At 58.4% G+C, this 112157-nt stretch carries 111 protein-coding genes, 3 tRNA genes, 3 pseudogenes and 1 riboswitch (1 of these 118 running past the window's edge); of the genes and pseudogenes, 43 read left to right on the forward strand and 74 right to left on the reverse strand.

Annotated elements, in window-relative coordinates; translation table 11 throughout:
* Window positions 1-182 (forward strand): hypothetical protein (locus CUN63_RS31890; RefSeq protein WP_218570136.1); only part of this gene is annotated, 182 nt, incomplete at its 5' end.
* A 150-nt stretch (window positions 183-332) separates the two neighbouring features.
* Here CUN63_RS31890 and mgtE read toward each other — a convergent pair.
* Complete coding sequence (gene mgtE / locus CUN63_RS05035; RefSeq protein WP_129437624.1) at window positions 333-1775, reverse strand: magnesium transporter; 1443 nt, start codon at window positions 1773-1775, stop codon at window positions 333-335.
* Between the two features lie 319 nt (window positions 1776-2094).
* Between mgtE and CUN63_RS05040 the strand changes: the two genes are divergently transcribed.
* The gene (locus tag CUN63_RS05040; RefSeq protein ID WP_129437626.1) at window positions 2095-2613 is read left to right on the forward strand and encodes a cell envelope protein SmpA; all 519 of its coding nucleotides are present in this window, start codon (window positions 2095-2097) and stop codon (window positions 2611-2613) included.
* Window positions 2614-2632: 19 nt separating this feature from the next.
* On the opposite strand, the gene CUN63_RS05045 is transcribed toward CUN63_RS05040, so the two are convergent.
* From CUN63_RS05045 to ltaE, 7 genes are all read right to left on the reverse strand, one after another.
* Window positions 2633-2709: transfer RNA gene (locus tag CUN63_RS05045), tRNA-Arg, on the reverse strand.
* Window positions 2710-2780: 71 nt separating this feature from the next.
* Window positions 2781-2857: transfer RNA gene (locus CUN63_RS05050), tRNA-Arg, on the reverse strand.
* Window positions 2858-2964: 107 nt separating this feature from the next.
* A tRNA-Ser gene (locus CUN63_RS05055) sits at window positions 2965-3055 on the reverse strand.
* Window positions 3056-3117: 62 nt separating this feature from the next.
* Entirely contained in the window at window positions 3118-3306 is a 189-nt protein-coding gene (gene csrA, locus CUN63_RS05060; RefSeq protein WP_002554426.1) for a carbon storage regulator CsrA, read from the reverse strand.
* Window positions 3307-3493: 187 nt separating this feature from the next.
* Entirely contained in the window at window positions 3494-4735 is a 1242-nt protein-coding gene (locus CUN63_RS05065; protein ID WP_129437628.1) for an aspartate kinase, read from the reverse strand.
* 91 nt (window positions 4736-4826) lie between these two features.
* The gene (gene alaS / locus CUN63_RS05070) at window positions 4827-7451 is read right to left on the reverse strand and encodes an alanine--tRNA ligase (protein ID WP_129437630.1); all 2625 of its coding nucleotides are present in this window, start codon (window positions 7449-7451) and stop codon (window positions 4827-4829) included.
* Between the two features lie 146 nt (window positions 7452-7597).
* Complete coding sequence (ltaE, locus tag CUN63_RS05075; protein WP_129437632.1) at window positions 7598-8602, reverse strand: low-specificity L-threonine aldolase; 1005 nt, start codon at window positions 8600-8602, stop codon at window positions 7598-7600.
* 195 nt (window positions 8603-8797) lie between these two features.
* A riboswitch (FMN riboswitch) is annotated at window positions 8798-8968 on the forward strand.
* Between the two features lie 102 nt (window positions 8969-9070).
* On the opposite strand from ltaE, the gene CUN63_RS05080 reads away from it, so the two are divergent.
* Complete coding sequence (locus CUN63_RS05080; RefSeq protein ID WP_007943897.1) at window positions 9071-9580, forward strand: 6,7-dimethyl-8-ribityllumazine synthase; 510 nt, start codon at window positions 9071-9073, stop codon at window positions 9578-9580.
* A gap of 157 nt (window positions 9581-9737) precedes the next feature.
* Here CUN63_RS05080 and astE read toward each other — a convergent pair whose 3' ends face one another.
* The 7 genes from astE to CUN63_RS05115 all read right to left on the reverse strand — a co-directional run bounded on the left by astE (window position 9738) and on the right by CUN63_RS05115 (window position 17622).
* The gene (astE, locus tag CUN63_RS05085; protein ID WP_129437634.1) at window positions 9738-10748 is read right to left on the reverse strand and encodes a succinylglutamate desuccinylase; all 1011 of its coding nucleotides are present in this window, start codon (window positions 10746-10748) and stop codon (window positions 9738-9740) included.
* A 12-nt stretch (window positions 10749-10760) separates the two neighbouring features.
* Window positions 10761-11048 (reverse strand): hypothetical protein, encoded by a 288-nt coding sequence (locus CUN63_RS05090; RefSeq protein ID WP_033056735.1) that lies wholly within the window; start codon window positions 11046-11048, stop codon window positions 10761-10763.
* 20 nt (window positions 11049-11068) lie between these two features.
* Window positions 11069-12415 (reverse strand): N-succinylarginine dihydrolase, encoded by a 1347-nt coding sequence (astB, locus tag CUN63_RS05095; RefSeq protein WP_129437636.1) that lies wholly within the window; start codon window positions 12413-12415, stop codon window positions 11069-11071.
* Between the two features lie 168 nt (window positions 12416-12583).
* Window positions 12584-14053, reverse strand: coding sequence for a succinylglutamate-semialdehyde dehydrogenase (astD, locus tag CUN63_RS05100; RefSeq protein WP_165353308.1), 1470 nt, complete (start codon window positions 14051-14053; stop codon window positions 12584-12586).
* Entirely contained in the window at window positions 14050-15075 is a 1026-nt protein-coding gene (astA, locus tag CUN63_RS05105; RefSeq protein ID WP_129437640.1) for an arginine N-succinyltransferase, read from the reverse strand. Before astA ends, astD begins: the two co-directional genes overlap by 4 nt.
* Window positions 15076-15158: 83 nt before the next feature.
* Window positions 15159-16178 (reverse strand): arginine/ornithine succinyltransferase subunit alpha, encoded by a 1020-nt coding sequence (gene aruF / locus CUN63_RS05110; RefSeq protein WP_129437642.1) that lies wholly within the window; start codon window positions 16176-16178, stop codon window positions 15159-15161.
* Between the two features lie 223 nt (window positions 16179-16401).
* On the reverse strand, window positions 16402-17622 hold the full coding sequence (locus tag CUN63_RS05115; RefSeq protein WP_129437644.1) for an aspartate aminotransferase family protein: 1221 nt from the start codon (window positions 17620-17622) through the stop codon (window positions 16402-16404).
* Window positions 17623-17909: 287 nt separating this feature from the next.
* Here CUN63_RS05115 and CUN63_RS05120 point away from each other — a divergent pair, with 287 nt between their 5' ends.
* Window positions 17910-22775, forward strand: coding sequence for a leucine-rich repeat domain-containing protein (locus tag CUN63_RS05120; RefSeq protein WP_129437646.1), 4866 nt, complete (start codon window positions 17910-17912; stop codon window positions 22773-22775).
* Window positions 22776-22807: 32 nt separating this feature from the next.
* On the opposite strand, the gene argR is transcribed toward CUN63_RS05120, so the two are convergent.
* The 7 genes from argR to acs form a co-directional block, all read right to left on the reverse strand.
* Window positions 22808-23788 (reverse strand): transcriptional regulator ArgR, encoded by a 981-nt coding sequence (gene argR, locus CUN63_RS05125; protein WP_129437648.1) that lies wholly within the window; start codon window positions 23786-23788, stop codon window positions 22808-22810.
* A gap of 158 nt (window positions 23789-23946) precedes the next feature.
* A complete protein-coding gene (locus CUN63_RS05130) occupies window positions 23947-24711 on the reverse strand; it encodes an ABC transporter ATP-binding protein (protein ID WP_008154324.1) in 765 nt (254 codons plus the stop codon).
* Between the two features lie 27 nt (window positions 24712-24738).
* Complete coding sequence (locus CUN63_RS05135) at window positions 24739-25851, reverse strand: M14 family metallopeptidase (RefSeq protein ID WP_129437650.1); 1113 nt, start codon at window positions 25849-25851, stop codon at window positions 24739-24741.
* Window position 25852: 1 nt separating this feature from the next.
* Window positions 25853-26551 (reverse strand): ABC transporter permease, encoded by a 699-nt coding sequence (locus CUN63_RS05140; RefSeq protein WP_129437652.1) that lies wholly within the window; start codon window positions 26549-26551, stop codon window positions 25853-25855.
* Window positions 26548-27237, reverse strand: coding sequence for an ABC transporter permease (locus CUN63_RS05145; protein ID WP_008154330.1), 690 nt, complete (start codon window positions 27235-27237; stop codon window positions 26548-26550). Before CUN63_RS05145 ends, CUN63_RS05140 begins: the two co-directional genes overlap by 4 nt.
* 91 nt (window positions 27238-27328) lie before the next feature.
* Window positions 27329-28102 carry an ABC transporter substrate-binding protein gene (locus tag CUN63_RS05150; protein WP_008154331.1) on the reverse strand — a complete coding sequence of 258 codons (774 nt, stop codon included), beginning with the start codon at window positions 28100-28102 and terminating at the stop codon, window positions 27329-27331.
* 703 nt (window positions 28103-28805) lie between these two features.
* On the reverse strand, window positions 28806-30761 hold the full coding sequence (acs, locus tag CUN63_RS05155; RefSeq protein WP_129437654.1) for an acetate--CoA ligase: 1956 nt from the start codon (window positions 30759-30761) through the stop codon (window positions 28806-28808).
* A 458-nt stretch (window positions 30762-31219) separates the two neighbouring features.
* On the opposite strand from acs, the gene CUN63_RS05160 reads away from it, so the two are divergent.
* The 8 genes and pseudogenes from CUN63_RS05160 (at window position 31220) to CUN63_RS05190 (ending at window position 36371) form a co-directional block, all read left to right on the forward strand.
* On the forward strand, window positions 31220-31483 hold the full coding sequence (locus CUN63_RS05160; protein WP_129437656.1) for a DUF2790 domain-containing protein: 264 nt from the start codon (window positions 31220-31222) through the stop codon (window positions 31481-31483).
* Window positions 31484-31529: 46 nt separating this feature from the next.
* A complete protein-coding gene (locus CUN63_RS05165) occupies window positions 31530-31790 on the forward strand; it encodes a hypothetical protein (RefSeq protein ID WP_129437658.1) in 261 nt (86 codons plus the stop codon).
* A gap of 518 nt (window positions 31791-32308) precedes the next feature.
* Complete coding sequence (locus tag CUN63_RS05170; RefSeq protein WP_008034875.1) at window positions 32309-33559, forward strand: ribonucleotide-diphosphate reductase subunit beta; 1251 nt, start codon at window positions 32309-32311, stop codon at window positions 33557-33559.
* 377 nt (window positions 33560-33936) lie between these two features.
* Window positions 33937-34299 (forward strand): annotated as a pseudogene (locus tag CUN63_RS05175) (ATP-binding protein); the annotation flags it as partial.
* A gap of 29 nt (window positions 34300-34328) precedes the next feature.
* Window positions 34329-34445 (forward strand): annotated as a pseudogene (locus tag CUN63_RS32050) (hypothetical protein); the annotation flags it as partial.
* Between the two features lie 141 nt (window positions 34446-34586).
* Window positions 34587-35051: a restriction endonuclease gene (locus CUN63_RS05180; protein WP_129437662.1), complete on the forward strand. Its 465-nt coding sequence runs from the start codon at window positions 34587-34589 to the stop codon at window positions 35049-35051.
* A complete protein-coding gene (locus tag CUN63_RS05185; protein ID WP_129437664.1) occupies window positions 35052-35471 on the forward strand; it encodes a very short patch repair endonuclease in 420 nt (139 codons plus the stop codon).
* A gap of 390 nt (window positions 35472-35861) precedes the next feature.
* On the forward strand, window positions 35862-36371 hold the full coding sequence (locus CUN63_RS05190; RefSeq protein ID WP_129437666.1) for a Bro-N domain-containing protein: 510 nt from the start codon (window positions 35862-35864) through the stop codon (window positions 36369-36371).
* Window positions 36372-36554: 183 nt separating this feature from the next.
* On the opposite strand, the gene CUN63_RS05195 is transcribed toward CUN63_RS05190, so the two are convergent.
* Complete coding sequence (locus tag CUN63_RS05195; RefSeq protein WP_129437668.1) at window positions 36555-36800, reverse strand: type II toxin-antitoxin system Phd/YefM family antitoxin; 246 nt, start codon at window positions 36798-36800, stop codon at window positions 36555-36557.
* Between the two features lie 273 nt (window positions 36801-37073).
* Here CUN63_RS05195 and CUN63_RS05200 point away from each other — a divergent pair, with 273 nt between their 5' ends.
* Window positions 37074-38063, forward strand: coding sequence for a hypothetical protein (locus tag CUN63_RS05200; RefSeq protein ID WP_129437670.1), 990 nt, complete (start codon window positions 37074-37076; stop codon window positions 38061-38063).
* Between the two features lie 30 nt (window positions 38064-38093).
* On the opposite strand, the gene CUN63_RS05205 is transcribed toward CUN63_RS05200, so the two are convergent.
* From CUN63_RS05205 to CUN63_RS05215, 3 genes are all read right to left on the reverse strand, one after another.
* Window positions 38094-38630, reverse strand: coding sequence for a hypothetical protein (locus CUN63_RS05205; protein WP_256657662.1), 537 nt, complete (start codon window positions 38628-38630; stop codon window positions 38094-38096).
* Window positions 38572-38940: a hypothetical protein gene (locus tag CUN63_RS05210; RefSeq protein ID WP_008145964.1), complete on the reverse strand. Its 369-nt coding sequence runs from the start codon at window positions 38938-38940 to the stop codon at window positions 38572-38574. Before CUN63_RS05210 ends, CUN63_RS05205 begins: the two co-directional genes overlap by 59 nt.
* Before the next feature lie 71 nt (window positions 38941-39011).
* Window positions 39012-39827, reverse strand: coding sequence for a sulfite exporter TauE/SafE family protein (locus CUN63_RS05215; RefSeq protein ID WP_129437672.1), 816 nt, complete (start codon window positions 39825-39827; stop codon window positions 39012-39014).
* 109 nt (window positions 39828-39936) lie between these two features.
* Here CUN63_RS05215 and CUN63_RS05220 point away from each other — a divergent pair, with 109 nt between their 5' ends.
* On the forward strand, window positions 39937-40704 hold the full coding sequence (locus CUN63_RS05220) for a helix-turn-helix domain-containing protein (protein ID WP_129437674.1): 768 nt from the start codon (window positions 39937-39939) through the stop codon (window positions 40702-40704).
* Window positions 40705-40977: 273 nt separating this feature from the next.
* Here the strand turns inward: CUN63_RS05220 and bglX are convergent, their stop codons facing one another.
* Window positions 40978-43242, reverse strand: a complete 2265-nt coding sequence (gene bglX, locus CUN63_RS05225; protein ID WP_129445059.1) for a beta-glucosidase BglX — start codon at window positions 43240-43242, stop codon at window positions 40978-40980.
* 277 nt (window positions 43243-43519) lie between these two features.
* Here bglX and CUN63_RS05230 point away from each other — a divergent pair, with 277 nt between their 5' ends.
* The 3 genes from CUN63_RS05230 to CUN63_RS05240 are packed head-to-tail and all read left to right on the forward strand — an operon-like array spanning window position 43520 to window position 44557.
* Window positions 43520-43837 (forward strand): helix-turn-helix transcriptional regulator, encoded by a 318-nt coding sequence (locus tag CUN63_RS05230; protein WP_129437676.1) that lies wholly within the window; start codon window positions 43520-43522, stop codon window positions 43835-43837.
* Between the two features lie 44 nt (window positions 43838-43881).
* Complete coding sequence (locus CUN63_RS05235) at window positions 43882-44244, forward strand: type II toxin-antitoxin system RelE/ParE family toxin (protein ID WP_129437678.1); 363 nt, start codon at window positions 43882-43884, stop codon at window positions 44242-44244.
* Window positions 44237-44557, forward strand: coding sequence for a helix-turn-helix domain-containing protein (locus tag CUN63_RS05240; protein WP_129437680.1), 321 nt, complete (start codon window positions 44237-44239; stop codon window positions 44555-44557). The genes CUN63_RS05235 and CUN63_RS05240 overlap by 8 nt, the downstream gene beginning before the upstream one ends.
* A 23-nt stretch (window positions 44558-44580) precedes the next feature.
* Here CUN63_RS05240 and CUN63_RS05245 read toward each other — a convergent pair whose 3' ends face one another.
* The gene (locus CUN63_RS05245) at window positions 44581-45639 is read right to left on the reverse strand and encodes an MBL fold metallo-hydrolase (protein WP_129437682.1); all 1059 of its coding nucleotides are present in this window, start codon (window positions 45637-45639) and stop codon (window positions 44581-44583) included.
* 213 nt (window positions 45640-45852) lie between these two features.
* Here CUN63_RS05245 and CUN63_RS05250 point away from each other — a divergent pair, with 213 nt between their 5' ends.
* Window positions 45853-46461, forward strand: a complete 609-nt coding sequence (locus CUN63_RS05250; protein WP_129437684.1) for a TetR/AcrR family transcriptional regulator — start codon at window positions 45853-45855, stop codon at window positions 46459-46461.
* A gap of 139 nt (window positions 46462-46600) precedes the next feature.
* The gene (locus tag CUN63_RS05255) at window positions 46601-47140 is read left to right on the forward strand and encodes a DUF1003 domain-containing protein (RefSeq protein ID WP_129437686.1); all 540 of its coding nucleotides are present in this window, start codon (window positions 46601-46603) and stop codon (window positions 47138-47140) included.
* A gap of 7 nt (window positions 47141-47147) precedes the next feature.
* Here the strand turns inward: CUN63_RS05255 and CUN63_RS05260 are convergent, their stop codons facing one another.
* Window positions 47148-48089: a LysR family transcriptional regulator gene (locus CUN63_RS05260; protein ID WP_129437688.1), complete on the reverse strand. Its 942-nt coding sequence runs from the start codon at window positions 48087-48089 to the stop codon at window positions 47148-47150.
* 15 nt (window positions 48090-48104) lie between these two features.
* Here CUN63_RS05260 and CUN63_RS05265 point away from each other — a divergent pair, with 15 nt between their 5' ends.
* Window positions 48105-48812, forward strand: a complete 708-nt coding sequence (locus CUN63_RS05265; RefSeq protein ID WP_129437690.1) for a CTP synthase — start codon at window positions 48105-48107, stop codon at window positions 48810-48812.
* Complete coding sequence (locus CUN63_RS05270) at window positions 48809-49132, forward strand: antibiotic biosynthesis monooxygenase (protein ID WP_129437692.1); 324 nt, start codon at window positions 48809-48811, stop codon at window positions 49130-49132. The genes CUN63_RS05265 and CUN63_RS05270 overlap by 4 nt, the downstream gene beginning before the upstream one ends.
* Window positions 49133-49257: 125 nt before the next feature.
* Here CUN63_RS05270 and CUN63_RS05275 read toward each other — a convergent pair whose 3' ends face one another.
* On the reverse strand, window positions 49258-49584 hold the full coding sequence (locus tag CUN63_RS05275) for a DUF2025 family protein (protein ID WP_129437694.1): 327 nt from the start codon (window positions 49582-49584) through the stop codon (window positions 49258-49260).
* A 234-nt stretch (window positions 49585-49818) separates the two neighbouring features.
* Between CUN63_RS05275 and CUN63_RS05280 the strand changes: the two genes are divergently transcribed.
* From CUN63_RS05280 to CUN63_RS05290, 3 genes are all read left to right on the forward strand, one after another.
* The gene (locus CUN63_RS05280) at window positions 49819-50946 is read left to right on the forward strand and encodes a glycerophosphodiester phosphodiesterase (RefSeq protein WP_129437696.1); all 1128 of its coding nucleotides are present in this window, start codon (window positions 49819-49821) and stop codon (window positions 50944-50946) included.
* Between the two features lie 109 nt (window positions 50947-51055).
* Window positions 51056-51373, forward strand: a complete 318-nt coding sequence (locus CUN63_RS05285; protein ID WP_129437698.1) for a PepSY domain-containing protein — start codon at window positions 51056-51058, stop codon at window positions 51371-51373.
* A gap of 134 nt (window positions 51374-51507) precedes the next feature.
* Window positions 51508-52680: a GAF domain-containing sensor histidine kinase gene (locus tag CUN63_RS05290; RefSeq protein ID WP_129437700.1), complete on the forward strand. Its 1173-nt coding sequence runs from the start codon at window positions 51508-51510 to the stop codon at window positions 52678-52680.
* A gap of 15 nt (window positions 52681-52695) precedes the next feature.
* On the opposite strand, the gene CUN63_RS05295 is transcribed toward CUN63_RS05290, so the two are convergent.
* The 3 genes from CUN63_RS05295 to CUN63_RS05305 form a co-directional block, all read right to left on the reverse strand.
* Window positions 52696-53043, reverse strand: coding sequence for a hypothetical protein (locus tag CUN63_RS05295; RefSeq protein WP_129437702.1), 348 nt, complete (start codon window positions 53041-53043; stop codon window positions 52696-52698).
* 159 nt (window positions 53044-53202) lie between these two features.
* Window positions 53203-53640: a hypothetical protein gene (locus CUN63_RS05300; RefSeq protein ID WP_129437704.1), complete on the reverse strand. Its 438-nt coding sequence runs from the start codon at window positions 53638-53640 to the stop codon at window positions 53203-53205.
* Between the two features lie 112 nt (window positions 53641-53752).
* Window positions 53753-55375 carry a methyl-accepting chemotaxis protein gene (locus tag CUN63_RS05305; RefSeq protein ID WP_129437706.1) on the reverse strand — a complete coding sequence of 541 codons (1623 nt, stop codon included), beginning with the start codon at window positions 55373-55375 and terminating at the stop codon, window positions 53753-53755.
* 423 nt (window positions 55376-55798) lie between these two features.
* Here CUN63_RS05305 and CUN63_RS05310 point away from each other — a divergent pair, with 423 nt between their 5' ends.
* Window positions 55799-56821: a transporter gene (locus tag CUN63_RS05310; protein ID WP_129437708.1), complete on the forward strand. Its 1023-nt coding sequence runs from the start codon at window positions 55799-55801 to the stop codon at window positions 56819-56821.
* A gap of 200 nt (window positions 56822-57021) precedes the next feature.
* Window positions 57022-58635, forward strand: a complete 1614-nt coding sequence (locus CUN63_RS05315) for an inorganic phosphate transporter (protein WP_129437710.1) — start codon at window positions 57022-57024, stop codon at window positions 58633-58635.
* Window positions 58636-58767: 132 nt separating this feature from the next.
* Here CUN63_RS05315 and CUN63_RS05320 read toward each other — a convergent pair whose 3' ends face one another.
* Window positions 58768-59664, reverse strand: coding sequence for a LysR family transcriptional regulator (locus CUN63_RS05320; protein ID WP_129437712.1), 897 nt, complete (start codon window positions 59662-59664; stop codon window positions 58768-58770).
* 121 nt (window positions 59665-59785) lie between these two features.
* Between CUN63_RS05320 and CUN63_RS05325 the strand changes: the two genes are divergently transcribed.
* Window positions 59786-60544, forward strand: coding sequence for an SDR family NAD(P)-dependent oxidoreductase (locus CUN63_RS05325; protein WP_129437714.1), 759 nt, complete (start codon window positions 59786-59788; stop codon window positions 60542-60544).
* 109 nt (window positions 60545-60653) lie between these two features.
* Here CUN63_RS05325 and CUN63_RS05330 read toward each other — a convergent pair whose 3' ends face one another.
* Window positions 60654-61091 (reverse strand): multidrug/biocide efflux PACE transporter, encoded by a 438-nt coding sequence (locus CUN63_RS05330; RefSeq protein WP_129437716.1) that lies wholly within the window; start codon window positions 61089-61091, stop codon window positions 60654-60656.
* Between the two features lie 90 nt (window positions 61092-61181).
* Between CUN63_RS05330 and CUN63_RS05335 the strand changes: the two genes are divergently transcribed.
* Window positions 61182-62036, forward strand: coding sequence for a LysR family transcriptional regulator (locus CUN63_RS05335; protein ID WP_129437718.1), 855 nt, complete (start codon window positions 61182-61184; stop codon window positions 62034-62036).
* A 107-nt stretch (window positions 62037-62143) separates the two neighbouring features.
* Here the strand turns inward: CUN63_RS05335 and CUN63_RS05340 are convergent, their stop codons facing one another.
* From CUN63_RS05340 to CUN63_RS05350, 3 genes are all read right to left on the reverse strand, one after another.
* On the reverse strand, window positions 62144-63379 hold the full coding sequence (locus CUN63_RS05340; protein WP_129437720.1) for an RNA polymerase sigma factor: 1236 nt from the start codon (window positions 63377-63379) through the stop codon (window positions 62144-62146).
* Entirely contained in the window at window positions 63379-63729 is a 351-nt protein-coding gene (locus CUN63_RS05345; protein WP_008151161.1) for a YciI family protein, read from the reverse strand. Before CUN63_RS05345 ends, CUN63_RS05340 begins: the two co-directional genes overlap by 1 nt.
* A gap of 80 nt (window positions 63730-63809) precedes the next feature.
* The gene (locus tag CUN63_RS05350; protein ID WP_008151160.1) at window positions 63810-64235 is read right to left on the reverse strand and encodes an SgcJ/EcaC family oxidoreductase; all 426 of its coding nucleotides are present in this window, start codon (window positions 64233-64235) and stop codon (window positions 63810-63812) included.
* A gap of 141 nt (window positions 64236-64376) precedes the next feature.
* Between CUN63_RS05350 and CUN63_RS05355 the strand changes: the two genes are divergently transcribed.
* A complete protein-coding gene (locus tag CUN63_RS05355) occupies window positions 64377-64862 on the forward strand; it encodes an N-acetyltransferase (RefSeq protein ID WP_129437722.1) in 486 nt (161 codons plus the stop codon).
* A 7-nt stretch (window positions 64863-64869) separates the two neighbouring features.
* Window positions 64870-65475, forward strand: a complete 606-nt coding sequence (locus CUN63_RS05360) for a pyridoxamine 5'-phosphate oxidase family protein (protein ID WP_129437724.1) — start codon at window positions 64870-64872, stop codon at window positions 65473-65475.
* Between the two features lie 54 nt (window positions 65476-65529).
* Here the strand turns inward: CUN63_RS05360 and CUN63_RS05365 are convergent, their stop codons facing one another.
* The 5 genes from CUN63_RS05365 to CUN63_RS05385 all read right to left on the reverse strand — a co-directional run bounded on the left by CUN63_RS05365 (window position 65530) and on the right by CUN63_RS05385 (window position 68248).
* Window positions 65530-65871: a hypothetical protein gene (locus tag CUN63_RS05365; protein WP_129437726.1), complete on the reverse strand. Its 342-nt coding sequence runs from the start codon at window positions 65869-65871 to the stop codon at window positions 65530-65532.
* The gene (locus tag CUN63_RS05370) at window positions 65864-66130 is read right to left on the reverse strand and encodes a prevent-host-death protein (protein WP_046049521.1); all 267 of its coding nucleotides are present in this window, start codon (window positions 66128-66130) and stop codon (window positions 65864-65866) included. The genes CUN63_RS05365 and CUN63_RS05370 overlap by 8 nt, the downstream gene beginning before the upstream one ends.
* A 78-nt stretch (window positions 66131-66208) precedes the next feature.
* Window positions 66209-66718, reverse strand: coding sequence for a GNAT family N-acetyltransferase (locus CUN63_RS05375; RefSeq protein ID WP_129437728.1), 510 nt, complete (start codon window positions 66716-66718; stop codon window positions 66209-66211).
* A gap of 314 nt (window positions 66719-67032) precedes the next feature.
* On the reverse strand, window positions 67033-67518 hold the full coding sequence (locus CUN63_RS05380) for a GyrI-like domain-containing protein (RefSeq protein ID WP_129437730.1): 486 nt from the start codon (window positions 67516-67518) through the stop codon (window positions 67033-67035).
* A 67-nt stretch (window positions 67519-67585) separates the two neighbouring features.
* On the reverse strand, window positions 67586-68248 hold the full coding sequence (locus tag CUN63_RS05385) for a LysE family translocator (RefSeq protein ID WP_129437732.1): 663 nt from the start codon (window positions 68246-68248) through the stop codon (window positions 67586-67588).
* A 139-nt stretch (window positions 68249-68387) separates the two neighbouring features.
* On the opposite strand from CUN63_RS05385, the gene alaC reads away from it, so the two are divergent.
* Window positions 68388-69599, forward strand: coding sequence for an alanine transaminase (alaC, locus tag CUN63_RS05390; protein WP_008151144.1), 1212 nt, complete (start codon window positions 68388-68390; stop codon window positions 69597-69599).
* A gap of 130 nt (window positions 69600-69729) precedes the next feature.
* On the opposite strand, the gene CUN63_RS05400 is transcribed toward alaC, so the two are convergent.
* Window positions 69730-71082, reverse strand: coding sequence for a GntP family permease (locus tag CUN63_RS05400; protein ID WP_129437734.1), 1353 nt, complete (start codon window positions 71080-71082; stop codon window positions 69730-69732).
* 82 nt (window positions 71083-71164) lie between these two features.
* A complete protein-coding gene (locus CUN63_RS05405; protein WP_129437736.1) occupies window positions 71165-71698 on the reverse strand; it encodes a gluconokinase in 534 nt (177 codons plus the stop codon).
* 216 nt (window positions 71699-71914) lie between these two features.
* Here CUN63_RS05405 and CUN63_RS05410 point away from each other — a divergent pair, with 216 nt between their 5' ends.
* Window positions 71915-72946 carry a LacI family DNA-binding transcriptional regulator gene (locus tag CUN63_RS05410; RefSeq protein ID WP_129437738.1) on the forward strand — a complete coding sequence of 344 codons (1032 nt, stop codon included), beginning with the start codon at window positions 71915-71917 and terminating at the stop codon, window positions 72944-72946.
* Between the two features lie 33 nt (window positions 72947-72979).
* Here the strand turns inward: CUN63_RS05410 and CUN63_RS05415 are convergent, their stop codons facing one another.
* Entirely contained in the window at window positions 72980-73852 is an 873-nt protein-coding gene (locus CUN63_RS05415) for a LysR family transcriptional regulator (RefSeq protein ID WP_129437740.1), read from the reverse strand.
* A 120-nt stretch (window positions 73853-73972) separates the two neighbouring features.
* Here CUN63_RS05415 and CUN63_RS05420 point away from each other — a divergent pair, with 120 nt between their 5' ends.
* The 3 genes from CUN63_RS05420 to CUN63_RS05430 all read left to right on the forward strand — a co-directional run bounded on the left by CUN63_RS05420 (window position 73973) and on the right by CUN63_RS05430 (window position 75864).
* A complete protein-coding gene (locus tag CUN63_RS05420; RefSeq protein ID WP_129437742.1) occupies window positions 73973-74404 on the forward strand; it encodes a PACE efflux transporter in 432 nt (143 codons plus the stop codon).
* A 56-nt stretch (window positions 74405-74460) separates the two neighbouring features.
* Window positions 74461-75093, forward strand: a complete 633-nt coding sequence (locus CUN63_RS05425) for a glutathione S-transferase family protein (protein ID WP_129437744.1) — start codon at window positions 74461-74463, stop codon at window positions 75091-75093.
* Window positions 75094-75309: 216 nt separating this feature from the next.
* On the forward strand, window positions 75310-75864 hold the full coding sequence (locus tag CUN63_RS05430; RefSeq protein WP_129437746.1) for a hypothetical protein: 555 nt from the start codon (window positions 75310-75312) through the stop codon (window positions 75862-75864).
* 264 nt (window positions 75865-76128) lie between these two features.
* Here CUN63_RS05430 and CUN63_RS32650 read toward each other — a convergent pair whose 3' ends face one another.
* From CUN63_RS32650 to CUN63_RS05440, 3 genes and pseudogenes are all read right to left on the reverse strand, one after another.
* On the reverse strand, window positions 76129-76587 hold the full coding sequence (locus CUN63_RS32650) for a methyl-accepting chemotaxis protein (protein ID WP_371928226.1): 459 nt from the start codon (window positions 76585-76587) through the stop codon (window positions 76129-76131).
* Window positions 76588-76671: 84 nt separating this feature from the next.
* Window positions 76672-77448: pseudogene (locus CUN63_RS32655) on the reverse strand (PAS domain-containing protein); the annotation flags it as partial.
* 417 nt (window positions 77449-77865) lie between these two features.
* Window positions 77866-78738 (reverse strand): LysR family transcriptional regulator, encoded by an 873-nt coding sequence (locus tag CUN63_RS05440; protein ID WP_129445060.1) that lies wholly within the window; start codon window positions 78736-78738, stop codon window positions 77866-77868.
* A gap of 107 nt (window positions 78739-78845) precedes the next feature.
* On the opposite strand from CUN63_RS05440, the gene gstA reads away from it, so the two are divergent.
* Window positions 78846-79448, forward strand: coding sequence for a glutathione transferase GstA (gene gstA, locus CUN63_RS05445; RefSeq protein ID WP_129437750.1), 603 nt, complete (start codon window positions 78846-78848; stop codon window positions 79446-79448).
* Window positions 79449-79587: 139 nt separating this feature from the next.
* Here gstA and CUN63_RS05450 read toward each other — a convergent pair whose 3' ends face one another.
* The 4 genes from CUN63_RS05450 to CUN63_RS05465 all read right to left on the reverse strand — a co-directional run bounded on the left by CUN63_RS05450 (window position 79588) and on the right by CUN63_RS05465 (window position 83233).
* Window positions 79588-80601 carry an ABC transporter substrate-binding protein gene (locus CUN63_RS05450; RefSeq protein ID WP_129437752.1) on the reverse strand — a complete coding sequence of 338 codons (1014 nt, stop codon included), beginning with the start codon at window positions 80599-80601 and terminating at the stop codon, window positions 79588-79590.
* On the reverse strand, window positions 80598-81140 hold the full coding sequence (locus tag CUN63_RS05455; protein WP_129437754.1) for a sigma-70 family RNA polymerase sigma factor: 543 nt from the start codon (window positions 81138-81140) through the stop codon (window positions 80598-80600). The genes CUN63_RS05450 and CUN63_RS05455 overlap by 4 nt, the downstream gene beginning before the upstream one ends.
* A 225-nt stretch (window positions 81141-81365) precedes the next feature.
* A complete protein-coding gene (locus CUN63_RS05460; protein ID WP_129437756.1) occupies window positions 81366-82157 on the reverse strand; it encodes a phosphate/phosphite/phosphonate ABC transporter substrate-binding protein in 792 nt (263 codons plus the stop codon).
* Window positions 82158-82291: 134 nt separating this feature from the next.
* On the reverse strand, window positions 82292-83233 hold the full coding sequence (locus tag CUN63_RS05465; protein ID WP_129437758.1) for a fatty acid desaturase: 942 nt from the start codon (window positions 83231-83233) through the stop codon (window positions 82292-82294).
* Window positions 83234-83568: 335 nt separating this feature from the next.
* Here CUN63_RS05465 and CUN63_RS05470 point away from each other — a divergent pair, with 335 nt between their 5' ends.
* Window positions 83569-83991 carry a GNAT family N-acetyltransferase gene (locus CUN63_RS05470; RefSeq protein WP_129437760.1) on the forward strand — a complete coding sequence of 141 codons (423 nt, stop codon included), beginning with the start codon at window positions 83569-83571 and terminating at the stop codon, window positions 83989-83991.
* Window positions 83992-84149: 158 nt separating this feature from the next.
* Here CUN63_RS05470 and def read toward each other — a convergent pair whose 3' ends face one another.
* The 3 genes from def to CUN63_RS05485 form a co-directional block, all read right to left on the reverse strand.
* Complete coding sequence (gene def, locus CUN63_RS05475; protein ID WP_129437762.1) at window positions 84150-84689, reverse strand: peptide deformylase; 540 nt, start codon at window positions 84687-84689, stop codon at window positions 84150-84152.
* The gene (locus tag CUN63_RS05480; RefSeq protein WP_129437763.1) at window positions 84686-85642 is read right to left on the reverse strand and encodes a YihY/virulence factor BrkB family protein; all 957 of its coding nucleotides are present in this window, start codon (window positions 85640-85642) and stop codon (window positions 84686-84688) included. The genes def and CUN63_RS05480 overlap by 4 nt, the downstream gene beginning before the upstream one ends.
* Before the next feature lie 170 nt (window positions 85643-85812).
* A complete protein-coding gene (locus CUN63_RS05485; RefSeq protein WP_129437765.1) occupies window positions 85813-86004 on the reverse strand; it encodes a CsbD family protein in 192 nt (63 codons plus the stop codon).
* Window positions 86005-86203: 199 nt separating this feature from the next.
* Here CUN63_RS05485 and CUN63_RS05490 point away from each other — a divergent pair, with 199 nt between their 5' ends.
* Window positions 86204-86581, forward strand: a complete 378-nt coding sequence (locus tag CUN63_RS05490) for a hypothetical protein (RefSeq protein ID WP_033056806.1) — start codon at window positions 86204-86206, stop codon at window positions 86579-86581.
* A 184-nt stretch (window positions 86582-86765) separates the two neighbouring features.
* Here the strand turns inward: CUN63_RS05490 and fadD1 are convergent, their stop codons facing one another.
* The gene (gene fadD1 / locus CUN63_RS05495) at window positions 86766-88466 is read right to left on the reverse strand and encodes a long-chain-fatty-acid--CoA ligase FadD1 (protein WP_129437767.1); all 1701 of its coding nucleotides are present in this window, start codon (window positions 88464-88466) and stop codon (window positions 86766-86768) included.
* Window positions 88467-88825: 359 nt separating this feature from the next.
* Window positions 88826-90514 carry a long-chain-fatty-acid--CoA ligase FadD2 gene (gene fadD2, locus CUN63_RS05500; RefSeq protein WP_129437769.1) on the reverse strand — a complete coding sequence of 563 codons (1689 nt, stop codon included), beginning with the start codon at window positions 90512-90514 and terminating at the stop codon, window positions 88826-88828.
* 247 nt (window positions 90515-90761) lie between these two features.
* Here fadD2 and CUN63_RS05505 point away from each other — a divergent pair, with 247 nt between their 5' ends.
* Both CUN63_RS05505 and CUN63_RS05510 read left to right on the forward strand, forming a co-directional pair.
* Complete coding sequence (locus CUN63_RS05505; RefSeq protein WP_129437771.1) at window positions 90762-91706, forward strand: alpha/beta hydrolase; 945 nt, start codon at window positions 90762-90764, stop codon at window positions 91704-91706.
* A gap of 40 nt (window positions 91707-91746) precedes the next feature.
* Window positions 91747-92217 (forward strand): MaoC family dehydratase, encoded by a 471-nt coding sequence (locus tag CUN63_RS05510; RefSeq protein WP_046049496.1) that lies wholly within the window; start codon window positions 91747-91749, stop codon window positions 92215-92217.
* A 102-nt stretch (window positions 92218-92319) separates the two neighbouring features.
* Here the strand turns inward: CUN63_RS05510 and CUN63_RS05515 are convergent, their stop codons facing one another.
* The 4 genes from CUN63_RS05515 to CUN63_RS05530 all read right to left on the reverse strand — a co-directional run bounded on the left by CUN63_RS05515 (window position 92320) and on the right by CUN63_RS05530 (window position 96043).
* Window positions 92320-93180, reverse strand: coding sequence for an HlyD family secretion protein (locus tag CUN63_RS05515; protein WP_129437773.1), 861 nt, complete (start codon window positions 93178-93180; stop codon window positions 92320-92322).
* A 10-nt stretch (window positions 93181-93190) separates the two neighbouring features.
* Window positions 93191-93397 (reverse strand): DUF1656 domain-containing protein, encoded by a 207-nt coding sequence (locus tag CUN63_RS05520; protein ID WP_008151119.1) that lies wholly within the window; start codon window positions 93395-93397, stop codon window positions 93191-93193.
* Window positions 93384-95372 (reverse strand): FUSC family protein, encoded by a 1989-nt coding sequence (locus CUN63_RS05525; RefSeq protein WP_129437775.1) that lies wholly within the window; start codon window positions 95370-95372, stop codon window positions 93384-93386. The genes CUN63_RS05520 and CUN63_RS05525 overlap by 14 nt, the downstream gene beginning before the upstream one ends.
* Before the next feature lie 203 nt (window positions 95373-95575).
* A complete protein-coding gene (locus CUN63_RS05530) occupies window positions 95576-96043 on the reverse strand; it encodes a PA2169 family four-helix-bundle protein (protein WP_129437777.1) in 468 nt (155 codons plus the stop codon).
* 203 nt (window positions 96044-96246) lie between these two features.
* Between CUN63_RS05530 and CUN63_RS05535 the strand changes: the two genes are divergently transcribed.
* Both CUN63_RS05535 and CUN63_RS05540 read left to right on the forward strand, forming a co-directional pair.
* Window positions 96247-96483 (forward strand): DUF3820 family protein, encoded by a 237-nt coding sequence (locus tag CUN63_RS05535; RefSeq protein WP_096509378.1) that lies wholly within the window; start codon window positions 96247-96249, stop codon window positions 96481-96483.
* Between the two features lie 36 nt (window positions 96484-96519).
* On the forward strand, window positions 96520-97701 hold the full coding sequence (locus CUN63_RS05540) for an aminotransferase class V-fold PLP-dependent enzyme (protein WP_129437779.1): 1182 nt from the start codon (window positions 96520-96522) through the stop codon (window positions 97699-97701).
* 2 nt (window positions 97702-97703) lie between these two features.
* Here CUN63_RS05540 and CUN63_RS05545 read toward each other — a convergent pair whose 3' ends face one another.
* The 4 genes from CUN63_RS05545 to zwf form a co-directional block, all read right to left on the reverse strand.
* Window positions 97704-98429: an intradiol ring-cleavage dioxygenase gene (locus CUN63_RS05545; RefSeq protein ID WP_129437782.1), complete on the reverse strand. Its 726-nt coding sequence runs from the start codon at window positions 98427-98429 to the stop codon at window positions 97704-97706.
* Window positions 98430-98771: 342 nt separating this feature from the next.
* Entirely contained in the window at window positions 98772-99437 is a 666-nt protein-coding gene (locus CUN63_RS05555) for a bifunctional 4-hydroxy-2-oxoglutarate aldolase/2-dehydro-3-deoxy-phosphogluconate aldolase (RefSeq protein WP_008151112.1), read from the reverse strand.
* 17 nt (window positions 99438-99454) lie between these two features.
* Entirely contained in the window at window positions 99455-100168 is a 714-nt protein-coding gene (gene pgl / locus CUN63_RS05560; RefSeq protein ID WP_129437786.1) for a 6-phosphogluconolactonase, read from the reverse strand.
* Window positions 100155-101624, reverse strand: coding sequence for a glucose-6-phosphate dehydrogenase (gene zwf / locus CUN63_RS05565; RefSeq protein WP_129437788.1), 1470 nt, complete (start codon window positions 101622-101624; stop codon window positions 100155-100157). Before zwf ends, pgl begins: the two co-directional genes overlap by 14 nt.
* A 239-nt stretch (window positions 101625-101863) precedes the next feature.
* Here zwf and CUN63_RS05570 point away from each other — a divergent pair, with 239 nt between their 5' ends.
* Window positions 101864-102724, forward strand: coding sequence for a MurR/RpiR family transcriptional regulator (locus tag CUN63_RS05570; protein WP_178082693.1), 861 nt, complete (start codon window positions 101864-101866; stop codon window positions 102722-102724).
* A gap of 95 nt (window positions 102725-102819) precedes the next feature.
* Here CUN63_RS05570 and CUN63_RS05575 read toward each other — a convergent pair whose 3' ends face one another.
* From CUN63_RS05575 to CUN63_RS05610, 8 genes are all read right to left on the reverse strand, one after another.
* Complete coding sequence (locus CUN63_RS05575) at window positions 102820-103674, reverse strand: D-hexose-6-phosphate mutarotase (RefSeq protein ID WP_129437792.1); 855 nt, start codon at window positions 103672-103674, stop codon at window positions 102820-102822.
* A gap of 108 nt (window positions 103675-103782) precedes the next feature.
* Window positions 103783-105129: a carbohydrate porin gene (locus CUN63_RS05580; protein ID WP_129437794.1), complete on the reverse strand. Its 1347-nt coding sequence runs from the start codon at window positions 105127-105129 to the stop codon at window positions 103783-103785.
* A 190-nt stretch (window positions 105130-105319) separates the two neighbouring features.
* Entirely contained in the window at window positions 105320-106480 is a 1161-nt protein-coding gene (locus CUN63_RS05585; RefSeq protein ID WP_129437796.1) for an ABC transporter ATP-binding protein, read from the reverse strand.
* 2 nt (window positions 106481-106482) lie between these two features.
* Window positions 106483-107328 carry a carbohydrate ABC transporter permease gene (locus CUN63_RS05590; RefSeq protein ID WP_033056821.1) on the reverse strand — a complete coding sequence of 282 codons (846 nt, stop codon included), beginning with the start codon at window positions 107326-107328 and terminating at the stop codon, window positions 106483-106485.
* Window positions 107321-108229, reverse strand: coding sequence for a carbohydrate ABC transporter permease (locus CUN63_RS05595; RefSeq protein ID WP_046056150.1), 909 nt, complete (start codon window positions 108227-108229; stop codon window positions 107321-107323). The genes CUN63_RS05590 and CUN63_RS05595 overlap by 8 nt, the downstream gene beginning before the upstream one ends.
* A gap of 155 nt (window positions 108230-108384) precedes the next feature.
* Window positions 108385-109686, reverse strand: a complete 1302-nt coding sequence (locus tag CUN63_RS05600) for an ABC transporter substrate-binding protein (protein WP_129437798.1) — start codon at window positions 109684-109686, stop codon at window positions 108385-108387.
* A gap of 117 nt (window positions 109687-109803) precedes the next feature.
* A complete protein-coding gene (locus CUN63_RS05605) occupies window positions 109804-111063 on the reverse strand; it encodes an AGE family epimerase/isomerase (RefSeq protein WP_129437800.1) in 1260 nt (419 codons plus the stop codon).
* Between the two features lie 227 nt (window positions 111064-111290).
* On the reverse strand, window positions 111291-112157 hold the 3' portion of the coding sequence (locus CUN63_RS05610) for an ATP-binding protein (protein WP_129437802.1). It continues 603 nt past the right edge of the window; 867 of the gene's 1470 nt are visible here — the last part of the coding sequence; the start codon falls outside the window, past its right edge; the stop codon is at window positions 111291-111293.

A 112157-nucleotide genomic window follows, 5' to 3' on the forward strand; every position in this document is an offset into this window, starting at 1 on the left:
CCTTCCTGCTTATGCCTGTCGGATCTACGTCGCAGCGTCCCGTGCAAGTATTGGGCTTTAGGGAAACACGCCCCTTTACCCCGCTGCGCCGCCTCTATCCGCTTGCTGTTCGTCAAGCCAGCATTTTGCCTCGGGCTTCCTTCAGATTCGCGGTCACCCGCGACACCCTTGCCTCTGGCTAACACTTCCCCTTGCCGGGTGTGTAGAGGACTTTCACCTCCAAGTCACCAGCGAGGCCACCACAGCCAAGCTGGTTGCGCTTGCGCGCAACGCGCCATGCCTGGCGCACGCATAAAAAACCCGCCGATTGGCGGGTTTCTGATGTCGATAAGTCAGAGCAGGAAGATCGTCGCCAACCCGAGAAAGATGAAGAACCCGCCACTGTCCGTCATGGCGGTGATCATCACACTGGCGCCCATCGCAGGATCGCGCCCAAGCCTCGCCAGGGTCATGGGAATCAACACCCCCGCCAATGCCGCCAGCAACAGGTTGAGCGTCATGGCAGCGGTCATCACCACCCCCAGAGACCAACTGCCATACAGCAGATAGGCGACGACGCCGATCACACCGCCCCACACCAGGCCATTGATCAGCCCTACCGCCAATTCCTTGCGCATCAGGCGCGAAGTATTGCCGGTGCTGACCTGATCCAGCGCCATGGCCCGAACGATCATGGTGATCGTCTGGTTACCCGAGTTGCCACCGATACCGGCCACGATCGGCATCAATGCCGCCAGCGCCACCAGTTTCTCGATGGAGCCTTCGAAAAGACCGATCACCCGGGATGCGATGAACGCGGTAATCAGGTTCACGGCCAACCAGGCCCAACGGTTACGCAGGGATTTCCAGACTGACGCAAAAATATCTTCTTCTTCGCGCAGACCCGCCATGTTGAGAACTTCGTTTTCGCTCTCTTCACGAATCAGGTCGACCATTTCATCGATGGTCAGACGGCCGATCAACTTGCCGTTCTTGTCGACTACGGGCGCCGAGATCAAGTCGTAACGTTCGAACGCCTGAGCAGCGTCATAGGCGTCTTCGTCCGGATGAAAACTCACCGGGTCGCTGGCCATGACTTCAGAAACCTGTTTTTCCGGGTCATTGACCAGCAAACGCTTGATTGGCAGCACGCCCTTGAGCACGCCGTCGTAATCGACCACGAACAGTTTGTCCGTGTGGCCAGGCAGCTCTTTGAGGCGGCGCAGGTAACGCAAAACCACTTCGAGGCTGACGTCCTCACGGATCGTCACCATCTCGAAGTCCATCAGCGCACCGACCTGCTCCTCGTCGTAGGACAACGCAGAGCGGACGCGCTCACGCTGTTGACCATCGAGGGTTTCCATCAGCTCGTGGACGACGTCTCGCGGCAGCTCGGAGGCCAGGTCAGCAAGTTCGTCGGCGTCCATGTCCTTGGCCGCAGCCAAGAGCTCGTGATCGTCCATGTCGGCGATCAGCGTTTCACGAACCGAATCGGATACTTCGAGCAGAATGTCGCCGTCGCGATCGGCCTTGACCAATTGCCAGAGCGTCAGACGATCGCCCAGTGGCAAGGCTTCAAGGATGTAGGCGACGTCGGCGGAGTGCAGATCATCGAGTTTGCGTTGCAACTCGACGAGGTTTTGTCGGTGAACCAGGTTCTCGACCCGGTCGTGATGCGGACCTTCCTGGCGGTGAGTCAGGTCTTCGACCACCCGCTGACGCTGCAGCAGCTCAACAACTTGAGCGAGGCGGTCCTGCAAGCTTTCCTGCGTTTTCTTTACTTCAACTTCAGACATAGGCGAACTCCACTCCCAGCAGCGGGGCACGCCGGAAGGATCAATCAGTCAATTCATGATTGGAAAAACGGGGTACTGAGTAACTACTGGGTAAGTCCATGGAGGCATTCCACAAGCCCCGGCGGGGCTGACGGGCGCAATGATACACCGCCCGACGGTTTTAAACGTTAAAAAATCGTGGCTGAAACAAGCGCTTGCAAGACAAACCTGAGCGCTGCCTGATCCATCAAACTGCGACGACTCATCCTGAAAAGAAAACACACCACAGCCGAAAAATGTAACGACTACCCTTCAGATGGACCGTCATGGAGGACGTTTGATGCGATCGAATGCTCATTATTTTTTATTGATCACCCTGCTCTGCCCGTCGCCCTGGGCGCTTGCCACGACCGTTCACCGCTGCGAGGCGGCCAACGGGCGCATTACCTTCACTACGTTGAGCTGTACGGCCGGAGACAGCCTTTCGCTTCAGGATGTCCGCACCTTCACACCGGGCAGCGTGACCGCCCTCATGCCGGAAGCCGGCATTCGCGAAACATCAGGTATGAAAATCAAAAGGAGAGATCCGACCGTCGTCGGCAAGACCGAGGACAAATGTGGAAACCTCATCAGCGCTAAAGAACGCCGCGAAGCGATCATCAATCAGCGGGTTGTTGCCGGCATGAGTCAGCAGGATGTCGAGAGCGCCCTTGGCAAGCCAGACAAGATCAGTATTCGCAATTCGGCCACGAGCTACCGTTACGACACCCAGCGAGGTCGTAGCGCACACGTTGAGTTCGATGAGAGAGGATGCACCAAGGGCAAAGCCAAATCCCAGACGGCAAAAAACCCGCGTTAAACGCGGGCTTTTTGGTGTTTGGTGCACTCGACAGGATTCGAACCTGTGACCGCTCGGTTCGTAGCCGAGTACTCTATCCAGCTGAGCTACGAGTGCATTTGTGTTTTTATACCAGATCACAACTGGTTGAAGCCAAGTCATTCACATTACTGCAAACAACTCTTAAATGGTGCACTCGACAGGATTCGAACCTGTGACCGCTCGGTTCGTAGCCGAGTACTCTATCCAGCTGAGCTACGAGTGCATTTGTTGCCGCGCATTATAGGCCGTTTAATCTCTATGTAAAGCACTTTTTCTAGTAATTTCAAACACTTACCGAAGAAGCTAGATTACAACGTACTACGCAAATAATGGCGGAGAACGGGGGATTCGAACCCCCGACACCCTTTTGAGGTGTACTCCCTTAGCAGGGGAGCGCCTTCGGCCACTCGGCCAGCTCTCCGCAACACGGGGCGTATGTTAACCAGCTTCTTCCCCGTTTGCAAACATAAAAAACGATAAAAATTAATGGCTTGGTTCTTCGTCCTTCTCTTTCTTTATACGCAGGTAAATTTCTTCACGGTGGACAGCAACCTCTTTCGGGGCGTTGACACCGATACGCACTTGATTTCCTTTGACGCCGAGCACGGTCACGGTGATTTCGCCATCACCAATAATCAGGCTTTCTGCGCACCGACGAGTCAGAATCAGCATACCTTTCTCCTCACGCATTTCATTTCAGGGACAACAGTCTGCAAAAAAAAGGCACTCGACCTACAACCGGAACGATCGCAGCCCTACATGCCTGAGTATTGACTAGCGCGAGCAAAAGAACAGCCTCGAGTCGCACCATTCAAAAAAACAAAAGGGCGCGGTCAGACCGCGCCCTTCGGTTAACGCATCACTCGCCCTGACGGGCCGGTGCGTCCAGTTCGAATGCCGTATGCAGAGCGCGCACAGCCAGTTCCAGATACTTCTCTTCGATCACTACGGAGACTTTGATTTCCGAAGTCGAGATCATCTGGATGTTGATGCTTTCTTTCGCCAGGGATTCGAACATGCGGCTGGCCACACCTGCGTGGGAGCGCATGCCGACACCGACGATCGACACCTTGGCAATCTTGATGTCGCCAACGACTTCACGGGCACCGATCTCGCGAGCGGTGTTTTCCAGCACGGTTTGCGCGGCCTGGAAGTCATTGCGATGCACGGTGAAGGTGAAGTCGGTGGTGTTATCGTGCGCAACGTTCTGCACGATCATGTCGACTTCGATGTTCGCGGCACTGATCGGGCCGAGAATCTTGAACGCAACGCCCGGGGTGTCTGGCACGCCACGGATGGTCAGCTTGGCTTCATCGCGGTTGAAAGCGATGCCGGAAATGATCGGCTGTTCCATGGTTTCCTCTTCATCAATAGTAATGAGGGTGCCCGGACCCTCCTTGAAGCTGTGCAGTACGCGCAGCGGAACGTTGTACTTGCCGGCGAATTCCACCGCACGGATCTGCAACACCTTGGAACCGAGACTGGCCATTTCCAGCATCTCTTCGAAGGTAATCTTGTCCAGGCGCTGAGCCACGGACACCACACGCGGGTCGGTGGTGTAGACGCCGTCGACATCGGTGTAGATCTGGCATTCGTCAGCCTTCAAGGCTGCCGCCAGGGCCACGCCGGTGGTGTCGGAACCGCCACGACCGAGGGTGGTGATGTTGCCGTGCTCGTCGACGCCCTGGAAACCGGCGACAACAACCACACGACCGGCCTTCAGATCGCCACGAATCTTCTGTTCATCAATCTGCAAGATACGCGCTTTATTGTGAGCGCTGTCCGTCAGAATCCGCACCTGACTGCCTGTGTAAGACACCGCTGGCACGCCGCGCTTGATCAGCGCCATGGCCAACAGCGCAATCGTCACCTGCTCACCGGTGGAGACGATTACATCCAGCTCACGAGGAACTGGTTGGCCGTCGCCACTGATTTGCTTGGCCAGATCGATCAGACGGTTGGTTTCGCCGCTCATTGCAGACAGCACAACCACCAGGTCATCGCCGGCCTCGCGGAATTTCTTAACCTTGTCGGCGACCTGCTCGATTCTCTCGACAGTGCCGACCGAGGTGCCTCCAAATTTCTGTACGATCAAAGCCATTTCAAAGCCGCCTCTGCCCATGAAGGGCGCCCAAATAATCACTCAAACCGCGTTCGGGCCCGCCACTAGACTGTGGGCCGGACACACTGCCTTATAAACCCTGCTCTACAAATGGAACAGTCAGGGCCAATGCCGCATCCAGTGCGCCAGCGTCAGTACCACCGCCTTGCGCCATATCTGGACGACCACCGCCCTTCCCGCCCACTGCCGCAGCGGCTTGCTTCATCAAATCACCGGCTTTGAGTTGGCCAGTCAGGTCTTTGGTTACGCCTGCAACCAGAACGACCTTTTCCTCATGGACACTGCCGAGCAGGATCACTGCGCGGCCGAGTTTGTTTTTCAGTTGATCGACCAGCGCCAGCAGCGCCTTGCCGTCCTGACCGTCCAGACGCACGGCCAGCACTTTCACGCCTTTGACATCCAGGGCAGAAGCCGACAGATCGTCGCCCGCCGCGCTGGCAGCCTTGGCCTGCAACTGCTCGAGTTGCTTCTCCAGCAGACGGTTGCGCTCCAGCACAGCCGACAGCTTGTCGATCAGGTTGTCGCGGCTACCCTTGACCAGGTTGGCCGCTTCCTTGAGTTGTTCTTCAGCAGCGTTCAAGTATGCCAGCGCCGCGGCGCCAGTAACCGCTTCGATACGACGCACGCCGGAAGCCACACCGCCTTCACTGATAATCTTCAGCAGGCCGATGTCGCCGGTACGGTTGGCGTGGATACCGCCGCACAGCTCGACGGAGAAATCACCGCCCATGCTCAGTACGCGCACATTGTCGCCGTACTTCTCGCCGAACAGCGCCATGGCGCCCTTCTGCTTGGCGGTCTCGATATCGGTTTCTTCGGTTTCAACTTCGGAGTTCTTGCGAATCTCGGCGTTGACGATGTCTTCCAGAGCCTTCAACTGCTCAGGTTTGATGGCTTCGAAGTGGCTGAAGTCGAAGCGCAGGCGCTGACTGTCAACCAACGAGCCTTTCTGCTGAACGTGCTCGCCCAACACCTGACGCAATGCCGCGTGCAGCAAGTGAGTCGCCGAGTGGTTCAGCGAAGTCGCGTGACGCACTTCGGCATCAACATGAGTCTCTACCGGCGCGCCGATGGTCAGGCTGCCCGACGCCAGCACGCCGTGATGCAAGAAGGCGCCACCGGTTTTGGTGGTGTCGCGTACGTCAAAGCGCGCGTTGCCGACCTGAAGGAAACCGCAGTCACCGATCTGACCGCCGGATTCAGCGTAGAACGGCGTCTGGTTCAGTACGACCACACCCTCTTCGCCTTCGCTGAGTACGTCGACCGACTGGCCATCTTTATAGAGACCAACGACTTTCGCCGAACCTTTAGTCGCTTCATAGCCGGTGAATTCGGTGGCCACATCAACCTTGACCAGGCTGTTGTAGTCCATGCCGAAGGAGCTGGCGGAACGGGCACGGACGCGCTGGGCTTCCATTTCGCGCTCGAAGCCTTCTTCGTCGATGGTCAGGCTGCGTTCGCGAGCGATGTCGCCGGTCAGGTCCATCGGGAAACCGTACGTGTCGTAGAGTTTGAACACTACGTCGCCCGGCACCACGTCGCCTTTGAGCTCGGCCAGATCCTGCTCGAGGATTTTCAGGCCCTGCTCCAGGGTCTTGGCGAACTGCTCTTCTTCAGCTTTCAGTACGCGCTCGATGTGCGCTTGCTGGGATTTCAGCTCAGGGAAGGCTTCGCCCATCTCGGCGACCAGTGCCGCAACGATCTGGTAGAAGAAGCTGCCCTTGGCGCCCAGCTTGTTGCCGTGACGGCAGGCGCGACGAATGATCCGGCGCAGCACGTAGCCGCGACCTTCGTTGGACGGCAGCACGCCGTCGGCAATCAGGAAACCGCACGAGCGAATGTGGTCGGCGACGACTTTCAGCGACGCCTGATTGTCGTTGGTGCAGCCGATGGCCTTGGCCGATGCGCTCAGCAGGCTCTGGAACAGGTCGATTTCATAGTTCGAGTGAACGTGCTGCAGCACGGCACTGATCCGCTCCAGGCCCATGCCGGTATCGACCGACGGCGCTGGCAGCGGGTGCAACACGCCATCGGCGGTGCGATTGAACTGCATGAACACGTTGTTCCAGATTTCAATGTAACGGTCGCCGTCTTCTTCCGGCGAGCCCGGTGGGCCGCCCCAGATGTCGGCGCCGTGATCGTAGAAAATCTCGGTGCAAGGACCGCACGGGCCGGTATCGCCCATGGTCCAGAAGTTATCGGAAGCGTACGGGGCGCCTTTGTTGTCGCCAATACGAACCATGCGCTCGGCCGGAACGCCGATTTCCTTGGTCCAGATGTCGTAGGCCTCGTCATCGCTGGCGTAGACGGTGACCCAGAGCTTTTCTTTCGGCAGGTTCAGCCACTTGTCGGACGTCAGGAAGTTCCAGGCGTAGGTGATCGCATCGCGCTTGAAGTAATCACCGAAGCTGAAGTTACCCAGCATTTCGAAGAATGTGTGGTGACGGGCGGTATAACCGACGTTTTCCAGGTCGTTGTGCTTGCCGCCGGCGCGCACGCATTTCTGGCTGCTGACCGCGCGGGTGTACGCGCGTTTTTCCTGGCCCAGGAAGCAGTCCTTGAACTGGTTCATCCCCGCGTTAGTGAACAGCAGGGTTGGGTCGTTGCCCGGAATCAAAGAGCTGGAGGCTACACGGGTGTGGCCTTGCTCTTCGAAGAAGCGAAGGAAGGCTTCACGGATTTCTGCGCTTTTCATTAGGTTCTTCCACGGAGGCTGCGGCCAAAGGCCTGTGCGAAACGTCAACAGACGAAGCGACGGCAAAGGGCCGCATTATATCGGCCCTGCGCGCGGGGTACAGCGTGTTTATACGATAGAAACGGTCAATTGGACCGCTAACGCTATCAGTTGCGCGAAAACTCGACGAATGTCGCGACGACCTGCTCGATTTGAGCACGGCTGACGTCCATGTGCGTGACCATGCGCAGACGTCCGGCAGCGCTCAGTTTGATCCCGCGTTCGGCGGCAAACGCCTTGATGGCCTCGGCCTTGTCGCCCATCTGCACGTAAACCATGTTGGTCTGCACCGGCTCAACCTCGTAACCCGCCGCTCGCAAGCCTTCGGCCAGCAACTGCGCATTGGCGTGGTCGTCAGCCAGACGCTGAACATGGTTATCCAGCGCGTACAAACCTGCCGCCGCCAGAATCCCGGCCTGGCGCATGCCGCCGCCGACCATCTTGCGCAGGCGTCGCGCCTTGCCGATCAACTCGACCGAGCCACACAGCACCGAACCGATCGGCGCGCCCAGGCCTTTGGACAGACAGACCGAGACGGAATCGAAATACTGGGTGATCTCGCGGGCATCGACACCCAATTTGACCGCCGCGTTGTACAGCCGCGCGCCGTCCAGGTGCAGCTGCAACCCATGTTCACGGGTAAAGCTTCGAGCCTGCGCCAGATACTCCAGCGGCAAAACCTTGCCCTGCATGGTGTTTTCCAGCGCCAGCAAACGGGTGCGGGCGAAGTGGAAGTCATCCGGCTTGATCGCAGCTGCCACGTGCGCCAGGTCCAGCGAGCCGTCGGCCTGCACTTCCAGCGGCTGTGGCTGGATCGAACCGAGTACGGCCGCACCGCCGCCTTCGTACTTATAGGTGTGAGCCTGCTGGCCGACGATGTATTCGTCACCGCGTTCGCAGTGGGCCATCAAGCCCAGCAGATTGCTCATGGTGCCCGTAGGAACAAACAGCGCTGCAGCAAAACCCAACTGATTCGCAAGCTCGGCTTCCAGTCGATTGACCGTCGGATCTTCGCCGTAAACGTCGTCACCGGTGGCCGCTGTGGCCATCGCGTCGAGCATCCCTGCGGTCGGTTGGGTGACGGTGTCGCTGCGAAGATCAATAACGCTCATGAATCTGGCCTCGGTAAGCAGGGAAAATCCCTTTCAGTCAGGAGTTACTGCGGTCATGCCGACGAATAATCAACCCTTGGGTACGAAAAGGCTTCTTGAACTGACGAAAAAATCGATAGCAATCATCAGATAGCAGCAATGCACAGGTGAGAAATATGTGTTAAAAACGCTTCGCCGCCAAACAATCTGGCGGCAAAACGTTCTCAGGGCGGGGTGCAACTCCCCACCGGCGGTAATTGCGCGCAATGCGCATAGCCCGCGAGCGCTTGGCGACAGGCACGGCAATGGCTGTGATGGCGGCAAGGTCAGCAGACCCGGTGTGATCCCGGGGCCGACGGTCATAGTCCGGATGAAGAGAGAACGGGATTGGCGCCAAAGGGCCGTCCGCAGGCATTCGTGCGAGCGTGCGTACCCTTAAATCCCATTCGATTCATATGCCCTGTTTTTTACATAAACAGGAGTCAGAACATGCAACCCACCGCAATCGATAGCAAAAGCAAAAACCATCAGGGCGAGCGCGTTGCGTTCATCCAGGCCTGCTGGCACAAGGAAATCGTCGATCAGAGCCGTAAGGGCTTTGTGGCCGAAATGATTGCTCAGGGTTATCAGGAATCGGAGATCGATTTCTTCGAAGTCGGCGGCGCCTTTGAAATACCGCTGCACGCCAAGCTGCTGGCCAAGTCCGGTCGTTATGCCGGCATCGTCGCGGCGGGCCTGGTGGTCGACGGCGGGATCTACCGCCACGAATTCGTCGCCCAGTCGGTGATCAGCGGTTTGATGCAGGTTCAGCTGGAAACCGAAGTGCCGGTGTTCTCGGTGGTCCTGACCCCGCACCACTTCCATGCTGGCGAAGAACATCAGAAGTTCTTCTTCGAGCACTTTGTGCATAAAGGCCAGGAAGCGGCGAAGACGTGCGCGGATACGCTGCACAAAATGCGTGCATTGCGTCGTAGCGAGCCACGTGCGGTAGCTGTCTAAACGCTTAACCTGTGGGAGCGAGCTTGGTCCGGGCGGCGTTCCGACGATGGCGGTTTAACATTCAACAATGATGTCGTTTGTTACTCCGCTATCGTCGGAACGCCGCCCGGACCAAGCTCGCTCCCACATGGGTTTTATGCCTGGCTTGAGATCAGGCTCAGGCGAGGTTTTCGTCGGTAGTCGGCACAATAAGGATGCCGGCGCGCAGGCCGTTCTTGACCTTGGGGTTCGGGAAGATGATCCGGGCACCCTCCTCCTCAATGATCCACCGGGTCTGGGCGATGTCTTCGGCCAGCAGGTAACCCACTTCCAACTCCGAAAAGTTCTCGATGTCCGCTGGCAGGTTCAAGCGGAAGCTATCGCTGTGCTTGATGATTTCTCGCGCCACGCTAAACAGCTGCAAACCGTCCAGCGCCTCTTCGGTCTGGGCCGGCTCGTTGCCTTCGATGATCTGTTTGAGGCGAGTTTCCAGCAGATCGACGTTGACCCCATCGTTCTGCCCGAATGGCCGCGCCTTGCCCAACTCGAGGGTAAAGGACTCCGCACCGAGCTTGTCGTAGGTATAGGAGCTGAAAACGATGGACGGCTTGTTTTGCAGCAGCACCGCTTCCATGCCGGCGGCACGCAGACGCGCCAGTTCCAGGCGTGAATGCTGACGGCCTTCTTTCCAGGGATACAGCGCGAACTGCTCGATTTTCGAGCCACGAATCGCGGTGTGAAGGTCGTAGTGCAGACGGTTGCGATCCGGCAGGCTGAAGAAACTCGCCGCCAGCCGCTCCAGTTCACAGGCGCGCAGGGCTTCGGAGCCGCTGCTTTGTTCGTGACGGCCGTTGAACAGCCGGTTGACGTCCTGCTCGATGAAACGCTCGCCTTTGCGAATCGCTTCCGGGTTGCCGAACAGGAACAGAATACGTGTACGCGGCTTCAAATCGCCACGGGCGAGGTCATGCAACAGACGATCGAGCAACTCGATCGGCGCTGTTTCGTTGCCGTGGATGCCGGCTGATAGCAGCAGGTCCAGGCCGTTGTCGCGAGCTTCAGGTGGCCGGACTTCCAGCGCACCTTCGCTCAACCAGCGCATGCGCACGCCTTCGACAGTCAGTTGAGTCTTCTCCGCCGGTTCGCGGCCGGCGAGGGTCAGTTCAAGCAGTTTGCCGAGGGCGAGCATAGAGCGGTTTCCTTAGTGGTCGTGTGCGCAATCCGGGCCGTGCACGTGGTCTTCGTCACCGACTTCAGCCGGTTCCATTTCCAGTTGCAGACTTACCAGATTAGTCGCCAATGGGCGCAACAGCAGGTTTGCGTACTCCGCGTCACCTTCTTCGACGTCCACGCCGATCAGCAATTGGCCGCGGCCGTCTTGCTGAATCCACAGCTCTTTGCCTTGCCACATGACCGCGACGCGGGTGCAGGAAGTTTCCAGTTGCGTGCCGTCGGTGTCTTCAAGGATCAGCTGCAGGGTATCGCTCATGTTTTTTACGCTCTCGACGTTCAATTGATCTGGAATGGATAAACCGCGCCCAGTTTAAGGATTTGTGTCAGTTCATCCAGTGCCGTCCGGCACTCAAGCAGCAATTGCGGGTCCGCGAGATCGTTTTCGGTCATGCGGTCGCGGTAGTGCTTGTCGACCCATTCGGTCAGCGTGCCGTACAACGGCGCCGTCATGATAACCCCTGGGTTGACGGCCGCCAGTTCGGTTTCGTTGAGCGCGACGCGCAATCGCAGGCAAGCCGGGCCGCCGCCGTTCTGCATGCTCTGCTTCAAATCGAACACTTTCACTTCGCGGATCAGGCCGCCAGAGCTGGTCAACCCTTGCAGGTACTGCCAGACACGCTCGTTGCCTCGGCATTCTTCCGGCACGATCAACAGCATCGAGCCGTCAGGACGCGACAGCAGTTGGCTATTGAACAGGTAGGAACGAACGGAGTCTTCCACGGTGACCGCGGAACGCGGTACGCAGATCGACTGAAATTTCCCACCGACTTTGGCGAGTTTGCTCTGCAATTCGGCCAGCATCTGCTCGGTGTCGAGGAACGCATCCTCGTGATAGAACAAAACTTCGCCGTTACCCACCGCGATCACATCGTTGTGGAACACGCCCTGATCAATCACCGAAGGGTTCTGCTGAGCGTAGACCACGCCGTCATCGCTCAGGCCGTGCAGGCGGGCAACCGCCTGGGAGGCTTCGAGGGTCTGGCGTGCCGGGTATTTCTGCGGTGCCGGGTAACGGGTGTCGAACGCGCTGCGACCGAACACGAAGAACTCGACGCCTGCTTCGCCGTATTCACGGCAGAAACGGGTGTGGTTGGCTGCGCCTTCGTCACCGAACTGCGCCACGGCCGGCAAGGCGGCGTGATGAGCGAAGTGCTTCTGGTCAGCGAACATCGCCCCCAGCACGCGACTGGTGGTCGGGTGTTCGATGCTGCGGTGATATTTGCAGTTCAGGTTGGCCGCGGTGAAATGCACACGGCCATCCGCGGTGTCGGCGCTCGGGCTGACAGTGGCGGCGTTGGCCACCCACATGCTCGACGCCGAGCAACTGGCAACCAGCAGCGGCATAGCATCTTTGGCCGCCTGCTCGATCACCTGAGCGTCGGTACCGCTGAAACCCAAACGACGCAGGGCTGCCACGTCCGGGCGTTCCTGTGGGGCCAGCACGCCCTGTTGAAAGCCCATTTCCATCAGCGACTTCATTTTCGCCAGGCCTTGCAGCGCGGCTTCCTTCGGGTTCGAAGACTGCTGGCTATTGCTCTGGGACGCGACGTTGCCGTAGGACAAACCGCCGTAGTTATGGGTCGGCCCCACTAGACCGTCAAAATTGACTTCATAGGATTTCATCAGCGAGGCTCCACGAGAATCTGTTGTTATAGGCATCAGTAACTAACTGTTCAGTGCGACCGAGTCGCGGCCATCGCGGGCAAGCCCGGCTCCCACAGGTTCGGAGGTGTTCACACACTTTGTGTCCGACGCAAATCCTGTGGGAGCGAGCTTGCTCGCGATTGGGCGTTACGCCATTTTCACGCCTGGCGTAAGGGTCGCAGGCATCACCAGGCTCGGCGTTTCCAGCGAAGCAACCGGGTACGCGCAGTAATCTGCCGCGTAGTAGGCGCTGGCGCGGTGGTTGCCCGAGGCGCCGACACCGCCGAATGGCGCGCTGCTCGCAGCACCGGTCAGCTGTTTGTTCCAGTTGACGATGCCAGCACGGCTTTCCAGCCAGAACTGCTGATAACGCGCTTCGGAATCCGACAGCAGACCGGCCGCCAGGCCATAGTCGGTGTCGTTGGCTTCAGCAATCGCCGCCTCAAAATCAGCGTAGCGGATCACTTGCAGCAGCGGGCCGAACAGCTCTTCGTCAGGGCGATCAGCCACTGCCGTGACGTCCAGAATGCCCGGGGTCAGCAAGGCGGCTTGAGCTTGTGGTTGAGTCATTTCCAGCAATGCTACTGCGCCGTTGCCCAGCAGATGTTCCTGCGCATCCATCAGTGCTTTCGCAGCGCCGAGGGAAATCACCGAGCCCATGAACGGTGCCGGTTGCTGATCAAACGCGCCGACTTCAATCGTACGGCTGACCGCCACCAGACGCGCCAGCAGCGTGTCGCCCCAGGCGCCCTGCGGCACCAGCAAGCGGCGTGCACAAGTGCAACGCTGACCGGCGGAAATGAATGCCGACTGAATGATGGTGTAAACGGCAGCATCGAGGTCTGCGACCTGATCAACGACCAGCGGGTTGTTACCGCCCATCTCCAGCGCGAGGATCTTGTCCGGACGACCGGCAAACTGTTGATGCAGGTGATTGCCGGTGCGGCTGGAGCCAGTGAAGAACAAACCGTCGATGCCTGGGTTCGCCGCCAGGGCGATACCGGTTTCACGAGCGCCTTGCAGCAGGTTCAACACGCCTGCCGGCAGACCGGCTTCGATCCAGCACTTGACCGTCAGCTCGGCGACTTTCGGCGTCAGCTCGCTGGGTTTGAACAGCACGCTATTACCGGCCAGCAGCGCCGGCACGATGTGACCGTTCGGCAAGTGACCCGGGAAGTTGTAAGGCCCGAACACCGCGACCACACCGTGTGGCTTGTGGCGCAACACGGCGGTGGCGTCGCCCAACGGGCCGCTCTTCTCGCCGGTACGTTCGCGGTAGCTCTGCACCGAGATCGCAATCTTGTTGACCATGCTGGTGACTTCAGTCGCCGCTTCCCACAAAGGTTTGCCGGTTTCCTCACCGATAGTGCGAGCCAGTTCGTCAGCATTGTTCTTCAGCGCGGCGGCAAAGGCCTCCAGCACTGTAATGCGCTCTTCCAGGGTACGCCGGGCCCAGCTCGGGAATGCCTGGCGCGCGGCTTGCACGGCCGATTCAACCTGAGCAGTGGTAGCGCCCTCGCCGGCCCACAGCACTTGCTGGGTGACCGGGTTCAGCGACTGAAAGGCTTCACCCTGGCCGGCCAGCCATTCACCTGCGATGTATAGCGAATTCATTATTTCGACTCCCTGGCAGCGGACAACGGAACGGCGCGCACTTGATCGCCGGCGTTGAGTTGAAGACGTTTGGCAGTCAGTGGATCGACCACCAGCGTACCGGCGGCGAAACGTGCAGGAGCAGCAGTGATCCGGCAGTCTTCGCGCTTGCGGTTATGAATCAGGAACGGAGTGGCGTCGTCACCCGGCGTGCCGATGGCCAGCACCAGCGCCTGGCTGTCGCGCACTGCGCGGATCTTGCCGGTTTCACACTCCACCGCAGGACCGGCGTCGAAGATGTCGACGTAGCCCTGATAGCTGAAACCTTCGCTTTTGAGCATGGCCAACGCCGGCTCGGTGTCCGGATGAACCTGGCCGATCACGTTGCGTGCATCTTCCGACAGGAAGCAGGTGTACAACGGGAATTTCGGCATCAGTTCGGCGATGAAGGCCTTGTTGCCCACGCCGGTCAGGTAGTCAGCCTGGCTGAATTCCATCTTGAAGAAGTGACGCCCCAGACTTTCCCAGAACGACGAACGCCCGGCTTCGTCGGACATGCCGCGCATCTCGGCGATGATCTTGTTGCCGAACAGCTGCGGGAACTCGGCGATGAACAGCATCCGCGCCTTGGCCAGCATGCGACCGTTAAGGCCAGTGCGGTAGTCGGCGTGCAGGAACAGCGAGCACAGCTCGGAATTGCCGGTCAGGTCATTGGCCAGGAACAGCGTTGGAATTTCGCGATAGATGTTCAACTCTTGCGAAGCGCTGACGGTCAGGCCAACCCGGAAGTTGTACCAAGGCTCACGCAGACCGACGGCTCCAGCGATGGCGGAAATACCCACCACGCGGCCGTCATCATCTTCGAGCACGAACAGGTAGTCCGCATCGCCCCGCCCGGCTTCGCCGCGGAAGGTCTTCTCGGCCCAGCCGACCCGATGGGCCAGACGCTCTTCATTGGCCGGCAAGGTGGTCAGGCCGGTGCCGGTGCTGCGGGCCAGGTCGATCAGAGCGGGTAAATCGCTGCTGCGTACGGGACGAACGATCATGCTATCTCCTCAAACGGGTCGCAGACGCCACCCGTGAAACTTCGCTGCTTTCTAGGCAATTCTCTCTAGGATTAAAGCAGGCGTTAAACCGCCACCAGACGCACGCTGGCACCTTCACCGACGCCCAGGGCTTCGGCCGCTTCAAGATCCAGGGTCACGGGTTTGCCCGGCGCGTAATCGAGCTCAAGCAAAACGGCGCGGTAATCCTGCAACTGGGCGTTGGCCACCAGGTACTGACGACCGACGCCTTTGACCGGCTCGCCGATTTTCACCGGGACTACCCGGCTCTGGGCGATCGAACGGATCCCCGAGACACGGGCGTGCAGGGTCGGCCCGCCGTCGAAAATGTCGATGTAGTGATCGGTCTCGAAGCCTTCGCGCATCAGTATGTCGAAGGTGATCTGCGCCCGCGGGTGCACCTGGCCCATCGCTTCTTGAGCGGAGTCCGGCAGCAGCGGCACATAGATCGGGTAATGCGGCATCAGCTCGGCCAGGAACGTCCGGCTCTTCAGACCGCACAGACGCTCGGCAGCGGCGTAGTTGAGGTCGAAGAAGTTGCGGCCGATGGCATCCCAGAACGGCGAATCACCATTTTCATCGCTGTAACCGACGATCTCGGTCACCACCGAATCGGCGAAGCGCTCCGGGTGGCTGGCGACGAACAGCAAGCGACCACGGGAGTTGAGTTCCGACCAGGCCGAACCCACCAGCTCCGGCAGCACGTAGAAACTGGTCAGCAAACTGTTGCCGGTCAGGTCGTGGCACTGGGAGAGCACATGGATCTTGTTGTGAATCTTCAGCTCGCGAGAAGCGTGCACAAAGGTTTCATTACGGAAGCTGTAGAACGGCTCGGAATAACCGGCCGACGCAACGATGGCCGAGCAGCCCACCAGTTTGCCGGTGGCGGTGTCTTCGAGGACGAAGAAATAGCTCTCTTCACCGTTGAAGCTGACTTCGGCGGCGAACGAGGCTTCGCTTGCTGCGATCTTGTCGCTCAGGCGTTCAACGTCATCCGGCAAGGAAGTGACACCAATCGGGCTGTCCGCAGCCAGACGCTGTACCTCGCCCAGATCAGCCATTTGCGCGGGGCGCATCACCAGCATGGTGTCACTCCTTTCTAAAAATTCTTTGAGGAAAATAAGCCGGGCGAGCATTCAAGCTACTCAGTGTCCAGTGTGGGAGCGGGCTTGCTCGCGAAGGGGTCATAACATTCAACATCAATGCTGAATGTCAGTCCGCCTTCGCGAGCAAGCCCGCTCCCACATTGAATCTGGTCCGGCATAAAAATTGGTTCGACGCCTGAATGATCAGGCGTCGAAGGGCCTATCAGGCTTGAGTCAGTTTGGCTGCGGCGCGTTCGAAACGGTCCAGACCGGCATCGATATCGGCGTCTTCAACCACCAGGCTTGGCGCGAAACGAACCACGTCCGGGCCGGCTTGCAGAATCATCAGGCCTTCTTTTTCAGCGGCGTTGAAGATGTCCTTGGCCTTGCCTTTCCAGGCATCGTTCAGCACGCAACCGATCAACAAGCCCATACCACGGACCTGGGTGAACAGGCCGTACTTCTCGCCGATCTGCTCCAGGCGAGCCTTGAACTTGTCGTGCTTGGCGTTGACGCCGGCCAGTACTTCAGGGGTATTAACCACGTCGATCACAGCTTCAGCGACAGCGCACGCCAGCGGATTGCCGCCATATGTGGTGCCGTGAGTGCCGACGACCAGGTGTTTGGCCAGGTCTTCGGTGGTCAGCATCGCGGCGATCGGGAAACCACCGCCCAGGCTCTTGGCGCTGGTCAGGATGTCTGGGGTCACGCCGTAATGCTGGTAGGCGAACAGCTTGCCGCTGCGGCCCATGCCGGTTTGCACTTCGTCGAAAATCAGCAGCGCGTTGTGCGCGGTGCACAGTTCACGGGCGCCTTGCAGGTACTCGAGTTCGGCCGGGATCACGCCGCTCTCGCCCTGGATCGGCTCCAGAACCACAGCGCACGTCTTGTCGGAAATGGCGGCTTTCAGCGCGGCCAGATCGTTGAACGGCACGTGGGTGATACCGGTGATTTTCGGACCGAAACCGTCGGAGTACTTCGACTGGCCACCGACGTTCACGGTGAACAGGGTACGACCGTGGAAGCTGTTGAGCGCGGCGATGATTTCGTACTTCTCGCTGCCGAAACGATCGAAACCGACGCGACGGGCCAGCTTGAAGGCGGCCTCGTTGGCTTCGGCGCCGGAGTTGCAGAAGAACGCGCGGTCGGCAAACGTGGCGTCGATCAGCTTATGGGCCAGGCGCAAGGCCGGCTCATTGGTGAAGACGTTGGACACGTGCCACAGCTTGTTCGCCTGCTCGGTCAAGGCAGCGACCAGCGCCGGGTGCGCATGGCCCAATACGTTAACGGCAATCCCGCCGGCGAAGTCGATCAGCTCGCGGCCAGACTGGTCCCAGACGCGGGAGCCGGCGCCACGAACAGGAATGAAAGCGGCAGGCGCGTAGTTGGGAACCATTACCTGGTCGAAATCGGCGCGTTGTACCGCAGCGTGCTCAACGGACATCGGAGTCTCCTGATGAGGAACACTCGCCTGAAACTGGCGAGCGATGGGGGGATTGTAAGGACAGTTTTCAGCCCGGCCTTGCCGCCAAGCGACAACTTCTTATAGCGCAAACCCCGGTTTTTCCCGGGTTTACGGCAATGCGACATATAGGGTCGCAAAGGCGCAGTTTAAACCGCCGGCACAGGTTATAGGCAGGCTTGTCGAACGGTGCGGTAAATATGTACCGCACGGAACCGATCATCGTCTGTTTTGCTGGCGGCTCATCCAAAACGCTAAGGGAATAGCGCATGAGCCGATACGAGAACGATCGCCTTTCCACTACTGGAGGCAGTGAATCCGCTACGCAGCCGGACGATCACTACCATCACCTGTTCAACAATCTGCCAGTCTGGGTATTAGAAGCACCGTCCAGTACGCATAGCGCCCTCAAGAACGCCACGCTTATGACACCGGACTGGCATGGCACCGCAACACCGCAGCAGCACCAGTCGCTGAAAAAGATCAGTCAGGAACACTGGACCCATCGAAATCGTCTGGACTCAATGCTGTCGAAGCTGCAAAGCGCACAAGCCTTTGCCGAACCGCTGCTGAGCGATGCCCTGAAAACCCGGTTTGACCTGGAACTGGACGTCAAAACCACCTTCCTGCGCCTGTATATCCCTCAAACCGTGCCGCTTTTCGGAATCAAGACTGGCGCCGCGCGCACCTGGACCGTGTCGATGCTCGACGCCGCCCTGCATAACTTTCAGGAATCGGAAACAGCGACAGGGGCTTACGAACCAGCCTCGACGTTCATCACCAAACCTTCGCCCACAGGGCAGTTCGATACGCTACCGGCGGTCAAGCAAAAGCTCACTATCCCGGCCTTTGCCCGGTTATGCCGGGAACTGGATATCGGCGCCCGGTACAACGCTTACCTCAAAGACAATCTGGGGCCGTCCAACCCGGTGGCCGGTGCGGTGTTGAAATCGAAGGTGATCGGCTCGCACAAAACAGCACTCCAATCTGCGCTGCAGATGGCGCAAGTCCGAAAGGATATTTCAGCGGATGCCCATCTCTCGATCCTGCGCATTCTGGAAGGGCGTTCGGGTGCTCGACTGGATGGGCAGCCGCTATATGGTCACGATTTGACAATGATGTCCTCCTCACTGACCGGCATTGTCATTTTCGCGACGAGCCTGGAGCGAGCACGCACGGCAACACGGATCATTGCCTACATTCCCGATGATCCAGAGCATCCTCTCAAGGAATACCCGAATACATTGGCGTTCATGGCCGAGTTGACCCGCAAACTGCGCTCGCCCGCTTATCAAACGTTCTTCAGTCGCTTCGTCGACCATAAGGAAAGAGGACATTTTTTCGCGGACCTCAACCGTCGCCTCCAGAGCGTGACCTGGCATCAACACCGACAGGGCGACCCACTGCCGAGCTGGCGCGAAACGCCCATCGACAAGCCTGATTTGCGGTTTTCGGCGATCCCGTTCAGAGCGGACCTGTGGAACCATCTCCATCAGCGACAGCTGAACAAGATCCTCAACGATGCAAGCACGCTCGCCGTCTCCACCGCCACTGCCGACAGCAACGCGCGATGGGCATTGTGGAATGCCTTCAGCAAAGTGGCCTCGACAATCCTTGAAATCGCGACGTTCGTTGCGTTGCCTTTCGTCCCGTTTCTCGGCGAATTGATGTTGGGCTACATGGCTTACCAGTTACTCGACGAAACCTTCGAAGGCATAGTGGACCTGGCTGAAGGGCTGAAAACAGAAGCGTTCGGGCATCTGATGACGTTCGTCGAAACGGTGGTTCAGGTGGGGACATTTGCGGTGGGCGGCGCCATCGCTGCCCGAACCCTCAGCCGTCTGCTCTCTCGTGAAGCTATTGCGCTTGTCGACCCACTCAAACCCGTCACAACGCCCGAAGGAAAAACCCGCTACTGGAAGCCGGATCTCAAGCCTTACGAACAAGCACTCATTTTGCCCGAAGGAGCAAAACCCGATCACCTCGGCCTCTATCAAAACGAGGGCAAGACGCTGCTGCCGCTGGAGGGAAAACTGTATGCCGTGAAGTCCGACCGCGTGCCAGGCACGTTTCAGATTGAGCATCCAAACCGAACTGATGCTTATCAGCCACCTCTGCTGCATAACAACCACGGCGCCTGGCACACAGAACTGGAGCAACCGCTGAACTGGGACCGGGAAAAGGTCATGCGCCGCCTCGGCCACAGCGTCGAGTCGTTCACCAGCACCGAGCGCGAACAGATCCTGCGGATCAGCGGTTACCACGACAACGTAGTGCGCGAAATGCATGTCGAACATTATCGCCCGCCTTCGCTGCTGACAGACACGATCAAGCGCTTCAGGATCAACCGGGACATCGAAACCTTTATCGAACAGATCGGCAGCGACCAGCCCGAGCGCTATCGCAAGGCCGATCTGATCCTGCAACATCAATTGCTGAGCAGCTACGACGATTGGCCTGTCGACACGCCAATGCCGGCACCGGAAACCCAAACACAAGGTTTCAGAAAACAAACGGCCGCACTTGCCCTGAAGCATCACAAATCGCTGTTCGATACACGCTATCGCGCGCAGGAGAAAACCGACAACGTGCAGGTCCAGCGACTGCTCGACGACGTGCGTGGATTGCCGACCGATGTCGCGCAAGAGCTGGTGAGCAATGCAACCGGGACCGAGTTACGCCAGCTGCACAACGGTCGCGCGCCCCAACGGCTCAAGGAAGCAGCACTAAAAGCCATGGAGGCCGTACGCGCAACCAGAGCCTGTGAAGGCCTTTATTCCGACGTTCTGGACAACACCGACACCCACCGACTGGCCTTGCAAAGCCTGAGTTCCCTGCCCGGTTTTCCCGCCGAGCTGCGTATCGAAGTGAGGGATTATGCCCATGACGGACTTGTGCGCGACAGCATTGGCCAGTCCGATGCACCGATCGTGAAAACACTGGTGCGCGCTGAAGACGGCACTTACCAGGTTTATCAAGACAGCGAATCGGTGCCCGGTGATTTTTATCAGGGACTTTTTCAGGTGCTGCCGCAAGCACAGCGCAATGCGTTGAACCCTTCTATAGCAAACGCTCAGTCACTCAAAGTACGCATCGCCGAACATGCATTGAACCAACCGGCACTGCGCAAGCTGTTCGCAAAAAATCCCCATCGAAAACCGTTCTACGATCCGACGACCATGCGCTTGCCCGGCGGCACAGAGGGATACAGGCGCAGTTACGCCCCGACGCCATCTCTCACCGACCGGGTTCGCGAGGTTTACCCCAGCCTTTCCGAGGAGGAACTCCAGTCTGTTGTTGTCCAGTTACAAACGCATCCCGATGGCGCACGCACGGAGCTCTCACGCCTGTCCAGCGAGCTCTCGCGACTGCATCAGGATCTGAACACCTGGCTAAACGACTCGCCCACTGTTCACCCGCGAACCCGGGCCCCTCTGAGCGAATTGGAACAACGGGCCGCTCGACACAATCGCAGGCTGCTGGCCCAGGAAATCCAGCGCAGCTGGCGTCGACAATCAGAGCGAGACTTCGATGGCCCGAATGACACGCCGCGCTACACACTCAGATTTGCCGGGCCGATTCTTGGCGATCTACCGACGCTGACGGCCGATTTCCCCCATGTGTCATTGCTGTCCCTTGAAGGCAGCAATGCTGTGCAGGGTGTTCCCGAGTTTCTTCAGCGCTTCAACAGTTTGCGCCACCTCGATTTAAAACGCTTTTCCCTGACCTCCCTCCCCGAGGCCATTCCTCGAATGAAGGACCTTGATACGCTGGTGTTAAGCGACTGCGGAATCAGGTTCGATGCAGCCAACTGGGCGAAACTGTCTTCATTGAACAAGCTGGTCATGCTGGATCTGCACCAGAACCTGTTCACTATGGTGCCCAGTGTCGAATCTATGCCTGAGCTTGTTCACCTGGACCTGAGCCGTACCGGTCTGACCGACATTCCCGACAGCGTAATTCGCCACCCCAAACTTGATACCGCCAAGCTGCTACACAACAGGATCAGTGAACTGCCTTCGCAATTATTCGAAAGCCCGGTGTACACCAAACGCGCAATACACCTGACGCACAATCCGCTTTCGGATAACGCCCGACAACTGATCAAGCATCACTACTTCGACAGCTCATACGATTTGGGTATCTATGCCCCAGAGGCGGACATCAACCGAGTCAGGGCGCTGTACCCGAACCTGGAGGTCGAACAGGCGAGCGAGTTTGTCTATGAACTGTCAGGCACCCTGGCAGACGGCCGGATCGAGCTGACAAACCTTGAAGCGGAGTTGGCACAACTGAGCAACGACTTGGCGGCATGGACCGCCGACCTTCCGGCCCAACACCCGTTGACGGGCGAACCGTTCACCGCCCAACAACAGCTTGTCGAGCACATGAACCGCGACCAGTTCAAACAGACACTGGAGCAGTGCTGGCGGCATGAAAGCGAACTGGATGATTTCAATGAGGCGCTGGAGCCCACCTATGAACTCGTTTTCAACTCCTACATCAACGGCGACCTGCCTACCCTGAACGCCGACTTCAGTCATGTGACATCGCTGGAGTTACGCAGCGTCAACGGAGTGACCCGCGCCGGGCAGTTTCTGGAGTCTTTCCCCAACCTCAAAAGCCTCAAACTGCGCGACTGTAATCTGGGCAACATTCCCGATGCGGCGTTCAAAATGGGTCAACTGCGGTCGCTGTCGCTCCCAGAATGCCGCGTCGAACTGTCAGCGGAATCGGCAAGTGCGCTGGCGGGAATGGAACAGCTCGATTATCTCGATCTGGCCCACAATCCCCTGGGGCAAACGCCTGACCTGAGTCAGATGATGGAGCTCGCGACCGTACTGCTGAATGACACCGGTATCACCGAAATACCGCACGGCCTGCTGAAAATGACCGAGCTGGACTGGGCCGACCTCAGTGGCAACGCCATCACCGAAGTCCCCAGCGATGTGCTGGAGCTGCCGGTGGAAATCGCTGAAAACATCAGTTTTCGAGGTAATCGGTTTTCCGAAGAGAGCCTGCTACGGCTGATCGGCTACTTCGAACGGACGGGCATGGACTTTGGCGTGGAAGAGGTGATCAATCGAGGTGAGATGGATCTCTCGACTTCTGAAGGCTCCGACATGGAGGAATAAATCAACCTTCAGCAGGTGGCGTGGTTGCTCTTTCACCCACGCTCCGAGGGTACCGACGACAGTTCGAACGGGCTGCTGCTGCGCCGCTGGTTGCGATCTTCCCGCGGCGTGGCACCGAAGAAGTTGCGGTAGGCGCTGGAGAAGTGCGGCCCTGAGGAGAAGCCACACGACAGGCCGATCTGGATGATCGACTTGCTGGTTTGCATCAACATTTGCCGGGCCTTGTTCAGGCGCAGTTCCAGGTAATACTGGCTCGGCACACGGTTGAGGTATTGCTTGAAGATCCGCTCCAGCTGCCGACGGGACACGCACACATGCTGGGCGATTTCGTCGGTGGTCAGCGGCTCTTCGATGTTGGCTTCCATCAGCAGCACGGCTTGCGTGAGCTTCGGATGGCTGGAACCGAGACGATTCTGCAGCGGAATGCGTTGGCGTTCGCCACCCTCGCGGATGCGCTCGACCACCAACTCTTCGGATACCGCACCGGCCAGCTCGGCGCCGTGGTCGCGGGCCAGCACGGCCAGCAACAAATCGAGTACCGACAGGCCGCCGCACGCTGTCAGACGATCGCGATCCCAGTCGAACAGATGGCTGGTAGCAATGACTTTCGGGAAGCGTTCGGTGAAATCGTCCTGCCAGCGCCAATGCACGGCAGCGCGATAACCGTCGAGCAAACCCAGTTGGGCCAACGGGTAAACACCGGCCGACAAACCGCCAATGACACAACCGGCTCGCACCAGTTGTTTCAACGAACTGCTGAGCGCCGGCGCGAGTGTGGTCGGTGGCTCATCGGCAAGTAAAAACAGTTTCTGGAAGTTCTCGAGCTTGCCGGCCCACGGCTCACCCGGCAATTTCCAGGCGCCTTCGGTCGGCGGTTCGGCCTGCAAAAACGACAGTTCGTAGACAACGTCCGGATGCACACGCTGGGCAACACGCAAGGCCTCCTCAGCCAGCGCAAGCGTTAGTGCTTTAGTGCTGGGCCAAATCAGGAAACCAATTCGATGGGCAGTCATGGCGGGCAATCCGAAACGAAAACAGTGTTAAAGGCATGGGCCAATGCTAGCCCGTAAATGAACGCATATCTCGGAACCGGTAGAGATCAAATGTGGGAGCGGGGCCAGCCTCTAGATTGCGAAGCATGCACTATCCCGGTGCGCAACGGGAGATCGGTTTACTTGAGGCTACCCGAGAGGAATTGTTGCAGACGTTCGGACTGTGGATTGACCAGCACCTCACGCGGGTTGCCGCTTTCTTCGACGACACCTTTGTGCAGGAACACCAGTTGATTCGACACTTCACGGGCGAAGCCCATTTCGTGCGTCACCACCACCATGGTCCGGCCTTCCAGCGCCAGGGCCTGCATGACTTTCAGCACGTCGCCAACCAGTTCCGGGTCGAGTGCCGATGTCGGTTCGTCGAACAGCATCACCTCGGGTTCCATCGCCAGCGCACGGGCAATCGCCACACGCTGCTGCTCGCCGCCGGACATGTGGCCCGGGTAGGCGTCTTTGCGATGGGCCACACCGACCTTATTCAGGTAGTGCTCGGCCTTCTCGCGGGCTTCTGCCTTGGACATGCCGAGCACGTGGACCGGCGCTTCCATGATGTTTTCCAGTGCGGTCATGTGCGACCACAGGTTGAAATGCTGGAACACCATCGACAGGCGCGAACGCATGCGTTGCAGCTGTTTCGGGTCGGCCGCCTTCAGCGCGCCGTCCTTGTTGGCGACCAGTTTCAGCTCTTCATTGTTGAGCAGAATCTTGCCCGCGTGCGGCTGCTCCAGCAGGTTGATGCAGCGCAGGAAAGTACTTTTGCCGGAGCCACTGGAGCCGATGATGCTGATCACATCGCCAGCCGCCGCTTTCAGGGACACGCCCTTGAGCACTTCGTGACTGCCATAGCGTTTATGCAGGTCTTGGACTTCAAGTTTGTACATGCGGTCGGTTCTCACAAAAACAGTCAGTCAGTCGTTGAGCAAGCGCCCGTGACGCAGCGCTTCGCGCCCCGCCACCTTGGCCAGCCAGAAACCGGGTTGGGCATAACGCAGCCGTTCAATGGCAAACAGCACCCCGGACGTACCAGCACACACCGTGCTGACCCGATCCGATAACGGATCGATCACTTCGAAAATCTCATCGCCGGCTTCAATCCATTCACCGGGTTTACGCAAGAAACTGATCACGCCAGGGTGTGGCGCAAACAGTAATTCGGTGCCTTCGAACGGCATGCCTTCGCAAGCATCTTGCGCAGGTTTTGGCCATTCGCCGCTGATCAGGCCTTGCTCGGCGAGGAACGCCAGAATGCCTTCGGCGTAAGCCATCGCTTCTGGGCGACCGGTATCGGCCTGACCACCTAATTCAATGGTAGTCGCCAGGCAGGCCAAGGGAATCTGCGCATCAGGAAACAGACGCGACAGACGCAACCACGGCAGCGAGCACGCTTCGTCAAACGAACTGCCGCCAGAATCTTCCGCCAGCAGCCCCACCTTTACGTTCAAGTGCGCGGCCAACGAACGCCATTGCGGCCAGTGTTGCGGCAAGGCGTACATGTGCAGCGCCGCTTCGGCATCGCAATGCAGATCAAGCACCACGTCAGCGGTGCAGGCATGACTGAGCAAAATGCGCTGCATGCCTTGCAACTGACTGGCGGCTGGTGGCAATGCGGCGAGCACATCGTTCATGGCCTGACGGATCAGCTGAATATTGGCGTGCGGATCATCACCCAGGCGCCCTTCCAGCTCGGCGGCCACTGGCGCGCTCAGCTCGACGAAATCCCGGTTGAAGTTCTTGCCGCTGCCCGCCTCAAAACGCCCTTGATGACTGCCCTGAAACAGTTGGCCGAGGCCCAGTGGATTGGCCACCGGCACCAGTTCGATCACACCGTTGAGCAAGCCTTGGGCTTCAAGTTCGGTCAGGCGCTTTTTCAGCTCCCAAGCCGTGCGCATCCCCGGCAGTTCATCGGCGTGCAGGCTGGCCTGGATGTAGGCCTTGCGCTCGCCACTACCGAAGCGGAACACCGAAATCTGGCGTTCGCTGCCCAAGTGGCTCCACGGCAATGAATGATCGATGCGTTCCATATCAGTGCTTCCGCGGGGCCAGATAGCCCAGCCAGCGGCGCTCGGCCAGTTTGAACATCCGCACCAGAATGAAGGTCAGGCACAGGTAGAACACGCCGGCGGTGATGTAGGCTTCGAACGGCAGGTAGAACTGCGCGTTGACCGTACGCGCGGCACCGGTGATGTCGATCAGGGTCACGATGGACGCCAGACTGGTGGTCTGCAGCATCATGATCACTTCGTTGCTGTACTGCGGCAGTGCCCGGCGCAAGGCCGACGGCAGCAAGATGCGCTTGTACATCTTGTAGCGCGACATGCCCATCGCCTTGGCCGCTTCGATCTCACCGTTCGGCGTGGCCCGCAGGCTGCCGGCGATGATTTCAGCGGTGTAGGCGCTGGTATTGATCGCGAAGGCCAGACACGCACAGAACGTCGCGCTGGACAGCCACGGCCAGAGGAAGCTTTCACGTACCGCTTCGAACTGCGCCAGACCGTAGTAGATCAAGAACAGCTGCACCAGCATCGGTGTGCCGCGGATCACGTAGGTATAGAGCCAGGCGCTCATGTTGACGGCCGCGTTTTTTGAGACGCGCATCAAGCCCAGCGGCAAGGCGCACAGCAGACCGAAAAACAGCGACAGCCCGAGCAATTTGAGGGTGGTCACCAGGCCGCCGAAGTACAACGGCAGGGCCTCCCAAATGACGTTGTAGTCGAAGATCATAGATCAGCCGCCCTTACGCCTACCGAGTAGCGCTTCTCAAGGTGACGCAATGCCAGCAACGAGACGCTGGTGATCACCAGGTACATTGCCGCCACTGCGAGGAAGAAGGTGAAAGGCTCGCGGGTGGCATCTGCCGCCTGCTTGGCCTTGAACATCATGTCTTGCAGCCCCACCACCGAAATCAGCGCGGTGGCCTTGGTCAGTACCAGCCAGTTGTTGGTGAAACCCGGAATCGCCAGGCGAATCATCTGCGGCACCAACACCCGGAAGAACACCTGAAAACTGCTCATGCCGTACGCCATGCCGGCTTCTGCCTGACCTTTCGGGATCGCCATGAAGGCGCCACGGAAGGTTTCCGACAGGTACGCACCGAAGATGAAGCCCAGGGTGCCGATACCGGCGGCCAACGGGTTCAGGTCGATGTAGTCGTCAAAACCGAGCATTGGCGCGACGCGATTGAGCAGGTCCTGACCGCCGTAGAAAATCAGCAGGATCAGCACCAGGTCGGGAATACCGCGGATCACCGTGGAATACAGGTCGCCCAACCAGGCCAGCCAGCGAATCGGGGACAGACGCAGCGCAACGCCGATCAGACCCAGAACAATGGCCAAGACCATGGACGACAAGGCGAGCTGAAGCGTCAGCCATGCGCCATCGAGGATGACAGCCCCGTAGCCTTTCAACATGATTCAGGTCCTCGAAAAGGGGGATGAAAAAATGGCGCAAACCTCAGAGATCCTGTTGCTTGCGCCATTTCGGACTTGTCGCCGGGACGTGTTATTTGCCGTAGATATCGAAGGCGAAGTATTTGTCCTGGATTTGCTTGTACTTGCCGTTCTCGCGAATGGCGGTGATCGCGGTGTTGATCTTGTCTTTCAGCGCGTCACCCTTGCGAACTGCGATACCTACACCGTCGCCGAAGTATTTGACGTCGGTGAAGGCCGGGCCAACGAAGGCGAACCCTTTGCCAGCGTCGGTTTTCAGGAAACCGTCATCCAGCAGCGTAGCGTCTGCCACGGTGCCGTCGAGGCGGCCAGCGGCGACGTCGAGGTAAATTTCGTTCTGCGAACCGTAAGGCTTGATCTCGGCACCCAGCGGGGCCAGGACTTCGCGGGCGAAACGCTCGTGGATCGAACCACGTTGCACGCCAATGTTCTTGCCCTTGAGCTCAGCCAGACTGTCGCTGACTGGAGTGCCGGCCTTCATGACCAGGCGAGCCGGGGTGTTGTAGTACTTGTTGGTGAAGTCCACGGACTTCTTGCGATCTTCAGTGATCGACATGGACGACAGGATCGCGTCGATCTTGCGCACTTTGAGTGCCGGGATCAGACCGTCGAACTCTTGCTCGACCCAAACGCACTTGACCTTCATCTCTTCGCACAGAGCGTTGCCGATGTCGTAGTCGAAACCAACGATGCTGCCGTCCGGCGCTTTAGAAGCGAACGGAGGGTAAGCCGCTTCGATACCAATTTTCAGAGGCTTTTCATCGGCGAAAGTCGGCAGGGACAGCACGGACAGTGCCAGGGCGCCAAGCAGCACGAGTTTCTTCATCTTGGGACTCCATCGGTAAAGGGCTAAAACGGCAGAGTGAGCGATAGCCCAATATGCGAATGAGTGGAACCGCAAAGCGGTGCTGCGTCGTAGGAATCGCGCGTTTTTTTTAACGCGAGCAACAACGAGCGAGTGATCGGCATTCTAACGACAGGCCCGAAGCCGATATTTCTTCAATGCGACAACTAATTACAGAAGCACCGAGAAAGCCGCTTGGGCGCGTTGACAGCCTTGCAAATTCATGCAAGAGCAAAAGACAGTGAACCGATCTATGTTGCAAATTGCGGGCCTATTATTGGCAAACCCTTCTAATCCGGCAAGCGCAGCGTTGTGTCTTATTTTTTGCAGGGGCTGAGGAGGCCCGATGATGGGACTTTGCGTTTCCCAATGCCCCGTATCGGAGCGAGCGGTTACACATTCAGTTACTTGAAAGGTGATGGGTAACAGTGGGAAATCACCTACAGGTGAAGCCGATAATTATTGGCAGTTGTTTATGTGGCGTCTGACAGATCGCCTTCGCGAGCAAGCCCGCTCCCACATTGGATCTGCTTCTGGCACAAATTCTCTGCTCACTGGAGATCTAGTGTGGGAGCGGGCTTGCTCGCGAAGAGGCCCGCCCAAGCAACGGAAAATCCAAACCTGATCGACATAAAAAAACCCCACCAGGCTCAACACCTGGCGGGGTTTAGATGACTCGGAACGCTTACGCGACGTTCATGATCTTGTGCTCATCAATCAAATGCTGCACCACACCCGGATCCGCCAAGGTGGAGATATCCCCCAACCCATCGTATTCAGCCGTAGCAATCTTGCGCAGAATGCGGCGCATGATTTTTCCCGAACGGGTTTTCGGCAGACCCGGCGCCCACTGGATGACATCCGGCGAGGCAATCGGGCCAATCTCTTTACGCACCCAGTTTTTCAGCTCCAGACGCAGCTGCTCGCTCGGCTCTTCGCCACCGATCAACGTGACATAGACATAGATGCCCTGCCCTTTGATGTCGTGCGGCACACCGACCACGGCCGCTTCGGCGACTTTCGGGTGGGCGACCATCGCGCTTTCGATCTCGGCGGTCCCCATGCGGTGGCCGGACACGTTGAGCACGTCATCCACGCGACCGGTAATCCAGTAGTAACCGTCTTCGTCACGACGCGCACCGTCACCGGTGAAGTACATGCCGCGGAACGTCTTGAAGTAGGTATCGACGAAGCGGTCATGGTCGCCATACAGCGTGCGCGCCTGGCCCGGCCACGAATCGAGAATCACCAGGTTGCCCTCGGCAACGCCTTCGATGATGTTACCCAGGTTATCCACCAGCGCTGGCACCACGCCGAAGAATGGTCGTGCAGCAGAACCCGGCTTGAGCGCGTGCGCACCCGGCAACGGGCTCATCAGGGTCGCGCCGGTTTCGGTCTGCCACCAGGTGTCGACGATCGGGCAACGGGATTGGCCGACGTTCTTGTAGTACCAGTCCCACGCTTCCGGGTTGATCGGCTCACCGACCGAACCCAACAAACGCAAACTGCTGCCATCGGCGCCTTCAACGGCCGCCTTGCCCGACGCCATCATCGCGCGGATTGCGGTGGGGGCGGTGTAGAGAATGTTGACCTTATGTTTGTCGACGATTTTCGCCACCCGGGTGATGTCCGGGTAGTTCGGCACGCCTTCGAACAGCAAGGTGGTCGCGCCATTGGCCAGTGGGCCATAGACAATATAGGTGTGGCCAGTGACCCAACCGACGTCGGCGGTGCACCAGTAGACTTCGCCCGGACGGTAGTCGAACACGCGCTCGTGGGTCATCGCCGCGTACAACAGATAGCCGGCGGTGGTGTGCTGTACACCCTTCGGCTTACCGGTCGAACCGGAGGTATAAAGGATGAACAGCGCTTCTTCAGCACCCATTTCTTTCGGCGCGCACACAGTGCCCGCCACTTTCATCAGGTCTTCGTACCAGATGTCGCGATGCTGGTTCCACTTGATGTCGCCACCGGTGCGCTTGCACACGATGACTTTCTGAATGCTGCTGGTTTCCGGGTTGGTCAGCGCGTCGTCGACGTTGCTCTTGAGCGGGATCTTCTTACCGGCACGAATGCCTTCATCAGCAGTGATCACCACTTTGGATTTGCAGTCGATGATCCGGCCCGCCAGGGCTTCCGGCGAGAAACCACCGAACACCACCGAGTGAATCGCGCCAATCCGGGTACACGCCAGCATGGCGACCACGGCTTCGGGGATCATCGGCATATAGATAGTCACCACGTCGCCGCGGTGCACATCCTGGCCGCGCAGGGCGTTGGCGAACTTGCAGACTTGTTCGTGCAGCTCACGGTAGGTGATGTTGCGGCTTTCGGCAGGGTCATCCCCTTCCCAAATGATCGCGATTTGATCGCCGCGTTCGGCCAGATGACGGTCGAGGCAGTTGTAGGAAACGTTCAGGGTGCCGTCGGCGAACCATTTGATGTCGACATGGTGATCATCGAAGGAAGTCTGTTTCACCGTGGTGAAAGGCTTGATCCAGTCGAGGCGCTTGGCTTGCTCGCGCCAGAAGCCGTCCGGGTTAACGACGGACTGCTGGTACATGGCCTTGTAGGTCGCCTCATCAGTCAGCGTGTTGGCCGCAACCTCGGGACGAACGGGATACAGAGAAGCCGCACTCATCTTTGTTACCTCGGTGGAATAGTTGTTTTTGTATGACCCAGTTGTAGCCGGGCCGGGCCTATAGAACCATTCGACGATGGTAGTAACAAGCCCCTACTAAATGTCGTGACTATTCCCACAGGTTTTGTGCAAACGCTCTATTCCGGCCACCAATGGCCAATGTAGGAGCTGCCGAAGGCTGCGATCTTTTGATCTTCGAGGACCGCCAAGATCAAAAGATCGCAGCCTGCGGCAGCTCCTACAGGGATTGTTACGAAATTCGCCAAAGGTGTTTATCAAAAGCACGCCTATATGAATGTAACCCCCACGCCTAAAATCAGCCTCGCCAACCAGGCAACGTGATTAACCAAGTTGCAGCCCCCACGAAGGCAGTTAATCCAAAACCTAGTACTTAAGTTCCACACGCAACCCCAAAAAGGTTGCGTGACCCCACTCGACCTCTAAAAGGTAAATTTGAAATGAAAGCTTTATTAGTTCTGGCCCTCAGCAGCCTGTGCGCAACCGCCATGGCAGACGAGGTCCCGACTGATGTCGCACAGCAGCAACCCGCCATCGAGGAATACACTTACTCCACTCACCTGGACATCGCCAAAGTTGTCTCCATGAGCGAAATCCCGAATGTGTGTGAAGTTGTTCCAGCAACAATGGAATACGACGACTCCAAAGGCCAACGCCACATTCTGCGCTACAGCGTTATGGGTAACGGCTGCTCTAACGGCTAATCACCCGCCCAAGGCACACAACGCCAACGAACCTGGAGCCACTACCATGAAAACCAAACTGATCCTCGCCCTGACCCTCTCTGTCCTGGCCGCTGACGGCTACGACCGCACTGGCTCGGCTGCTTACAGCACGCAAGCGGCTGTCGCTTCTGATGGTTACGACCATACCGGGTCGGCGTCTTTCGCCTCCGATGGCTCCGATCACACAGGCGCTGCCAAACTCGCTTCTGACGGTTTTGATCACACCGGCGCTGCTAAAGTGGCTGCCGATGGCGAAGATCACGTGGGTGCCGCCCGCTTCAGCTGATCATCAAGCGTGACGTTACAGCCCGACCTCGGTCGGGCTTAGTTGTGTCTGGAGCCATCGAAAACCGACTCAAAACACAACATGTAGTGAAAAAGGCGGTTTTCTGGCTGTTTTTTGAACAAAAAAATTGCCCGCCAAAATTTATGAAAAAAAATCTGCACCCGCGACATCCGGCCAAAGCCCTGTAAACCCTCGCTCCGACCGAAAAACCCTCCTTCTCGACCGCTCCATGCGCGGATTCGCCCCACCACGGCCGCAAAAATTTCCCTATAATGCCGGCTTAAACGGGCCTGCAATATTCCCTTACAGGGATAACAGCCAGTCTGAAGCCCACGCCGAAGTCTTCACCGATTTCGGCGCCCGTCAGAGGCTCTCGGAACCCCGTACAAAATTATGTTTATTTGCCTGCGTGTACCGCTGCAAAAAACGCTATCCAACGCGGCCAGAACGGTCGTGTGAAAAACCAACCAATCAGTTTTCACACGGGCATCTGGCCCTCACGCAGGAGACGACACGTCATGCTGAGCTGGGACGAATTCGACAAAGAAGACAGCGGCGAAACCGTTGTAAAAGGCGCCAACGCTGGGCACGCAACTGAAGCCAACATGGACCGCCTCGACACCGCTGGTGGCGTCGCGGCTCAAGAAGCCCGCGCTGTAACCGCGTCCGACTCCGCCGCAATCGCCCGTGCAAAAGCTGCCCTGGACAACCTCGACATCGCCGAAGGCCTCGCCGAACTCGAAGGCGCCTCCGCCCGTGTGGCCGTCGACGAAAAGCGCATGATCAACTGCCGCGCCGACCTCAACCAGCTCGTCCCGTTCAAGTACGACTGGGCCTGGCAGAAGTACCTGGACGGTTGCGCAAACCACTGGATGCCGCAAGAAGTCAACATGACCGCCGACATCGCCCTCTGGAAAGACCCGGAAGGCCTGACCGACGACGAGCGCCGCATCGTCATGCGCAACCTCGGCTTCTTCTCCACCGCCGACTCCCTGGTTGCCAACAACCTGGTCCTGGCCGTGTACCGCCTGATCACCAACCCGGAATGCCGCCAGTACATCCTGCGCCAGGCATTCGAAGAGGCGATCCACACCCACGCCTACCAGTACTGCATCGAATCGTTGGCCATGGATGAAGGCGAGATCTTCAACATGTACCACGAGATCCCATCGGTCGCGAAAAAAGCCACCTGGGGCCTCAAATACACCCGTTCGATCTCCGATCCGAAGTTCGAAACCGGCACCGTCGAAACCGACAAAGAGTTGCTGCGCAACCTGATCGCCTACTACTGCGTTCTGGAAGGCATCTTCTTCTACTGCGGCTTCACCCAGATCCTCTCCATGGGCCGCCGCAACAAAATGACCGGCGTCGCCGAGCAGTTCCAATACATCCTGCGCGACGAATCCATGCACCTGAACTTCGGCATCGACGTGATCAACCAGATCAAAATCGAAAACCCGCACTTGTGGGATGCTGAAATGAAGGAAGAAGCTTCGCAGATGATTCTGCAGGGCACTCAGCTGGAAATCGAATACGCGCGTGACACCATGCCTCGTGGCGTGTTGGGCATGAACGCGGCGATGATGGAGGACTACCTGAAGTTCATCGCTAACCGTCGTCTGTCGCAGATTGGTTTGAAAGAAGAGTATCCAGGGACGACTAACCCGTTCCCTTGGATGAGCGAGATCATGGACTTGAAGAAAGAGAAGAACTTCTTTGAGACTCGGGTTATTGAGTATCAGACTGGTGGGGCGTTGAGCTGGGATTGATCTGGAAAATGCAAAAGAGGGCTGCCGTGAGGCGGCCCTTTTTTATGACCAACGCTATACCTCGCATTAGACCTCGCTAAAATTAAAATCCAGGAAAAGCGCTGTGCTGTAAATGCCAGTGCGCTTAAACTCTTTGAAAAACAATCTTATACAAGAAATTGAGGGAGAAATTAATTTTCCAAGCGAACGCTTGCCGACAACCAAAAAGCCATCATAATAAGAGCTCTTATTTAGTCACAGCAAGAGCAAGGACGCCGCAATCATGCATATAAAATATATACCAAGCAAAGCAACACAAAGCTATTCTCGCTCAGCCCCAGCATTAATAGCGACTTAAGCACTTCCCCAAAGTACACCGACGAATTTAAGGGAATAGCATGTCAAACAAACACCCATTACGCGTGCAATCTCACATCCTACGACTCCTTGGCGATCAGTTAATTGGTCATGATCGCTTAGCAGTGTTCGAGCTTGTTAAAAACTCCTATGACGCCGACGCGAGCACGGTTTCTATCACCATAGAACTCAACAACTCCGCCCCCTGCATTAAAGTAGAAGACAACGGATCAGGAATGAATCTGTCTGTAATTACGGGGGCATGGCTAGAGGTAGGAACAGACTCAAAGCGTACAGCCCAAAACAGAAAACGCTCTAAAATATTTAATCGCCTCCCGCTAGGTGAAAAAGGTGTTGGCAGACTAGCCGTTCAAAAACTCGGAAAAAAACTTCAAGTAATAACAAAGGAAGAAGGCTCACCCGAGTACGAGTTCTGGCGGTTTGGCACGCGAGCAAAGGGCAACGTTTTCAGAATTACAGGGCCACGTTCACCATCCTCGATTTGCCAGAAATACCTAGAGCGTGGCTGGCTGACATCATCAATGGCACACGAGCAAGTGATAGCGCGCATGCACCAGTAGAGTGGCAAAAGTGGGTTAAATCGGGTCAGTACACCCCACTCATAGCCAAGCGCTCACAGCCCATACGCTCCAAAAAGGATCAGCTTCCATCCTCGAAAGAGGACCTAAAGATGCTTGCCATTCTGCACAAACACTTTGCGTCGGATCCTTATGCATTTGAGGCCTGCGCTGCTCATCTGGTGAGGGTATGCCTGCCTGACACGGTTGATCTTGATCTTACGAGGCGCTATCGGGATGGCGGTCGCGATGGCATTGGCAAGCTCCGAATCGGGAGGTCTGAAACTTCTGTCCTTGTAGATTTTGCAATCGAGGCCAAGTGTTATGGCATTGGTAACTCTGTAGGTGTGCGGGAAGTTTCGAGGTTGATCTCTCGTCTGCGACATCGACAGTTTGGGGTGATAATCACAACGTCATGGCTTCACGACCAAGCCTACAAAGAGATTGTTGAAGATGGCCATCCAGTGATGATTCTTGCTGGCAAGGACATTGTCGAACTTCTTCGTGAGACAGGATTGCAAGACAGTAGCGCAGTCCTGAACTGGCTGGAGGCGAGTTTTCCTTTGAACGAGGTCTGAATGAGCGCCGACATAGTCACCCCAGAACACCGCTCCAAGATTATGTCGATGATCAAGGGCAAAAACACGAAGCCTGAAATGCTCGTGAGATCGGTGTGTCATGAGTTGGGGCTTCGCTATCGTCTGCATAGGAAGGATCTGCCGGGCAAACCTGACTTGGTTTTCCCAAAACACCGGTTGTGCATGTTCGTCCACGGCTGCTTTTGGCATCGACATCCAGACTGCAAGTTTGCATACACGCCCAAGAGCAGGCTCGACTTCTGGCAGCCAAAACTGGCGAAGAACGCCGAGCGAGACCTTAATGTTCAGCACGCGCTACTCGCAGAAGGATGGAATGTAGTAATCATTTGGGAATGCCACACCAAAAACAGAGAACTCCTACGCAATGAAATCCAGAAAACATTCGGCTTGAGTGATTAAGCCCTACACCTTCTCGACGGAAAAATGATGAATGATTTTGAAGGGTTGACCACCTGGTATTGACCCTCTAGGCTCTTACTTCGGCGCCTAAGAAACGCCTAAACCAGAGCGGTCCTCCGCACCCGACAGTCATGCGGCTTTTTTTCGTCTGCGGTATCTCTACGCCTACGAGAAAATCCCCGTTATGTCGGGAGTGGGCGAATACAAGACCCGAAAGGGGAATATGTCCGGCCCGTCTCTGGTGGGTTTCTTAGCTCCCGACACCCATAACGAATGCCCTAAGAAAGCAGCCAGAGGTAAAGGAAATGCCTAACATTCCAACCTTCACGATGAAGGTGACTCGCCGTATCCGAATGTCCAATCGCGTGCTTCCGCTTCAGGAGGTTCGCCATGTTTGAACCGCTCGTTTCAACTCTCTTCCTTCGTCACGGCACTAGTCTTCGTGCCCTCTTGGTGGAGAACCAGGCTTGGTTTTGTGCCAACGACTTAGGGCGATTGATGGGCAAACATCTCGACGAACGCATGTCACGCAAGCTAGATGCAGATCAGCGACAGATGATGCTCGTGGAGGCTCAAGGCACTGCCGAAGAACGACTGATGATCAGCGAGTCAGGCGTCTACGCATTGCTGGTTTATCACTATTGCCCGGAGTACCGGCTACTGAGGGAATGGCTGACTCACCAAGTAGTTCCGGCGCTAAGGGATGCGCGTCTATCATGGTCAGTTGAACGACCAACGTTGAGTGTATTGGACTGGCCGAAGATGTCGCTCTGCATGCTGCACTGGCAGGATGAACCGTGGATTCGGTTGCGGGATATGCCTTGTGTGTTGGCGGATGATCCCTTCAATCAGCGGGGATCATGGTGGCGTAAGGCGTCACGATTATTGCGAGGGTTCTGATTGTTCATTGCCGTAAAAAATCCGCTGCTTGAATCTCAGGCAGCGGATTTTGTTTGGGCGGTGTATTTACTGACGCCTTCGCGAGCAGGCTCGCTCCTACAGTAGGCAGCGGCGAATTCTCGGCCAGTGCCTGATCATTGGGCAGTCGGTCGAGAAGTGCTTGGGTTTCTCACAGCGATTGCCTCACAGATGATTCTCAAATCCATCGATGATGTCCTCGGAACGCCTTTCAAAATCCGCAGTCATTCGAATTATTCCCTTCAACCGCCCTGGCTTACGCGCCCGAGTTGTATCGACATGAGGCAGCAGATTTAGATAGGGCTTGCCGTCCTTGGTGATCACAACCGTATCGCCCCGCCAGGCAAGCTCAGCGAGTTGATCGAGTTGGGATTGTGCTTCGTGCATGCTTACTTGTAGCCGCTCAGTCATATGGCACCTCCATGGAGTTGGCCACGCTAGCTGAAGGCTGAGATTTTCGATAGGCGTGGCGAGCCCGCTCTTGGCGGTGTTCCGTTGCAAGTTGTGAATGATGGTGCGTAGAACCAGATACTCAGTGGCGTTCTTGAGTTTTTCGCGAGCAAGCTCGCTCCCACAGGTTTGGTGTGTTGCCGCAGATTTTGCGCTGTGATGAAAACAGTGAGTGCAACCCGTCCCACCTCCCGCTATTAATACCCTTCCCCCCCTCAAGGACCCGAGCCCACCATGAAATTCGACCTCGCCTACTGCCTCAGCCTCGACGACAAGCTGTCGATCTATGACGTGCGCGATTTGAATTTCGACGAGACCATGGAGTTCGATTCCGCTAAGGAACACTTCCAATGTCCCAATGACGCATGCAGGACGGCCTTCGATGCGGCGAATGTGTTGACGACGTTCAACGCCAAGAATGTGAATTACGTTCGCACCCCGCACTTCAAGAACACGCCCAGCACCCGCCATGTTGCGGATTGTCCTTATGTCAGCCTCAAGACGCCGCCGTCAGGTGTGGACGCGGACGGTGCGGAAACGGATGACAGTCGCGAGGAGCATTTCCCGTCGGAGTTGTTGCTGACGCGGCGTGAGTATGTGCGTAAGCCGTCGAGCCCGGCGGTGGCGGCTGACGTGATGCGGGACGATCCGAAACCGTCTTCAGCTGCCAGTGATATCGAACACCCGAGCCGCGAGTCGGCACCGGACAAGACAAGTGTCTTCGCCCATCCGGTGGAGTGTTTTGTGTCGAATTTCGAGGACAAGGAGTTGCTCAAGCGCATGCCGCTGAAGATTGGCGAGCACACGGCGCCCTACAGTTCTTTCTTCAAGAAAATCGAGTTTCTGCTGGACAACAAAGGGCTGATTTACTGGGGCAAGATCAAGAAAATCGAGGATTACCACAGCGCAAGTTTTCGCATCGATTTCGAACAGAAGGTCTGGTTCAAGCAACCGGACGAGGCGAAGAAGAAGCCTTACTCGGTCAACGTTTACCTGAGCAAAAAATTGATCGACAACTACCGCAAGCGCAAAGCATTTTTGGAAGAGATCAAGCACGCTATCGAGAGCGAAAAAGAGTTGTTTTGCTTTTTCTATGGTGTGACGCCGGAGTTGAAACAGGTACCGAGCAAGAAAAACCCCGAGCAGATGTTCGGGGTGTTCAGTGCCCATATCGAGAACCTGGATCACTTCATCATTCGTGAGGCGCCGGGGCTCAAAGGTTAAAGGACCGGGTCACGGCGTTATTGCGACGGCTCATTGCGCTTCGAGATTAAGCTGCCTTACGACCTCCCGAATCTCCCGTTTCACTTCCTTGTGCCGCTCACGGGCTGCTTGAATGCCAAGCTCATCAAGGCCGCCGTAACGGCTTAACCAGTGAACGATCATTTCCTCATCCGGGTAGAAGTAATCCCTGTGTTCTTTACCGCCTCTCAGGTAGTTGTTCATGTCGGTATCGAAGCGGCCTGCCGAGAACTCGTCAGGGGGTAAAGAACCTCGTTCGGCAGCACATCCTTCAAACACCCAGGCGATGTTATTGATGTGTTTCTGCGCACCGCGATGTCCGCGTTTGTAAAACACGTACTCGTGACAACTCTCTTGGAATCGCTCCGCTATCAGTTCGTCGTTGAACCAACGAAGTATGTCGTGTTGCCCCGCATGCTGAATCACGCCGTTTATCCAACGCTCGGAAAAACGTTGAACGAAACCTTCGATATCCGCTTTTTTCGCGTTTTCAGTCCTGCCGCACGATCTCTTCGACCCATTCAAGCTCATAGGGCCGGCGAATGACATCCGAGATGTAGTCCAGCGCATCTTCACTGAGCACTGATAACTCTGCGTCGGTCAGCAAGTCATGCATGACAAACAACCTCAATGCGGTGAGAGCACTGGAGCGGGATTGGCTGTGATGGTCAAAGGCCCGGGCCATGTCCTTATTCCGATCATGGATCAAGCCGTAGAGCATTCCATATCGAGCGTGAGCAGACAGCGCACCGTGCAGGGTAATGGCTTTTGCATCGGCAAGAACGCCCTGGCAAAACCGATCGAGCGCGATCTTGCGCAGTTCCTTGAATTTCTTCCAGTCACTTTCGAGGATCGACATGGCATTCTCCTGCGTGAAATCTTGGACAGTGCGAAGGCGCATTGTTGCGAATAAGGCTACCGATTCCAACCCTACGTGACGCACATACTCAGCATCACCAAAACCAGCAAACCAACATATACCCGCGCATGCATTCGGTCCGGTATCCGCCCAATCCACGGCGTAGCCAACCGAATCCCCACCATAGACCCCACCGTCAAAACTGCAAACGCCAGCACATCCACATAACCGATAAACCACGGCCCCAGATCAAGCTCGGTAAACCCAGCCAACGCCATGTAAGTCAGCGTCCCGGCCAACGCCACGGGCAAACTCAGCGGATTGGCCATGGACGTCGCCTGGGACATGCTCAACCCACAACGCCGCAACAACGGCACGGTCATGACGCTGCCGCCTACGCCGAGAAACGTGGCGATGGTGCCGATTCCTACACCGCCGCCAGACACTTCTGCCCTTCCCAATCGCCGTGGGATGGCGGTGTCGGACGCTGTAAGAAAGCCGCGTCGAAACAGGCAATCCGCGATGGTCACGCCCAGGTACGCGATGAAGGCATAGCGAATCACCTCACCACTCACCCACATCGCCGCTACGGCGCCGACTACCGCGCCCACGCCGATAAACCCGCCCAACGGCCACAGGTAATGACGAATGAGATTACCGGCGCGTCGGTGTTTTCCGGTGGCGATCGTTGCGTTGACGATCATCACGCAGGTCGAGGTAGCTACAGCAATGTGCATCGCCGATTGGCTGACGGGATCGTCTGTGCCGTGGCTGGTCATGAGCATGCGGTACAGCAATGGCACGACGACGAAACCGCCGCCGAAGCCGAACAGCACCGCGGTGATGCCGGTCATGCAGCCGAAGAGTGCCAGCAGGAGATAGAACATGGGTGTCGTCCGTTGTTGAGAGCGGTCGACGATAGAACGATGCGCCTTGGCCTGCCTCAGCAAGTCAGCCAATAATGTTCGCGTTTACGCCAACCGCTGGGACTGCTCGATGCGCAATGTTTCGATTGATCTGCTGGACCACACGCCACGGCCGGTGGTGGCCATCGGTACGGATTATTCCCACGGCCATTTGTTGCCTCGTCATACCCATCGGCGGGCGCAATTGTTATACGGCGCCACCGGGGTGATGCAGGTCAGCACGCACGACGGCAATTGGGTAGTACCGCCGCAGCGGGCGGTATGGATTCCGGCGGGGGTGGCGCATGAAGTGCTGATGCTGGGGGTGAGTACCCGCAGTTTGTATATCGAGCCGGGCGCGGTGGATCTGGGGGATCGCTGCCAGGTGATCAGCGTTTCGCCGTTGATGCGGCATTTGCTGATGGAGGCGGTGGAGATCCCGCTGGCGTATGACGAGCGCGGGCGCGACGGTACGCTGATCGGCTTGCTGCTGCATGAACTGGCGCGCAGCACTCACCTGCCGTTGCACATTCCGCTGCCCGTCGATGCGCGGCTGCTCGCGTTGTGCCAGGGCTTTGTGCAGCGGCCCGACGCTCATCAGTCGCTACAGCAATGGGCCGATCAGTTGCACATCAGCCTGCGCACCTTCAATCGCCTATTTCGCCAGCAGACGGGTCTGAGTTTCAGTCAATGGCGGCAGCGGGCTTGCGTGGTGCTGGCTCTGGCGCGGCTGGTGGCCGGCGAACCGGTGACGCGGATTGCCCTGGATTTTGGCTATGACAGCCCCGCTGCGTTCTCGACAATGTTCCGCCGCGTACTGGGGCAGGCACCGTCCGTCTGGTTGGAGGGGGCGAAGTAGTCAGCCCAAAAAAGAGAGGCCGCTGCCGTTAATACCAGTCAGTTAAGCAATTTCAGCCGCGACGCACACTTTGTAGCAGCTGGCGAAGCCTGCGTTCGGCTCGGCCCGCGCTCGGGCGAAGCAGTCGTGAATCCGACTGACGCGGTCTGCCTGATGCACCGCAATCTCTGGTTTTACGACTGCTACGCAGCCGAACGCAGGCTTCGCCAGCTGCTACAGATCGCATAACGGTTCAACTGACTGGCATTAGCCACTGCCGCTAACGCCTCGACCTTAAAGCAACTCAAAACTCTGCTCCTTCACATCCTGAGAATCCAGACCGATCTGCACCCGGAACTCGCCCGGCTCGGCGGCGTATTCCAACTGAGCGTTGAAGAACTTCAAGTCGTTCTCATCAATGCTGAAGTGGACCGCTTTCTCTTCTCCTGCCTTGAGCATGATTTTTTGAAAGTTCTTCAGTTCTTTGACCGGACGGCTGAGGGAGCCAACGACATCGCGGATATACAGCTGAACCACCGTTTCGCCGTCGCGCTGGCCGGTATTCTTCACGATGACGCTGGCGACGAGCTTGTCGGTTTTGTTCAGTGTGGTCGAAGACAGGGCCATGTCAGTCAGGCTGAAGTCGGTATAGCTCAGTCCATAGCCGAAGGGATAAAGCGGACCATCGGATTGATCGAAATATTGAGATGTGTAGTTGCGAGGCGCACCCGGCAGGTAGGGGCGGCCGGTGTTCAAGTGGCTGTAGTAAATCGGGATCTGCCCCACGGAGCGTGGAAAGGTGATGGGTAACTTGCCGGACGGGTTGTAGTCACCAAACAATACATCGGCAACGGCGTTGCCTCCCTCGGAGCCGCTGTACCAGGTTTCCAGAATCGCATCGGCCTGTTTCTGCTCCTTGCCGATGGAAAGTGGCCGGCCGTTCATCAATACCAGTATCAGCGGCTTGCCGGTGGCTTTCAGGGCGGCGATCAATTCACTCTGGCGCCCCGGCAGATCGAGGCTGGTTCGACTGGCCGCTTCATGAGACATACTGCGGGGCTCGCCCACCACTGCAATCACAACATCGGCTTGCTGTGCAGCCTTGACCGCTTCGTCAATCATTTCTACTGCCGGCCGAGCGTCGTTCTCGATTTCGGCCACTCCCAGATATTTAACAACCTCCGGATCTTCCGTGAGATTGGCGCCTCGGGCATAGATCAGCGAACCTTGGTTCATTGCGCTTTTCAGCCCGTCGTAGATCGTCACCGATTGCGAGGGCACGCCGCTTGCGGACCAACTGCCCATGATGTCGACGGTACTTTTTGCCAACGGGCCTATGAGTGCGATCACGCCCTCTTTCTTTAGTGGCAAGAGCCCGTTTTCATTCTTCAGCAGCACCAATGTCTTGCGTGCCACCTCACGGGCCTGCGCTCTGTGCAGACGGTTTTCGGCATTGTTATCAGCGGGGTCTTCACCGGCAACGCCGATGCGCCGGTAAGGGTCTTCGAACAGCCCCATGTCGTACTTGGCCCCCAGGACTTCCCGCACGGCGTTATCGATATTGCTCTGGGAAACAGCGCCAGACTCAAGCAGCCCGGGTAGCTCCGGGCCATAAGAGGAGTCGTTCATGCTCATATCAATACCGGCCCTGATCGCGAGCCTGGCCGCTTCGCGGTGATTCTTCGCAACGCCATGCTGAACCAGATCGGTTATCCCGTTATGGTCGCTGATGACCAGCCCCTTGAAGCCCCATGCTTTGCGAAGCAGGTCTTGCATCAACCATGCATTGGCAGCTGCTGGCACGCCATTTATCGAGTTAAGCGCTGCCATCATCGCTCCCGCGCCACCCTCAATCGCCGAACGATAAGGTGGCAGGTAGTCCTGGTACATCCTGGCCAGGCCCATGTCGACGCTGTTGTAGTCGCGTCCACCCTCGACAGCACCATACAACGCGAAGTGTTTGGCGCTGGCCATGATGCTGTCGGGTGCATTCAGGTTTTTGCCCTGGTAGGCCTGAACCATCGTTTTGGCAATGCGCGAAACCAGATAGGTGTCTTCACCGAAGCCTTCGGAGGTGCGCCCCCAACGCGGATCACGGGCGATATCTATCATCGGTGCAAAGGTCAAATCGATACCGTCCGCACTGGCTTCTTTCGCCGCCGTTCGACCGCTCAACTCGATGGCATCCATATCCCAGCTGGAGGCCAACGCCAGGCCAATGGGAAAAATGGTTCGATGGCCGTGTATCACGTCCCAGCCGAAAAACATCGGTATTTTCAGGCGGCTTTGTTGAGCCGCGTCCTGCATGGGTCGGTTTACGTAACGGCTCACAGAGCCGTACGTACCCCCAATGCGCCCGGCAGTGATTTCTTGGCACATCCTTTCGGGAGTCATCTTTTCATCAATAGCGATCAGCCGCAGTTGGCCGACTTTTTCTTCCAGGGTCATCTGATTCATCAGGTTGGTCACAAAGGCATCTTTGTTTGACGATGCCATATCGGCCAGGACGGGCAGACTTGTAAAACCGATCAGGGTACATAGCAGACGTAGTCTTTTCATGATTCCCTTCCCTGCATAACGCTGTGGCGCACAGCCTCTGAAACGCCACCTTTCCTTGTATTGAAAATCAGAAAGCTGACGTTCAAACATTGCCGCTGACGGGTGTTGAAAACCCATTGAGCTTTCAGGAGCCGCCTAAAAATAGCGTAGTCGGTCCAACGCTCCTGCCTGAGAGGAAAAATAGAACCGATCAAAAAATGAGTTTGATTCGGGCTTAAAACAACTGTACAAAAACACAGTATATTTTGAACCAGCACTCTTGAGCCCGGAGAACACCATGGCCTCTCTTGCGATGAAAATCACCCTGGAACGTATCGCCCTTTTCCAATTCACCCCCGCACATTGCGCTCAGGCCCGAGCGATGCTGGGCTGGAGTGTGGAGGAGTTGTCTCGGGAATCCGGGGTTTCGGTTGACGCTATTCAGCGATTTGAGGATGAACGCGATGTGCTGGATGTTACGCGGCTGGCACTGGCATATCGGTTTGAATCGGAGGGGTTGGTGTTCTTCCCGGGGTTTGTGCCGGAGAGAGGGATGAATGTGAGAGGGTCTACGCCTGATCCGGTGGGGCGGGCGGATTATGCGATGGTTGAGTGAGAAATCATCGATTGACGATTATTCCCATATAGGTATATTTTCGCATGAGTACAAGGAAGTCACTCCTGTGGGTTAGCAGCAGTAAGAAAGACCTCAAGCAAATGCCCGCAGATGTACAAGATGTTTTTGGTCATGCACTAGATCTGGCACAAAGCGGTGCAAAACATCCCGACGCGAAGCCTCTAAAGGGTTTTGGAGGTGCAGGTGTGCTTGAGATGGTGGATGACTTCAATACGAACACCTATCGCGCCGTTTATACCGTTCGTTTTGGTAATGCCATTTATGTTCTGCACTGCTTTCAGAAGAAGTCGACTACGGGCATCACAACCACGCAGTGCGACATCGATTTGATCAGAAAGAGACTTCAAGCGGCGCAGGATCACGCAAAAGGATCAGGAAATGATTGAAATCGAAGAGAGCAGCGGGAACGTCTATGAAGACCTCGGGACGCCCAACGCCAATGAAATGCGAGTCAAATCGCAACTGGCGGCCAAAATTGGCGAGATCATCAAGGCTCGCCATTTGACCCAAGTTCAAGCGTCAGAAATCTTGGGCCTCTCTCAACCCAAGCTTTCTGAGATGTTGCGCGGAAAGTTTCGCGGCATCAGTGAAGCCAAGATGATGGAATGCCTTTCCCTGCTCGGACGTGACGTGCAGATCGTGATCAAGACAGCCCCCCGATCACGAAAAGAGGGCCGTATTGAGGTGGTTTTCGCTTAAGACGCTCAGCCCGGTTTTACACGCTATGCGTTCTGAGGCTCCACCTGATCGCCAATGTTTTCCATCTCCGACCACCAAGTGCTACCCCGCTGCGGATACATCACATTGAACGCCTGACCCATCTGCGGCGTGGTGATCGAAACATTCCGCTCCCAGGCCAACGCCAGAATGCGGTCGAAGGGTTCGTACCAGGCGTGCATCGACAGGTCGAAGGTGCCGTTGTGAATCGGCAGTAACCAGCGGCCTTTGAGGTCGATGTGTGCTTGCAGGGTTTGCTCCGGTTGCATGTGCACATGTGGCCACTCGACGTTGTAGGCACCGGTTTCCATGAGCGTCAGGTCGAACGGGCCGTATTGCTCACCGATGCGTTTGAAGCCATCGAAATAACCGCTGTCGCCGCTGAAGAAGATTCGCGTGTCGCCGTCGATCATCACCCACGAGGCCCACAGCGTGCTGTTGCCATCGAACAGACCGCGCCCGGAAAAGTGCTGCGAAGGCGTGGCGATGAACTGAATACCGTCGACCTCGGTGCCCTGCCACCAGTCCAGTTGTCGGACTTTGCTGGCATCGATGCCCCATTTGATCAGGGTGTCGCCCACGCCCAGCGGCGTCAGAAAGTACTGGGCCTTGTCCGCCAGTTTGAGCACCGCTTGATAATCGAGGTGGTCGTAGTGATCGTGGGACAGGATCACCGCTTCAATCGGCGGCAGCTCTTCGAGGCTGATAGGCGGCTGGTGGAAGCGCTTCGGGCCGGCCCATTGCACCGGTGAGGCTCGCTCGGCAAAGACCGGGTCGGTGATCCAGAATTTGTCCCGCAGTTTCAGCAGTACGGTGGAATGACCGAGTCGGTAAACGCTGTGGTTGGGAGCAGCGATCAACGCTGCCTGAGTCAGGGTTTGCACCGGGACAGGCGCCGTCGGGCGGGTGTCGTGCGGTTTGTGGAAGATCATGTTCCACATGATGCGCAGGGTTTTGCGAAAACCTTCGCGCTTTACCAGCGCATGATTTCGAAAGAGCCCTTCTACCTGACGGGAAGCTTCAGGCGTAGAGACGTTATCCGATGGGGAAGTTGATGTGGCCATGACTGAATGACTCCAGAAAAACCGCACAATTCGCGATTTCCGCTTGGGACGATAAATGGCCAAGGCACGCACGCATCAGCCGGAGATTCTATTGTTCACTGCACAGGATTAACAAATCATTACACTGCACAGTGTAGTTTCTAGGTTGCATCAAAGCCGATCACAAGTAAACTGCCGAGTGTAATTCTCACTTCTTCCTGCCGAAGCGTACTTATGACAGCTCCACAGCGCCTCACTGACCGAAAACGTGAAGCCATCATTCAGGCGGCGATTGCCGAATTCCGTGCCAACGGTTTCGATATCACCAGCATGGACAAGATCGCCGCCACCGCCGGCGTGTCGAAGCGCACGGTGTACAACCACTTCCCCAGCAAGGAAGAGTTGTTCGCCGAAATCCTCAATCAATTATGGGCGCGGGTGACGTCAGAACAGGAAACGCCCTACCACCCTGACCTGCCGCTGCGCGACCAGATGCGCCGGATGCTGATGGCGAAATTGCAGATGCTGGGCGATGACAATTTTCTCGACCTGGCGCGAGTGGCCATCGCCGCCACCATCCATTCCCCCGAGCGCGCCCAGAATATGGTCGCCCGAATGGGTGAGCGCGAAGAGGGCCTGACGGTGTGGATCCGCGCTGCTCAGACTGATGGCCGTTTGAAGCCGGTGGCCCCCGAATTCGCCGCTCAACAGATTCAGGGAATGCTCAAATCCTTTGCATTCTGGCCGCAGATTTCCATGGGCCTGCCCGGCCTGTCAGCCGAAATGCAGACCACGGTGGTGGAGTCGGCGTTGGACATGTTTTTGGCCTGCTATCAGCTCTGAATCGAGTTGCAATAAATGACAAGGTCTGCCGATTTACCGATTACAGGTCGCTCTGAATAAAACACCGCAATGTGTTTCAGAATGAAACTGGCGCTGGGGCTATAGTGAGCCTCAGTCCCAGCGCCATGCAGAGAGCACCATGACCACCACGACTTCCGACACTCAACCCGCCCTCCCCATCGACCACCTGCGCTTTCATCGCCCCCACGCACATCTGGCGCCCACGTTCGGCAACGACAAGTTTGCCCTGCGCGCCGAGGCCTTCGCGCGGTTCTTCGGCACGCCGACCTTTCTCGGAGCGCAGACGCTGATCGTGGTGGTATGGATTTGCCTCAATCTGTTCGGCGTGGCCCACTTCGACCTCTACCCGTTCATCCTGCTCAACCTCGCATTCAGCCTGCAAGCGGCTTATGCCGCGCCGCTGATCCTGCTGGCCCAGACCCGCCAGGCAGCACGCGACAAAGCCCAGTCTGAAGCCGATGCGCTACACCGCGAATCCCTCGCCGTGGCCAACAGTGAACGTCAGGCACAAGCGGCGCAGAACACCGCGCAACTGCTGGAACTGCTCGAGCAAAACACCCGGCTTACCGAAATGACCAAGGCCCTCACCGAACGCATCGAAAGCCTGACCTCGGAAATGCATCAGCACTTCGTGCGCAAGGATCAGCCGAAGGTTTAGCGCTCGGTCAAGGCAATCGAAGCGCCCGCCCCAACTCATCGAACAACGTCACCACCGAGCGCAAGGCGCGGCAGTCCGGGCGGGTCAGCAACCAGAGCGCCGTGTCGTAACCGTGTAACGGCTCGCTCAACGGTTGCAGCCCTTCACCGATGAGGAAGTCCGGCAATGCCGCGACACCGAGCCCGGCCCGCACCAGCTCAGTCACCGACAACATGCTGTTGCAGCGATAACCCGGTGTGACGCCGGGCAACTGCTGACGGCGCCACACGACGGTGGGGTGATCGGGGAGGAAGTCGTCCGGGGCGATCCAGGTCAGCGAAGCCAAGTCTTCGGAATCGACCGATTTCAGATACGCCTCGCTGGCACAGACTCGATAGGAAACCTCCGCCAATCGCCGGCCCACCAGGTGTTCGGGCGGTGTGCGAGTCAGGCGCAAGGCGATATCCGCATCCCGGCGGCTGAGGTTGGCGAAGTCGTTGGACGTACTCAGCTCGATGGTCAACGCCGGGTAGCCGGGCATGAACCGCGCCAGCGCCGGCAGCAGCAAGCCTTGCAAGACCGAATCGGTGCAGGTCAGGCGCACCGTGCCGCTGATGACTTCACCGCCCTGCTCCACACCAATGCGCGCCGCCTCCAGCGCCTGTTCGGCCCGTTCAGCCTGCTCGGCCAGGGTCTGCGCCAAGGTGCTGGGCAAGTAGCCGGCGCGGCTTTTTTCGAACAGTTGCTGGCCCAGCGCGGCTTCCAGTCGGCGCACGGCGCGAAATACGGTCGAGACGTCAACCTTCAACAGCGTCGATGCCCGGGCCAGAGAACCGCCGCGCACCAGCGCGAGGATCAGGGACAGGTCGGGGTAATCCAGTCGATAGTGCATCGGTGCATTGATCAATTGGGATAACGCCAATATTGAGTGCGTGAACGCCAATCTATAGTGGGTGCCAGGAATCAACAAGCGTGGAGCGCACTCATGGAAACCCGCCCAATCCGCATCGCCTTGATCGGCGATTACGACCCGCAAGTCACCGCTCACCAGGCCATCCCCATCGCCCTCAGCATGGCCGCCGAACAGGCGGGCACAGACGTGCAGCTCCAGTGGTTGGCCACCGACCGCATCAGCGCCGATGCGCCATTGGCTGGCTTCGACGGTTTCTGGTGCGTACCTGCCAGCCCTTACCACGATATGGACGGTGCGTTGCGGGCGATTCGTTTTGCCCGTGAACAGCAGCGACCGTTCCTTGGCACCTGTGGCGGTTTTCAACACGCCGTACTCGAATACGCTCGAAATGTCCTGGGTTGGGAAGATGCCGAACATGGCGAGACATCGCCCGATGCGACGCGAGCGCTGCTCACGCCACTGACCTGTTCGCTAGTGGAGGCCGTTGACAGCATTCATCTGGTTGAAGGCTCGTTGATCGCCCAGGCGTACGAAAACGCCGAGATTGTCGAAGGATATCGCTGCCGCTACGGCGTTAATCCAGCGTTCGAACGTGAGTTGTTGACCCAACAGCTGTACGCCGTTGGACACGATTCAACCGGCGACTTGCGGGCGGTGGAACTCAAAGGTCATCCGTTCTTCGTCGCGACGCTGTTCCAACCTGAACGCGCCGCGCTCAAAGGCAATCTGCCGCCGCTGGTCCGTGCGTTGATCGCAGCCTGCAAGAGGCAGAAGTCATGATCGCCAAGACTCTGCCAGCGCCTTACTACGCGGTGATTTTTACCTCCCTGCGCACCGACGGTGATCACGGCTACGAGCAGGCCGCCAGGCGCATGGTCGAACTGGCCCGTGAGCAACCTGGTTTCCTGGGTGTGGAATCGGCTCGGGGTGAGGACGGGCTCGGGATTACGGTGTCCTACTGGGCCAGCGAAGCAGCGATCCTGGCGTGGAAACATCATCCCGAGCACAGTGAGATTCGCGAGCGCGGGCGGTCGACCTGGTATTCGTCTTGTCATACGCGGGTGTGCAAGGTTGAGCGGGCGTATGCGTTCAAGCAGTAAATGATGCGGCGTTCTTCAGTCCGCCTTCGCGAGCAAGCCCGCTCCCACATTGGTCTTGTGATCGACACATAACCCATGTGGGAGCGGGCTTGCTCGCGAAGAGGCCAGCACAAACACCGCAAAACTCAGCTCTGCACCAGACTGCGAACCGCCGAAATCTGCGGCACGTCCCGCCGATTCATGTACACCCGCAACGGCTCGGTGATGTTGATCCGGTCATCGATGTTCTGATCCAGCAACAACTGAATCAACTCACGCTTGAGCGTCATGGCCTGCCCGGAATCTGGGGCCCAGACGAATTCACTGGTGGGAATAATGCCGTCATCCGCCACGTCCATGCCGAAGGCGTCTTCGCTGAAACGAACGATGTAGTGGCCGGTCTTGCGATTGAGGCCGACGAAGCCTTTGAGTTGGTCGGCGGCCTGGCAGATGAGCTCGGAAGTGATGCGCATGATAAACCTCACAGAAGGTCGCGAAGGACCGGTGATCGATGGTTTACACGCAGGGCAAGCGAATGGGCGTTCCCTCTGCCGGGGTAACTGCCGGGGCCAAGAGTACTGCAAAGAAGCGCACAAAAGCGCTGAAAAAATCTGCTTTAAACACGTTTATGTCGGTCTGACGATAGCGCAAGCGGCAATCAGTTGTTAAAAGAGACGTCTTTGAAAATCTGCGAAAGGACCTCGACCATGCCTGTTACCTTCACCAAGAGCGCCCTGTTGCTGAGTCTGATGCTGGGCCTCGGCCAGGCACAGGCCGCCAGCGAACCAAGCCCCACCGCATTGGCAACCCGCACGGGCATCCCGCATCCGGCTGTGATCGCCCACCGTGGCGCGTCGTTCGATGCACCGGAATCCACCGCCGCCGCCTACAAACTGGCCCGCGATCTGGGGGTCGATTACCTGGAAATGGACCTGCAACGCAGCAAGGATGGCGTGCTCTTTGCTCTGCACGACAACAACCTGCAACGCACCACCGACGTCGCCAGCAAATTCCCTGAACGCAAGGACCGCCCGGCCAACGAGTTCACCCTCGCCGAGCTGAAAACCCTCGATGCCGGCAGCTGGTTCAACACCGCCTACCCGGATCGCGCACGTCCTGCGTACGTCGGTCTGAAAATTCTGACGCTGGACGAAATCATCGATATTGCCCAGGGCAACCCGCTGCACAAGCCTGGTCTGTACATCGAAACCAAAGAACCGAAGCAGTTTCCCGGGATCGAGCGCGACCTCAAGGAAAAACTCCAGGACCGCGGCTGGTTGAGCCCGGCGGGTTCGAAATTGGCGAAGAGCGATCTGGCGGTTGGCCAGGGCAAAGGTAAAGTCGTGCTGCAAACCTTCGAGAAGAGCAGCCTCGAACTGCTCGAGAAGGAAATGCCGAAAGTGCCGAAAATCCTCTTGCTATGGGTCGGTGAAGGCAGCATCGAGCCGAAATCCAAGGTGACGTTTGCCGAGTCCGGCGACAAGGACAAAGCCACTTACTACGCCAAACAGCAACCGAAGGACAAAGCCGAATTCCAGCAATGGGTCGAATACGCCAAAGCCCAGGGCGCGATCGGCACCGGCCCTTCTGCCGCGCTGACCAAGGGTGGTGATCAGAGTTACTCGGACCTGGTGCAACCGTGGATGAACCAGTACACCCACGATCAGGGCTTGTTGGTGCACGTCTACACCATCGACGATGCCGTGGATTACCAGAAAGTCATGGACGCCGGCGTCGACGGCATCTTCACCAACCGCGCCAGCGAACTGCTCAAGTTCTACAAACGCCCGGCGGCGGCCAGTGTTGCGCAGTTGCTGCAGAACAACGGTTACTGATGACCGAGGGAACGATCTTCGCTCAGTCACGTTCGGTGAATTAAGGGTGGATTAAGTTGCGCCGGTTAGCCTGATCCCACTTAAACAGATCACCCAAGGATAGAACCTCATGAAAACCCTGACTGCCCTGTTCACTGCCGCTGCCCTGACTCTCACCGCTGGCCTGGCCCAGGCCGATGTCCGTCCTGACCTGATCCCGGGTCTGCTCAAGGCGGGCACCATCATGGACCTGGAAAAACTCAACCAGGCAGCCCTCGCCCAGCATCCAGGCACCACCGCAGCAAACATCACCGATACCGAACTGGAACAGACCGCCACTGGCGCTTATGTCTACCAAGTGGAGATCCGTGACGCCAAAAATGTTGAGTGGGATGTAGATCTGGATGCCAAAACCGGCAAAGTACTGAGCAACAAACAAGACACGTAATCGCCTCACGATAAGCCGCACGATTTTCGGATCGTGCGGCTTTTTTGCATGTCCGATTCAGGCAATCAAGTCGCGCCAACGCGGCGCCAGCCCGCTAGAATCCCACCACACTGTTCATGCAGGGGTAGATTGAAATGGGGCAAGCAGCGGCAGCAGACATCGCCACGATCGGTCGGATCAGTGCAGTGCCGGCGATTCTTCAAGTGATCCGTGAACTGACGGGGCTGCGCTTCGCCGCCGTGGCCCGGGTCACCGAAGACTCGTGGACGGCGTGTGCGGTGCTCGATCAGCTGAATTTCGGTTTGCAGGTCGGCGGTGAGCTGGATCTTGTCACGACCCTGTGCCACGAAATTCGTCAGACGCATCATTCGGTGGTCATCGACAAGGCCAGTGAAGACCCGCTCTACCGCGACCACCACACACCTCGCCGCTATCAGTTCGAAAGCTACATCTCCGTGCCGATTTTCCGCACCGACGGACGCTTTTTCGGCACCCTCTGCGCTCTTGACCCCAATCCTGCGCCACTCAAATCCAGCACGATCCAGAGCACCATGGAATCCTTCGCCCGAATGCTGGCGCTGCAAATCGAGGCCGAAGAAAACCTGCAAAAGACCGAAGCAGCGCTGAGGCAGGAACGCGAAGCCGCCGAACTGCGCGAACAGTTCATCGCCGTGCTCGGGCATGACCTGCGCAACCCCTTGTTCGCCATCAGCGCCGGTGCCGAAATGCTCCTGCGCAAACTGCCCGATCCGGCGAATCAGCAACGGGCCCGGCACATCCTCACCAGCGCCCGTCGTGCGACCAAACTGGTCGATGACGTTCTGGATTTCGCTCGCGGCTCACTGGTTCGTGGCATTCCCGTGAACATCGAGCCGTGCCCGGATCTCGAGGATGCATTGCGGCATGTGATTTCAGAGGTTCAGAGCGTCCATCCCGACCGCACCATTCAATCGTCCATCGGCGACCTGCACAGCGTTCATTGCGATCGCGAGCGGGTCGCGCAGTTACTCTCCAATCTGGTAGCGAACGCGGTTGCTCATGGCGATCCCGATGGCTCGATCGATATCAGCGCGCAGATCAATGAAGGACAGTTCGTGCTGAGCGTAAACAATCAGGGGCTGATTACCGAGGATGCGCTGCCACATCTGTTCCGGCCCTACTCGCGACCGGTCAGCGGAACACCACGGACCGGCCTCGGGTTGGGGTTGTACATTGCCAGTCAGATTTCGCAGTCCCATGGCGGAAAACTGGACGTGGTCTCGACCGGGCAACAGGGCACGACGTTTACGTTCAGCTTGCCGGTGTGATCTGCCAGGCTCGAATCACTTGACCATAATGATCAACGGCTTGGAGCGCCAGATTCGGTCGTCTCTGACAACCTCATAAAAGGTAGTCACCAAACCCGGTGTGATGAAGGTTTCCTTCACATAGAAATGCACAGGGTTTACTTCTTCAATCTCGGTGATCTCATGCGTAAAAACTGTTTCAGTGCCTGCTTTGGTGACCCATACCACCTCAAGATGATCCCCTTCGCTCAAACCCTGTTTGCCAGGGACAGACGCCCGCAGACCGGGAGCCGAGGGTAAAGACACCTCACCCTCATACTCCTGACCTTCGACCGGCGTCATGCTCGGGATCGTCAGTTTTTCCAACACTTCAAGCGTAGACATGGGAACACTCCTTATCGGGATAATCGCGCCATTGCGCTGACCCGATCATCAAGCCGTCAGGAATGCGTCCCGTCTACTGTCAGAAATAACAGGTACCTTCTGAATCAATGGGTTTGAAGCGTCGAATCCGACCAGCGGTCATGCCTACTGAACGGAATATCAGGCCGAAGTGCTGACCAGCGATCCCGACGTACTGGAACCGGAATCCTGCAACGCCTGCAACAACGCCGCCGTTGCCGTCTGCAATGACCCCGAAGTCGTCGCAATCTGCGACTGAGCCGCCGCGACGTCCGCCGCTTTGGCTTCGGCGCTTTCCTGTTTGGCCTGGGCCGCTTGCAGTTGCTGCTGTTGTTCCTGCAATTGCTTTTGCAATTCGGCGATCTGCTTGCGCAGCTCTTTCACCGTATCGGATTCTTCGCTGCTGCTGGAACTGCTGCCGCTCGCCGCAGGGGCGCCGCCGGCGGATACCTTGGTGGTGTCGCTGGACGCCTCAGCGGTTGCCGTGACTGACGTGTCATCGGTGCTGTCACTGACGGCAGTCTTGTTCGAAGCAGTCGAGGCCGTCGGGGTGATCGAAACGGAAGTGATGCTGACCATGGCGGTTTTCCATTGGGTTTATGGGATTACCGTGGTCATCGACATCGACACTGCGGACTTGAGATCGACTGTGTACCGACTCGGTAAGCAAACCGGTACACAGCCCTTCCCGTTACGCGCTTAAACGTGCCGTCACTTCATTCAACTGCCCCGACAACCCGTGCAGGTTGTGGCTGGCCGCTTCGGTGCGCTGCACGTTATCCAGATTGGTGCTGGCGATGCTGGTGATCTCGGTGAGGTTGCGCGAGATGTCTTCGGCCACCGACGTCTGCTCTTCCGCGGCGGTGGCGATCTGGCGGTTCATGTCGCGGATGGCTTCCACGGCAAGGGTGATGCGCTCCAGCATGGCGCCGGCCTGGGTTACTTGCTCGACACTTTCCTCACTGCGCGACTGACCGCTTTCAATCGCCTGAGCGGCGTCCACCGCACCGGTTTGCACCGTTTGAATGATCTGGTTGATCTCGATGATCGACGCCGCCGTGCGCTGGGCCAGGCTGCGGACTTCATCGGCCACCACCGCAAAACCGCGCCCGGCTTCACCGGCACGGGCTGCTTCGATGGCGGCGTTGAGCGCCAGCAGGTTGGTCTGCTCGGCGATGCCGCGAATCACTTCCAGTACCTTGCCGATGCGCCCGCTGTCGGTTTCCAGACGACGGATGACCGTGGCGGTATTGGCAATTTCGCCGCGCATTTGGGTGATGGTGTGAATGGTGCCCTGCATGACCTTTTCGCCCTGCTGGGCGGACTGGTCGGCATCGTCGGCGGCACGTGCCGCATCGGCAGCGTGGCGTGCGACTTCTTGCGCGGTAGCGGACATTTCGTTCATCGCCGTGGCCACCTGATCAGTACGGTTGAACTGCTCGTTGGTGCCGCTGGCCATGAGGCTGGCGATGGAGTTCAGCTCACCGCTGGCGCTGTCCAGATCCTTGGCGCTGCGCTGCAAACGACTGAAGGTTTCAGCGAGGAAATCGCGAAGTGTATTGGCCGCTGTCGCCAATTTGCCCAGCTCATCCTGACGGGTGCTGGCCACGCGTTCGGCGAAACGACCCTGGCTGAGTTGCGCCACGTACTCGATCAGTTTGCGAATCGGTTCCACCAGGTTGCGGTTGACCAGCCACAGGCTCAGCAACCCGATCAACAGACCCGAGGCGAGCATCACAATGATCCCCAGCAACACGGTGCGGTCGGCGTCGGCGCTGATCAGCTTCGATTGCTCGGCACCCTGCTTGCGCAATTCGCTGACCAACTCGGTCATCTGATCGCTGGTCGCGCGGTCAACACCTTTGACCGCCGTGTCGCCAGCCGTTGGGTCGGCGCCTGCCGCCACGTAGGCGTCACGGCCCTTCTGATAAGCCGCGCCCAACAGACGATGTTCGTCCCGCAGGCGTTCGATGCGGGTTTTCAGCTGCGGCTCGATACCCTTCTGCCCGGCCAGTTCGCCGAGGATGTCCTGCACATCGCGCTGACGGTCTTCGAATTGCTTCCAGTACTTATCCAGATCCGCGGGTTGTTTGCCACGCAGCAGGACGTTTTTCCACTCCTGAACCTGAACCTTGAATTGCAGGTTGGCTTCATCGATCAATTGCGAGGTGTGCAGCGGGCCTTCGATCAGATTCGCGTAGTTCTGAACACCGTTGGACAGAAAATGAAAACAGGCCAGGGCGATCAACAACATCGCGAACAAGCTGCCGCTCAACAACGCGAGGATTTGTGCTCTCAGGGATTTTTGCAGCATCGAGTGATACTCATGACAAGGAGGAGACACGCCGCGATCAGGCGTGAAAGGTGTTCGGACATCCCTGTCAGCGACCTTGGCCAGTGGCCAAAGCCATGCAAGTTCACGTAAGCAAGATCGGCGTGACAGAGCGGTTCTTTAATCATTTCCGACCGTCGGCAGTGCCACTATTTCGCCTCCACCGCTCTGTCACAAAACCGTCAAAACTCCTTGTGATGATACGGCTCAAGTGAACCTGAAAAATCCGCCGTAACGCGACCTGTAGCAGCTGGCGAAGCCTGCGTTCGGCTGCGTAGCAGTCGTGAAATCAGACAATGCGTTGCGTCAGGTAGACCGCGCGCTCAGGTTTTACGACTGCTCCGCAGCCGAACGCAGGCTTCGCCAGCTGCTACATAGAGCAATAGCGCCCCTTTGCGAGACCTCATGAACCACAGCATCGACCAAAGTCATCGCGACACGGACCTGTTCGGTCTGCTGTACGGTTTCAGTTTCCGCCCCGGTGAGCGCGGCCGGGAGCTCGATTCCGCCAAGGCGTTGCAGTGCCTGCAACAACCTGGCAACAACGACGAATTTCTCTGGCTGCACCTGAATCTGGCCCACGCCGCATGCGAACGCTGGATGAAAAGCCATCTGGAATTGCCCGACGAATTTTTCGAAGCGCTGCACGAGGGCTCCCGTTCGACGCGCATCGAGCATGTGGATTCGGCGTTGCTGGCGGTGGTCAACGACGTGGTGTTCAACCTCAGCAGCATGGTCTCCTCGGATGTCTCGACGCTGTGGGTCTGCGCCCGCAGTCGGCTGATCATCAGCGCACGGCTGCAACCGCTGCACTCGGTGGACAAGCTGCGCTCGTCGGTGAAGGCCGGAGAATGCTTTCGCTCGCCGCTGGAATTGCTGGTGCATCTGCTGCGCGATCAGGGCGAAGTGCTGACCCAGATCGTGCGCAAGACCAGCCTCAGTGTCGATCAGATCGAAGATGAGTTGCTGTCCTCGCGACTGTCGACCAATCGGGCAGAGCTGGGTGCCAACCGACGGGTGCTGGTGCGCCTGCAACGCTTGTTGGCGCTGGAACCGGGCTCGTTGCTGCGCCTGCTCAATCGCCCGCCGCAGTGGTTGCAGAAGGAAGACGTCAAGGAGCTGCGCAAGTCCACCGAGGAGTTCGCGCTGATCATTAACGACCTCACGGCGCTCGGCGAACGGATCAAGCTGTTGCAGGAAGAAATCGCCGCCAACCTCAACGAACAGAGCAACCGCACATTGTTCACCCTGACCGTGGTGACGGTGCTGGCGTTGCCGATCAACATCATCGCCGGGTTCTTTGGCATGAACGTCGGTGGGGTGCCGCTTTCCGGCGACCCGGAAGGGTTCTGGATTCTGGTGGCCTTGGTCGCGACGTTTACCGTGATCGCCGGGCGTTGGGCGTTTCGTAAGCGCCAGGATTATTAAGATCAAAAGATCGCAGCCTCGTTTCACTCGACAGCTCCTACAGGGTTGCGCATTCCAAATGTAGGAGCTGTCGAGTGAAACGAGGCTGCGATCTTTTGATTCTGCCTTTAAAAAACCCAAACCCTGACCCAGCGCAGCCTCCCTGTAACATTCAGCAACGATCATGGGCGACACTCCCTCTCCCCTTAGGATTGTCCGTCATGGCTACTCCTTCCTTCTCCGCCGCACAGGCGTCCGCCAGTAGCGCCAAACCGCAACTCGATAAAAAGCCCGGCCTGCTGACCATCGTGATTTTCTTCGCTGTGCTGGGCAGCGGGCTGTTGTTCACCGCCTACAGTCTGATGCACGACATGAACGAACTCGGCACTGTGGTGACCACCTGGACGCCGTTTCTGCTGTTGGGCGTGGCGCTGCTGATTGCCCTCGGCTTTGAGTTCGTCAACGGTTTCCACGACACCGCCAACGCCGTGGCCACGGTGATTTACACCAACTCCTTGCCGCCGAATTTCGCAGTGGCCTGGTCCGGGTTCTTCAACTTCCTCGGGGTGCTGCTGTCCAGCGGCGCGGTGGCGTTTGGCATCATCGCCCTGCTGCCGGTGGAGCTGATTCTGCAAGTCGGTTCCTCCGCTGGTTTCGCGATGATCTTCGCCCTGTTGATCGCCGCGATCCTGTGGAACCTCGTCACCTGGTGGCTGGGTTTGCCGGCGTCTTCGTCGCACACCCTGATCGGTTCGATCATCGGCGTCGGCGTGGCCAATGCCCTGATGCACGGTCGTGACGGCACCAGCGGCGTGGACTGGGCGCAGGCAACCAAAGTCGGCTATGCGCTGTTGCTGTCGCCGCTGATCGGCTTCGCGTTTGCCGCGCTGTTGCTGCTGGCCTTGCGTGCTTTCGTGAAGAATCGTGCGCTGTACAAAGCACCGAAAGGGGACACTCCGCCACCGTGGTGGATTCGCGGCATGTTGATCCTGACTTGCACCGGCGTGTCCTTCGCCCACGGTTCCAACGATGGCCAGAAAGGCATGGGCCTGATCATGCTGATCCTGGTCGGCACGCTGCCGATGGCTTACGCGCTGAACCGGACGATGCCGGCAGACCAGGCGCTGCAGTTTGCCGCCGTGGCCGAAGTCACCCAGCAAGCGCTGGTCAAAAGTGCGCCGCTGCCAGCGCCGGCCGACCCGCGTCCGGTGCTGTCCGAATACGTGCGCAGCAAGGAAGCCACGCCGCAACTGGTCCCGGCCCTCGCCGCGTTGACCGGCAATATCGGGAATGAAGTGAAGGGCTACGGCTCGCTCTCGAAAGTCCCGGCCGAGGCCATGGGCAACGTGCGTAACGACATGTACCTGACCAGCGAAACCATTCGCCTGATGGACAAAAACAAAGTCGGCAACTTCGACGCCGACACCAACGGCAAGCTGCAACTGTTCAAGCAGCAGATCGACAACGCCACGCGGTTCATTCCGCTGTGGGTGAAAATCGCGGTGGCCATCGCCCTGGGACTGGGCACCATGGTCGGCTGGAAACGCATCGTGGTGACGGTTGGCGAGAAGATCGGCAAGACTCACCTGACGTATGCGCAAGGCGCCTCGGCGGAAACCGTTGCGATGCTGACCATCGGCGCGGCGGACATGTTCGGCCTGCCGGTCTCAACCACGCACGTGCTGTCTTCGGGCGTGGCCGGGACCATGGTCGCCAACGGCGGCGGCTTGCAGATGAGGACCATCCGCAACCTGCTGATGGCCTGGGTGCTGACCTTGCCGGCGGCGATTCTGTTGTCGGGCAGTTTGTATTGGCTCTTCACCAAATTGTTCTGAAGCCGCGCAATACCCTGTGGGAGCGAGCTTGCTCCGGGCGGCGTTCCGACGATAGCGGACAGACAGTCGACATCTGCGTTGAATGTTAAACCCCCATCGCGAGCAAGCTCGCTCCCACAGGTTATGTGTTGTTCAAGTGGTGGATTGGATGACGTGCCCCAGCCAATCCATGAACGCCCTGACCCGCAACGGCAAATGCCGTTGCCGGGCATACAACAGCGAAACCTCCATGGACGGCGCGTTGAGCTGCGGCAGCACCGCCACCAGTTCGCCGCTGAGCAGGTGGGGCTGCATGCCCATCAACGGCGCCTGAATCAAACCAAAACCGCCCAGACACGCCGACTCGTAACAATCGGTGCTGTTGACCGTGACGCTGCCCGCCATCGGCACTCGACGCAACGTGCCTACTTGCTCGTACACAAAACCCTCTGACCGTGAACCCAATACGCCGACGTAATGGACCAGTCGATGCTGCGTCAGGTCTTCGAGCCGTTCAGGCACGCCATAACGTTGCAGATAGGCCGGGCTGGCGCAGTTGACCATCGCAAAATCGCAGAGGTGACGCGCGACCACCGATTGATCCGGCTGCGCGCCGACTCGCACCACGCAATCAAACCCTTCGCTGAGCAAATCGACCCGGCGGTCGGTGCTGCTGATTTCCAGCTCGAGATTGGGGTGCTGAGCCATGAACTCGGGCAGACGCGGCATCACCACCCGACGGGCCAGAATGTTCGGCATGTCGATGCGAATCCGCCCAACGAGCGATGCCTCGTCCTGGCGAAACAGCCCTTCGATTTCATCCATGTGCGACAGCAAATCCTTGCTGCGCTCGTACAACACCAGGCCGTCCTGAGTCGCCTGAACCTTGCGCGTGGTGCGTTGCAGTAACCGCGTGCCGACCAGCATTTCTAGGGCCTTGACATGCTCGGACACGGTGGACCTGGGCAAACCCAGGCTTTCACCGGCAAGGGTAAAACTCGACATCTCGGTGACGCGAACGAAGGTACGCAGCAGTTCCAGCTTGTTCATGGGCCCACCTTTATTGTTCGGATTAACCGACCAGTGATTCCGATTTACGCCTGTTTATCACTTCAAGGCGGATAAATAAACTTCATCCACGTCATCACCCACTGCTCCTTGAGGAAGTCCCATGAACCATAAAATTGTACTGATCACCGGCGCCAGCCGCGGCCTTGGCAAAAACGCAGCCCTGCATCTGGCAGCCCAAGGCATCGACGTCATCGGCACCTACAACAGCCGCGCCGAAGAGGCCCAAGCACTGGTCACAGAAATCGAAAGCCTTGGCGGTCGCGCCGTCATGCTGCAACTGGACGTTGGTCAGAGTGAAGGCTTCGCAAATTTCGCCACGCAGGTCGCCGACGTGTTGCGTAGCCATTTTGATCGCGAACACTTCGACTTTTTACTCAACAACGCCGGCATCGGCCTGAATGCAAACTTCGTTGACACCACCGTCGCCCAGTTCGATTTGCTGATGAACATCCATCTGAAGGGGCCGTTCTTTCTCACCCAGAACCTGCTGCCGCTGATGGCTGACGGTGGCCGCATCCTCAACGTTTCCAGCGGTCTGACCCGCTTCAGCTTGCCGGGTTACGGCGCTTACGCGGCGATGAAAGGCGCGATGGAAGTACTGACGCGTTATCAGGCGAAAGAACTCGGTGCCCGCGGTATATCCGTGAACACCCTGGCGCCTGGCGCGATCGAAACCGATTTCGGCGGCGGCACGGTGCGTGATAACAGCGACGTGAACAGCTATGTCGCCGGCAATACCGCGTTGGGGCGCGTTGGTCAGCCGGACGACATCGGTGCTGCGATTGCATTGCTGCTGGCGCCGGGCAGTCAGTGGATCAACGGCCAGCGCGTAGAGGCGTCGGGCGGGATGTTTTTGTAAACGCCATCAATATCAAAAGATCGCAGCCTCGTTTCACTCGACAGCTCCTACAGGGATCGCATTCCAATGTAGGAGCTGTCGAGTGAAACGAGGCTGCGATCTTTTGCTTTTATCCCGAGACAGCCTGGCGCATCACCACCCGCTCACGCACGACGTCATAGACCCAGTGGTAGACGTAGGTGTACGGCAGGAAAAACAGCAACACGCCGATATCCAGCAGGAACGCTTGCCACAGGCTGACCTTCAGCCACCAGGCGATCAGTGGCACACCGACCGCTACCAGACCACCTTCAAACAGCAGCGCATGGACAACGCGTACCCAAGCGTTGTGCACGATGGCGAAGCGTTTGAGCACGCGGTCGAACAGGCCGTTGAAGACCACGTTCCAGGCCAGAGCAAGGGCGGCGACAACAAGAGTGACAACGCCCATCTCGAGCATCGGTTTGTCCAGGATCCACGCCAGCAGCGGCGTACAGATCAAAATGGCCAGCAATTCGAAACCGATGGCCTGGAAAATACGTTCAGTGATGGATTTGTTGGCGCTCATGGCCAGACTCCTCTGAGTGACTGTGGTTGCCATGATCCTTCTTCACACCGATACTTCATAACCAATAACCATCGATCAAGGCGATAGTTCATGGCCTCTCAAGAAGTGTTGCAGGCCTTCGTCCAGGCAGCGACTCAAGGTTCGTTTTCCGCCGCGGCGCGCAAACTGGGCCGCAGTCAGTCGACCATCAGCGCCGCCGTGGCCAGCCTTGAAATCGACTTGAACCTGACTCTGTTCGACCGCAGCAGCCGTAAACCGAGCCTGACCCCGGCCGGGCACGTGATGCTGCAACGGGCCGAGGAAATCCTGGCCGCCACCAGCCGACTGGAAATGACCGCCAGCCAATTGTCCCAAGGGGTCGAACCGAAGCTGACCGTGGCGATTTCCGACACGTATCAGTCCGACCGATTCGAAGCGGCGCTAAGTGCTTTCGAGCAGCGCTATCCGGACCTGGAACTTGAATGCTTGATCGCCGAGTGCGATGACCTGGTGGCCTTGATGCAACGGGGTCGGGCGCATGTGGCCTTCGCCGAAAAACAGGACAGTTACCCGCCGGACCTGGTCAGTTCGACCATGGAAGAACGTGCCGAAATTGCCCTGTTCGTGTCCCGCGAGCATCCATTGGCGGCGCTGAGCCACATCGATCAAGACGTGTTGCAACAACACCGGGAGTTGCGTCTGGCGACGATCGTCAATCCGTATGAAAGCCGTGCGAAGGGGCGCGTCTGGTCGGCGCCGAGTTATCTGATGCTGCTGGAAATGGCCCAGGGCGGATTCGGCTGGGCGCCGTTGCCCCGGTGGCTGGTGGAGCGATTTGGGCCAGGGACGTTGCAGGAACTGGACGTACGCGGCTGGCCAAAACCGGTGTTCGTCGATGCGCTGTGGTCGCGGCTGCATCCGCCAGGGCCGGCGGGGAGTTGGTTGCTTGGCAAGATGCTGGAATAGCGGTGCTGCCATTCGCGAGCAAGCCCGCTCCCACAGGATTTGCGCTAAACCTGTGGGAGCGAGCTTGCTCCGGGCGGCGTTCCGACGATGGGGCCAGCAAATTCACCTTATTTTAATGCCTTGATCCGGGCCTCGATAAACCGCCGTTCCGGCACTTGCTGCGTCAACTCCAACGCCCGCTCATAAGCCGCCCGCGCCTCCTCAACCCGTCCCAACTGCCGACAAAACTCCGCCCGGGCCGCGTGCGCCAAGTGGTAATCCAGCAAATCACCCCGCGCCAGAATCCCTTCAACCAACGTCAGCCCCGCCAACGGCCCATCCCGTTTGGAGATCGCCGCCGCACGGTTCAATTCGATCACAGGCGAAGGCGCCGCCCGCAACAGCACGTCATACAGACCCACAATCTCCAGCCAGTCCGTTTCCGCCGCCGTGGGCGCTTCGGCATGCGACGCCGCAATCGCCGCTTGCAGGCAATAAGGACCGAATTGCCGAGTCGTCAGCGCCCGCTCTACCAACGCGCAACCCTCTTCGATCATCTCGACGTCCCACAACGAACGGTCCTGCTCATCCAGCACGATCAACTCCCCGCTCGCCGAAGTCCGGGCCGGGCGTCGGGACTCGTGCAGCAGCATCAGCGCCAGCAGCCCCATCACCTCGGGTTCGGGCAGCAGTTCCATCAACAGACGACCGAGCCGAATCGCCTCGCGGGTCAAATCCTCACGGGTCAGTTCCGCGCCCATGGACGCGGAATAGCCTTCGTTGAACACCAGGTAAATCACCCGCAGCACGCTGTCCAGGCGCTCGGGCAATTCCGCCAGGGTCGGCACTTGATAAGGAATTTTTGCGTCACGGATTTTGGCCTTGGCCCGCACGATGCGCTGGGCGATGGTCGCTGGCGCCGACAGAAAGGCCCGGGCGATTTCTTCCGTGGTCAGGTCGCAGACTTCGCGCAGCGTCAACGGCACCTGCGCGTCCGCCGCGAGTGCCGGGTGACAACAGGTGAAGATCAGGCGCAGGCGATCGTCTTCCACGTCTTCGTCACTCCAGTCGGCCTGCTCCAGCGCCTCCAGTTGAGCGATCAACATCGGTTGCGACGCGATGAAGCGTGCGCGCCGACGCAATACATCAATGGCCTTGAAGCGCCCCGTGGACACAAGCCAAGTACGCGGATTGTCCGGCACACCGTCACGCTGCCAGCGTTCGACCGCGACGAAAAACGCCTCGTGCAAGGCCTCTTCGGCGAGGTCGAAATCTCCGAGCAAACGGATCAGGGTCGCCAGAATCCGCCGCGAGTCTTCGCGGTAAACCTGCTCGACCTGCGCCCGTACCGACTCGGCCGACATCAGGCGCCGGGATTCAACTGACGAACGGGACGCACCTCGACACAGCCGACCCGGGCCGCCGGGATGTTGCCGGCGACCTGGATGGCTTCATTGAGGTCTTTGGCATCGATCAGGTAAAAGCCGGCCAATTGCTCCTTGGTTTCGGCGAACGGGCCGTCGGTGATCGACATTTTCCCGTTGCGCATCCGCACCGTGGTCGCGGTCTGCACCGATTCCAGCGCCTCGGCGGCGACCATTCGGCCGCTGCCCTGGATCGCCTCGGCGTAAGCCATGCATTCAGCGTCATTCGGGCTTTCGGGCAGCGAGTGCAACTCGTGCTCGTTGCTGTAGACCAGGCATAAATACTTCATGGGGCTCTCCTGAATCGAACGGATCAACTATGGCTGCAGATTGACGCTTTCGCGACATTCCCGACGAATCGGCCTGACGCTCAGGGTTCCAGGTTGAACAGCACCGTGCCGCTCATCATGTCGAACGGGGCCGACCAGTGTTCGTGGACGATGCGCCATTGCCCATCGTCGCGCCGATAGCAGGCGGTCACGCGCATCCAGCAGGCCTGGGTTTCGCCCTTCTCGTTAGTGCCGCCGCAATGGGCCAGCCAATGGGCGAAGGCGATGTGCTCGTCCGCCACGATGTTCATATGGTCGAAATCAAACTTGTGCGCGCCCTGGCACATTTCCATGCATTCCTGCCAATGCGCGCGGTAGGCCGCCTTGCCGCGAAATTGCAGGGCCTTCACCGCATCGTAGGAGACGATGTCCTCGGCATACAGGGGCATGAGTTTCTCGACATCCTTGGCGATGACCGCCTGACGATAGGTGTCGATCAGGGTCTGGATTTCGTGGGTAGCGTTCATGGTGGTTCTCCGTGGTTTTTGTTGTGAAGACACCTTTAGTCGTCTGGCGAAAAGCCAAATCGACAGCGGAAATAAAAATAGTCCAGGAACGCAAACTCGTTAGAATTCGAAACACATTTATGTTGGAAAAAGGACACTCCAGTGACAGCCCGACTCGTGCCTTACGACAGCCTGAACGCGCTCCAGCGCCAGCAGGTCGAGGCCATTGAAGTTCACAAAGAACAAATCAAGTTCTCCGGCGACATTCACGGTGCGTTGCACACCTTGCTGTCCAAACCCGGCCCCGGCGTCAAAGGATTTGCGCTACTGGTCGAGGATGTTCCCGTGGCCTTTCTGCTGCTCAAACGCCCGCCCGTATTGCCGGCGTGGGCCGATGAACACAGCGCCACCCTTCACGCACTGCAAGTCGATCATCGGGCTCAGGGCAAAGGCTATGGCAAGGCCTGTCTGCAAGCCCTGCCCGACGTTGCGCGTCAGACGTTTCCGGAAATAAAGGGGCTGGAGTTGTCAGTGGATGCGGATAACGCATCGGCCATCGCGCTTTACGCAAAATTCGGCTGGGTCGACAGCGGCGAAGCCTACAGGGGCCGGATCGGTTACGAACGGCGCATGGGTCTGGTTTTCTGAGGTGGTTATGCTCAACAGCATCGAAGAACTGGAAGCCCTCTACGGCCAACCTCACGACCGCGCCGTGCGCAAGCAGATCCCCTTTCTGAACGAGGATTATCAGGCGATGGTCCGCGCCTCGCCGCTGGTGATTGTCAGCTCGGTGGGGCCTGACGGGATGGACGGTTCGCCGCGGGGCGACACGCAGGGTTTCGTGCGGATCATTGATGAGTGCACCCTGGCGATCCCGGACCGGCCGGGCAACAACCGCATCGACACGCTGCGTAACGTCGTGCTCGATTCGCGGGTGTCGCTGTTGTTCATCATTCCCGGGATTGGCGAAACGTTGCGGGTTAACGGCACGGCACAGATCAGCGCCGAACCTGGGTTGCTGGAGAGCTTTGCGGTCAATGGCAAACCGGCGCGCACGGTGATGCTGGTGACGGTGGAAGCAGCTTTTTTTCACTGTTCAAAAGCGATTGTGCGCTCAGACTTGTGGAACCCTGAGAAACATCTGGAGCGCTCGGCGCTGCCGACGGCGGGCGCGTTTCACAAGCGGTTGAACGATGGGGAGTTCGATGCCGAGACGTATGACCGGGAAGCGCCGGCCAGAGTGCGGGATAGCCTTTACTGATCGAACACGAAAAAGGGTTGCCTTGAGGCAACCCTTTTGAGATTTGACTAGCTGTCAGAGGAGAAGGCAGTAATCGAGCAACTGCTTCTCGATACTTTGATGCTGACCGATAACCAAAGCGACCACTACAAGGTTTTCACTCGGGAACACCTCATACAAAACTCGCTGCCCCATAGGAAGGTACTCATGAAAATGAGTCACCCCAAGCGACGCCGCTTCCTGGCAAATACCGTAAACATGGGCCTGACTGCTAAACGCCGTAACGATCTGCATCACCAGTTGATCGACCATCTCTGCCGCTTTTTTGCGACCGCATTGCTGCGTGAGATAGTGCTCCAGCGAAATAACCCCATGCTCCGCAGCGGTCGCAAACTCTACCCTGAAGACCTCAGGCATCGTTATCGTCTTGCTGCAATTGGCGCCGCTGCGCCAGTCTGGCCAGCAAAGTGTCGCCAGAAATCAGTTTTCCCTGCTCTTTGTCGCGAGAGGAGAACGAAAGAAGTTTGATCAGCGCGATGGCCTCATCTCGCCGCTTACGCTCCTCGTAGGACTCGATCACATAAGCCGGAACGCCATTCTGAGTGACGAGCATCGGCTCGGAAAGATCCAGCGCTGCCGCATTCTTTTTAACAAAACTGATAGTTTCAACTCGCATCATTCATTCCTCTGCTCACCACCCAAACAGGATGGCCAATGCAACAAGGTCTGAATTTAGGCCATTAAAAAACTTATCTCAAGAACTCATTTGCTCTTTTCCCAACTCCAACACCATCTCATACCAAGCCATCCCGCCATGGTCAGACGCTGAAGGCTTGATGTAGGCAAAGCCGAACCCGGCATACAGCGGGATGTGCCGCTCCTTGCACATCAGATAGATGTGGGTCTTGCTCAACGCGCGCATCCGCTCGATGAATTCGCCCATCAACCGTTTCGCCAGGCCCTGCCCCTGATAATTCGGGTGCACCACCACCGACATGATGACCACGTGCGGGCCGGCCGGATCGTGGCCGATCAGTTCCTTGAACGCCTCGTCCGACATCTCGACCTGAAACGCCGCACCGGAATTGATGAAACCGGCTACAACGCCATCGACTTCGGCCACGATGAAACCTTCGGGCCAGGTGGCGATGCGGGTGGCGATTTTCTCGCGGGTCGCGGCTTCGTCGCCTTCGTAGGCAACGGTTTCAATGGCGTAGCAGCGGTCCAGATCAGCAGGTGTGACGTGGCGGATGACGGTGTTCATGGCAGCTCGAAATCAGCGAGAGGAAGGCTGGGGATCATAAATTAATAAGGTGTTCATATCGATCACCGCAGGTGCCGTAAAGCCTGCGTATAAGCGCTGTCATTGCTCGTCGGTGCGGATTATTGATGTGTCCTGTCTCTGGCCATCAATAGGGGGAACACACCATGAGCAGCGTTCAGATCGGACTTCTTATGCTGTTGGGCATCAGCACATTTGGCTTCATCACGTTGTCGATTGACCTGTTGCGGGCGCGACGGATGAAGCAAGGCAAGTAACGAGCAGGAGGCGGACGCCAAGTCCGCCTCCTGATGGAGTCAAGGCTTGAGCGGCAGCCAGATTTCCAGCACGCCGGTATTGAGCTTCGGGTTGAAGTCTTCGCTGTAGCGTTCGAATTCCGGGGCGTCCGCCGCCTGATAACCGGACTGCGGCAGCCAGGTTTTCCAGATGTACTGAAACGTCTGGGGCAACATATCCAGAGAGCCCTTGTGCTCGAACACGGCATAGTGCTGAGGCTGGACCTCGACCCAACGGTATTTATCCGGCAGGTCGTCGAGTTTGTCGATTTCGACGCCGGCAATGTATTCAAATCCGCCCTTGCCATCCGGATTGCAACAGATGCCGTAGGTCACTTCGCTTTTTTGACCGGGAATTTTGCCAATCTCGGGAATGAATTTCTCCCAGAGATCGGGTATGCCACTGGTCGTATCCGTGGTAAATCGGCCGCCAAGCCCTGCAATGAGCAGGAAGTGCCCGTGCTCGAAGCGTGGCTTGGCCGTTTCGACGCCTGTTTGCTCATCCATGACTCAACTCCTGGAACAAAAAAGTGGGTTCGGCTGGGAGTATAGAACCCAAACCGAATTCGCCCAGTTACAGTGCGTGCAACTGCTCGACGGCACCTGCGCCGACGAACTCGTTATACCCCGATAGGATCACGTAGACCGCGAAATAGCAGAAGATCGCCGCCGATGCCATGTAGGAGTAACGCAGCAGTTTGTCGCCCAGCAACTTGCCGCCGTGACTCGCGGCGAAGCACAAAGCGACGCACCAGAGCACCCCGGCGCAGAGAAATCCGCCGAGAAACAGCGCCGAACTAAGGGCGCCACCGCCACCGGAACGAGCGATCAATGTGCCGCCCACCGCCGCGAACCAGAGAATGGCGCTGGGAGACGACATGGCGAGGAAGATCCCGCGGAAAAACTCGCGCCGATGGGAGTTCTGACCCACGTCTTCGGCCTGCGCCAGTACCGCCTCATGGTGAATCGCCGAATAGATCATCTTTGCCGCGAAGTACAACAACAGCGCCGAACCTCCGATCCAAAGCACCCAGCGCACGCTTTCGTATTGCAGCAAAACGGTCATCCCGGCCAAGGCCAGCACGGCGTAGATCAGGTCGCCGACACACGTCCCCAAACCCAGCGCAAAGCCTTGAAAATAGCCACGCTGCATCGCCAACGTGATCATCGCGATGTTGGCCACGCCGATGTCCAGGCACAGCGAAAGGCTCAGCAAGAAGCCACTGGTAAATTCCATCAACCGATTTCCTTCGGACAAATTTGTTTACATAGTCTCTGGACAGTTTGCCACATCAGCCCTTACATTCCGCCACAGGTCACCGCAGTGACCAGCGTCGCTCGGACGGTTCCGGGCGCTCACGTTATCCGAGGCAACAATGGCTAACCCAGGTTCGCCGCGCCGCTTTGCGCGCATAGATCGACTCCCCCCTTACGTATTCAACATCACTGCCGAGCTGAAGATGGCCGCCCGTCGTCGTGGCGAAGACATCATCGACTTCAGCATGGGCAACCCCGACGGCCCGACACCGCCGCACATCGTCGAAAAACTCGTCACCGTCGCCCAGCGCGAAGACACCCACGGTTACTCGACGTCCAAGGGCATTCCGCGTCTGCGCCGGGCGATTTCCAATTGGTACAAGGATCGCTACGAGGTCGACATCGACCCGGAAAGCGAAGCCATCGTCACCATCGGTTCCAAGGAAGGCCTGGCACATTTGATGCTGGCCACCCTCGACCAGGGCGACACCGTTCTGGTGCCGAACCCGAGCTACCCGATTCACATCTACGGCGCGGTGATTGCCGGCGCCCAGGTGCGCTCGGTGCCGTTGATTCCGGGCGTGGACTTCTTCGCCGAACTGGAAAGCGCCATTCGTGGCTCGATTCCGAAACCGAAAATGATGATTCTCGGCTTCCCGTCCAACCCCACCGCCCAATGCGTGGAGCTGGATTTCTTCGAGCGGGTGATCGCCCTCGCCAAGCAGTACGACGTTTTGGTGGTGCACGACCTGGCCTACGCCGACATCGTCTACGACGGCTGGAAAGCCCCGTCGATCATGCAAGTGCCGGGCGCCAAGGACATAGCGGTGGAGTTTTTCACCCTGTCCAAGAGCTACAACATGGCCGGCTGGCGCATCGGTTTCATGGTCGGCAATGCCGAACTGGTCAATGCCCTGGCGCGGATCAAGAGTTATCACGACTACGGCACGTTCACCCCGCTGCAGGTCGCGGCGATTGCGGCGCTGGAAGGCGATCAGCAGTGCGTCAAAGACATCGCCGAGCAGTACCGGCAGCGTCGCAACGTGCTGGTCAAAGGCCTGCATGAACTGGGCTGGATGGTCGAGAATCCGAAAGCGTCGATGTATGTCTGGGCGAAGATTCCCGAGGCTTATGCGCACTTGGGCTCGCTGGAGTTCGCCAAGAAACTGCTGGCCGAGGCCAAGGTTTGCGTCTCGCCGGGCGTAGGGTTTGGTGAGTATGGGGATGATCACGTGCGCTTCGCGCTGATCGAAAACCAGGACCGGATTCGTCAGGCCATACGCGGGATTCGCGGGATGTTCCGGGCGGATGGACTAATTAGCAAATCTTGACGCCCTGCACATAACACTGTGGGAGCGGGCTTGCTCGCGAATGCGGTGTGTCAGTCAACATTGATGTTGTCTGACACGGCCCCTTCGCGAGCAAGCCCGCTCCCACATTTGGTTTTGCGGTGTCAGTGACTTAGACGAACAGCGACAACAGCAGGATGAAGCCCAGGCCCACCACGGACAGGATGGTTTCCATCGCGGTCCAGGTCTTGAAGGTTTCCGCCACGGTCATGTTGAAGTACTGCTTCACCAGCCAGAAACCCGCATCGTTCACGTGAGACAGGATCAACGAACCGGCACCGGTCGCCAGTACCAGCAGCTCACGGTTCACACCTGGAATCATCCCCACCACCGGCACCACGATGCCCGCGCCGGTAATGGTGGCTACGGTTGCCGAACCGGTCGCGATACGGATCACCGCTGCTACCAGCCAGGCCAGCAGGATCGGCGAGATCTGTGCGTTCACCGCCATGTGGCCGATTACATCACCCACGCCGCTGGTCACCAGCATCTGCTTGAAGCCACCACCGGCACCGATGATCAGAATGATCGCGGCGGTCGGCGCAAGGCTCGCGTCGAGCAACTTGAGAATTTTGCTGGAGCCCATGCCCTGACGGTGCCCGAAGGTGTACAGCGACAGCAGCAACGCCAGCAGCAGCGCCGAAATCGGGTGACCGATCAGATCCATGAACGAGCGGAAGAAATTGCCTTCCGGCAGCACCACGTCGGCAAAGGTCTTGAGCAACATCAGGAACACCGGCAGCAGCACGGTGATCAGGGTGATGCTGAAGCTCGGCAGCTCAGCTGCCTCTGGCTCGCGCGCCAGTTGGTCGACCAGTTCCTGGTTAGGATGACCCGGAATGTACTTGGCAATGAACGTGCCGTAGATCGGTCCGGCGATGATGGCCGTCGGCAGCGCAACGATCAGACCGTAGAGAATGGTTTTACCGATGTCGGCACCGAACACGCCGATGGCCAGCAACGGGCCCGGGTGCGGCGGAACCAGACCGTGCACGGCGGACAGACCGGCCAGCAGCGGGATACCGATCTTGATGATCGACACGCCGGTACGCCGGGCGACGATGAACACCAGCGGGATCAGCAGCACGAAGCCGATTTCGAAAAACAGCGGAATGCCGACCAGGAACGCGGCGAACATCATCGCCCACTGCACCTTGTCCTTGCCGAACGCGCGAATCAGGGTTTGGGCAATCTGATCCGCCCCGCCCGACTCGGCCATCATTTTGCCGAGCATCGTGCCCAGCGCGAGGATGATCCCGACGAAACCGAGCACCCCACCGAAGCCGTCCTGGAACGCCTTGATGATGGTGCCGATCGGCATGCCGGAGGTCAGCCCGAGAAACGCGGCGGCAATAATCAGAGCAATGAAGGGATGCAGCTTGAATTTGGTAATCAGGACAATAAGCCCGATCACCGTGACCACTGCATCGAGCAGCAGGAACGTCTCGTGGGACATGCCAAACATTAGGGGTGTCTCCTGGTTGTTGTTGTTATTAAAGCGGGTAATTCGCAAGCCATCAGGACAGCGCTATCTCTTCGGGCAAAACTCATACGGCGTGTTTCAGGCCATGAGCCTGCCACCAGTCATGAGCTTGCTTCGCCAATTGGTCGACGCTGTGGTTAGACGCGTCCAGAGCCAGGGTCAGGGGCTCACCAACAGGCGATTCAAGGGTGGCGAACTGGCTGTCGATCAACGTCGATGGCATGAAGTGGCCCGGCCGATGAGAGACACGATCAGCGGCAACTTCAGGGGTCAGTTCAAGGAACACGAAGCCCAGGCCCGGCAAGGCGCTGCGCAGACGTTCACGGTAAATGAGTTTGAGGGCCGAGCAGGTGAGCACCGGGCGTTCGCCCTTGGCGTCGATGCGGCGCAATTCATCGCACAAGCTGTCGAGCCAGCCGGCGCGGTCGTCGTCGTTCAGGGGGATACCTGCGCTCATCTTTTCGATATTGGCGGCAGGGTGGAAAGTGTCGCCTTCAATGGCGGTCGCGCCGCTGAGTTGGCACAAGGCCTCGCTGACGCAAGTCTTGCCGCAACCGGCAACGCCCATGATGACCAGGGCGGTGATGGGATGATTCATGTAACACCTCAGCGCGCAGACAGCGCTACCTTTGACAGACAGGACACTCCAATCAAAAGCAGAAGTTGCCGACGCCTTCTTGTCATTTTTGTGGGTTGCAGCATGTTCGTTCTCAACGCCAAAAAACGGGGATCAGGCAAACCCCGCTCACGCATTTGCAGCTGCGTCGAGACAGCGCTACCTTAGTGCCTCGAATTTTGTTTGGCAAGCCGTCCGATGATCTCCCCTAAAAACGATAAAAATACGCGCACCACTGGCCGCCCCACTTTGAACGAAGTCGCACGCCTGGCCGGTGTCAGCCCGATCACCGCCTCTCGCGCCCTGCGCGGGGTCAGCACGGTGGCCACCGAACTGGTGGAAAAAGTCCAGAAAGCGGCGCTTGAACTCAACTACGTGGTCAACCCTGCCGCCCGCGCGTTAGCCTCGGCCCAGAGCCATTCGGTGGTGGTATTGGTGCCGTCACTGTCCAACTTATTGTTCATCGACACGCTGGAAGCCATTCATCAGGTTTTACGCCCCAAAGGCTTCGAAGTGCTGATCGGGAACTTCCACTACTCACGTGACGAAGAAGAAAACCTGCTGCGCAATTACATGGCGTATCAGCCTCGCGGTCTGCTGCTGACCGGTTTCGACCGCACCGAAAGTTCGCGCCGGATGATCGAGGCCAGCAACATTCCGTGCGTGTACATGATGGAACTGGACAGCGCCGCCGGGCTCAATTGCGTGGGCTTCTCGCAACTGGCCGCCGGTGAAACAGCGGCCGAACATTTACTGTCACGCGGTCGCAAGCGCCTCGCCTATATCGGCGCGCAACTCGATCAACGCACGTTGCTGCGCGGCGAAGGTTTCCGCAAAGCCCTGCAAAAGGCCGGTTTGTATGACCCGGACCTGGAAGTGCTGACCCCGCGCGCCTCCTCCGTCGGCCTCGGTGGCGAACTGTTCCTGCAACTGCTCGCCACTCATCCCGATGTCGACGCGATCTTCTTCGGTAACGACGACCTGGCCCAGGGCGCACTGCTGGAAGCCATGCGCTGCGGGATCAAGATCCCCGAACAAGTGGCGATCCTCGGCTTCAACGACCTGCCGGCCTCGGCGCACATGGTCCCGCGTCTGAGCAGCATCAGCACCCCGCGAGAAGCCATCGGCCGGCGCGCAGCGGAGCAGATGTTGACGTTGATGGCCGGCAACACGGTGGCCAAACCAGTGCAGGACATGGGGTTTGAGTTGAAGGTGCGCGAGAGTACGTAGCCACTGTGGGAGCGAGCTTGCTCCTACACTGGATCAACGCCCCATCAATTCCACAAACGCCAACGCCCCTTTCTGCAATGGCTGGCTCTTGAGCCACACCGCATGCACCGGCAGCACCAACCCGTTCTCAATGTTGCGGAAACTCAGACGCTTGAGCCTTCCGGCATCAAGCATCGGCTGGACCACCGACAGCGGAAAATTGCCCCAACCCAATCCGGTTTCGACCATTTCCAGCGCCATGGCCAAGGTGTCGGTGCGCCAGTAAGACTCGGCCACCAGTGGCCGGGTTTCGCTGATCGGCAGGTCGCGGCCGGCGACGATGATTTGCCGTACGTGGACCAAGTCTTCCAGGAACAAATCCTTGCCCTGAAACAGCGGATTGTCCGCCGCCAGCGTGGCGATCATCCGTTCGGTGCCAACGAACTGGAACCGCTCCAGCACGTTCATGATCAGCCCGGCGAACGCCAGGCAAACGCTGACCCGGCCGCTGTGGAGCATCGCCAGCACATCATCCTGCGGTGCGCTGAGCATTTCGATGTCCAGTAGCGGATGACGCTCGGCGATGACCTTGATCGCCGCCATCACGCTGCCCTTGTCGATGTCCGCCACGACCCCGATCGACAACTTGCTTTCCAGCCCCAGCGACAACTCGATCGCATGCACTTGCAGCTGTTTGAGCTGCTCGGCGATCAGTCGCGCATGCGGCACCAATGCGCTGGCCATCGCCGTCGGCACCGGTTCGCGATGGCTGCGATCGAACAGTGGATAACCGAGCTCGGCTTCCAGGTTGGCGATGCCCATGCTCACCGCCGACGGCACTTTACCCAGTGCCCGGGCGGCAGCGGAAAACGAGCCGCGCTCGATCACCGCGAGGAACAACTCGATGCTGTCGCTGTTGAAATTCATTCCTCTTCCTATCAATAAAACTGAAAGCTACTGACTTTTTCTGTCAGCTCTATTGAAGCTATCTTTCGCCGCCTTCGCCAGTGCTCCTGGCTTCAAGTTCGCAGAAAGAGGCAAATTCCCATGCAAGGCGTTAAACGAAAACTGGTCTACGTGTCGCTTTACGAGGTCATCGGCATGACCTTCTCGGCCCTGGGCCTGGCTTTGTTGTCCGGCACCTCGCCCGGCAGCACTGGCCCGTTGGCAGTGATCATTACCAGCATCGCGGTGACTTGGAATTTCATCTACACCACGCTGTTCGAGCGCTGGGAAGGCCGTCAGCCCTCGCGCGCCCGCACCGTTAAACGGCGCATCGCCCATGCCGTGGGTTTTCAACTAACCTTGATAGTGTTCCTCATCCCGTTGATCGCCTGGTGGATGAACATCAGCCTGGTGCAAGCCTTTCTGCTGGACGCGGCGCTGATCATTTTCATCCCGTGCTACACCTTCGCCTTCAACTGGTTGTTTGATCGCACGTTTGGTTTGCCAACTTCGGCGCTGCCGGATCCGGTTTGAAAACGCTGAATGTCTGTTAGATTCCTGAAGCGTCGAATCGCTAACGGAGTAGCTCAATGGAACATGCACTGAAGATTCTGGGTAAAGCCTCGTCCATCAACGTCAGAAAAGTCCTGTGGACCTGTGAGGAACTGGGTGTTGCCTACGAACGTGAAGACTGGGGCGGCGGTTATGCGTCGACCCACACGCCGGAGTTTCTCAGGCTCAATCCCAACGCACTGGTACCGGTGATCATCGATGAGGCCGGCGTGCTGTGGGAGTCCAACACCATCTGCCGCTATCTGGCCGGCAAACACCACAACACCGATCTGCTACCCCACGAATCGGCGGCCCGCGCTCGGGTGGAGCAGTGGATGGATTGGCAAGCGACTGAACTCAATGCCTCCTGGAGCTTTGCGTTCACGGCGTTGGTGCGCAAAGATCCGGAGTTCCAGGACCCGCATCACATTGCCGCCGGTGTACACAACTGGAATCAGAAAATGGGCATCCTCGAGCATCAGCTCGCGGCCACCAAAGCGTATGTCGCCGGGCCACACTTCACGCTGGCGGACATCGTCATCGGTCTGTCGGTCAACCGCTGGCTGATGACACCGATGGAGCGCCCCGACTACCCGGCCATCGACGAGTATTTCCAACGGTTGGCACAACGCCCGGGATTCCTGAAACACGGCTGCAACGGCCTGCCTTGAGCGGCTCCCGCGCTACAAATCGCTAAAAAATAAACATTCGTAGTGGCTGGTGCAGCAAGCGGTCGACCTCAGCCGCCCGGCGGCAAAGGTTGACCTCAACCCCTCGGTCACCCTTGAGCCGTAAAACAACAATCAATTGATTTTGTTAGTGTTTTTAATTAGGCACAGTATTTGCTGAAAGTACTGCACCGCAAATACCTACAAGGTCTATTCATCATGTTGGTCAGTGCAAAACAAAACCTGGTGACGCCCCTCCCCAAGCGACCCGGCGACGAACCGATCTCGGGCGCCGCCGCCGGACTTCAGGGCGGCCTACAAGCCGCCATGACACAAGCCCTGCAACACAATGTGCAAGCGCAAACCGCGCAGACCACTAAGCAGGTCCAGGACTCAGCCACCCAAATCGCTACCCAACAAGTCAGCGAAGCAACCCGGATCAGCGATAACGTCGATGAAGCGTTCGCCAAAACCCGCGTGGGACTGCAAGCCTCGTCCGCCCACCTACCCGCCGATGTTGAAACAGCCACGGACGCCTTCAAGGAGTACATGAGCAAAACACCGGAGCAGCGGTTGCGCGACAGTATTTTGCAAGAGATGGGGTTGACGGAAGATGACTTGAAAACCATGCCACCGGAAAAACAACTGGCGATCGGTAAAGAGATTGCCGAGCGCATGCAAGACAAGATCAAACTGGCGCAGGCCGAGAAGGAAAACAGCAGCAGCGAAAAAGGCAGCAGCCAGGTGGTCGACAAGTTCCTCGCTTCGCTTTAAAAGTGCGGAAATCAATAAAAGAGGGTCCCTTCGAGGGCAATGCCAGTCAGTTAAGGAACGACACAATCCGTAGCAGCTGGCGAAGCCTGCGTTCGGCTGCGTAGCAGTCGTAAAACCTGAGTTTGCGGTCTTCCTGAAACACCGCATCGTCTGATTTCACGACTGCTGCGCAGCCGAACGCAGGCTTCGCCAGCTGCTACGGATCGCGTTTTGGCTTAACTGATCGACATTACCCTTCGAGGGACCCTTTTCAATGTGCCGCTATCAACTTATCTGCAACGTCGAATTAAACTGACTGATCGCATCCACCACATGCCGCGATCCTTGCTGTATCTCCAGAATCACCTCCCCCGCCTCGTTCGCCAGTTCCACGCCTAATCCGGTTCGACTCAAACTAGACTGCATGCTCGACACCGCACTCAATGACAAATCGTGGTTCTTGCGCACCACTTCAACGATCTCCAGCGTTGCCTGGCTCGTTCGTGCCGCAAGGCTGCGAACTTCATCGGCGACTACCGCGAACCCGCGCCCGTGTTCCCCGGCCCGGGCCGCTTCGATCGCGGCGTTGAGCGCCAGCAGGTTGGTCTGATCGGCAATACCGCGAATGGTCTGAACGATGGTGCCGATGATGTCGGACTGTTTGCTCACCGCGTCGATGCTCAGCGCCGCTTCGTTGAGGTCGCGGGAAATGTCCTGGATGATCTGCACCGTTTGCTGAACCACCTGAGAACCTTTCTGCGCACAGGCGTCGTTTTGAACCGAGGTGCTGTGGGCCGACTCCGCGGCGGTTTGCAGGGTGGTGACTTGCTGGGTGATGTCGCTGGCGAACTTAACCACTTTGTACAATCGACCCTTGGTGTCGAACAGCGGGTTGTAGGAGGCCTCCAGGAAAACCGTATGACCGTGCTTATCTTTGCGCTCGAAACGGTGCGAGTGATATTCGCCGCGATTGAGCGAGGCCCAGAACGCTTTGTAGGCCTGAGATTCGGCTTCGGCGCGATGACAAAACAGGCTGTGGTGTTGGCCAACCACTTCGTTGAGCGAGTAATGCATCGTCTTCAAGAAGTTGTCGTTGGCCGTGATGACTTTGCCATCCGGGGTGAATTCGATCACGGCCATGGAACGACCGATCGCCGCGAGCATGCTCTCGCTTTCGTGTTCCTTATAGGTCCTGGCTGAGATATCAGTGGCGACTTTGATCACACTCCGAACCTGACGATCAGCGCCGAACACCGGCATATAGCTGGCTTCGAGCCAGATCTCCTTGCCGCTCTTGTTCAAGCGTAAAAAGTTCCCGCTCACCGGTTCGCCACGGGCCAGGTCACGCCACAACTTGGCGTAGGCTTCGCTTCGATAAAACGCTTCTTCGCAAAAGATCCGGTGATGCTTACCGCGCACTTCTTCGGCGCTGTAACCCATGGCACTGCAAAAGTTGTCGTTGGCATCGAGCACGATGCCTTCGGGGGTGAACTCAATCATCGCCATCGAGCGGCTGACTGCGGCCAACTTCGCGTTAGCCTCGGTCAGCGCGCAACTGAATCGTTCGATTTCCAGCAGGTCGGTCTTGTGACGTCGGTTAAACATAGTCGTATCACCTTCAGCGCGGTCTTTTGTTTGATGAAAGTTCTTTGGTCTTTCAACAGCTCCACCACTACGTTCCAAGGAACAGGCACACGCATCCCTCCACAGGAAGGACTTGGTCAGGTGATCAATGATGTTTAATCGGAGAGTCCATGCAGCAACGCTCTTATCAAGACATCCTTCTCTTGATAGCCCGAAACCGGGCCAGCCCTAACGTTCTGATAAGACATTCCATTGACCGGACAGCTCCGTGTTGTTCAGAGTCGGTGCCTTGGGTTGCGCACGCTTTTAACGTGTATGACGGCCTTCACATGGCGGTCGACATAGTTAGTTACGATTCAGCATAGACTGGCGAGTCAGGTAAGCAAGGCCACTAGTCGGCCAGTATTGAGGACAAAATCGGTTCAGCTTCGGTATGCGTCATTTCTCGGCAAGCAGACTCATCAACGCCTGCACTGCCGCCGAGGGTGGCTTGTTCGCAGCGGCCACCAAAGCAAACTCTCGATCGATACGCGGAGTCACCGGCACCACGCGCAGCCCCTGAAGTTGGCTCGGCAGCGTCATCTCCGGCACCAGCGTCACGCCGATGTTTTCCCGCACCAGGGTGAACGCACTGCTCCATTCACGGACCTCGACCCGCACATCAAGCAGTTGCAGCCCGGCATCCTCCGCCAGGCTACGAGCGTTGGTCGAACAACCGCCCGTGGCCAGTACAAAAGGTTGTTCCGCCAACTCAGCCAGAGAGACGCCTTCTTCATTCGAACGGCGAGCCAAAGGATGGCCGCCAGGCACCACCGCCATCCAGGCATCACGTCCCAGGCGACCGGCATTGCGCTCGGGCGCCGGGTTCAACACCACGCCGACATCCACCAGCCCGGCACCGAGCAGTGTTTCCACTTCATCGTCGCTGACCTCCAGCGCGACCACCTGAATGCCGGAATAAAGCCGATTGAACTGACGCAGCAGCGGCGGCAGGAAAGTCGCCAGCACCATGGGGAAACTGGCCAGGCGAATCGTCCCGCGCTGAATGTCTTTGGTGGAATCGACAGTACTGCGAATGGTTTCCAGAGCACCGAGCATGGTTCTCGCGTGTTCGATCACAGACAGGCCGATTGCCGTCGGCAAGGCCTGGCGATTCTCTCGACTGAACAGTTGAACGCCCAGGGTTTCCTCAATCAATGCCAAGGCCTGGCTGGCACCGGACTGGGTCATGCCGACCCGCTCGGCAGCCCGGGTAATGTTGCCCGTGTCAGCCACCGCCACCACCATTCGCCAGTGCATCAGATTCATCAGATTCATCATGGCAGTAGCTTTCCTTATGGCGGTTTTCTGAAAGATTAATTTTACGAAGGTGCCGCGCACTATGACACTGGCGCAAATCCCCAGCCAGAGCCCTGCCGATGAAGTTGTATTACGCCCCACACGCCTGCTCGCTGGCGCCGCATATCGTGCTGCGCGAACTCGATCTGCCGTTCGAATTGATCCGCGTCGACAACACCAGCAAGCGAACCGCCAACGGCGAGGACTTCCTCGCCATCAATCCAAAGGGCTACGTCGCGGCACTGCAACTGGACAACGAACACGTGTTGACCGAAGGCCCGGCGATCCTGCAATACCTGGCAGACCTGCGACCCGAAGCGAACCTGGCACCGATGGGCGGGACGCTCGAGCGAGTGCGGTTGCAGGAATGGCTGAATTTCATTTCGACAGAGATTCATGGCGGGCTTGGCTGGCTGTTCAGTTCGCAGTTCCCGGATGAGGTGAAAGCGCTGATCAAGGAGAAACTGTTCAAGCGGTTTGCGGTGTTGTGTCAGACGCTGGAGCGCCAGGATTATTTGATGGCTGACGGGTTCAGCATTGCCGATGCGTATTTGTTTACGGTGTTGCGCTGGGCGCACCTGTTTGCCATCGATTTGAATGAGTGGCCGGCGTTGGCGCGGTTTCAGGCACGGGTTGATCATCGACCAGCCGTGAAGGCTGCGTTGGCCGCGGAGTTGGTGTAAGTCTCAAGACCATCGTCGGAACGCCGCCCGGAGCAAGCTCGCTCCCACATTGGATCTATGTCATGCCGAAGATCCAATGTGGGAGCGAGCTTGCTCCGGGCGGCGTTCCGACGATGGCTATTTTCCAGGCACTACAAATTTACAAACTCGCACTCACTTTAGTAGCCACTTCACCGGGCACCCAACCCTTCCAGATCTGCGGCTGATCACGCAAAAACGCTTCGGCCACCTGACGCGGTTGCAGGCGCTTTTCGCTCATCTGACCAAGCGTGTGGTTCAGCAGATCGATCGGCAGATCGACCTTTTCGAAGAACGCCACCAGGTCCGGGTACTGCGCCTTGAACGGCGCGGACACGCCGATCGCCAGGTTCGCCGGCATCGAACGCGTGCCTTTTGGATTGGGGTTGTTGGCGTCGGCCAAGGTCTTCCAGGCGTCGGCGTCGAACGCCGGCTCGTCGAGTTTCACCAGTTTGAATCGCCCCAACAGCGGCGTCGGCGACCAGTAGTAGAACAGCACCGGTTTGCCTCGACGGATCGACGAAGCCACCTCGGCATCCAGCGCGGCGCCAGACCCCGTGCGGAAGTTGACGAAGCTGTCGGTCAGGTCATAGGCCTTGAGTTTCTGACTGTTGACGATCTCCGAGGTCCAGCCGGTCGGGCTGTTGAGGAAGCGTCCTCGGCTCGGGTCTTCCGGGTCGCGGAACACATCTTTGTAACGCGCCAGATCAGCGACGGATTTCAGCTCCGGGGCCAGGGGTTTGATGCCGCGTTCGGGATCGCCCTTGATCACGTATTCCGGCACCCACCAGCCTTCGGTGGCGCCTTTGACCGTGTCGCCCAGCCCAAACACTTTGCCTTGCGAGGCGGCTTTGACCCACGCCGGAATGCGCCCGGCCCACTCTTCGCCGATCACTTGAATATCGTTCTTGGCCAACGCCGCTTCGAGGCTGACGGTGCTGCCCGGCAAGGTATCTGTCGGGTAGCCGTAACCTTTCTCGACAATCAATCGCAGGATTTCTGTGATGAGGCTGCCGCTTTCCCAGGTGATGTCGCCGAAGTGGATCGGCGCGGTTTTCTCCGCTGCGGGAACGTGGGTAGCCACAAAACTCAGGGCCAGCAGTGAACTGCCGAGCAGGGTTTTGATTGATCTCATGCGGACCTCCGGGTCAGGGGATTCAAAGATTGGTTGGCGCTGTGCCGGGCGCACAGGGCTTGGGTACGAGTCATGTAAACGCTGACCGAGCGTTGGGAAATGCCCAATTCGGCGGCGATTTGCGGGTAGGTCAGACCGTCGATTCGCGATAACAGGAAAGTTGCCCGAACCTTGCCCGGCAAGCGCTCAAGCGTGCGCTCGAGGCCATGCAAGGCCTGGGTCAGTTGCACCCGTTCTTCGGGCGAGAGCGCTTGAGGCTGATCAAGGTGTTGCAACTGATCGAGGTGGTGGCGTTCCAGATCGCGGCGGCGCCAGAGCTGATAGATCAACCGCTGGGCAATGGTGGTGAGCAAGGCACGAGGCTCGCGGATCGGGGTCAGCCCCGGCGATTCGAGTAGCTGTAAAAAGGTTTCGGCAGCGATGTCTTCGACGCTGGAACTGGCGCCCAGGTGCCGACGCAACCGCGCGCACAGCCAGGGGTAATGCGCGCGGAACAATCCGCCGACGTCGTTGCGATGGGAAAGGTCGGTGCCGGACATAGAGGCTCCAAGGGTTAGGGGTCGCTGAATGTCCGGTGATCCGGTGACGCGATCCTAGCAAGGAGCCTTATTCATTAATAATACTTAAAAAGCATTTTTATATTCTATTTTAGAATTAAACATCAAAAGATCGCAGCCTCGTTTCACTCGACAGCTGCTACAGGAAATCGGTGTACATCTGTAGGAGCTGTCGAGTGAAACGAGGCTGCGATCTTTTGATTCTGCCTAGCGTAATCGCCCAAACCCCAACGCCTCAGCCTCTTGCTGATAGTCGAGCACAATCTGATAGTCGCTTTCGCCGGCCAGCAATACCTCTTGCAGACCGAGGATTTCCCTGACTTCGGGCAATTCCTGCAACGTCGTATTCATCACCTGCCGCAGCTCTTCGGCCTGTTCATCGGTGACAGTCGCGGCGGTGATATACGGCAAGGTCGGACTGAACGCGCTTCGCGCGATGACCCGCAGCCCGGCCACTTCTTCTTCGGCGTGCTGCGCCAGATAGGCGAAGGTCACGCTGTCGATGGCCGCTAGGTCTGCCTTCTCTTCTCGCAGCCAGCGCAGGCTTTCGCGGTGACTGCCGCTGATACCGACACTGGCGAAGAACTGCCCCTCTTGATGCAGCGGCGCCAGTCGGTGACGCAACAGGTTCATGCCGCTGTTGGAGTCTTCGCCATTGATCACCCCACGACTGTCGCGAAAGGCCGGCAAACTGCGCCGTGGATCATCGGCGCGACTCAGCAACAGGCTGCAATGGTTGCCGCCGTTAGCGTCCGGTAGTTCATAGCGAGGACGACCAATGACCCGGACCCGACCGCGCAACGCGGTCATCAGCGGGTAGCCGCAGGTTTGGGTCAGCAGCAAGTGCGGGGACAGCCAAAGGTCCATCAGCGAAACGCCCTCGGCGTGACGGCGGGTGGCACCCAGTCGCTCGATAATTCGCGTCAGCCAGCGCTCGTTCGCCTGGCGGACCGGCTCGGGGGCGACGTACATCAGTAATTCAGCGAGGTGTTGTGTCATCACAATCTTCCCATACGACGAAATTCCCCTGTGGGAGCGGGCTTGCTCGCGAAAGCGGTGGGACAGGCAGCATTGGTGTCGACTGACACTCCCTCTTCGCGAGCAAGTCCGCTCCCACAAGGGAACGCGTTCGCTCAGTAATACGGGTGCCTGGGGCTGTCGATGGCCTTCACTCCATGCTGGCGCCACAACTGGCCATAACCCTGCACCAGAAACCCGCCGCTGCGCGCCAGCCATTGCTCGCGACGCGCGCGGTAGGCGCGGGGCAAGTCGTACCAGGGCAGCCCTGGCAAGTCGTGATGCACCAAATGCAGATTGAGGTTCAGGAACAGCCAGCGCCACGGCCAGGCGGCTTCGTTGATGACCGTCCTTTGCTCGGCCTCGGCGTGGGGACGGTGTTCATAGTAGGAGCGAATCATGGCAATCGATAGCGCCGGCACACTGATCAGCAACAGGTAATGCCACACCGGCAGCACGCTGTAGCGGGCGATAAACAGCAACATCAGCAGGGTCAACGCGCCGTGGCTCAACCACATCAACCAGGCCTGCCGCTCACCTGCTTTCAGACGCTGGCACTCTTCTCGGGCCAGCGCCAGCAAGGCCAGCGGTGCACCGAGGGCGAAGCGTCCGAGCACGGTTTTGTTCAGCCAGTGCAGGCCCTGTTCGAACAGTGAACTGCCCTGCCATTGCTCGGCGCTCAGGTAACGGCTTTCCGGATCGCGACCCGGGAGGGTCAGGTCTTCGTCGCGGTGATGCAGCAGATGGCTGTCGCGATACAGGGTGTAGGGATACCAGACGGCGAACGGCGCGTAGCCGAGGATCTTGTTCAGCGATGTCCAGCGGGTGGGATGACCGTGAAGCAATTCGTGCTGCACCGATAACCAGAGCACCACCAATGGAATCAACAACAATGTGCTCCACCACAGGCCCAACCAACCACTGGCGAGCACGATGCTGAACCAACCGACGTACACGCCGATCAGCAGCAACCAGGTCGGCCACTCGGTGCGAGCAGTCAGGCGTTGGCGCAGGGTGTCGATTTCTTCACGGTGGGCGGTATCGAAGTAATGGGGCATGGCGTTGCTCAGATCGGGGACCAATCCCCTTCTGTGCAATGACGCAGGGTTTTCTTGCAGATTATTTGGTTATTTCGTCAGAAGCAGCGGGAGCCCGAGGCCGGGCTCCCTTGTCACGGGATCAATGCCCGAACACATCCACCTTCTTGGCCTTCTTGTCCGCGCGCTTTTCATCGGCGGTTTTCGCCGGTTTCTTCTTTGCCGCTTTTTTTGAATCCATGCCTTTGGCCATGATACGTACTCCACTCATACGGGATGTGAGATCAGGTATACACCTATCGCTGCGCGCGCGTTCTTTTATAATCGCCCGCTTTGCGCACCGACAGTCGAAGACCATGCCCAACACCCAGTACACCTTGCTCGCCGAGCCTTTATGGCCCTTGATGAACAAGTTTTATCGCGCTCACCAATCGTCGATGAAAGCGGTCCGCGACGCTCAACTCTGGGTGGCCAGGCGCGAGGAGATCATTGGCGCGCTGTGTTTGCGACCGGTGGCGGACGGGCATTGGCTGACGGGTTTGTTTGTCGATCCGGCCTGCCGTGAACAGGGCATCGCGGCGGCGCTGATCGCCGAGGCGCTGAAGGATCTTGAAGGTCCGGTGTGGTTGTTTTGTCATCCGGACTTGCGCGGGTTTTATGAACGTCGTGGTTTTACCTTCGACCCGCCGCTGCCCTATTCCATGGCGGAACGCTTGAGCCGTTATGCGCGCAGCAAGCCGATGATCGCCATGGGGTTGGAAGGCCAGATAACGCTCTAAAGCCATATGAAGATCTAATGTGGGAGCGGCGGTGCAACGATTCGACTTGCTCGCGAAGGGGTCAGAACAGTCAACATTGATATCGACTGACACACCGCCATCGTCGGAACGCCGCCCGGAGCAAGCTCGCTCCCACAGGGGTTTGAGGTGTTTTCGAATCAATCGTCTGCGTTCGGATCGAGATCCGGAAACATCACTTCGGTAAACCCGAACTTGCTGAAGTCACTGATGCGCGACGGGTACAACCGGCCGACCAGGTGATCGCATTCATGCTGTACCACTCGCGCATGGAATCCCTCGGCGATGCGCACAATCGGCTGCCCTTTGGGATCGAAACCTTCGTACCGAATGTGCTGATAGCGATCCACCGCGCCACGCAGGCCGGGCACCGACAAGCAGCCTTCGAAACCCTCTTCCAGCGTCGGGCTCAACGGCGTAATCAACGGGTTGATCAGAATCGTCTGCGGCACAGCTTCAGCATCCGGATAGCGTTCGCTGTGCTCGAAACCGAAGATCACCAGTTGCAGGTCGACGCCGATCTGCGGCGCGGCCAGGCCAACGCCGCCGACGCTTTCCATGGTCTGGAACATGTCGTCGATCAGTTGCCACAGCTCCGGGCTGTCGAACATTTCGGCGGGCACCGGCGGGGCGATGCGCAGCAGGCGCTCGTCGCCCATTTTCAGAATTTCACGGATCATTTGATGACTTCGTCAGTGGTCGGCTTGATCGAGTGGTCCCGACCCAGTCCCGACACGTGGTGTTTGGGTTCGTGGCTGTGCTCGCCAGGGACCTTTTCGCCAGGGTCCTTGCCTTCGGTGGACATGTGTTCGATCACGGCATTCATCTCCGCGCCGAGCAACAGCACCGCGGCGGAAATGTAGAAGTACAGCAACAGCACGATGATCGCGCCGATACTGCCATACATGGCGTTGTAGTTGGCGAACGTCTTGACGTACAGACCGAAGCCCAGCGACGCAATGATCCACACCACCACCGCCAGCACCGAGCCAGGGGTAATGAAGCGAAACTCCTGTTTGACGTCGGGCATGACGTAATAAATCAGCGCCACCGCCATCATCAACAGAATCACGACCACCGGCCAGCGCACGATGGTCCAAAGGGTCACGATGAATTCTTCAAGGCCGACTTGCGAGGCGATCCATTCCATCACCTGCGGCCCGAGCACCATCAGCGCGGCGGCCACCAGTAGCATGGCGGCGATGCCGATGGTGTAGAAAATCGACAGCGGGAAACGCTTCCACGCCGGACGGCCTTCGACCACGTCGTAGGCGGCGTTCATCGCGCTCATCATCAGCCGTACACCGGCGGACGCGGTCCATAGGGCAATCACGATACCGATCGACAGCAAGCCCCCCTTGGATTGCTGGAGCTGGTCGATGACCGGGTTCACCTGCTCCAGCGCCTGGGGCGGCAGGACCAGTTCCGATTGCAGGCGCAGCCAGGAGAAGAAGTCCGGCAGGTGCAGGAAACCGATCAGGGCGATCAGGAACAGAATAAAGGGGAACAGAGAGAACAGCATCTGATAGGCCAGCGCCGAGGCATAGGTCGACATCTCGTCGTCGACGAACTCGGTGATCGTGCGCACCATGACACGGTGCAGGCGCAGACCTTTCATGTGTGGGAAAAACATTAGCGTCTCCTTTCGCCGCAAAAAGGTTGAAGTCGTGGCGACTCAGGGGCCGTTTTCTACATCAAAGTAGCCTACTTGGCGAGTTTGAAACAATTTCCTTGTACAAGTTCAGGCTGACACAAAAACGGCCATCCGCGGATGGCCGTTTTTTACGCTCATCAAAGACCGGATCACGCCTTGTCGATGCCTTTCTTGATCGCGTCTTTGGCTTTGCCAACCGCTTGCTGGGCTTCGCCTTTCCTTTCCTGCACCACGCCTTCGGTGCGCATTTTGTCGTTGCCGGTTGCCTTGCCGACGCCTTGTTTGACGTTGCCGACTGCTTCGTTGGCCAAGCCTTTTGCTTTATCGCCAGTGCTGCTCATGGTGTTTCTCCTGTGAACAATTGAACGAGAAAAGTCGTTACACAAGGTTGACCGGAGGCGTTTGCGCGGAGTTTCATTTATTTTCATGGCGACATTTCATCGTTCAGTGCAGGTTGGGCTTTATGTTTGCCGACCAACCCCCGAGAATGCGCAACGAATTCAGGCCATGGCGCTGAAGATCCAATCCCGTAGGAATGTTATGAAACTCGATAAAAAGCAGGCCATTGCCCGCAGAAACCAGGAACTTGGCGGTGCTGTGCTTGGCGTCAACAACTGCCACTTCACCGAATTGAACCGTAACCGCAACATCTGGTGGTTCGATATTCCGGTCGCGCGCCTGGCCATTGGTCAGTACGAGTGGGTTCACCTGCTGATGCACACCCCGGATACCGACGAACTGCTGCACCTGAAAGTGCCGACGGTATTCCTGCGGGAGAAGCTCGAAGGACTGGTGGTGCGCAACGAAGGTAAACGCAAAGCAGCCTTGAGCCTGGAACTGAGCGCCGACAAGGACTCGTACCTCCAGGACATGCGTCCGGCGGGCACCAACGTCAATTTCGCGCAGTTCCGCCTGTAACAGCAAAAGCTAAAAGCTTCGCGAGCAAGCCCGCTCCCACACTCGATCGCATTCCTTCTTGAAGAACCCGGTTAAATGTGGGAGCGGGCTTGCTCCGGGCGGCGTTCCGACGAAGGCGGCCTGACAGGCGCTGAAAATATCCTGACCAAAAACAAACGCCCCGCATCTGCGGGGCTTTTGTTTGTTACGCGCTTACCTTCTTGACGCCGAGCTTCTTCAGCTCTTCGTCGCGTAACTCGCGGCGCAGGATCTTACCGACGTTGGTGGTCGGCAGCGCGTCGCGGAACTCCACGGAGCGCGGAACCTTGTAGCCGGTGACGTTGGCGCGCATGTGCTCCATCACTTGCTCTTTGGTCAGCGTCACGCCCGGTTTGGCGACGATGAAGATCTTGATCGCCTCGCCCGACTTCTCGTCCGGCACACCGATGGCTGCGCATTGCAGCACGCCCGGCAGGGTCGCGAGCACGTCTTCCAGTTCGTTCGGGTACACGTTGAAACCGGAGACCAGAATCATGTCTTTCTTGCGATCGACAATGCGCATGTAACCGTCAGGCTGGATCAGCGCGATGTCACCGGTCTTCAACCAGCCTTCGCTGTCGAGGATTTCATCGGTGGCGTCCTGACGCTGCCAGTAACCCTTCATCACTTGCGGACCTTTCACACACAGCTCGCCGATGTCGCCTAACGGCTGTTCAACGCCGGCATCGTCGATGACTTTGCACAGGGTCGACGGAACCGGAATACCGATGGTGCCGATCTGGATGTTCTGGATTGGATTGACGGTGGCCACCGGGCTGGTTTCGGTCATGCCGTAACCTTCGCAGATGGCGCAACCGGTGACCGCTTTCCAGCGCTCGGCCGCGGCCAGTTGCAGGGCCATGCCACCGGACAGGGTGACTTTCAGTGCAGAGAAATCCAGCTTGCGGAAGCCTTCGTTGTTGCACAAGGCGACAAACAGCGTATTGAGCCCGACGAAACCGCTGAACTTCCACTTCGACAGTTCCTTGACCATCGCCGTCAAATCGCGCGGGTTGCTGATCAGGATGTTGTGGTTGCCGATCAGCATCATCGCCATGCAATGAAAGGTGAAGGCATAGATGTGGTACAGCGGCAGCGGCGTGATCAGGACCTCGCAACCTTCATTGAGGTTGGAACCCATCAGCGCCTTGCACTGCAGCATGTTCGCCACCAGGTTGCGGTGGGTCAGCATCGCGCCCTTGGCCACGCCGGTGGTGCCGCCGGTGTATTGCAGCACGGCAACGTCGCTGCTGGCCGGGTTGGCTTCAGCCACTGGCTGACCATGGCCCTTGCTCAATACGTCGTTGAACTTGATGGCCTTGGGCAAGTGATACGCCGGGACCATCTTCTTCACGTATTTGATGACGCTGTTGACCAGCAGACGCTTGAGCGGCGACAGCAGGTCGGCCACTTCGGTGACGATCACGTGCTTGACGCCGGTTTTCGGCACGACGAGCTGGGCCAGGTGCGCCATGTTGGCCAGGCAGACCAGAGCTTTGGCACCGGAGTCGTTGAATTGGTGTTCCATTTCCCGCGCGGTGTACAGCGGGTTGGTGTTGACCACGATCAGCCCGGCGCGGATGGCACCGAAGACGGCGACCGGGTACTGCAACACGTTGGGCAGCTGCACGGCGATTCGATCGCCCGGCTGCAAGTCGGTATGCTGTTGCAGGTACGCGGCAAAGGCACCGGACAATTCGTACAGTTCACCGTAGGTGATTGTCTTGCCCAGGTTGCTGAACGCCGGTTTGTCGGCAAAGCGTTGGCAGGACTGCTTCAACACCGCCTGAATATTCGGATACTCGTCCGGATTGATGTCGGCAGCAATCCCGGCAGGGTACTTATCCTTCCAAAAGTCTTCGATCATGGAAGCCCACTCCTCAGCAACGCGAATTCATCACCGCATTTGATGCGATTATTATTGGTGTGTGTTTGTTGGTGAGTCTGGCTATTTACATAGGCCGAGAAGTCACAAAGCGCGCCGAGAGTAGCAGCTTTGCCAAGGGCCGACCAGAGCCAAAAGCCGCCTCTACAGTCACTTTAATGACTCAAGAATAGCAAGCAGTCATTTTAGAGCAAAAATTCTATACAACTTTCAAACCCCCATAAATACGGGGCTTAAAAGCAAAAGATCGCAGCCTTCGGCAGCTCCTACAAAGGAATGCGATCCCCTGTAGGAGCTGCCGAAGGCTGCGATCTTTTGGCAGCACCTCGGTCTACGACCGGTTACGCGATATCACGCAACTCCCGCCGCAATATCTTGCCCACCGGCGTCATCGGCAACGACTCACGCAAGACGATGTGCTTGGGCACTTTGTACGCCGTGAAGTTTTCCTTGCAGTAAGCCTTCAGCTCTTCAAGGCTGACACCCGTTTCACGGGCCACCACAAACAGCTTCACCGCCTCCCCCGAACGCTCGTCCGGCACACCGATCACTGCGCAGTTGGCGACTTTCGGGTGAGCCATGACCACGTCTTCGATTTCGTTCGGGTACACGTTGAAGCCCGAGACGATGATCATGTCTTTCTTGCGATCGACGATGCGCACAAATCCGTCCGGGTCGATCACCGCGATGTCGCCCGACTTGAACCAGCCTTCGGCATCCAGCACTTCGGCGGTGGCTTCGGGTTTCTGCCAGTAGCCCTTCATGATCTGCGGGCCCTTGATGCACAGTTCGCCGCGCTCGCCCAGCGCCTGCTCGACGCCTTCATCGTTGATGACCTTCAGCGTGGTGCCCGGCACCGGCAGGCCGACTGTACCGAGGCGCGACTTGTCGCCGTACGGGTTGGTGCAGGCCACCGGCGAGGTTTCGGTCAGGCCGTAACCTTCGGTGATGCGGCAACCGGTGAGCTGTTCCCAGCGCTCGGCGGTAGCCTTGACCAGCGCGGTGCCGCCGGAGTTGGTGAGTTTGAGGCTGGAGAAATCCAGGGTCTTGAAGTCCGGATGGTCCATCAGTGCGACGAACAGCGTGTTGAGCCCCAGCAGCGCCGAGAACCGCCAGTTCTTCAGCTCCTTGATGAAGCCGCCGATGTCCCGCGGATTGGTGATCAGCACGTTGTGGTTGCCTGAAACCATCATGCACATGCAATTCGCGGTGAACGCATAGATGTGGTACAGCGGCAGCGGCGCGACCATGACCTCTTGCCCTTCGCGCAACAGCGGCTGGCCGTCATTGCCGAACTGCTCCAGGCACGCCCGCACTTGCTGCATGTTGGCCACCAGGTTGCCGTGGGTCAGCATCGCGCCCTTGGCCAGGCCGGTGGTGCCGCCGGTGTATTGCAGCACGGCGATGTCGTCGAGCCCGACTTTCAGCGGCTTGATGCCCAGGCCCCGACCCAGGCGCAACGCGCTCTTGAAGGAAATGGCCTGGGGCAACGAATACGCTGGCACCATCTTCTTGACCTTGCTCACCATTGTATTGACCAGCCAGCCCTTGGCGGCGGGCATCAGGTCGCCCATCTTCGCTTCGATCAGGTACTGGATGTCGGTGTCGGGCAGCACTTCCTGGACTTTTTGCCCAAACATGTTCAGGTAAACCAGCGCCCGGGCACCGGAGTCCTTGAACTGATGACGCATCTCCCGCGCGGTGTACAGCGGGTTGGTGTTGACCACGATCAGCCCGGCGCGCAAGGCACCGAACACGGCAATCGGGTAATGCAGGACGTTGGGCATCTGCACCGCAATGCGATCCCCTGGCACCAGGTCGGTGTGGGCTTGCAGGTAACCGGCGAACGCTGCGCTGTAGCGTTCCAGTTCGGCGTAGGTCAGGGTGACGCCCATGTTGCTGAATGCCGGGCGGTCAGCAAATTTCTTGCAGGAACGCTCGAACACCTCGATCACCGACTTATAGGCCCCTTGATCGATATCCAGGGGCACGCCGGCCGGGCGTTTGTCATTCCAGAAATCAGGTTGCATTGTTCTTGTCCTCTTTACCTGAACCTATCCGGGGCCGCTTTTCTGTCCTTCTTCAAAACTAAAGAGCGAAAAAGCGGGGCTCCACGGACACTAGCAGCTATGGCGAATCAGGCAAATATGCGCACGGTCGACATTGATCGTGTGAATCTTGCTGCCGTGGCGTGGCCTGATCAGACGGCACGCTTTGGATGCGCTATACAATGCAACGACGCCCATGCCACATGCAGCCCTATGCAAAGGAACCGCCATGATCCACGACACTTTCTGGCTGACCGCGAGCGACCGCAGTCGCCTCTTCGTCAACCAGTGGCTGCCCGCCGCGCCTTTAAAAGCAGTGATCCTGCTGGCCCACGGCATGGCGGAACACAGTGGCCGCTACGCCCGTCTGGCGGAAAAACTCTGTGCTCAGGGTTACGGCGTCTACGCGCCGGACCTGCGTGGACATGGCAAAACTGCCGAAAACGGGACACTGGGTCATTTCGCCGACGATGACGGTTGGTGCAAGGTGGTCGGCGACCTGGCGAGCCTCAACCAGCACATCGGCCAACAACATCCGGGAATGCCGATTGTGTTGCTCGGTCACAGCATGGGCAGCTACATCGCCCAGGCTTATCTGCTGCATCACAGCGCCAGCCTGCACGGGGCCGTTCTCAGCGGGTCGAACTTCCAACCGGTGGCGCTCTATCTCGCGGCGCGACAGATTGCGCGATTAGAACGTTTGCGCCAGGGCCCGAAGGGTCGCAGCGCGCTGATCGAATGGCTGTCGTTCGGTTCGTACAACAAGAAATTCAAACCGGTACGCACGCGGTTCGACTGGCTCAGTCGCGATCCGGCGGAGGTCGATCTGTACGCCAACGACCCGCTCTGCGGCTTTCGCTGCACCAATCAGCTGTGGATCGATTTGCTCGGTGGGTTGCAGCAAATCAGCAAAGCGTCCAATCTCGCTCAGATTGATCCGGGCCTGCCGTTGCTGGTCATCGGCGGTGAATGTGATCCGGTGAGCGAAGGCGAGCGTCTGAAAGATCTGGCCGATGCGCTGCGCGCGGCCGGCAGCCAGAGCCTGCAACTGACGATTTACCCGCAGGCACGGCATGAACTGTTCAACGAGAGCAACCGCGATGAAGTGATCAATGACGTGTTGAGCTGGATCGCCCAGGCACTGAGCCACCGTCGGCCACCCAGATCGGAATAGTTTTTTTGAATTTATTTATTCGTGACAGGAATTGAAACAGATGACCCAGGTTACCAACACCCCTTACGAGGCCCTTGAAGTCGGCCAGACCGCCAGCTACAGCAAGACGGTCGAAGAGCGCGACATTCAGTTGTTCGCCGCGATGTCCGGCGATCACAACCCGGTGCACCTGGACGCTGAATTCGCCGCCGGCACCATGTTCAAGGAGCGCATCGCTCACGGCATGTTCAGCGGTGCGCTGATCAGCGCTGCCGTTGCCTGCGAGTTGCCTGGGCCGGGGACTATTTATATCGGTCAGCAGATGAGCTTTCAGAAGCCGGTGAAAATTGGCGACACGCTGACCGTGCGTCTGGAGATTCTCGAGAAGCTGCCGAAGTTTCGTGTGCGGATTGCCACTCGCGTGTTTAACCAGCGTGATGAGTTGGTAGTGGATGGTGAGGCGGAGATTCTGGCGCCGCGTAAGCAACAGACGGTGACGTTGCCTAAGCTGCCGGCAATCAGCATCGGCTGATTGCCTTAAAAGATCGCAGCCTCGTTTCACTCGACAGCTCCTACAGGGTTTTGCGATACCTGTAGGAGCTGTCGAGTGGAACGAGGCTGGGATCTTTTGAACTTAATGCCCCTCCTGCACCTGCACACTCGCCGTCATCCCCGAACTCAAATTCATCCCCTCCGGCAACTTATCAATCTTGATCCGTACCGGAATCCGCTGCGCCAGCCTCACCCAGTTAAACGTCGGCTCGACCTCTGCCAGCAACTGCCCGTCCGGCGTGGTATTGCGATCGGTAATCCCGCGGCTGATGCTTTCGACATGTCCCTGCAATGCCTCCCCCGCACTCATCAACCAGACCTTCACCGGATCGCCGACACGAATCCGTGGCAGCTTGGTTTCTTCGAAATACGCCTGCACATAGAAAGTCGAATCGTCGATCAACGCCATCACCGATTGCCCGGCATTCACGTAGTTGCCTTCGGCCAGACGCAAGTTGGTGATGTGACCGCTGCGTGGCGCATGGACCTGACTACGGGCGAGATTGAGTTCCGCAACCTTGGCTTCGGCCTGGGCTTCACGCAGTTCGCCACGGGCGATGCCGGCGTTGATTTGCGCGTTCTCGCGTAGCTCGGCACTGATGGCCTGCGGCCCGAGGGCTGCGCGGCGACTGGCTTCGCGTTCGCGCAGATTGAGTTGTTGTTGCCGGGTCTGCACCACCGCTTGAGCTTTCTCCAGCGCCGCTTCGAAACGGTCGCGATCAATGCTCAGCAATAAATCGCCAGCCTTGACCTGCTGGTTATCAAAAGCCTTGAGCTCACGCACCCAACCCGAGACGTCCGGGGCGATCACCACCACGTCGGCGCGGATCCGCGCATCCCGAGTCCAAGGCGTGAGCATGTAGTACTGCCACAAATGGAAGCCGGCAAAGATCGCCGCCGCCACCAGGCACAAGGTCACCGCGACACGTATCGGTGTACGCATTTTCAACTCCTTATAAAGGTCCGAGGACGACGGTGATCAAGGTCAATACACAGACGTACAAGGCGCAATCAAACAACGCTTCGTGCCAGATCCAGCGGCCCACCGGCGTCAGGCGCAAAAGCATGCGCAAGGCTCCAGTGACGAGCAGCGCCAGCAGCACATAAATCAGAAACGGACTGAGCAGCACACCACCCACCGACCACTCACGCAAGCCCATGGCTTTGCTCCTGTTGACGGCACCAGGCGCGCCAGCTGCTTTGCAATTGCAGCACCGCGCCTTGGGCCAGTTTCACCGCATCGCTGGGGGGCAATGCGTACAAGGTCTTCAAGAACTCTTCGCTCGGCTGCGCCAACGCCTCGGCGCGACTGCCGGCCGGGCCTTGCTCGAGGATTTTTTCCAGCTGTTCGAGATAACGCCGCTGAGGCGCACTGACCGGTGCCTGCGCCACCGCCAGACTCAAACGCAAATGCAGCAATTCGTCGCCGATGTCCAGGCCGAGCAGGCCATCGTCCCAGCGACTGCGCGCCGGTTCCGGCAACTCGGGGTAATGTCGCGCCAATTGCAGCAAGCGGTCGGCCATGCGCCCGCCAAACCAGCTTTCGGCACCGCGCAGATTACGCCGGGTCAGACGCACCAGATCGTCGAGGGTCGCCGCCAGCAAACGTCGGCCATGCCACGTCGGGTTGCGCAGGATCAACAAATGGAACGCCAGCACTGCGGCGCCGACACCGACCACGATGGATTGAGCGCTGTTGAAGAACGTCGCGACATCAAATTTCATCGCATTGAGCGGCGAGACCAGCACGATGAAGTGCAGACAAAATGAGGTGGCCGTCGCACCGATCTGCGGTTTGGCCATGCCCAGCGCACCGAGGAACAACGGCACGCCCATGCCCATGCACAGCAACGCAAAACCACTCCATTGCGGCAGCAGAATCTGCCCGACGATAAACGCGGCCGGAATGGCCAGGAAGATCCCGCGCATAAAACTCATGCCTATCTGGGCGCCATTCTCGCGGCTGGCAAACAGACTACACACCACGCACGTCAACAGCAGCGCGCCGGAGGCGGCGGGCCAGGCGGTCGCCAACCAGAAGCACGAGACCACCAGAAACGCCAGCGCACTGCGGGTACCGAACATCAGCGCCAATGACAGGTCGCGGTGTGGTGTCAGGGTTCTCGGTGGATCGACCGTTTCCTTGCCCTCCTCAACGGCGTTCAACGCGGCGCTGGCCGCCATGGCGGTATCGAGCAACAAGGTGAAGCGGGCCAGGCAGTAACTCTGTGCGCAGCTGATGTGCGGGTCGTGGGAAGCGTCGAGCAACCTCGGCCGCAGCGCTTGCAGGGTCGCGGTATCCGGGCTGTTGAGCGCCTCTTGAACCTCGGTCATCCAGGGCAACAGTTGCTCGGCTTCCTGGGGTTCCAATTGCTTCCACTGACGACGCGCCGAACGGGCGATGCGCAGCAGCATCAACAGCTTTTGGCTCAAGCCGCTGATCGCGCGTGCTCGTTGCCGCCCCAGGCTTCCTTCAAACCAGGCATGCTCGCGCTGGGCATCGACGGCGACGATTCTCCCGAGGATTTCCAGCAAGCCTTTACGCGCCTGACCATCACCGGCCAGGGTCGCACGCGCGGCGTTCATCCCACTTTGCCAGGCTGCCCGCGCCTGATCCGCCAGTTGCCGTTCGACCCGCATCGGCCAGAGCAGCGCACTGGCAGCGGTGGCGCAAAGAATGCCCAGGCAGATTTCCGTGCAGCGAGCCACGGCTTGATCGAACACCGTCAGCGGATGAGTAATGGCCGGCAGCGCGATGATCGCCACCGTGTAACCGGCCAGCACGAACGAATAGGACCAGGCGCTGCGCAGCAAGGTCGAACTCGCCGTACACAGCCCCAGCCATAACGCCAAGGCCAACAAAAACAGCCAAGGCGTCTGGGCAAACAACCCCATGAACACCACCGACATGATCGTCCCGACCAGCGTCCCCAGCAACCGCGCCAGGCCCTTCTGCACCACCATCCCGGACAAGGGCTGGGCGACGATGAACGCCGTCATCAACGCCCAGGCCGGTTGCTCCAGGCCCCAGCGTAATGCCAGCCACAGCGCCAGGCCGCCGCCGATCAACGTTTTGATCGCGAACTGTAAGGCGCGGCGGTCAGGCGCAAACAAAGCCTGCAAGGTGATAGGCACGTAAAGCTCTCTTGGAAAGACGATTTAACGGTAGGAGCTGCCGAAGGCTGCGATCTTTTGATCTTTTGATCTTGCTGTCCGGCGACCTCTATACCGTCAAAAGATCGCAGCCTTCGGCAGCTCCTACAAGGCTAATTTCATCGTTGAACGCCAGACACAAAAAAACGCCAGACTGGCTGGCGTTTTTGACAGACAACGAACGCTTACGAGCGTGCGCGAGCCTGGTTACGCAGGGCTTTTACCTGATCGTGATTGCGTTGCACGCCGTGGTACTGACGCTCAACCAGGTCACGAATGCCCACCAGGTTGTGTTTGTTGATTTTTTCGATGGCTTCTTTGTAAGCCTTCAGTGCATGGTCTTCACCCCGTTCGGCTTCGTTCAGCACGGCCTCTTCATCCTTGCCGGTGAACATCGCTTTCACGTCGACCCAGCGACGGTGCAAGTCACCGCTGACACTGGTGGAGGTTTCCGGATCGCCGCCCAGCGAACGCACCTGCGCTTGCAGTTCGGAAGCCGCAGTGGCGCAGTCGGCGGAACGCTGCATGAACAGGGATTTCAGTTCTGGGTGTTTGATGTCTTCAGCGCAAGTCTTGAACCCTTCCTGACCGTCTTTACTGGTTTCAATCAGGTCGTTGAGTACAGAGATGGCTTCTTTATTCATGTCGGTCATTTTCAATTCCTCGCGGGTTGATGAAAGATGCAATAGGTGTTGCATCCCGCATGCCAGCTTTGAATTGGTAAGTTATTCCTTAAATTTCAATTGCTTATCGATTAACGCGAAAACTGTATCCGCTTTATTTGCATGATCTGTCATTTGGCCTGCATGCAGAATGCCTGTATTTTCCAGACTGTTTGAATCAAGACGACTGACTGATGAACCCTGAAAAGCTCGAACTGCTGGTCACCCGTGAAATGCCCTTCGGCAAATACAAGGGCCGGATCATTGCCGACCTCCCCGGCCCATACCTGAACTGGTTCGCTCGGGAAGGTTTCCCCCATGGCGAACTCGGCGGCTTGCTGGCCTTGATGCAGGAAATCGATCACAACGGCCTGTCGGAGCTGCTCGAACCGCTACGCGCCAAACATGGCAAACCCGCCCCTCGCCATTGACCCGACACCCAGACCTGGCCCCTGATTGAGTAGCCCATGCCCGATAACACCCGCCGCGCCCGTGACGAAGCTTTCTGGCGAACCTTTGCCGACCGATTTGCGGTTGAACCCGGCCCGGTCAACCTCGAAAACGGGTACTTCGGGCGCATGTCGCGCACGGTGGTCGAGGAGTATCAGCGCAACATCGAACTCATCAACCGCAGCAACTCGGTGCATGTGCGCCAACGCTTCGAACAGGGCGAAAGCCTGGAGATTCGCAAACAGCTCGCCGATCTGGTGGGCGTTCCCGCCGACACTGTCGCCCTCACCCGCAACGCTTCGGACGGTCTGCAATCGCTGATCCGCAACTACAACCGTCTGACGCCGGGCGATCAGGTGCTGATGTGTGATCTGGAGTACGACACGGTCAAAGGAGCCATGCGCTGGCTGGCACGTCATCGCGGTGTCGAAGTGATCGAGATCGAACACTCGCACCCCGCCAGTTTCGACAGTTTGCTGGCCACTTACCGCGAAGCTTTCGTGCGTTATCCGCGACTCAAACTGATGGCCCTGACTCACGTCACTCACCGTTCCGGGTTGGTGATGCCGGTGCAGGCCATTGCCGCAGCCGCCAGGGAACATGGCATCGACGTGATCCTTGATGGTGCCCATGCGCTCGGCCAGCTCGAGTTCAATCTCGATAAACTGGGCATCGCCTTTGCTGGCTACAACCTGCACAAATGGATCGGTGCACCGCTGACTCTGGGCTTCATTTATATCGCCCCCGAGCGCCTGGCCGACATCGATCCGGACATGGGCGAGATGCATTTCCCGGTCACCGATATTCGCGCCCGCACGCCGTACAGCACGCCCAACATCCCGGCGCTGCTGACCTTGCCGCTGGTGTTCGAGGAACATCGGGCCATGGGCGGTTCCGCCGCCAAGGGCGCTCGGCTCAATTACCTGCGCAACCGCTGGGTGAGCGCGGTACGCGAGTTGCCGGGGATCGAAGTCATGACCCCGGACGACCCGCGACTGTATTGCGGCATCACCTCGATGCGCTTTACCCGGCATGCAGATCAACAGGCGATGGTCGAGCGGCTGCTCAAGGACTACAACCTGTTTACCGTGGCGCGCAGTGGTGCCGCGAGTGGTCCGTGCATTCGCATAACCCCGGGGCTCACTACCACCGCTGCAGACATGGATCTACTGGCCCGGGCGTTGACCGAACTGCGCTGACGTCACACGGTGTGTTTGTCGAAGTCCTCGGGCTTGATCTGCGTCGATACCGCGAAGGTGTCGATGCCGATGGTCGTGTGCCCGAAGTAGCCGTCTTTATTCGAGTCTCGACTCAGGGTGTGAACGTTCAAGGTCGAAGCTTCGCCGCCCATGTTTTCATAGAAAAAGTCTTGATCGTTGGTCAGCGGTGAAACGGCTCGACCGCGGTACTCCCTGGCGTTGAGTACCGAGCGCGAGGCCACCTCGGGAAAGTAGAGCTGACCGACCCAGGCGACATGCCGCTCTTCCAGGTAGTTGTTGCCTTCCATAATGCGTACCACGACATGAACGTGCAGGGCACGGCCGGCGTAGAACCCCGGATAGATCGTGGTAAACCGCACGATGCCGTTCTTGTCCGTAAATTGCCCGCCACGCAAGTAAGTGTCGTCGTCGGTGCGCGGGATCGAACCTATGTCGCCAACGTCGACTTCCTTGTCTGGATTGACCTTGCTCCAACCCGAATACGCCCCGCGTGCATTGCAATGCCAGATATCCACCAGAGCGTCCGTCACCGGTTGCCCCGTCATGGCATCGACGATCGTCAGCCTCAGCACCAAGGGGATGCCATCCATGCCTTCGCTGATGTTTCGTCTGATCAATTTCGGATTTCGGAAATAAGGACCCGCGATCTGTTCGGGTGAAAGCAGGTAAACCGCTGGCTGGGGTGAAACCGGAGTGTTGTCGTCCATGACGTTCTCTCTTCCATAAGATGAACGCAGGTTAACGCTGGTCGAGCAGCGAGATGCGGTAACTATGTATCGCATGATGTCGATCTGTAGCAGCTGCCGAGCTTGCGAGGCTGCGTTCGGCTGCGTAGCAGTCGTGAATCCGGCTTACGCGGTCTGCCTGACGTACCGCAATCTCTGGTTTTACGACTGCTACGCAGCCGAACGCAGCCTCGCAGGCTCGGCAGCTGCTACAAAGAGCGAGTCGACAGCCAAAAGGGGTTTCACCGGGCAAAAAAAAACGGTGCACCGACCAAGCGCACCGTAAAGCCGTAGAACACACAACGAAGTGTTTGGTAAAGCCGATCAGTCCAGCAGCGCCAATGCCTCGGCGGTGCATTCCTGAATGCGGGCCCAGTCGCCGTTCTTGATCCACTCGGGATCAAGCATCCAACTACCGCCCACGCACATCACGTTTTTCAACGCCATGTAGCTCTTGATGTTGGCCGGGCTGACGCCGCCAGTCGGGCAGAATTTCACTTCGCCAAACGGGCCGCCGAGGGCTTTGATAGCCGCGACGCCGCCGCTGACTTCCGCCGGGAACAGCTTGAAGCGGCGATAACCCAGGCCGTAGCCTTCCATGATGCCGGAGGCGTTGCTGATGCCTGGCAACAGCGGAATCGGGCTGTTGACGCTGGCTTCCAGCAAATCACGGGTGATGCCCGGCGTGACAATGAACTGCGAACCGGCCGCTTCGGCAGCCGCCAGCATGTTGCGATCCAGCACAGTGCCAGCACCGGTCACCAGTTCCGGACGCTGCTCGCGCAGAATCTGGATAGCCTTGAGGCCGAACTGTGAACGAAGGGTCACTTCCAGGGCTGTCAGGCCACCGGCCGCGAGGGCGTCGGCCAGCGGCAGGATGTCCTGCTCGCGAGCGATGGTAATCACCGGCAGGATCCGCGCCTTGGCGCAGAGGCTGTCGATCAGGGCAACTTTGTCCGCCATGGAAACGGTCGGGGATGGGGTTGTCATAGCGGCTGTTCCTTGGCTCATGGGCACCAGTAAATCTCTAACGTAGGTTGCAGAAACGCGCGAATCGGCATGGCGGCGACATCGTCACCGGCCAATGCGGCACTCAAGGTGGTCAGCTTGGACTGACCGGAAATCGATAGAACGGTGGTCTTGGCCGAGGCCAGCAGCGCGCGACTCATGGTCAGGCGCTGATGCGGCACGGTCGGCGCCAGCATCGGCCAGCAGCGACGGCTGCCGTCGACTTTCAAGGCATCGGCCAGGTTCGGGCTGTTGGGGAACAGCGAGGCGGTGTGACCGTCGTCGCCCATGCCAAGTATCAGCACGTCGATCGGCGGCAACTCCGCGAGCAAGCGATCCGCCTGTTCGGCCGCCAGTTCAAGGTTGGCCGTGGCGCTGTACAGACTCAGAAACTGAGCCTTGGCCACCGGGCCTTGCAACAGGTAACGCTTGAGCAGACCGGCATTGCTGTCGACATGCTCTACCGGCACCCAGCGCTCGTCGGCCAGGGTGACGACAACCTTGGACCAGTCCAGCGTCTGCTTGGCCAGGTGCTGGAAAAACGCCACCGGGCTGCGCCCACCGGAAACCACCAGGGTTGCGGTGCCGCGCGCGTCGATCGCGTCACTCAGTTGCTTGGCCACATTCAGCGCCAGGCCTTCGGCCAGCAGCACCGGGCTCTTGAACTCATGGGCGCTGACGCCCTGAGGCAGTTTCAATTCAGATATCGCCATACCACGACCTCCCATCCCGCGTGATCAATGCAATGGAGCTCATCGGCCCCCAGGACCCGGCCGCGTACGGCTTGGGCGCATCACCGGATTTTTTCCACCCGGCGATCAGCTGGTCACACCACTTCCACGCGGCTTCGATTTCATCTTTACGGACAAACAGGTTCTGATTGCCGCGCATCACTTCCAGCAACAACCGCTCGTAGGCATCGGGAATCCGTGCGCTGCGATAAGTGTCGGAAAAATTCAGCTGCAACGGACCGCTGCGCAGCTGCATGCCCTTGTCCAGGCCTTGTTCTTTGGTCATCACGCGCAAGGAAATGCCTTCGTCCGGTTGCAGGCGGATAATCAGCTTGTTGCTGATTTGCAGGCGCTGCTCGGGAGCAAAGATGTAGTGGGACGGTTCCTTGAAGTGGATGACGATCTGCGACAGCTTCTGCGGCATGCGCTTGCCGGTACGCAGGTAAAACGGCACGCCGGCCCAACGCCAGTTGCGGATATCGGCACGCAGCGCAACGAAGGTTTCGGTGTCGCTCTGGGTGTTGGAGTTAGGCTCTTCCAGGTAACCGGGGACCGGTTTTCCTTCGCTGTAGCCGGCGATGTACTGGCCGCGCACGACCTGAGTGGTCAGCCCTTCCGGGCTGATCGGCGCCAGCGCCTTGAGCACTTTGACTTTCTCGTCACGGATGCTGTCGGCGGACAGGTCGGCCGGCGGGTCCATGGCGATCAGGCAGAGCAGTTGCAGCAGGTGATTCTGGATCATGTCCCGCAGCTGGCCGGCCTTGTCGAAGTAACCCCAGCGACCTTCGATCCCGACCTTCTCGGCCACGGTGATTTCCACGTGGGAGATATAGTTCTGGTTCCACTGGGTTTCGAACAGGCTGTTGGCGAAACGCAGGGCGATCAGGTTCTGGACGGTTTCTTTGCCCAGGTAGTGGTCGATGCGGTAGGTGCGGTTCTCCGGGAAGAACTGCGCCACGGCGTCGTTAACCTTGCGCGAGGATTCCAGGTCCGAACCGATGGGTTTTTCCAGCACCACGCGGGTGTTTTCGGTCAGGCCGACCTTCGACAGGTTCTCGCAGATCGCGCCGTAAACGGCGGCCGGTGTCGCGAAGTAGGCAATCACCCGCTGGGCGCTGCCAGCCATTTCGGCCAGGGCGACGTAATCGTCAGCCTTGAGGAAGTCGACGTGCAGATAACTCAGGCGGGCCAGGAAGCGTTCCACCACAGCTTCGTCCAGCTCTTTGGCGCCGACGTAGCGGCGCAGCTCGGAGGCGATGAACGCCAAATGTTGCTGCTCGCTGCCAGGCTCACGGGCCAGCGCGATAATTCGCGTGTCCTCGTGCAACAGGCCTGCGCCATCGAGCTGATAAAGGGCAGGAAACAGCTTGCGCAGGGCCAGATCGCCGAGGGCGCCGAACAAGGCAAAGGTGCACGGTTCAACCGTAATCGAAGGCATGATGTTTGTTCTTTTATCAAGTTAAGCTACAAATACCTTTTTTCAAGGCATCACTCAAGGGAAAATGTAGTAATAACCACAACATTTTCGCAAAATACAGATTCCGAGTGGTGGACGGTCGGAGCCATCAGTAGGATAGGCCACCGTTACGGGCCCGATCAAAGTCCCAATTTGCATAGCCGGGGCCCTTATTTGCATTGCTCTCATGTTTGCGGAGCTAAGGAACATATATGGACCGCGTGCGAAATTTACTGGAACAGATCCAGAATCGCCTTGAAGACCTGAACAAGGCAGAACGCAAAGTCGCCGAAGTGATCCTGCTCAACCCGCAGCAGGCCACCCGGTTCAGCATCGCCGCGCTCGCCCAGGCCTCAAAGGTCAGCGAGCCGACGGTCAACCGTTTCTGCCGTTCGTTCGGCGTCAGCGGCTACCCGGAACTCAAGCTTCAATTGGCCCAGAGCCTGGCCAGTGGCGCGGCATATGTCAGCCGTGCGGTCGAGGCCGACGACAATCCGGAGGCGTACACCACGAAGATTTTCGGCAGCGCCATCGCCTCGCTGGACAGTGCCTTGCAGGCGCTTGACCCGAACCTGATCAGCCGCGCTGTCGACCTGTTGATCCAGGCCCGGCAGATCCACTTCTTCGGCCTCGGCGCCTCGGCCCCGGTGGCGCTGGATGCGCAGCACAAGTTCTTCCGCTTCAACCTGGCGGTCACCGCCCACGCGGACGTGCTGATGCAGCGCATGATTGCGTCGGTGGCGCACACCGGCGAGTTGTTCGTGATCATTTCCTACACCGGCCGTACCCGCGAACTGGTGGAAGTGGCGCGTATTGCCCGGGAAAACGGTGCTTCGGTACTGGGCCTGACGGCCGAGGGCTCGCCACTGGCCAAGGCCAGCACGTTGAGCCTGAACATTCCGCTGCCGGAAGACACCGACATCTATATGCCGATGACGTCGCGGATCATTCAGTTGACCGTGCTGGATGTGCTGGCGACCGGCATGACTTTGCGCCGCGGTGTGGATTTCCAGCCGCATTTGCGCAAGATCAAGGAAAGTCTGAATGCCAGTCGGTATCCGATTGGGGATGAGTTTAATTAAAAAGATCGCAGCCTCGCTTCGCTCGACAGCGCCTACAGGTTTACACGATCCCTTGTAGGATCTGTCGAGTGAAACGAGGCTGCGATCTTTTGATCTTACGCCCCGACCCGCGCCTGCAAACTCAAATGCGCCCTCTCCCCCGGCGCCAGGCTCAGGCTATCGGTCCCGCCGCTCGCGGCTTCAACACACACAAACTCCGAAATCTCATTCCAGCTCACCCCCAGCAACGGCCGCGAGCCCGGATGCCAAACCACCGTGTCCGCATGGTCGCCGGTATCGATGCACAACTCGCGCTGCCAGGCGTGGTCCTTGAGCTGTAATTCGCCGTCATGCTGGAACACCCGCTGACAGCCACCCTCTACCCGCAACTCGCCTTCCTGATGACAAATCTGACGGTTCAACTGGTCGTAACCCTGTGCCCCGTCGAGGCCAGACAGCGCTACCTCACCGACATCGCCAATACGCCAATACGCATGCAACGCCTGACTCAATTGGCACGGCAGGCTGTCCTGATGCTCGGTACTCAGGCGCAACTCCATGCGTTCGCCCAAGTGCGCGTGCAGGTCCACTTGCCAGTCACACAACTGAAGTTGCCAGTGCAAGCGCACGCCATCGTCATCAGTGCTGCTGTCCAGCAGCTTCCAGTCGATCAACCGTGCCCAGCCATGGGACGGCCAGGCATTTTCGCTCGGATGACGGCCATACCACGGCCAGCACACCGGAACGCCACCACGAATCGCGCCGACCTGCGGCCACTTCGCCGCGCACCAAAGCCAGGGTTTCTGGCCCTTTGGCTGGAAGTGCAGCAACTGCGCACCCTGCCGACTGAACACCGCCTGACACAGTGGATGGTCGATCACCAGCACGTCGCGCTTCTGATAGCGCTCCCACGCGAACACCGGACGTTCGCGCAAGGATTTGAAGAAGCGTTGTAGCGGATGCTCATGCATGTGCCACGGTCCTGAAAATCACCCGGGGTGCGCAGCCCCCAAAAAAAAGCGGACAGCCTGGGCTGTCCGCAAAAATGCGCACATAGAGAGGAGCTTATCGCAACAGCGTTAGAACACCGACTGAATTTTCAGGCCGGCGACCAGCGCGTTGTCGACTTCATCAACACCGCCCGGGTGAGTGATGTATTGCAGGTTAGGGCGCACGGTCAGCCAGTTGGTAACGTGGAAGCCGTAGTTGATCTCGTAGTTGTACTCGGTGGTACGCAGCGGCGAGAACAGTGGATCCTCGTACTCGGTAACACCATTGGAGGCGTTGACCAACTCAGCGTTTTTCTTCACGTCATCGTTGACATGGATACGGGCGAAACCGATTCCGACGTCATCTTTTGGACGTGCGTCGAACGGGCCTTTGTACACAAACATCAACGACTGGTAGTTGTCGACGAAGTTGGTGTCCTTGTCGTGAAAAGTGGCGTTGGCGGCAACGTTCAGACCGCGGGACGCGTCACCGTTGTGGCTGGTGAGTTGTTGCTGCGCAACGAACCAGTAGCCGTGTTTGCTATCGTGGCTGCGATAGGCGTTACCGCTGGTTGCAGCATCATTGCCGTTTTCATCCTTTCGGACGTCATCGGCATTGGCCGTGCTTTTGTAGTAACCGACACGGTATTCGCCCGGCAGGTTGTTAGGGTTAGGCAGCCAGACCAACTCGACCGGCAACACAGTGCCCGCAGTACCACTGCCGCTGAGCTTGAAGCCGTTACCGTGTTCCAGTTGCGACGGGTTCTGGTTGTAAGCACCGATCTGCGCATAGAACTCAGGCGAGATGTTGTACTTCACACGCACAGCAGCCTGCATGACCGGCCAGTTGTACCAGATGTTGGTGGCCCAGTTACCCGCCTGGGAACCGCAGAACGCCAGGTTCTGGAATTCGCACGGGAAGGTGTTGAAGTCTTCGCCTTCGCCGAAGTAACCGGCTTTGACGTCCAGTTTGCCGTCGAGGAACTGGTGCTTGACCCACAACTGGGTCAGACGGACCATATGGCCACGGCCGTAGACTTCCTGGGACGAACTCAAGGTGCCGGCACGCGGGTCGCCGACACGGTCATTGGAGATGTTCTGACCGTTACGGTTGGTGAACTGGATCTTGGCCTGGGTGTTATCCCAGCCCCACAGTTTTTGCAGGTCCAGCGCCACGCCCAGACCAAACTGGTCGGCGTAACGCGCGGTCTTGTCATCATTAAACCCGCCGTGGAGGTTGCCGCCCACTTCACCGACGTAGTCCATCTTGATGTCGATACCCTGCTCGATCAGCTTGGTCCGCTCGCCACCCCAATCACCGGTCATCCATTCGGAATCGGCGCTGAACGCGTCAGCCGCGTGCACGCTACCGGCCAACATCATTGCCGCAATGGCTGACAACTGGCAGATAAGCTGAGCGTTGTTGTTCTTCTTCATCCCTACATCCTCGTTTTATTGTTATTAACTGTTTTTATTTAACGCGGTTCACATCGGTGGCGGCGGAGGTCTCCATCCGTCGCGAATCCCCCTGTGGGAGCGGGCTTGCTCGCGAATGCGGTCTGACATTCAACAGGGATGTCGACTGATACACCGCCTTCGCGAGCAAGCCCGCTCCCACATTTGATCTTTATCTGCCTTTGAATTGGGCGACGTTGGCGCTGTGGCTCTCGGCTTTTGGCTGACCAGCCACCCCCAGGCGCTCACCGGTCTTGGCATCGAACAACAGCACTTTCGATGGATCGAATTGCAGGGTCAGGGTCTCGCCCACGGCCGGTGCAACGTCCGGCGCCAGACGGCAGCAGACTTTTGTTTCGTTGAGATTGACGAACACCAGGGTGTCGGGACCGGTCGGCTCGGTGACCTGGACTTCGGCGCGAATGATCGGCAAACCATTCGGCTCGCTGCCCGCCAAAACGATCTGTTCAGGACGCATGCCGAGGATCACTTCGCGGTCTTCAAGACCGGCGTCCTGCATGCCCAACGGCAATTCGCAGCGCGCCTGACCGCTATCAAGCAACGCCACCAGACGACCCTCCTTGCGCTGCAAACGCAGGGGGATGAAGTTCATCGGCGGCGACCCGATGAAGCTCGCCACGAACAGGTTGGCCGGGTTGTTGTAGATGTCTTTCGGCGTGCCGAATTGCTGAATGATCCCGTCCTTCATCACCGCCACTTTGTCGCCCAGGGTCATCGCTTCGATCTGGTCGTGGGTCACGTAGACCGTGGTGGTTTTCAGGCGCTGGTGCATCAGTTTCATTTCAGTGCGCATCTCGACGCGCAGCTTGGCGTCGAGGTTGGACAGCGGTTCGTCGAACAGGTAAATCTTCGGCCGCCGCGCCAAGGCACGGCCCATCGCCACGCGCTGTTGCTGACCACCGGAGAGCTGGCCGGGTTTGCGGTTGAGCAAATGTTCGATCTGCAGCAGCTTGGCTACCCGCGCCACTTCCGCTTCGATGTCGGCGGCGGGCATTTTGCGGATCTTCAAGCCAAAGGCGATGTTCTCGCGCACGCTCATGGTCGGGTACAGCGCGTAGGACTGGAACACCATGGCGATGTCCCGGTCTTTCGGGCTCATGCCGCTGACGTCCTGGTCACCGATCATGATCGCGCCGCCGGTGATGGTCTCCAGACCGGCGATGCAATTCATCAGGGTCGATTTGCCGCAACCCGAAGGTCCGACCAGGATCAGGAACTCACCGTCCTTGATCGACAGTTCGATGTTCTTGAGGGTGTCCGGCAGGCCGGGGCCATAGGTCTTGTTTACATTGCGAAGTTCGAGCGTAGCCATGATTACCCCTTGACTGCGCCGGCCGTCAGCCCGCGCACGAAATACTTGCCTGCGACCACATAGACCAGCAGGGTCGGCAGCCCGGCGATCATCGCCGCCGCCATATCAACGTTGTATTCCTTGGCCCCGGTACTGGTGTTGACCAAGTTGTTCAACGCCACCGTAATGGGTTGCGAGTCACCGCTGGAGAACACCACGCCGAACAGGAAGTCGTTCCAGATCTGGGTGAACTGCCAGATCAGGCAGACCATGATGATCGGGGTGGACATCGGCAGGATGATCAAGCGGAAGATGGTGAAGAAACCCGCGCCATCCAGCCGCGCCGCCTTCACCAGCGCATCGGGAACGCTGACATAGTAGTTACGGAAGAACAGCGTGGTGAACGCCAGGCCGTAGACCACGTGCACGAACACCAGGCCCGTGGTGGTGCTCGCCAGGCCCATCTTGCCGAGGGTGAACGAGGCCGGCAGCAGGACGGTCTGGAACGGCAGGAAGCAACCGAACAGCAGCAAACCGAAGAACAGTTGCGAGCCTCGGAAGCGCCACATCGACAGCACGTAGCCGTTCAGCGCACCGATGGCAGTGGAGATCATCACCGCCGGGACGGTGATCTTGATCGAGTTCCAGAAATACCCGTCGACAGTGCCCCAGGCCTTGACCCAGCCAATGCCGCTGACAACGGTCGGCCAGCTCAGCAGGTTGCCGGAGTTGATGTCTTCCGGCGTCTTGAAACTGGTCAACAGCATGACCACCAGCGGTATCAGGTAAAGGAATACGGCCAGGATCAGCACGCCGTAGATGGCGATGCGACTCAGGCTGATGGATGGTTTGGCAGCGAAACTAGTCATGACGCTTGGTCCTCAGCTCGGAGTACAGGTAAGGCACGATGATTGCGAGAATCGCACCGAGCATCAGAATCGCACTGGCCGAGCCCATGCCCATCTGGCCGCGACTGAAGGTGAAGGAATACATGAACATCGCAGGCAAGTCGGAGGAGTAACCCGGGCCACCGGCGGTCATTGCCGCCACCAGGTCGAAACTCTTGATCGCGATGTGGGCCAGGATCATCACCGCACTGAAGAACACCGGACGCAGGCTGGGCAACACCACTTTCAGGTAAATCCGCGGCATGCTCGCGCCATCGATCTGGGCGGCACGGATGATCGATTGATCAACGCCACGCAGGCCGGCGAGGAACATCGCCATGATAAAGCCCGAGGCTTGCCATACCGCAGCGATCACCAGGCAATACACCACGCGGTCCGGGTCAATCAGCCAGTCCAGGCGAAAGCCTTCCCAGCCCCAGTCACGCAGCAATTTGTCCAGGCCCATGCCCGGGTTGAGCAACCACTTCCAGGCGGTGCCGGTGACGATCATCGAGAGCGCCATCGGGTACAGGTAAATGGTGCGAATGAAACCTTCGCGACGAATGCGCTGGTCTAGAAACACCGCCAGCAGCACACCGATCACCAGGGTGATGCCGATGAACATGCCACCGAAAACCGCCAGGTTCTTGCTCGCTACCCACCAACGGTCGTTGTCGAACAGCCGCTCGTATTGCGCCAGGCCCGCCCATTTGTAAGTCGGCAGGAAGGTCGACGTGGTGAACGACAGGACAAACGTCCAAAGGATATAGCCATAGAAACCCACCAGGACGATGAACATGCTGGGCGCCAGCACCAGTTTGGGGAGCCAGCGCTGCAGTGCATCGAACGGCGAGGCCTTGCTGAACACAGCAACAGAACTCATGGGAAGATCCCGTACGAAGAGAAAGGAATACAAGCGCATTTCCCTTGTGGGAGCGGGCTTGCTCGCGAAAGCGGAGTGTCAGACAACACTGCATGAACTGACACGACGCCTTCGCGAGCAAGCCCGCTCCCACAGGAGGGGATGCGCGCTAACGGTTACTTGGCAGCTTTGACGGCCGTGCCGAGCTGCTTGGCGGCAACGGCAGGATCGGCTTTCGGATCGTTGATGAAGTTGGTCACGACATCAAAGAACGCACCTTGTACCGCCAGCGTGGTCGCCATGTTGTGCGCCATGCTCGGCTGCAGGCCGCCGGACTTGGCGTCCGCCAGGAAGTCCTTGGCAGCGGTCTGGGCGCAAGAGTCGAAACCGTACTTGCCCATGTCGTTCAGCATGTCGATTCGAACCGGAATCGAGCCCTTGTTGATGCTGAAGACTTTCTGGAAGTTCTCACCGAGCACGACCTTGGCAATGTCCTGCTGAGCGGCAGCAGTGCCCTTGTCTTTCTGCTTGAACACGGCCAGGGAGTCGATGTTGTAGGTGAAGGCCTTGTCGGTGCCCGGGAAGGCTACGCACTCGTAGTCCTTGCCGGCGACTTTCTTGGCCGCTGTCCACTCGCTCTTGGCCCAGTCACCCATGATCTGCATGCCGGCCTTGCCGTTGATGACCTTGGCTGCTTCCAGGTTCCAGTCCTGGCCTTTGCCGTCGGCGTCCATGTAGGTCGCGACTTTCTTCAGCTCGGTCAACGCCTTGACCATTTCAGGGCCGGTCAGTGCAGCGTTGTCCAGGTCGACCAGGGCTTTCTTGTAGCCGTCGACGCCCATGACCGAAAGGACCACCGCTTCGAACACGGTGCTGTCCTGCCAAGGCTGGCCGCCGTGGGCAAGCGCAATGAAGCCCGCAGCCTTGAGCTTGTCACCGGCCGCGTAGAATTCCTGAAGGGTGGTTGGCGCTTTTTCGATGCCGGCTTTCTTGAAGACTTCCGGGTTGATCCACAGCCAGTTGACACGGTGAATGTTCACCGGCACGGCCACGTAGTCACCCTCGTACTTCACGGTATCGGAGACTTTCTTGTCGAGCAGGCTGTCCCACTTCTCTGTTTTGGCAGCGTCTTTCAAGACGTCGGTGTCGAGCAGACCGGTAGACGCCCATTCCTGGATGTCCGGGCCTTTGATCTGCGCTACGCCCGGCGGGTTACCGGCAACGGCGCGGCTTTTGAGTACGGTCATGGCCGTAGCACCGCCGCCACCGGCGACTGCGCCGTCCTTCCAGGTAAAGCCGTCTTTTTCGACTTGGGCCTTCAGAACATCGACCGCGGCCTTTTCACCACCAGAGGTCCACCAGTGAACGACTTCCACCGAACCTTTGGAATCGGCGGCAAGCGCACTCAGCGGGAATGCAGACACCGGAAGCAGTGAGGCGAGAGAAATGACAGTAGCGAGGCGAGAAATCGCATTCATCTAGTAGTACCTTTCTTGTTGTTATGCATGCAAGTCTGGTGCTTGCGCTGCATAGGATTTTAAACAGGAGTGACCCCTTCGCAGGTAACGAAGGGACGCTCGAATGTCACCACATGGTTACACAGGAGCGCTCTGGGATAGCTGTGCCAAGGCAGTCGCCATACTCGGCGCCAGAGGCAATCGCGGGATCTGTACGGCTTGCCAGGCGTGATAAAGGTCGGGTTTACCGGCCCAGATATCAGCGCTCGGGCGATTCTGCGGATCGAGTTCGTGGTGCCAGCTGCCGCTTTCGCGGTCGATGAAATGGCTGTCGCAGAATTCCCAAAATAGTCGGTACCAGCTTTCGTACTGCGCATCGCCTGTGCGTTTAAGCAGCGCACTGGCGGCGGCGCTGGCTTCGCAATGGGTCCAGTGCAGGCGATGGCGAACCACGGCGCGATTGTCCCAGTCGAGGGTGTAAACAATCCCCGGCGCCCCGTCGACATCCCACCCGTGACGGCAGTTGTGGTCGAAGAGTTTTTGCGCGTCGGTGGCGAGCCAGCCCGGCGTCAGCATCCCGGCCTTAACCCGCGCCGCTTCAAGATGCAGCATCAACCGGGACCATTCGAAACCGTGGCCCGGCGTGGTGCCGTAGGGGCGAAAACCATCGGCCGGGTTGTCGTGGTTGTATTCGCGCAAGGGTTGCCAGTCGCGGTCGAAATGCTCGACCACCAGATAATCGTTGGCAGCGGCGTGACCGTGGATGACGCGCTCGACAATGCGCTGGGCGCGGCACAGCCAACGGTTGTCGTCGGTGACATCAGCCAACGCGAGAAAGGCTTCGGTGGCGTGCATGTTGCTGTTGGCGCCGCGATAGCTTTCCTCTTCACTCCAGTCGCGGTTGAAGGATTCGCGCATCGCGCCCTCCTCCTCGCTCCAGAAATGCGCGTCGATGATGTCGATGGCATCGTCGAGCAAGGCCTGCGCGCCGGGACGCTGAGCGACAACCGCAGAACTGGCGGCCAGCGCGACGAAGGCGTGCAGGTAAGCCGCCTTGCCGGTGTTGCCGTCGCGATGTTCGGGGGCAGCGAACCAGCCACCGTGTTCGGCGTCACGCAATGGGCCGCTGAGGGCTTTGACGCCGTGATCCACCAGCCCCGCAAAACCCGGCAAGCCCTGAATGTGGGCCATGGCGAAGCTGTGGGTCATGCGCGCGGTGTTCATGGTTTCGGCGTGGGCGTTGGCCGGGAGGCAGCCCTTTTCATCGAGATTGCCGAAGCCTTCGGCAAGCTTCGAAGCTTTGGCAAACGCCAGCAGGCGCAGGCCTTCGGCGGCGAGCCATTGCTGATGGGCGGGTGCGTTCAGCCAACTGCTGAAAGCGGGTTGGAAGGTGTCCATGGGGTGCCTTTTTTGTTGTTATGACTGGGGGCAGTCTAAACAACGGGCGGTGGCGGGCTTGTAACGAAGGGGGCGAGTTATGTCACCGACTTGTGACATTCAGCCTGAGGAATGTGTTGAAAAGTCTGACGCCTTCGCGAGCAAGCCCGCTCCCACATTGGATTTGTGTACGACGCAAATCCAGTGTGGGAGCGGGCTTGCTCGCGAAGAACGATAACGCGGTGCCGCTAATCAACACTGCGCGGCAATTGCAACGTCACCCGCAACCCACCCTCACGCAAATTCTGCAGGCTGACCTCCCCCCCATGGCTATGCGCAATATTTCGCGCAATCCCCAACCCCAATCCATAACCCTGTTGCTGCCCGGCCAGGCGGAAGTGCGGCTCGAACACCTGCTCCATCCGCTGTTCCGGTACGCCTGGGCCTTCATCGTCTACATGCAGGATGAACGCACTCTGGTCGTCATCAATGTGCAGATGCGCTTTCTGCCCATACTTCAAGGCATTGTCGATCAGGTTGCCGATGCAACGCTTGAGCGCCAGCGGCTTCCCCGGATACGCCGCCAGCGCACGCCCTTGCTGGGTGACGCGACCATTGCCGTTGGGTGCCAGATACGGCTCCACCAGACAATCAAGTACATGGTTGAGGTCCACCGGCTCGATATTTTCGTGGATGTCGGTGTCTTTCACGCATTGCAGCGCGCCTTTGACCAGCAGCTCCAGCTCATCCAGATCCCGCCCGAACTTGGCTTGCAGCGTTTCGTCTTCGAGCAATTCAACCCGCAGCCGCAAGCGGGTAATCGGCGTGCGCAGGTCATGGGATATCGCGCTGAACAACTGGCTGCGCTCGGTCAGGTAACGGCTGATACGTTCGCGCATCGCATTGAAGGCGCGGCCGACTTCGACCACTTCACTGCCGCCGCCCTCGGCCACTGGCTCGACTTCCGCGCCGAGGGACATGTCCCGTGCTGCCCGCGCCAAACGCTTGAGCGGCCGGCTCTGCCAGTGCACCAGAAGACCAATGAACAACAGCAAGAAGCCGCTGGTGAGCACGATGAACCAGACTTGCTGCGCCGGCAGGCCTTGTTCTTCAAG

It is taken from the genome of Pseudomonas sp. ACM7 (assembly GCF_004136015.1).
Classification (GTDB): domain Bacteria; phylum Pseudomonadota; class Gammaproteobacteria; order Pseudomonadales; family Pseudomonadaceae; genus Aquipseudomonas; species Aquipseudomonas frigoris.

What these genes read in the sequence shown, in the direction of transcription:
- CUN63_RS05415 (WP_129437740.1), bottom strand. Translation starts at nt 73,852, where the DNA reads ATGAATTTCAACAGCGACAGCATCGAGTTGTTCCTCGCGGTGATCGAG.
- CUN63_RS05460 (WP_129437756.1), bottom strand. Translation starts at nt 82,157, where the DNA reads ATGACACAACACCTCGCTGAATTACTGATGTACGTCGCCCCCGAGCCG.
- csrA (WP_002554426.1), bottom strand. Translation starts at nt 3,306, where the DNA reads ATGCTGATTCTGACTCGTCGGTGCGCAGAAAGCCTGATTATTGGTGAT.
- CUN63_RS05210 (WP_008145964.1), bottom strand. Translation starts at nt 38,940, where the DNA reads ATGTCGATCCTCGAAAGTGACTGGAAGAAATTCAAGGAACTGCGCAAG.
- CUN63_RS05290 (WP_129437700.1), top strand. Translation starts at nt 51,508, where the DNA reads ATGGGGCAAGCAGCGGCAGCAGACATCGCCACGATCGGTCGGATCAGT.
- CUN63_RS05315 (WP_129437710.1), top strand. Translation starts at nt 57,022, where the DNA reads ATGGCTACTCCTTCCTTCTCCGCCGCACAGGCGTCCGCCAGTAGCGCC.
- CUN63_RS05545 (WP_129437782.1), bottom strand. Translation starts at nt 98,429, where the DNA reads ATGGACGACAACACTCCGGTTTCACCCCAGCCAGCGGTTTACCTGCTT.
- CUN63_RS05470 (WP_129437760.1), top strand. Translation starts at nt 83,569, where the DNA reads ATGCCCAACACCCAGTACACCTTGCTCGCCGAGCCTTTATGGCCCTTG.
- CUN63_RS05325 (WP_129437714.1), top strand. Translation starts at nt 59,786, where the DNA reads ATGAACCATAAAATTGTACTGATCACCGGCGCCAGCCGCGGCCTTGGC.
- CUN63_RS05600 (WP_129437798.1), bottom strand. Translation starts at nt 109,686, where the DNA reads ATGAATGCGATTTCTCGCCTCGCTACTGTCATTTCTCTCGCCTCACTG.
- CUN63_RS05145 (WP_008154330.1), bottom strand. Translation starts at nt 27,237, where the DNA reads ATGTTGAAAGGCTACGGGGCTGTCATCCTCGATGGCGCATGGCTGACG.
- CUN63_RS05510 (WP_046049496.1), top strand. Translation starts at nt 91,747, where the DNA reads ATGACCCAGGTTACCAACACCCCTTACGAGGCCCTTGAAGTCGGCCAG.
- CUN63_RS05220 (WP_129437674.1), top strand. Translation starts at nt 39,937, where the DNA reads ATGCGCAATGTTTCGATTGATCTGCTGGACCACACGCCACGGCCGGTG.
- CUN63_RS05275 (WP_129437694.1), bottom strand. Translation starts at nt 49,584, where the DNA reads ATGCGCATCACTTCCGAGCTCATCTGCCAGGCCGCCGACCAACTCAAA.
- astE (WP_129437634.1), bottom strand. Translation starts at nt 10,748, where the DNA reads ATGCTCGCCCTCGGCAAACTGCTTGAACTGACCCTCGCCGGCCGCGAA.
- CUN63_RS05040 (WP_129437626.1), top strand. Translation starts at nt 2,095, where the DNA reads ATGCGATCGAATGCTCATTATTTTTTATTGATCACCCTGCTCTGCCCG.
- CUN63_RS05575 (WP_129437792.1), bottom strand. Translation starts at nt 103,674, where the DNA reads ATGCATGAGCATCCGCTACAACGCTTCTTCAAATCCTTGCGCGAACGT.
- CUN63_RS05515 (WP_129437773.1), bottom strand. Translation starts at nt 93,180, where the DNA reads ATGCGTACACCGATACGTGTCGCGGTGACCTTGTGCCTGGTGGCGGCG.
- CUN63_RS05135 (WP_129437650.1), bottom strand. Translation starts at nt 25,851, where the DNA reads ATGGAACGCATCGATCATTCATTGCCGTGGAGCCACTTGGGCAGCGAA.
- CUN63_RS05465 (WP_129437758.1), bottom strand. Translation starts at nt 83,233, where the DNA reads ATGCCCCATTACTTCGATACCGCCCACCGTGAAGAAATCGACACCCTG.
- CUN63_RS05580 (WP_129437794.1), bottom strand. Translation starts at nt 105,129, where the DNA reads ATGAAGAAGAACAACAACGCTCAGCTTATCTGCCAGTTGTCAGCCATT.
- aruF (WP_129437642.1), bottom strand. Translation starts at nt 16,178, where the DNA reads ATGCTGGTGATGCGCCCCGCGCAAATGGCTGATCTGGGCGAGGTACAG.
- CUN63_RS05245 (WP_129437682.1), bottom strand. Translation starts at nt 45,639, where the DNA reads ATGGCCACATCAACTTCCCCATCGGATAACGTCTCTACGCCTGAAGCT.
- CUN63_RS05235 (WP_129437678.1), top strand. Translation starts at nt 43,882, where the DNA reads ATGAGTACAAGGAAGTCACTCCTGTGGGTTAGCAGCAGTAAGAAAGAC.
- CUN63_RS05520 (WP_008151119.1), bottom strand. Translation starts at nt 93,397, where the DNA reads ATGGGCTTGCGTGAGTGGTCGGTGGGTGGTGTGCTGCTCAGTCCGTTT.
- CUN63_RS05430 (WP_129437746.1), top strand. Translation starts at nt 75,310, where the DNA reads ATGTTGGTCAGTGCAAAACAAAACCTGGTGACGCCCCTCCCCAAGCGA.
- CUN63_RS05350 (WP_008151160.1), bottom strand. Translation starts at nt 64,235, where the DNA reads ATGAACGCTACCCACGAAATCCAGACCCTGATCGACACCTATCGTCAG.
- ltaE (WP_129437632.1), bottom strand. Translation starts at nt 8,602, where the DNA reads ATGAGCGTTATTGATCTTCGCAGCGACACCGTCACCCAACCGACCGCA.
- CUN63_RS05330 (WP_129437716.1), bottom strand. Translation starts at nt 61,091, where the DNA reads ATGAGCGCCAACAAATCCATCACTGAACGTATTTTCCAGGCCATCGGT.
- CUN63_RS05190 (WP_129437666.1), top strand. Translation starts at nt 35,862, where the DNA reads ATGTTTGAACCGCTCGTTTCAACTCTCTTCCTTCGTCACGGCACTAGT.
- CUN63_RS05300 (WP_129437704.1), bottom strand. Translation starts at nt 53,640, where the DNA reads ATGGTCAGCATCACTTCCGTTTCGATCACCCCGACGGCCTCGACTGCT.
- CUN63_RS05360 (WP_129437724.1), top strand. Translation starts at nt 64,870, where the DNA reads ATGCTCAACAGCATCGAAGAACTGGAAGCCCTCTACGGCCAACCTCAC.
- astB (WP_129437636.1), bottom strand. Translation starts at nt 12,415, where the DNA reads ATGAAATCCTATGAAGTCAATTTTGACGGTCTAGTGGGGCCGACCCAT.
- astA (WP_129437640.1), bottom strand. Translation starts at nt 15,075, where the DNA reads ATGATCGTTCGTCCCGTACGCAGCAGCGATTTACCCGCTCTGATCGAC.
- CUN63_RS05215 (WP_129437672.1), bottom strand. Translation starts at nt 39,827, where the DNA reads ATGTTCTATCTCCTGCTGGCACTCTTCGGCTGCATGACCGGCATCACC.
- CUN63_RS05555 (WP_008151112.1), bottom strand. Translation starts at nt 99,437, where the DNA reads ATGACAACCCCATCCCCGACCGTTTCCATGGCGGACAAAGTTGCCCTG.
- CUN63_RS05140 (WP_129437652.1), bottom strand. Translation starts at nt 26,551, where the DNA reads ATGATCTTCGACTACAACGTCATTTGGGAGGCCCTGCCGTTGTACTTC.
- CUN63_RS05285 (WP_129437698.1), top strand. Translation starts at nt 51,056, where the DNA reads ATGAAAACCCTGACTGCCCTGTTCACTGCCGCTGCCCTGACTCTCACC.
- CUN63_RS05250 (WP_129437684.1), top strand. Translation starts at nt 45,853, where the DNA reads ATGACAGCTCCACAGCGCCTCACTGACCGAAAACGTGAAGCCATCATT.
- CUN63_RS05535 (WP_096509378.1), top strand. Translation starts at nt 96,247, where the DNA reads ATGAACCCTGAAAAGCTCGAACTGCTGGTCACCCGTGAAATGCCCTTC.
- def (WP_129437762.1), bottom strand. Translation starts at nt 84,689, where the DNA reads ATGATCCGTGAAATTCTGAAAATGGGCGACGAGCGCCTGCTGCGCATC.
- CUN63_RS05380 (WP_129437730.1), bottom strand. Translation starts at nt 67,518, where the DNA reads ATGGATGAGCAAACAGGCGTCGAAACGGCCAAGCCACGCTTCGAGCAC.
- CUN63_RS05240 (WP_129437680.1), top strand. Translation starts at nt 44,237, where the DNA reads ATGATTGAAATCGAAGAGAGCAGCGGGAACGTCTATGAAGACCTCGGG.
- CUN63_RS05480 (WP_129437763.1), bottom strand. Translation starts at nt 85,642, where the DNA reads ATGTTTTTCCCACACATGAAAGGTCTGCGCCTGCACCGTGTCATGGTG.
- CUN63_RS05230 (WP_129437676.1), top strand. Translation starts at nt 43,520, where the DNA reads ATGGCCTCTCTTGCGATGAAAATCACCCTGGAACGTATCGCCCTTTTC.
- CUN63_RS05595 (WP_046056150.1), bottom strand. Translation starts at nt 108,229, where the DNA reads ATGAGTTCTGTTGCTGTGTTCAGCAAGGCCTCGCCGTTCGATGCACTG.
- CUN63_RS05485 (WP_129437765.1), bottom strand. Translation starts at nt 86,004, where the DNA reads ATGAGCAGCACTGGCGATAAAGCAAAAGGCTTGGCCAACGAAGCAGTC.
- CUN63_RS05115 (WP_129437644.1), bottom strand. Translation starts at nt 17,622, where the DNA reads ATGTCCGTTGAGCACGCTGCGGTACAACGCGCCGATTTCGACCAGGTA.
- bglX (WP_129445059.1), bottom strand. Translation starts at nt 43,242, where the DNA reads ATGAAAAGACTACGTCTGCTATGTACCCTGATCGGTTTTACAAGTCTG.
- CUN63_RS05205 (WP_256657662.1), bottom strand. Translation starts at nt 38,630, where the DNA reads ATGTCATTCGCCGGCCCTATGAGCTTGAATGGGTCGAAGAGATCGTGC.
- CUN63_RS05320 (WP_129437712.1), bottom strand. Translation starts at nt 59,664, where the DNA reads ATGAACAAGCTGGAACTGCTGCGTACCTTCGTTCGCGTCACCGAGATG.
- CUN63_RS05090 (WP_033056735.1), bottom strand. Translation starts at nt 11,048, where the DNA reads ATGAGCGATACCCTGCAGCTGATCCTTGAAGACACCGACGGCACGCAA.
- CUN63_RS05450 (WP_129437752.1), bottom strand. Translation starts at nt 80,601, where the DNA reads ATGAGATCAATCAAAACCCTGCTCGGCAGTTCACTGCTGGCCCTGAGT.
- CUN63_RS05410 (WP_129437738.1), top strand. Translation starts at nt 71,915, where the DNA reads ATGATCTCCCCTAAAAACGATAAAAATACGCGCACCACTGGCCGCCCC.
- CUN63_RS05295 (WP_129437702.1), bottom strand. Translation starts at nt 53,043, where the DNA reads ATGTCTACGCTTGAAGTGTTGGAAAAACTGACGATCCCGAGCATGACG.
- CUN63_RS05200 (WP_129437670.1), top strand. Translation starts at nt 37,074, where the DNA reads ATGAAATTCGACCTCGCCTACTGCCTCAGCCTCGACGACAAGCTGTCG.
- gstA (WP_129437750.1), top strand. Translation starts at nt 78,846, where the DNA reads ATGAAGTTGTATTACGCCCCACACGCCTGCTCGCTGGCGCCGCATATC.
- CUN63_RS05400 (WP_129437734.1), bottom strand. Translation starts at nt 71,082, where the DNA reads ATGTTTGGCATGTCCCACGAGACGTTCCTGCTGCTCGATGCAGTGGTC.
- CUN63_RS05165 (WP_129437658.1), top strand. Translation starts at nt 31,530, where the DNA reads ATGAAAACCAAACTGATCCTCGCCCTGACCCTCTCTGTCCTGGCCGCT.
- CUN63_RS05345 (WP_008151161.1), bottom strand. Translation starts at nt 63,729, where the DNA reads ATGAAGTATTTATGCCTGGTCTACAGCAACGAGCACGAGTTGCACTCG.
- CUN63_RS05120 (WP_129437646.1), top strand. Translation starts at nt 17,910, where the DNA reads ATGAGCCGATACGAGAACGATCGCCTTTCCACTACTGGAGGCAGTGAA.
- CUN63_RS05130 (WP_008154324.1), bottom strand. Translation starts at nt 24,711, where the DNA reads ATGTACAAACTTGAAGTCCAAGACCTGCATAAACGCTATGGCAGTCAC.
- CUN63_RS05080 (WP_007943897.1), top strand. Translation starts at nt 9,071, where the DNA reads ATGCAACCCACCGCAATCGATAGCAAAAGCAAAAACCATCAGGGCGAG.
- CUN63_RS05590 (WP_033056821.1), bottom strand. Translation starts at nt 107,328, where the DNA reads ATGACTAGTTTCGCTGCCAAACCATCCATCAGCCTGAGTCGCATCGCC.
- zwf (WP_129437788.1), bottom strand. Translation starts at nt 101,624, where the DNA reads ATGCCTTCGATTACGGTTGAACCGTGCACCTTTGCCTTGTTCGGCGCC.
- CUN63_RS05420 (WP_129437742.1), top strand. Translation starts at nt 73,973, where the DNA reads ATGCAAGGCGTTAAACGAAAACTGGTCTACGTGTCGCTTTACGAGGTC.
- CUN63_RS05195 (WP_129437668.1), bottom strand. Translation starts at nt 36,800, where the DNA reads ATGACTGAGCGGCTACAAGTAAGCATGCACGAAGCACAATCCCAACTC.
- acs (WP_129437654.1), bottom strand. Translation starts at nt 30,761, where the DNA reads ATGAGTGCGGCTTCTCTGTATCCCGTTCGTCCCGAGGTTGCGGCCAAC.
- CUN63_RS05185 (WP_129437664.1), top strand. Translation starts at nt 35,052, where the DNA reads ATGAGCGCCGACATAGTCACCCCAGAACACCGCTCCAAGATTATGTCG.
- CUN63_RS05065 (WP_129437628.1), bottom strand. Translation starts at nt 4,735, where the DNA reads ATGGCTTTGATCGTACAGAAATTTGGAGGCACCTCGGTCGGCACTGTC.
- CUN63_RS05255 (WP_129437686.1), top strand. Translation starts at nt 46,601, where the DNA reads ATGACCACCACGACTTCCGACACTCAACCCGCCCTCCCCATCGACCAC.
- CUN63_RS05505 (WP_129437771.1), top strand. Translation starts at nt 90,762, where the DNA reads ATGATCCACGACACTTTCTGGCTGACCGCGAGCGACCGCAGTCGCCTC.
- argR (WP_129437648.1), bottom strand. Translation starts at nt 23,788, where the DNA reads ATGACTGCCCATCGAATTGGTTTCCTGATTTGGCCCAGCACTAAAGCA.
- CUN63_RS05335 (WP_129437718.1), top strand. Translation starts at nt 61,182, where the DNA reads ATGGCCTCTCAAGAAGTGTTGCAGGCCTTCGTCCAGGCAGCGACTCAA.
- CUN63_RS05365 (WP_129437726.1), bottom strand. Translation starts at nt 65,871, where the DNA reads ATGCCTGAGGTCTTCAGGGTAGAGTTTGCGACCGCTGCGGAGCATGGG.
- CUN63_RS05265 (WP_129437690.1), top strand. Translation starts at nt 48,105, where the DNA reads ATGGAAACCCGCCCAATCCGCATCGCCTTGATCGGCGATTACGACCCG.
- CUN63_RS05375 (WP_129437728.1), bottom strand. Translation starts at nt 66,718, where the DNA reads ATGAACACCGTCATCCGCCACGTCACACCTGCTGATCTGGACCGCTGC.
- CUN63_RS05540 (WP_129437779.1), top strand. Translation starts at nt 96,520, where the DNA reads ATGCCCGATAACACCCGCCGCGCCCGTGACGAAGCTTTCTGGCGAACC.
- CUN63_RS05160 (WP_129437656.1), top strand. Translation starts at nt 31,220, where the DNA reads ATGAAAGCTTTATTAGTTCTGGCCCTCAGCAGCCTGTGCGCAACCGCC.
- pgl (WP_129437786.1), bottom strand. Translation starts at nt 100,168, where the DNA reads ATGGCGATATCTGAATTGAAACTGCCTCAGGGCGTCAGCGCCCATGAG.
- CUN63_RS05170 (WP_008034875.1), top strand. Translation starts at nt 32,309, where the DNA reads ATGCTGAGCTGGGACGAATTCGACAAAGAAGACAGCGGCGAAACCGTT.
- CUN63_RS05605 (WP_129437800.1), bottom strand. Translation starts at nt 111,063, where the DNA reads ATGGACACCTTCCAACCCGCTTTCAGCAGTTGGCTGAACGCACCCGCC.
- CUN63_RS05305 (WP_129437706.1), bottom strand. Translation starts at nt 55,375, where the DNA reads ATGCTGCAAAAATCCCTGAGAGCACAAATCCTCGCGTTGTTGAGCGGC.
- alaC (WP_008151144.1), top strand. Translation starts at nt 68,388, where the DNA reads ATGGCTAACCCAGGTTCGCCGCGCCGCTTTGCGCGCATAGATCGACTC.
- CUN63_RS05370 (WP_046049521.1), bottom strand. Translation starts at nt 66,130, where the DNA reads ATGCGAGTTGAAACTATCAGTTTTGTTAAAAAGAATGCGGCAGCGCTG.
- CUN63_RS05270 (WP_129437692.1), top strand. Translation starts at nt 48,809, where the DNA reads ATGATCGCCAAGACTCTGCCAGCGCCTTACTACGCGGTGATTTTTACC.
- CUN63_RS05490 (WP_033056806.1), top strand. Translation starts at nt 86,204, where the DNA reads ATGAAACTCGATAAAAAGCAGGCCATTGCCCGCAGAAACCAGGAACTT.
- CUN63_RS05340 (WP_129437720.1), bottom strand. Translation starts at nt 63,379, where the DNA reads ATGTCGGCCGAGTCGGTACGGGCGCAGGTCGAGCAGGTTTACCGCGAA.
- alaS (WP_129437630.1), bottom strand. Translation starts at nt 7,451, where the DNA reads ATGAAAAGCGCAGAAATCCGTGAAGCCTTCCTTCGCTTCTTCGAAGAG.
- CUN63_RS05385 (WP_129437732.1), bottom strand. Translation starts at nt 68,248, where the DNA reads ATGGAATTTACCAGTGGCTTCTTGCTGAGCCTTTCGCTGTGCCTGGAC.
- CUN63_RS05180 (WP_129437662.1), top strand. Translation starts at nt 34,587, where the DNA reads ATGCTTGCCATTCTGCACAAACACTTTGCGTCGGATCCTTATGCATTT.
- CUN63_RS05585 (WP_129437796.1), bottom strand. Translation starts at nt 106,480, where the DNA reads ATGGCTACGCTCGAACTTCGCAATGTAAACAAGACCTATGGCCCCGGC.
- CUN63_RS05455 (WP_129437754.1), bottom strand. Translation starts at nt 81,140, where the DNA reads ATGTCCGGCACCGACCTTTCCCATCGCAACGACGTCGGCGGATTGTTC.
- CUN63_RS05150 (WP_008154331.1), bottom strand. Translation starts at nt 28,102, where the DNA reads ATGAAGAAACTCGTGCTGCTTGGCGCCCTGGCACTGTCCGTGCTGTCC.
- CUN63_RS05405 (WP_129437736.1), bottom strand. Translation starts at nt 71,698, where the DNA reads ATGAATCATCCCATCACCGCCCTGGTCATCATGGGCGTTGCCGGTTGC.
- mgtE (WP_129437624.1), bottom strand. Translation starts at nt 1,775, where the DNA reads ATGTCTGAAGTTGAAGTAAAGAAAACGCAGGAAAGCTTGCAGGACCGC.
- fadD1 (WP_129437767.1), bottom strand. Translation starts at nt 88,466, where the DNA reads ATGATCGAAGACTTTTGGAAGGATAAGTACCCTGCCGGGATTGCTGCC.
- CUN63_RS05280 (WP_129437696.1), top strand. Translation starts at nt 49,819, where the DNA reads ATGCCTGTTACCTTCACCAAGAGCGCCCTGTTGCTGAGTCTGATGCTG.
- fadD2 (WP_129437769.1), bottom strand. Translation starts at nt 90,514, where the DNA reads ATGCAACCTGATTTCTGGAATGACAAACGCCCGGCCGGCGTGCCCCTG.
- CUN63_RS05425 (WP_129437744.1), top strand. Translation starts at nt 74,461, where the DNA reads ATGGAACATGCACTGAAGATTCTGGGTAAAGCCTCGTCCATCAACGTC.
- CUN63_RS05530 (WP_129437777.1), bottom strand. Translation starts at nt 96,043, where the DNA reads ATGACCGACATGAATAAAGAAGCCATCTCTGTACTCAACGACCTGATT.
- CUN63_RS05310 (WP_129437708.1), top strand. Translation starts at nt 55,799, where the DNA reads ATGAACCACAGCATCGACCAAAGTCATCGCGACACGGACCTGTTCGGT.